The sequence below is a fragment of the Mucilaginibacter yixingensis genome (genome assembly GCF_041080815.1).
GTDB lineage: Bacteria > Bacteroidota > Bacteroidia > Sphingobacteriales > Sphingobacteriaceae > Mucilaginibacter > Mucilaginibacter yixingensis.
In genome coordinates, this window is sequence record NZ_CP160205.1 from 634,387 (window position 1) to 749,729 (window position 115,343).

General features: G+C 47.1%; 89 protein-coding genes (2 of these 89 only partly in view). 35 read left to right on the plus strand and 54 right to left on the minus strand.

The features are described from left to right. The 9 genes from ABZR88_RS02690 to ABZR88_RS02730 form a co-directional block, all read right to left on the minus strand. Positions 1 to 370, minus strand: partial view of a Mu transposase C-terminal domain-containing protein gene (locus ABZR88_RS02690; RefSeq protein ID WP_107831691.1) — the start only. 1,388 nt of this gene lie to the left of the window's left edge; 370 of the gene's 1,758 nt are visible here — the first part of the coding sequence; it begins with the start codon at positions 368 to 370; the stop codon falls past the left edge of the window. Further along, positions 346 to 1,002: a TnsA endonuclease N-terminal domain-containing protein gene (locus ABZR88_RS02695; RefSeq protein ID WP_107831693.1), complete on the minus strand. Its 657-nt coding sequence runs from the start codon at positions 1,000 to 1,002 to the stop codon at positions 346 to 348. Before ABZR88_RS02695 ends, ABZR88_RS02690 begins: the two co-directional genes overlap by 25 nt. A gap of 202 nt (positions 1,003 to 1,204) precedes the next feature. Beyond that, on the minus strand, positions 1,205 to 1,798 hold the full coding sequence (locus tag ABZR88_RS02700) for an RNA polymerase sigma-70 factor (protein WP_107831695.1): 594 nt from the start codon (positions 1,796 to 1,798) through the stop codon (positions 1,205 to 1,207). A 518-nt stretch (positions 1,799 to 2,316) separates the two neighbouring features. Beyond that, a complete protein-coding gene (locus tag ABZR88_RS02705; RefSeq protein ID WP_107831697.1) occupies positions 2,317 to 3,714 on the minus strand; it encodes a family 43 glycosylhydrolase in 1,398 nt (465 codons plus the stop codon). Between the two features lie 105 nt (positions 3,715 to 3,819). After that, positions 3,820 to 6,081 carry a DUF4978 domain-containing protein gene (locus tag ABZR88_RS02710; protein WP_107831699.1) on the minus strand — a complete coding sequence of 754 codons (2,262 nt, stop codon included), beginning with the start codon at positions 6,079 to 6,081 and terminating at the stop codon, positions 3,820 to 3,822. A 412-nt stretch (positions 6,082 to 6,493) separates the two neighbouring features. Continuing rightward, positions 6,494 to 7,255 carry an IS21-like element helper ATPase IstB gene (gene istB, locus ABZR88_RS02715; protein WP_107831783.1) on the minus strand — a complete coding sequence of 254 codons (762 nt, stop codon included), beginning with the start codon at positions 7,253 to 7,255 and terminating at the stop codon, positions 6,494 to 6,496. Between the two features lie 20 nt (positions 7,256 to 7,275). After that, the gene (gene istA / locus ABZR88_RS02720; RefSeq protein WP_369434689.1) at positions 7,276 to 8,805 is read right to left on the minus strand and encodes an IS21 family transposase; all 1,530 of its coding nucleotides are present in this window, start codon (positions 8,803 to 8,805) and stop codon (positions 7,276 to 7,278) included. Between the two features lie 379 nt (positions 8,806 to 9,184). Beyond that, positions 9,185 to 10,558, minus strand: coding sequence for a tRNA uridine-5-carboxymethylaminomethyl(34) synthesis GTPase MnmE (mnmE, locus tag ABZR88_RS02725; RefSeq protein WP_107829441.1), 1,374 nt, complete (start codon positions 10,556 to 10,558; stop codon positions 9,185 to 9,187). A gap of 87 nt (positions 10,559 to 10,645) precedes the next feature. Then, positions 10,646 to 11,134, minus strand: a complete 489-nt coding sequence (locus ABZR88_RS02730; RefSeq protein ID WP_107829443.1) for a hypothetical protein — start codon at positions 11,132 to 11,134, stop codon at positions 10,646 to 10,648. Between the two features lie 99 nt (positions 11,135 to 11,233). On the opposite strand from ABZR88_RS02730, the gene ABZR88_RS02735 reads away from it, so the two are divergent. Both ABZR88_RS02735 and ABZR88_RS02740 read left to right on the plus strand, forming a co-directional pair. Next, positions 11,234 to 12,286 (plus strand): nucleoid-associated protein, encoded by a 1,053-nt coding sequence (locus tag ABZR88_RS02735; protein ID WP_107829444.1) that lies wholly within the window; start codon positions 11,234 to 11,236, stop codon positions 12,284 to 12,286. Between the two features lie 30 nt (positions 12,287 to 12,316). After that, on the plus strand, positions 12,317 to 13,066 hold the full coding sequence (locus tag ABZR88_RS02740; RefSeq protein WP_107829446.1) for a hypothetical protein: 750 nt from the start codon (positions 12,317 to 12,319) through the stop codon (positions 13,064 to 13,066). Positions 13,067 to 13,098: 32 nt separating this feature from the next. Here the strand turns inward: ABZR88_RS02740 and ABZR88_RS02745 are convergent, their stop codons facing one another. The 6 genes from ABZR88_RS02745 to ABZR88_RS02770 all read right to left on the minus strand — a co-directional run bounded on the left by ABZR88_RS02745 (position 13,099) and on the right by ABZR88_RS02770 (position 17,538). Next, the gene (locus ABZR88_RS02745; protein ID WP_107829448.1) at positions 13,099 to 13,389 is read right to left on the minus strand and encodes a YXWGXW repeat-containing protein; all 291 of its coding nucleotides are present in this window, start codon (positions 13,387 to 13,389) and stop codon (positions 13,099 to 13,101) included. 55 nt (positions 13,390 to 13,444) lie between these two features. Further along, on the minus strand, positions 13,445 to 14,341 hold the full coding sequence (locus tag ABZR88_RS02750; protein WP_107829450.1) for a 3-hydroxyacyl-CoA dehydrogenase family protein: 897 nt from the start codon (positions 14,339 to 14,341) through the stop codon (positions 13,445 to 13,447). 95 nt (positions 14,342 to 14,436) lie between these two features. Then, a complete protein-coding gene (bioD, locus tag ABZR88_RS02755) occupies positions 14,437 to 15,072 on the minus strand; it encodes a dethiobiotin synthase (RefSeq protein ID WP_107829452.1) in 636 nt (211 codons plus the stop codon). After that, positions 15,069 to 16,184 (minus strand): pyridoxal phosphate-dependent aminotransferase family protein, encoded by a 1,116-nt coding sequence (locus ABZR88_RS02760; protein ID WP_107829454.1) that lies wholly within the window; start codon positions 16,182 to 16,184, stop codon positions 15,069 to 15,071. Before ABZR88_RS02760 ends, bioD begins: the two co-directional genes overlap by 4 nt. A gap of 73 nt (positions 16,185 to 16,257) precedes the next feature. Beyond that, entirely contained in the window at positions 16,258 to 16,671 is a 414-nt protein-coding gene (locus ABZR88_RS02765; RefSeq protein WP_107829456.1) for a periplasmic heavy metal sensor, read from the minus strand. A gap of 87 nt (positions 16,672 to 16,758) precedes the next feature. Continuing rightward, positions 16,759 to 17,538, minus strand: coding sequence for a LexA family transcriptional regulator (locus ABZR88_RS02770; RefSeq protein WP_107829458.1), 780 nt, complete (start codon positions 17,536 to 17,538; stop codon positions 16,759 to 16,761). An 85-nt stretch (positions 17,539 to 17,623) separates the two neighbouring features. On the opposite strand from ABZR88_RS02770, the gene ABZR88_RS02775 reads away from it, so the two are divergent. Continuing rightward, complete coding sequence (locus tag ABZR88_RS02775; RefSeq protein ID WP_107829460.1) at positions 17,624 to 17,983, plus strand: nuclease; 360 nt, start codon at positions 17,624 to 17,626, stop codon at positions 17,981 to 17,983. On the opposite strand, the gene msrB is transcribed toward ABZR88_RS02775, so the two are convergent. The 4 genes from msrB to ABZR88_RS02795 all read right to left on the minus strand — a co-directional run bounded on the left by msrB (position 17,973) and on the right by ABZR88_RS02795 (position 24,803). Further along, positions 17,973 to 18,458: a peptide-methionine (R)-S-oxide reductase MsrB gene (gene msrB / locus ABZR88_RS02780; protein ID WP_107829462.1), complete on the minus strand. Its 486-nt coding sequence runs from the start codon at positions 18,456 to 18,458 to the stop codon at positions 17,973 to 17,975. The genes ABZR88_RS02775 and msrB overlap by 11 nt on opposite strands. A 53-nt stretch (positions 18,459 to 18,511) precedes the next feature. Beyond that, entirely contained in the window at positions 18,512 to 19,096 is a 585-nt protein-coding gene (locus ABZR88_RS02785) for a fasciclin domain-containing protein (RefSeq protein WP_107829464.1), read from the minus strand. A 92-nt stretch (positions 19,097 to 19,188) separates the two neighbouring features. Further along, complete coding sequence (locus ABZR88_RS02790) at positions 19,189 to 22,398, minus strand: PD40 domain-containing protein (protein ID WP_107829466.1); 3,210 nt, start codon at positions 22,396 to 22,398, stop codon at positions 19,189 to 19,191. An 83-nt stretch (positions 22,399 to 22,481) separates the two neighbouring features. Further along, positions 22,482 to 24,803, minus strand: a complete 2,322-nt coding sequence (locus ABZR88_RS02795; protein ID WP_107829468.1) for a penicillin-binding protein 1A — start codon at positions 24,801 to 24,803, stop codon at positions 22,482 to 22,484. Between the two features lie 318 nt (positions 24,804 to 25,121). Between ABZR88_RS02795 and ABZR88_RS02800 the strand changes: the two genes are divergently transcribed. Then, entirely contained in the window at positions 25,122 to 27,572 is a 2,451-nt protein-coding gene (locus ABZR88_RS02800; protein WP_107829470.1) for a TonB-dependent receptor, read from the plus strand. A 127-nt stretch (positions 27,573 to 27,699) separates the two neighbouring features. Here the strand turns inward: ABZR88_RS02800 and ABZR88_RS02805 are convergent, their stop codons facing one another. From ABZR88_RS02805 to ABZR88_RS02825, 5 genes are all read right to left on the minus strand, one after another. Continuing rightward, on the minus strand, positions 27,700 to 27,972 hold the full coding sequence (locus tag ABZR88_RS02805; protein ID WP_107829472.1) for a hypothetical protein: 273 nt from the start codon (positions 27,970 to 27,972) through the stop codon (positions 27,700 to 27,702). Then, positions 27,962 to 30,556 carry a GH92 family glycosyl hydrolase gene (locus tag ABZR88_RS02810; protein WP_107829474.1) on the minus strand — a complete coding sequence of 865 codons (2,595 nt, stop codon included), beginning with the start codon at positions 30,554 to 30,556 and terminating at the stop codon, positions 27,962 to 27,964. Before ABZR88_RS02810 ends, ABZR88_RS02805 begins: the two co-directional genes overlap by 11 nt. A gap of 506 nt (positions 30,557 to 31,062) precedes the next feature. Continuing rightward, on the minus strand, positions 31,063 to 34,197 hold the full coding sequence (locus ABZR88_RS02815) for an efflux RND transporter permease subunit (protein ID WP_107829476.1): 3,135 nt from the start codon (positions 34,195 to 34,197) through the stop codon (positions 31,063 to 31,065). Positions 34,198 to 34,326: 129 nt separating this feature from the next. After that, the gene (locus ABZR88_RS02820) at positions 34,327 to 35,424 is read right to left on the minus strand and encodes an efflux RND transporter periplasmic adaptor subunit (RefSeq protein WP_107829478.1); all 1,098 of its coding nucleotides are present in this window, start codon (positions 35,422 to 35,424) and stop codon (positions 34,327 to 34,329) included. Between the two features lie 26 nt (positions 35,425 to 35,450). Continuing rightward, a complete protein-coding gene (locus tag ABZR88_RS02825; RefSeq protein WP_107829480.1) occupies positions 35,451 to 36,731 on the minus strand; it encodes a TolC family protein in 1,281 nt (426 codons plus the stop codon). A 291-nt stretch (positions 36,732 to 37,022) separates the two neighbouring features. Between ABZR88_RS02825 and ABZR88_RS02830 the strand changes: the two genes are divergently transcribed. After that, positions 37,023 to 38,042 carry an ABC transporter ATP-binding protein gene (locus ABZR88_RS02830; protein ID WP_170113636.1) on the plus strand — a complete coding sequence of 340 codons (1,020 nt, stop codon included), beginning with the start codon at positions 37,023 to 37,025 and terminating at the stop codon, positions 38,040 to 38,042. 286 nt (positions 38,043 to 38,328) lie between these two features. Here ABZR88_RS02830 and ABZR88_RS02835 read toward each other — a convergent pair whose 3' ends face one another. The 3 genes from ABZR88_RS02835 to ABZR88_RS02845 all read right to left on the minus strand — a co-directional run bounded on the left by ABZR88_RS02835 (position 38,329) and on the right by ABZR88_RS02845 (position 43,319). Continuing rightward, entirely contained in the window at positions 38,329 to 39,003 is a 675-nt protein-coding gene (locus ABZR88_RS02835) for a DUF6250 domain-containing protein (protein WP_107829484.1), read from the minus strand. Positions 39,004 to 39,132: 129 nt separating this feature from the next. After that, on the minus strand, positions 39,133 to 41,823 hold the full coding sequence (locus ABZR88_RS02840) for a hypothetical protein (protein ID WP_107829486.1): 2,691 nt from the start codon (positions 41,821 to 41,823) through the stop codon (positions 39,133 to 39,135). A 176-nt stretch (positions 41,824 to 41,999) separates the two neighbouring features. Continuing rightward, a complete protein-coding gene (locus tag ABZR88_RS02845) occupies positions 42,000 to 43,319 on the minus strand; it encodes a DUF1565 domain-containing protein (RefSeq protein ID WP_107829488.1) in 1,320 nt (439 codons plus the stop codon). Positions 43,320 to 43,663: 344 nt separating this feature from the next. Here ABZR88_RS02845 and ABZR88_RS02850 point away from each other — a divergent pair, with 344 nt between their 5' ends. The 3 genes from ABZR88_RS02850 (at position 43,664) to ABZR88_RS02860 (ending at position 45,275) form a co-directional block, all read left to right on the plus strand. Then, a complete protein-coding gene (locus tag ABZR88_RS02850; protein WP_107829490.1) occupies positions 43,664 to 44,533 on the plus strand; it encodes a pirin family protein in 870 nt (289 codons plus the stop codon). Between the two features lie 11 nt (positions 44,534 to 44,544). Beyond that, entirely contained in the window at positions 44,545 to 44,838 is a 294-nt protein-coding gene (locus ABZR88_RS02855) for a GNAT family N-acetyltransferase (protein WP_107829492.1), read from the plus strand. A gap of 173 nt (positions 44,839 to 45,011) precedes the next feature. Beyond that, on the plus strand, positions 45,012 to 45,275 hold the full coding sequence (locus ABZR88_RS02860) for a hypothetical protein (RefSeq protein WP_107829494.1): 264 nt from the start codon (positions 45,012 to 45,014) through the stop codon (positions 45,273 to 45,275). Positions 45,276 to 45,315: 40 nt separating this feature from the next. Here the strand turns inward: ABZR88_RS02860 and ABZR88_RS02865 are convergent, their stop codons facing one another. Together ABZR88_RS02865 and ABZR88_RS02870 are read right to left on the minus strand one after the other, a co-directional pair. Then, positions 45,316 to 45,807, minus strand: a complete 492-nt coding sequence (locus tag ABZR88_RS02865) for a hypothetical protein (RefSeq protein ID WP_107829496.1) — start codon at positions 45,805 to 45,807, stop codon at positions 45,316 to 45,318. Positions 45,808 to 45,985: 178 nt separating this feature from the next. Next, positions 45,986 to 46,726 (minus strand): bifunctional 2-polyprenyl-6-hydroxyphenol methylase/3-demethylubiquinol 3-O-methyltransferase UbiG, encoded by a 741-nt coding sequence (locus ABZR88_RS02870; RefSeq protein ID WP_245917076.1) that lies wholly within the window; start codon positions 46,724 to 46,726, stop codon positions 45,986 to 45,988. Between the two features lie 47 nt (positions 46,727 to 46,773). On the opposite strand from ABZR88_RS02870, the gene ABZR88_RS02875 reads away from it, so the two are divergent. The 6 genes from ABZR88_RS02875 to ABZR88_RS02900 all read left to right on the plus strand — a co-directional run bounded on the left by ABZR88_RS02875 (position 46,774) and on the right by ABZR88_RS02900 (position 55,346). Then, on the plus strand, positions 46,774 to 47,478 hold the full coding sequence (locus ABZR88_RS02875) for a DUF92 domain-containing protein (RefSeq protein ID WP_107829498.1): 705 nt from the start codon (positions 46,774 to 46,776) through the stop codon (positions 47,476 to 47,478). A 39-nt stretch (positions 47,479 to 47,517) separates the two neighbouring features. Next, positions 47,518 to 48,420, plus strand: coding sequence for a glycoside hydrolase family 25 protein (locus ABZR88_RS02880; protein WP_107829500.1), 903 nt, complete (start codon positions 47,518 to 47,520; stop codon positions 48,418 to 48,420). A 242-nt stretch (positions 48,421 to 48,662) separates the two neighbouring features. Then, positions 48,663 to 49,784, plus strand: a complete 1,122-nt coding sequence (locus ABZR88_RS02885) for a PKD domain-containing protein (protein ID WP_107829502.1) — start codon at positions 48,663 to 48,665, stop codon at positions 49,782 to 49,784. A 258-nt stretch (positions 49,785 to 50,042) separates the two neighbouring features. After that, entirely contained in the window at positions 50,043 to 51,740 is a 1,698-nt protein-coding gene (locus tag ABZR88_RS02890) for a DUF5597 domain-containing protein (RefSeq protein ID WP_107829504.1), read from the plus strand. 161 nt (positions 51,741 to 51,901) lie between these two features. After that, positions 51,902 to 54,034, plus strand: coding sequence for a glycosyl hydrolase (locus tag ABZR88_RS02895; RefSeq protein WP_146166564.1), 2,133 nt, complete (start codon positions 51,902 to 51,904; stop codon positions 54,032 to 54,034). Between the two features lie 7 nt (positions 54,035 to 54,041). Continuing rightward, complete coding sequence (locus tag ABZR88_RS02900) at positions 54,042 to 55,346, plus strand: glycoside hydrolase family 28 protein (RefSeq protein ID WP_170113637.1); 1,305 nt, start codon at positions 54,042 to 54,044, stop codon at positions 55,344 to 55,346. A 423-nt stretch (positions 55,347 to 55,769) separates the two neighbouring features. Here the strand turns inward: ABZR88_RS02900 and ABZR88_RS02905 are convergent, their stop codons facing one another. After that, positions 55,770 to 57,035 (minus strand): serine hydrolase, encoded by a 1,266-nt coding sequence (locus ABZR88_RS02905; RefSeq protein ID WP_107829510.1) that lies wholly within the window; start codon positions 57,033 to 57,035, stop codon positions 55,770 to 55,772. 149 nt (positions 57,036 to 57,184) lie between these two features. After that, the gene (locus tag ABZR88_RS02910) at positions 57,185 to 58,759 is read right to left on the minus strand and encodes a glycoside hydrolase family 28 protein (protein WP_107829512.1); all 1,575 of its coding nucleotides are present in this window, start codon (positions 58,757 to 58,759) and stop codon (positions 57,185 to 57,187) included. A 189-nt stretch (positions 58,760 to 58,948) separates the two neighbouring features. Between ABZR88_RS02910 and ABZR88_RS02915 the strand changes: the two genes are divergently transcribed. The 14 genes from ABZR88_RS02915 to pgl all read left to right on the plus strand — a co-directional run bounded on the left by ABZR88_RS02915 (position 58,949) and on the right by pgl (position 76,846). Further along, positions 58,949 to 60,163 carry a sensor histidine kinase gene (locus ABZR88_RS02915; protein WP_107829514.1) on the plus strand — a complete coding sequence of 405 codons (1,215 nt, stop codon included), beginning with the start codon at positions 58,949 to 58,951 and terminating at the stop codon, positions 60,161 to 60,163. After that, on the plus strand, positions 60,163 to 60,906 hold the full coding sequence (locus ABZR88_RS02920) for a LytTR family DNA-binding domain-containing protein (RefSeq protein WP_107829516.1): 744 nt from the start codon (positions 60,163 to 60,165) through the stop codon (positions 60,904 to 60,906). Before ABZR88_RS02915 ends, ABZR88_RS02920 begins: the two co-directional genes overlap by 1 nt. 30 nt (positions 60,907 to 60,936) lie before the next feature. Beyond that, on the plus strand, positions 60,937 to 61,905 hold the full coding sequence (locus ABZR88_RS02925) for a hypothetical protein (protein ID WP_211309839.1): 969 nt from the start codon (positions 60,937 to 60,939) through the stop codon (positions 61,903 to 61,905). Between the two features lie 79 nt (positions 61,906 to 61,984). Next, complete coding sequence (locus ABZR88_RS02930) at positions 61,985 to 64,924, plus strand: TonB-dependent receptor (RefSeq protein ID WP_107829518.1); 2,940 nt, start codon at positions 61,985 to 61,987, stop codon at positions 64,922 to 64,924. Positions 64,925 to 65,117: 193 nt separating this feature from the next. Continuing rightward, positions 65,118 to 66,155: an aldo/keto reductase gene (locus ABZR88_RS02935; RefSeq protein WP_107829520.1), complete on the plus strand. Its 1,038-nt coding sequence runs from the start codon at positions 65,118 to 65,120 to the stop codon at positions 66,153 to 66,155. A gap of 13 nt (positions 66,156 to 66,168) precedes the next feature. Continuing rightward, positions 66,169 to 67,182 carry a zinc-binding alcohol dehydrogenase family protein gene (locus ABZR88_RS02940; RefSeq protein WP_107829522.1) on the plus strand — a complete coding sequence of 338 codons (1,014 nt, stop codon included), beginning with the start codon at positions 66,169 to 66,171 and terminating at the stop codon, positions 67,180 to 67,182. A gap of 407 nt (positions 67,183 to 67,589) precedes the next feature. Beyond that, positions 67,590 to 68,333: an ROK family protein gene (locus ABZR88_RS02945; RefSeq protein ID WP_107829524.1), complete on the plus strand. Its 744-nt coding sequence runs from the start codon at positions 67,590 to 67,592 to the stop codon at positions 68,331 to 68,333. Between the two features lie 29 nt (positions 68,334 to 68,362). Next, positions 68,363 to 70,366, plus strand: coding sequence for a transketolase (gene tkt / locus ABZR88_RS02950; protein ID WP_107829526.1), 2,004 nt, complete (start codon positions 68,363 to 68,365; stop codon positions 70,364 to 70,366). A 93-nt stretch (positions 70,367 to 70,459) separates the two neighbouring features. After that, entirely contained in the window at positions 70,460 to 71,152 is a 693-nt protein-coding gene (rpiA, locus tag ABZR88_RS02955; RefSeq protein WP_107829528.1) for a ribose 5-phosphate isomerase A, read from the plus strand. A gap of 173 nt (positions 71,153 to 71,325) precedes the next feature. Next, complete coding sequence (gene tal / locus ABZR88_RS02960; protein WP_107829530.1) at positions 71,326 to 72,420, plus strand: transaldolase; 1,095 nt, start codon at positions 71,326 to 71,328, stop codon at positions 72,418 to 72,420. Positions 72,421 to 72,433: 13 nt separating this feature from the next. After that, a complete protein-coding gene (locus ABZR88_RS02965; protein WP_107830171.1) occupies positions 72,434 to 73,057 on the plus strand; it encodes an HAD family hydrolase in 624 nt (207 codons plus the stop codon). A 1-nt stretch (position 73,058) separates the two neighbouring features. Beyond that, entirely contained in the window at positions 73,059 to 74,471 is a 1,413-nt protein-coding gene (gene gndA, locus ABZR88_RS02970; protein ID WP_107829532.1) for an NADP-dependent phosphogluconate dehydrogenase, read from the plus strand. A 26-nt stretch (positions 74,472 to 74,497) separates the two neighbouring features. Continuing rightward, positions 74,498 to 76,012 (plus strand): glucose-6-phosphate dehydrogenase, encoded by a 1,515-nt coding sequence (zwf, locus tag ABZR88_RS02975; RefSeq protein ID WP_107829533.1) that lies wholly within the window; start codon positions 74,498 to 74,500, stop codon positions 76,010 to 76,012. A gap of 105 nt (positions 76,013 to 76,117) precedes the next feature. Further along, positions 76,118 to 76,846 carry a 6-phosphogluconolactonase gene (pgl, locus tag ABZR88_RS02980; protein ID WP_107829535.1) on the plus strand — a complete coding sequence of 243 codons (729 nt, stop codon included), beginning with the start codon at positions 76,118 to 76,120 and terminating at the stop codon, positions 76,844 to 76,846. Between the two features lie 390 nt (positions 76,847 to 77,236). On the opposite strand, the gene ABZR88_RS02985 is transcribed toward pgl, so the two are convergent. The 11 genes from ABZR88_RS02985 to ABZR88_RS03035 form a co-directional block, all read right to left on the minus strand. Next, on the minus strand, positions 77,237 to 77,812 hold the full coding sequence (locus tag ABZR88_RS02985; RefSeq protein WP_107829537.1) for a CAP domain-containing protein: 576 nt from the start codon (positions 77,810 to 77,812) through the stop codon (positions 77,237 to 77,239). Between the two features lie 107 nt (positions 77,813 to 77,919). Next, positions 77,920 to 78,993 carry a hypothetical protein gene (locus tag ABZR88_RS02990; RefSeq protein WP_107829539.1) on the minus strand — a complete coding sequence of 358 codons (1,074 nt, stop codon included), beginning with the start codon at positions 78,991 to 78,993 and terminating at the stop codon, positions 77,920 to 77,922. 129 nt (positions 78,994 to 79,122) lie between these two features. Beyond that, entirely contained in the window at positions 79,123 to 80,067 is a 945-nt protein-coding gene (locus ABZR88_RS02995) for a phosphatase PAP2 family protein (RefSeq protein WP_107829542.1), read from the minus strand. Then, on the minus strand, positions 80,068 to 80,688 hold the full coding sequence (locus ABZR88_RS03000) for a sterol desaturase family protein (RefSeq protein WP_107829544.1): 621 nt from the start codon (positions 80,686 to 80,688) through the stop codon (positions 80,068 to 80,070). Between the two features lie 7 nt (positions 80,689 to 80,695). Further along, positions 80,696 to 81,274, minus strand: a complete 579-nt coding sequence (locus tag ABZR88_RS03005) for a DUF4833 domain-containing protein (RefSeq protein WP_107829546.1) — start codon at positions 81,272 to 81,274, stop codon at positions 80,696 to 80,698. Between the two features lie 11 nt (positions 81,275 to 81,285). Next, complete coding sequence (locus ABZR88_RS03010) at positions 81,286 to 82,038, minus strand: CDP-alcohol phosphatidyltransferase family protein (RefSeq protein ID WP_245917077.1); 753 nt, start codon at positions 82,036 to 82,038, stop codon at positions 81,286 to 81,288. A gap of 4 nt (positions 82,039 to 82,042) precedes the next feature. Then, positions 82,043 to 84,628, minus strand: a complete 2,586-nt coding sequence (locus tag ABZR88_RS03015) for a DUF5686 and carboxypeptidase-like regulatory domain-containing protein (RefSeq protein ID WP_107829548.1) — start codon at positions 84,626 to 84,628, stop codon at positions 82,043 to 82,045. A gap of 463 nt (positions 84,629 to 85,091) precedes the next feature. Further along, on the minus strand, positions 85,092 to 86,426 hold the full coding sequence (locus ABZR88_RS03020; RefSeq protein WP_107829550.1) for an inositol-3-phosphate synthase: 1,335 nt from the start codon (positions 86,424 to 86,426) through the stop codon (positions 85,092 to 85,094). Positions 86,427 to 86,463: 37 nt separating this feature from the next. After that, entirely contained in the window at positions 86,464 to 87,447 is a 984-nt protein-coding gene (locus tag ABZR88_RS03025) for an NAD(P)-dependent oxidoreductase (protein WP_107829552.1), read from the minus strand. Further along, positions 87,444 to 88,562 (minus strand): GNAT family N-acetyltransferase, encoded by a 1,119-nt coding sequence (locus tag ABZR88_RS03030; protein WP_107829555.1) that lies wholly within the window; start codon positions 88,560 to 88,562, stop codon positions 87,444 to 87,446. The genes ABZR88_RS03025 and ABZR88_RS03030 overlap by 4 nt, the downstream gene beginning before the upstream one ends. 109 nt (positions 88,563 to 88,671) lie before the next feature. Continuing rightward, on the minus strand, positions 88,672 to 89,877 hold the full coding sequence (locus ABZR88_RS03035; RefSeq protein WP_107829557.1) for a pyridoxal phosphate-dependent aminotransferase family protein: 1,206 nt from the start codon (positions 89,875 to 89,877) through the stop codon (positions 88,672 to 88,674). A gap of 335 nt (positions 89,878 to 90,212) precedes the next feature. On the opposite strand from ABZR88_RS03035, the gene ABZR88_RS03040 reads away from it, so the two are divergent. The 5 genes from ABZR88_RS03040 (at position 90,213) to ABZR88_RS03060 (ending at position 97,789) form a co-directional block, all read left to right on the plus strand. Beyond that, positions 90,213 to 91,562, plus strand: coding sequence for a TolC family protein (locus ABZR88_RS03040; RefSeq protein WP_107829559.1), 1,350 nt, complete (start codon positions 90,213 to 90,215; stop codon positions 91,560 to 91,562). 24 nt (positions 91,563 to 91,586) lie between these two features. Beyond that, positions 91,587 to 92,756, plus strand: coding sequence for an efflux RND transporter periplasmic adaptor subunit (locus ABZR88_RS03045; protein WP_107829561.1), 1,170 nt, complete (start codon positions 91,587 to 91,589; stop codon positions 92,754 to 92,756). A 25-nt stretch (positions 92,757 to 92,781) separates the two neighbouring features. Continuing rightward, a complete protein-coding gene (locus ABZR88_RS03050; protein WP_107829563.1) occupies positions 92,782 to 95,949 on the plus strand; it encodes an efflux RND transporter permease subunit in 3,168 nt (1,055 codons plus the stop codon). 670 nt (positions 95,950 to 96,619) lie between these two features. After that, positions 96,620 to 97,147 (plus strand): hypothetical protein, encoded by a 528-nt coding sequence (locus tag ABZR88_RS03055; protein ID WP_107829565.1) that lies wholly within the window; start codon positions 96,620 to 96,622, stop codon positions 97,145 to 97,147. A 120-nt stretch (positions 97,148 to 97,267) separates the two neighbouring features. After that, positions 97,268 to 97,789, plus strand: coding sequence for a hypothetical protein (locus ABZR88_RS03060; protein WP_107829567.1), 522 nt, complete (start codon positions 97,268 to 97,270; stop codon positions 97,787 to 97,789). Positions 97,790 to 97,846: 57 nt separating this feature from the next. Here the strand turns inward: ABZR88_RS03060 and ABZR88_RS03065 are convergent, their stop codons facing one another. The 5 genes from ABZR88_RS03065 to ABZR88_RS03085 all read right to left on the minus strand — a co-directional run bounded on the left by ABZR88_RS03065 (position 97,847) and on the right by ABZR88_RS03085 (position 104,362). Beyond that, positions 97,847 to 98,572, minus strand: coding sequence for an RluA family pseudouridine synthase (locus ABZR88_RS03065; RefSeq protein WP_107829569.1), 726 nt, complete (start codon positions 98,570 to 98,572; stop codon positions 97,847 to 97,849). A 296-nt stretch (positions 98,573 to 98,868) separates the two neighbouring features. Beyond that, entirely contained in the window at positions 98,869 to 101,979 is a 3,111-nt protein-coding gene (gene infB, locus ABZR88_RS03070) for a translation initiation factor IF-2 (RefSeq protein ID WP_107829571.1), read from the minus strand. 72 nt (positions 101,980 to 102,051) lie between these two features. Beyond that, positions 102,052 to 103,287, minus strand: coding sequence for a transcription termination factor NusA (gene nusA / locus ABZR88_RS03075; RefSeq protein ID WP_107829573.1), 1,236 nt, complete (start codon positions 103,285 to 103,287; stop codon positions 102,052 to 102,054). Position 103,288: 1 nt separating this feature from the next. Then, the gene (rimP, locus tag ABZR88_RS03080) at positions 103,289 to 103,762 is read right to left on the minus strand and encodes a ribosome assembly cofactor RimP (protein ID WP_107829575.1); all 474 of its coding nucleotides are present in this window, start codon (positions 103,760 to 103,762) and stop codon (positions 103,289 to 103,291) included. Between the two features lie 210 nt (positions 103,763 to 103,972). After that, positions 103,973 to 104,362: a hypothetical protein gene (locus tag ABZR88_RS03085; RefSeq protein WP_146166565.1), complete on the minus strand. Its 390-nt coding sequence runs from the start codon at positions 104,360 to 104,362 to the stop codon at positions 103,973 to 103,975. Between the two features lie 168 nt (positions 104,363 to 104,530). On the opposite strand from ABZR88_RS03085, the gene ABZR88_RS03090 reads away from it, so the two are divergent. Continuing rightward, positions 104,531 to 105,199: an OmpA family protein gene (locus ABZR88_RS03090; protein WP_245917078.1), complete on the plus strand. Its 669-nt coding sequence runs from the start codon at positions 104,531 to 104,533 to the stop codon at positions 105,197 to 105,199. A gap of 79 nt (positions 105,200 to 105,278) precedes the next feature. Here ABZR88_RS03090 and ABZR88_RS03095 read toward each other — a convergent pair whose 3' ends face one another. Further along, complete coding sequence (locus ABZR88_RS03095; protein WP_107829581.1) at positions 105,279 to 106,070, minus strand: hypothetical protein; 792 nt, start codon at positions 106,068 to 106,070, stop codon at positions 105,279 to 105,281. A gap of 195 nt (positions 106,071 to 106,265) precedes the next feature. Between ABZR88_RS03095 and ABZR88_RS03100 the strand changes: the two genes are divergently transcribed. Next, positions 106,266 to 106,751 carry a hypothetical protein gene (locus ABZR88_RS03100; RefSeq protein ID WP_107829583.1) on the plus strand — a complete coding sequence of 162 codons (486 nt, stop codon included), beginning with the start codon at positions 106,266 to 106,268 and terminating at the stop codon, positions 106,749 to 106,751. Positions 106,752 to 106,914: 163 nt separating this feature from the next. On the opposite strand, the gene ABZR88_RS03105 is transcribed toward ABZR88_RS03100, so the two are convergent. The 6 genes from ABZR88_RS03105 to ABZR88_RS03130 form a co-directional block, all read right to left on the minus strand. Continuing rightward, positions 106,915 to 107,607, minus strand: a complete 693-nt coding sequence (locus ABZR88_RS03105) for a response regulator transcription factor (protein ID WP_107829585.1) — start codon at positions 107,605 to 107,607, stop codon at positions 106,915 to 106,917. 100 nt (positions 107,608 to 107,707) lie between these two features. Then, positions 107,708 to 108,829, minus strand: a complete 1,122-nt coding sequence (locus ABZR88_RS03110; RefSeq protein WP_107829587.1) for a TlpA disulfide reductase family protein — start codon at positions 108,827 to 108,829, stop codon at positions 107,708 to 107,710. 72 nt (positions 108,830 to 108,901) lie between these two features. After that, positions 108,902 to 110,350, minus strand: a complete 1,449-nt coding sequence (gatB, locus tag ABZR88_RS03115; protein ID WP_107829589.1) for an Asp-tRNA(Asn)/Glu-tRNA(Gln) amidotransferase subunit GatB — start codon at positions 110,348 to 110,350, stop codon at positions 108,902 to 108,904. Between the two features lie 497 nt (positions 110,351 to 110,847). After that, a complete protein-coding gene (locus ABZR88_RS03120) occupies positions 110,848 to 112,596 on the minus strand; it encodes a cellulase family glycosylhydrolase (RefSeq protein ID WP_107829591.1) in 1,749 nt (582 codons plus the stop codon). Between the two features lie 12 nt (positions 112,597 to 112,608). After that, positions 112,609 to 114,021 (minus strand): glycoside hydrolase family 30 beta sandwich domain-containing protein, encoded by a 1,413-nt coding sequence (locus tag ABZR88_RS03125; RefSeq protein WP_107829594.1) that lies wholly within the window; start codon positions 114,019 to 114,021, stop codon positions 112,609 to 112,611. A 163-nt stretch (positions 114,022 to 114,184) separates the two neighbouring features. Then, positions 114,185 to 115,343 carry the 3' portion of a glycoside hydrolase family 30 beta sandwich domain-containing protein gene (locus ABZR88_RS03130; RefSeq protein WP_107830175.1) on the minus strand. 284 nt of this gene lie beyond the right edge of the window, so only the last 1,159 of its 1,443 coding nucleotides appear in the window; its start codon lies beyond the right edge, outside the window; it ends in the stop codon at positions 114,185 to 114,187.

The window sequence follows — 115,343 nt, forward strand, 5'->3', positions numbered from 1 at the left end:
GGCACTTCAGTGTTACATCGATAGTAGCTTTCTTTAAAGAAAGCTTTTGTTTGTTAAGATACCGGCTATTGATAACTTCTTCAACAATGGTTTCCGTGTCTACGGCGATCCGCTTTGTTCCTTTAGGGCATCCGGTATCATCTTTAAGCAACGAGGATACAGATTGGGTTTGCGTGTACCGTTCCAACCACCTGTAAATAGTCTGCCTGGTTACTTTTGACTTTCTGGCAACTGATGCGATTGTAAAGCCTGGCTCATTATCAATGAGGGGTAATATGATATAATAGCGCTTTAAAGCAACTTCCCACTCAGCATTTGAAAGATTGGATAATGCTCTAATGCCGTTTACCGGTGCTGCTGCTGTTTCCATATCTTCGTGTTCATGGTTATTTTTTCATCCAGATCAAAAGTGAGAACGCGATCCGCCACCAATTGCCAAAGCGTATAAAGAAGCTGATCATTGATTTCAAATGAAGGGTCATTTATTAACTGTAGTGGGGTAAGTGTGGCTTGTTGCGCATACCGGTTATTAATAATCTGCAATAAACCGGCATCGGTCTTTTGACCTTTATACCTATTTAGAAACTTGATGTTGTATAAACGGTCTGTCCTGATCTCATTTTCTGTAATGACACAGAACTCATAGCCATTTTGATGGGCGTACTTTCGTGCCGCATTGAACTTTGGCTCAAGCGCATCTTTTTTTTCGATCAGTTCTGCCTGGTACTTTACTTCTATTAATAAAGGCTTGCGTTCCAGTTCGGGCCTGTAATAAACGGCAACATCCGGTGTATAGCGGCGGGAATAACCTTGATCTGAATAAAATATGGTTACCGGCTGGGCGGTGAATTTTACAATATCGGGGTCATACTCCAGCAAAGAAAAATGATCACGTTCAAGCGCACTTTCAAAGTGCTGGCTTGTAGGCGATTTTCCGGTAATATGTTTACCGGTAATGGAACGGTTGTTTGGCCCGATCTTGCGAGCCGGCTTTGAAAACATTATCAGATTTGTAATTGGTGCCGCAAAGTTGTTTACTGGCTACAAATATTGATTTGACAATTTTTTAACACCGTGTTAACAAGTGTATGATTAAGTATGAAAAATGTGTATGATTAAATAAGGAAAGTGACAATTGCTCTGTGGGATTCCAGACGTTTTTGTCCGTTATACGGCAGGCATTTGGGGGAAATCAATAGCAAGGCTATCGTAACTTATGGAAAAAAATGTATAACAGGGGGATCAGCAGGAATTGAAGGCTGACCCGTAAAAACCGGATAGCACGGGTGATATGATTCTCCACTGTTTTTTCTGAAATACCGAGCTCGGAGGCTATTTGCTTGTTGCTTTTATGGTGTTTGCGGCTCAGTTCAAAAACGGAACGGCACTTATCAGGAAGTGTACTTAATTTGCTGTCGATATGATGATTTAAATCCTTAACCAGGACACTTTCCTCCGTGGAATTATCATAGTCTGCTTTTTCAAAACCGGATAACCATTGGATTTTTTTTCGGACTGCTTCTTTTTGGATATGGTTTAACACCATATTTCGTATGGTTGTAAAAAGGTAACCACTCAAAGATGATGTTATTTTAATGTTCGACCGGTTCTTCCAGAGTTTAATAAACAAATCCTGAACAATTTCTTCGGCAGCATCAGTGGAAGAGCAACGTTTATAAGCGGCAGAATACAATTGCGCGTGATAACGACGATATATCTCAGCAAAAACAGCAGGGTCTTCCGTTGCATTGAATCGGCTTACAATCTGTTCATCGGTTATTTTTGCCAAATCTTCCATTCCAAAAAACGGTAATCAATCAAGGATTAAAAATTCAAATACTATACCGATTAAATATCTGTTCAAAGTCCGCAATCGCGTAATAATTGGTTAATAAGCTAACGTGTACCCAGGTTATTGAAGCACTAAGGTATAAATAAATTTATAAATGTAAAATATACAATTAAATAGCTGAATGGGCGATTCAACGAAGAAGATGCTGATTTCCCGTGCTAATATTTTTTCGCTTGTAGCAGGAACTTTCTTTTTTTACTCCTCATAGCGAACCATGGCGTTATTGATCTGCAACGAAATCAGGAGTGGCCATCTCTCCTGAGGATGATCAGGACCTTCATACCGGACATTCAGATGGTTTGGTATGCGCAATGAATTTAAATAGAAGCCGTTAAAGCCGCATGTGAAACACGTTGTATGGAATACCGGCGAATCTTTCACATCTGACAAAACCGGAAACCCTATGAGCGATGTAAAAATTATAAATGATCGTGGGGCGCTACTAATTAAAAAGCAAGATCTTCCTATTGGCCAACAATGAACCTATTTATGTTAATTAGGTTTCCGGTGCTGCCGTATATATTCCCTGCCTTGTCTGACCAATTGCCGTGTTCACCAAGCACGGTCAGCTTCAGGGTATATGTGCCCATGGCTAGTACTGGTGTCTTGTATAATAAGATGGTAGCCGGGTATTTACAATAAGTATCTAATAGTGTTTGAAATGCTTTTCTTCCCTTACTGTCCATCAGCGAAACGCTTGCATAACCGCCGTTCGGCCTGATCATCCCGGTTAGGCTTATCCGGGTTCCGGTGAACCTGATCGTGAGGACGGCACCCTTTTCGGTGGTATTGATACTGCCGTCACTTGTTGCAGTGATCCAGTTTCCGGCCAGGGTAACATGCTTCTTGTTACTCATATTTATGGGTTTTCCCCCAGGTGCCGAAACAACGGCAATTCCTGTCCGGGAATCAACCTGCCATGATTCGAGGAATTCAGGCATACCCAGCGAGGTGCCTGAGATTTTAAGGGGCTGCCAAACATAGGTAGCTGCCGATGCTTGCTTGGGATAGGACCAGCGGTCACCCATGAACATATACGTCGTGTCTTTGGTTCCGGCGATGGTCAGTACAAAACTTGTCTGTGAATTCCAGGTGAGCGTTCCTTTGGGCGCAAAGTTTCCCTGAAACGTCCAGGGTCCTTTCAGCGAGGTCGCTGTGTAGTAAACATTATCGTTTTTTTCCCAGCTGGTCAGGTCAGAGGTGAGCCAAAAATAGCTTCCCCCTTTTTTGACGATTGCCGGAGATTCAGACCCGTGCCAATTGTTATCGGCCACCAGTTCGGAAATGCCGCGATAATCACTATTGAGTTTATAGATTAATCCGCCGTGTAACATCAGGTACCCGCTGCCGTCCGTATCCTGAAATGATCCCATATCCCATTTTTTGATAGGCTGTCCGTTAAAAAGGATGGGGCCGCGAAATTTATAAGGACCGGTAATGGTGGGCGAGGTAGCGTAACCAATGCACGGGTCTTTGTAACCGAGATCGTCGGTGTGCATCAGCATCACATATTCTCCGGTCGCGGAGCACCGGAGCACTTTAGGGCGTTCGCCGACCCTCTTTGGCCCAAGCCTGCCCGAATCCTGTGCCGTTAAGGCAATTTTTTCAAACTTCCAATTATAAAGATCAGAAGAAGAATAGCAGTTAAAGCCCGCGAACGCATTACTATTATCATAATGAGCTTCGCCAAAAAGATAATACCGTCCATGATCCGATACGATATTAGCACCGTGTGCGCTGACCACTTTACCACGATCATCAAACCAGGGAACGCCCGAACTGATCTCATTAACCTTGCTATGCTGTGCGATAGTCGTAAGAGCCGCACCCGTCAGCAGCAGCACCAAGTAAATTATTTTCATATTTGTTATTTATTAAAATTAAGGGAATCCCGGTGACGATTTGTGAATAAACAAATTCCGCCCCGTAGTGGACGTTACGGGGCGGAATGTTAAGCCTAAATTTCGCTATAGAGGCCTAATGGCTATACCGACCAGGGATTTTTTCGTTGCCACCGCATGAATGTCAGTGCTGTTTGAATAAGAACCGGCCATCGTTAAAACGCCTGTAGCAACGCCGATTGAACCACCGTTCCCGACTATCGTACTGTCGTCAATCACCTCGGTGAAAGCGGCGAAATCTCCGTTCGACCAATAATTATAGTTGTTAGTTCCCGTTGTATTAGCCAAGGCTCCGGCATCGCCCACCACAATCAGATCATTGTTTTTCGTGGTTGTTCCACCAGTTGACCAGCCACCGGTATCCGTGTATGTGTCGATATCGGTTTTGACAACTTCCCATGGGTTTCCTGTTGCAACGGCACCTCTTATGGCCATCATCTTCGCCAGTTGGTGATCACCTGAATCACCTACGGTCGGCGCACCTTGCGTTCCATTATAACGCGACCAAAAAACGGTGAGCCGGGCACCATCAGTTCCGCCGGCGGTTCCTGTACCTGCGCCTGACCCCGTTACTACTGCCCAGGTTCCTCCGTTTTGGTTGGATATGGACGCTGCCTGATTGGCCGTTTCCACAAACAGTAGAAGGATATCATTTGACTGTAGCCCTGACGGCAGTGAAGGCGTGATCGTTCCCGTACTGGCTGCTGCAGCGCCTACACCCACTATGGTCGGCGCTGGCGAGCTGCCGCCCGTACCGCCGCTGGTGCCCGTATAGGTTAAGCGAACGGCCTTACCGGCCCCTACCACTACTGATGTACTGGTATAAGAAACCGTCCCCTGATTGACCCAGGTATTGCTGGCGTCAAAGTACCCCTGGCTTGCGCCGGTCACATTAAGTGAAGAAGCATAAGTGAATGTACCGCCCTGAACACTCATCAGTACCGCCTCAGTGGCACTCCGTTTAATGCTGATCCCGATATCCGTGCTTGTCGTTGGCGTATAGGTTATCGATAATGTGCCACCAGTCGACGGTGATGTTGAGTTGGCCTTCCAGTTGTGTACAAATAAGTTCTTTCTATTCGCATTAAGGGCGAGGTCAACCGGATCTGTCTGGATCATGTGGTTGATCGTTCGCACTTCGTTTACATAGCTTCCGTGAGGGCTATAGGATCCCACGGTGGTCTGATCATATAGATTATTGTTATCTGGCCCGCACATGTTATAAGTGTCAAGCTGAGTATCGCCGGCGAGCGAGGCTAGTTTGAGCCTTCCTGTGTTATGCCCATCGTTTTCCATGATCATTTTAAAATTTTTACCGATAGAGGGCATCACGCTCTCCATATCATCGGGGGCGTTTGAATAATCATCTATTCCGATGAAATCTACATTGGTGCCGGCACCAGTGCGCAGTGCTTCATTGGCATTGATTTTGGCTGTTAAAGTTGGTTGGTCGTGTATATTATTCACACGAGTCCACACGACATAGGCGGAGTTTTTAACCGCACTTCCAATAGCACTTAGGTAGGTGATGTCATTGGTGCCTGAATCATGGCTCCCGCCCCTGAATTCATTATTTAACTGAACGCCGATAACCGGATGCTTGGAGCTGTGCGCTGCATCCCATGATGCAATGTGCGCCATTACCTGGCCAAGCACGTAGGTTTCACGCGCCCTGAGATTCACATCTGTGATATTCAATGTATAATTACCGTATGTTCTGTCGATGGTATAATCGCTGGTGGTCGCGGGCGACTGACCGTTCGCATCCGGAGAATACAATACATAATCCGGCACGCGTAAATGATTAACGCTGCTGGAAGCGTCACCGAGCGGCTGGGCGTGGCCGCCGCTGTTAGCGCCAAACCAAAGCATTTCCATCTTTAGGTTATAAGTATTGCAATAACCAAGATACGTATCTAGTATGGTCCAATCAAAATTATCCTTTGTTGGTTCTACTTCATACCAGTGGATCGGCAGACTGACGGTATTGAAGCCGTCTGATGCTGCCTGGGCAACCAGAGCCTCGCACTGGGCCCAGCTCCAACCATAGGTAGACCAGTAACGTAATTTGTCGATCCTTATCTGGATATTAGTCATGTAATAGGGCATACCGCCAACTCTGAGGACATATTTTTCAGAACCGCTTAAACTGACATCGACTGTGGAGATAGGCGTCGTGCTCATGACAGCCAGGTTCTTGGAATCTGCACCCTTTCCGGGAGTACCCTCGGTGGCCTGAAGGATATTTTTTTTGCAGCCCAAAACAACACACAATGTGGAAAGAAGTACAACCTTCTTCCACGTTAACACGTTAACTTTTTTTCTCATGATAGTAACATTTGGTTTATATAATTTTTGTTAATTATTCACATAGTCGTACGTAGATCAGGCAGATGGTCGTACCCTTGGATTCGCGCCTTGATTTCTGAATCGTTTGGGAAGATTTTCTTGGTTAACTCGTATTTGAAGCACCGCTAAGTAACGCCGCTTTATTCATACAAGAGGGTAACAAAACATGAATTTTGCGGGTCAAAATCTTCATTCCCTTACCCAAAAGGTTAATTTTCGTGACTTATGGCCAATTAAAGCTTTTCCGTAACCAAAAAAGGCTTGAAGAAGGCTGCCTGTTCTGTGTATAATACGGAGAAGTTGACCAGGTGATTCCGTGGCAAATTGACCACCCAAAGTGCTGGCGAACGAGCGCAGCGAACGCTGTAGAAGCGTTGTCAAAAGTAGTTATTTAAAGTGTGTTTTGCAGATAGCTTTTTTCGGGCTCTGCGGGCCTTCTTTTTCTCATCGACTCTCCCTTTAGTTCCATCCGGTGCGCATCATGCACGATGCGGTCGAGGATAGCATCAGCGATCGTCTTTTCACCAATGACCTCATACCATTTACTGACCGGCAGCTGAGAGGTGATGATCAGGGATGTCTTACCGTGCCTGTCCTCAATGATCTCCATCAGTGCGGCCCTGCTCTGCGCATCAAAAGGTTGTATACCGAAGTCATCCAGGATCAGTAGTTGCTGGCGTTCCAGTTTGGCTACATCCTTCATGTAGGAACCATCTGCCTTGGCCATCTTCAGCTTAGCAAAGAGTTTGGGTGTGCTGGCATAGAACACGCGGTAACCCAGTATGCAGGCTTGGTGTCCGATAGCAGAAGCGATATAGCTTTTGCCGATACCGGTGCTGCCTGTGATCAACAGGTTCTCATTCCGGTCAATAAAGTGGCAGTCTGCCAGGCGCATTACCTGATTGCGGTCGATACTACGGTCGGCATGGTAGTGGATGTTCTCTACCGAGGCCTTATAGCGGAACTTAGCATACATGATCGTACGCTCTATGCGCCTGTTCTGCCGGTCGTCCCATTCGGCCTCTACCAGGTGGGCCAGCAGTTCATCAGTGGTGTATTCTGCGGTCTGTCCCGTTTCCAGGCAGCTTTTAAAGGCATGGTACATGCCATAGAACTTCAGTTTGCGAAGTTTGTCTAAGGTGTTCGTGTTCATATCGATCTGTTCATTAATGGTTATTTATAGTAGTTCTCTCCCCGGATATTGTCATGGCTGGGCATAGGCAGCTCGTCAGCAAATAAGCTTTCCTCGTAGCTGTCCATCTTGTTCTCCAGTATCTGCTGTATGGTCTTGTAGTTGTACACGCCATAGCCGAGCGCACGCCTGCAAGCGCTGGCCAGCCTTTCGTTACCTGCCTTGCGCGCCAGGCTGAGGATACCGATACAGGAGCGGTAAGCTTGTTCCGGATGTTGCTTTCGGTCCAGTATCTTCAGGATGTAAAGCCTCACATCCTCGTGAATGGATGCTGCCCATTCCAGGAACTTATCGGGTGTCCATTCGGTCATAAAGCGGTGTGTCGAAGCCAGGTGATCTTTATCCGTTGTGTAGCTGTAAGGGCTTTTGATGCGCCTGTGCATGGCGATGCGTTCATAGTGGTAGTAGACTTCTACGTTGGTGCGGGAATACAGCAGTTTGACCTTCCTGCCGATAAAGCGGTACGGTACGCTGTAGTAGTGTTTGTCGATACCCAGACAAACATGTCCGTTCTTCATTACAGTGGCCTGGTGCTGCCGTTTGAACTCATAACGTAATGCCGGTAATGGCGAGAGTGCCTGGCGTTCTATCTCCTCGAACTGGAGCTTTCTGCTGTAATTGCGGCCTTTCAGCGGCTGGCTGTTATGTGCTTCTAAAGCGACCTTGATCGCGATATTCAGTTCTGCAAGGGTATGATAGGCCTCTTTGCGAACAGGTGCGTAGATACGGCTGTAAACGATCTTAACGGCTCCTTCTACCAGTGCTTTGTCACGAGGGCGGTACGCCCTCGCTGGTAAGATGGTCGTTCCGTAATGGTCGGCAAAGTCAGCAAAGGTCTCGTTCAGCGTTGGCTCATAGCGGTTACTCTTGGTAACGGCAGCCTTCAGGTTGTCGGGAACGATGGCGGCAGGTACGCCGCCATAAAAGTGCAGGGCATTCTCACAGGCTGCTATAAAGTCTTCTTTCTGCTGGCTCAGCACAGCTTCTACGTAAGTTAGTTGGCTGGCGCCAAGGATAGCAACGAACACCTCGGCCTCGATGACCTCACCGGTATCCTTGTCCGCTATGCTTAGCTTTTCACCGGCAAAGTCCACATACAGCTTATCACCGGCTTTATGATCCAGGTGCATCGTGGGGTTCACGCGGGCTTTCCACTGGTTGTAATAAAAGCAGAATTGGGTGTACTTGAACCCGTCAGGGAACTCTTTGATATAAGCTTCCCACAGGATGCGGCGGTTCATACCGACACGCTTTAACTCTTTATCTATCTGCGGGAAACAGCGTTGCAGGGCCACCATTCGCTTGTCCGGGGGACGTTCACTGCTTTTGCCAAAGAAGTCCTCCAGCTCCTTATCATTAAGGGTATTGATTTCCTCGAACGTAAAGCCGCTGGCATCGAACGCAATAAGGTACTTCTTTGCGGTATTGCGTGACACGCCGGTCTGGGCCGCTATCGATAGCTTGCTGCGGCCCTGGCTGTACATCCTGAGGATCTGTCTTATCTTACTCATGCTTATCGTAGTGTTGGCCATTAGTGAAGTTGTTAAACCTCAAAAATAGGCCTGCTTCTACAGCATATGTGGCTCGTTCGGGGTGGTCAGTTTCCTCCGAAATCAGGTGGTCACTTTCCCGCGGAATCGGTGGTCAGTTTGCGCCGAAATCAGGTGGTCAATATCAGCGAATTCTCCAACATAAGAGCCCGAAGAGACTTAATTCATCCAAATTTCAAATAAGCTCGAAAACAAATTTTTCAAGCACCATTTGAGTACCAAAATTGAGAAAAATAAGGGCAATTATCCAAGAATTTGGATAGGGTAAATGGATGTAAGTTACTAACAGTGAGTTGTTTAGTTGTCGTAAGTTGTCAAAAATTTGGAGTGTTTGCCGGGCCTATTTGCCGATACAGAACTTACTAAATATATTATCCAGTAAATCATCCGTAGTTACTGTTCCGGTAATCTCTCCGAGGTAATGAAGGGCTTGTTTGATATCCATCGCCAGGAAATCTGAGGTGACGGATACAGTTATGCCGTCGAGTACGCGGGTTAGGGCGGTTTCGGTTTTTTGGAGGGCTTCCAGGTGACGGATGTTGGTTACCAGGGTTTCATCGCCGTTCAGCTGACTTTTAATGGCCGCATCGTAGATCTTGTGTTTCAGTTCGTCTATGTGGCGTTTTTCTTTGGCCGATATAATTACTGCGCTTTCGGTATGCGGCAGGGCGGCCAACTGTTCGGGGTTAAGCAGATCGGCTTTGTTGGCTACGATCAGCATATTCATATCAGGTTTTTGCAGGCTGGCAATATCGTTATTCAGTTCCTCAAGGGTAATGGCCAGGGCATCATAAACATACACCAGCAATGCCGATTGACTGATCTTCTCCATCGTCTTCTGCACACCAATTTGCTCAATGGTGTCGGTAGCTTCGCGGATACCGGCGGTATCTATCAGGCGGAAGTTGATGCCGCGGATGTTCAAAATTTCTTCAATCGTATCGCGTGTGGTACCGGGAATGTGGCTTACAATAGCGCGCTCTTCATTTAGTAAGGCATTGAGCAGGGTAGATTTTCCGGCGTTTGGCCTGCCGGCAATTACGGTGTTTACGCCTTGCTTAATGGCATTGCCTAACTCGAACGATTGGATCAGTTTACCGATCACCCGCATAATTTCATGAACCAGCGATCGCAGTTGCTCGCGATTGGCAAACTCTACGTCCTCTTCACTAAAATCCAGTTCCAGTTCTACCAGCGATGCAAATTGTACCAGTTGCTCGCGCAAGGCCTGCAATTGGTTGCTAAAGCCACCGCGCAGTTGCTGCATAGCTACCTGTTGTGATGCTTTGGAGTTGGCAGCAATCAAATCGGCCACGGCCTCGGCCTGGGATAGATCCAGCTGGCCGTTCAGGAAAGCCCTTAGCGTAAACTCACCGGCACGGGCGGCACGCGCACCGTTCTTGATCAGCAGTTTGATGATCGACTCAATAATATAGTTAGACCCATGGCACGATATCTCCACCACATTCTCGCGCGTGTAGGAACGAGGAGCCACAAACAGCGATACCAGCACCTCATCCAATGTTACCTCGCCATCTACAATATGGCCAAAGTGGATAGTGTGCGATGCTTGTTTATTGAGGTCCTTGCCCTTAAACACACGGCCGATGATATTAATGGCTTCAGTGCCCGACAAGCGGATCACCCCGATGGCGCCTATCCCGGCAGGGGTGGCAAGGGCTACAATGGTATCGTTGTTTAGTAAATCGTTCATAGATCATAGTTCATGGTAGTAAGTAAGGCGATGAACTATCAGCCATGAACCATGAACACAGGGGCAAAGGTCGTAAATTCTGTACAACTAAATAGTGCTCCGTAGCTCAGATTGCTCGTCCGGGCTCAGAGCAATGTCATTTTCAAAGCGCTTTCTGGACGGACGAAGTGTAATTAGATAAATAATAAGAATAGCCGATAACTGTAAATAGATAGTATTATGCGTCCGAAGAGCCAGTATCAATGCCACCATAGAAGGTGCTTCAATAAAAGAGAAGCGCCTGATTAACGCCCGCCGGTACGCGGCTAGCTTTTCATCCAATGATCCCAGCAGGCTGATAGTGGTCGTCCGCCTGGTAAAAAACAACACCCCACCTATGGTTCCACCGGCGGCCAAGCCCAATGCTAATTCAAAAAAAGGATCATGTCGGCGTGGTAGGCTAAAATACAGTGGTTGATTTTTATTATTGACTAGAGCTATAAGAGCGAGTATTATTTGTCCTGCAATAAGTGCTCCATGTGCCGTCTGTGTTGTTTTGAAAAAAGTACTTTTATTTACTGGTGTTTGGCTGATCATCAATAATTGTGCGGTTTAAATGTAATGCTACTAATCTAGTATTTGACGTTGAAAAAATCAATTGCTATTACCTGAAAACAGGTACCTTGCAGCTTCATTATGGTAAGCTTTTTTGAATCAAATCTGGCCGAGCTTTCGGTGCATTATGTGGGTAATCAGTCTAAAGATGAGCACTATGTGTTGTCTGAAAAATCATTGACTTTTAAAGACGAGACTATCAGCGAGTTGCTGAAGCAATATTTTCTTACGCCCTTCGGGAAGGTGAACGAGGTGTATCACCTGATGCATCATGCTGATATCAACCTGAATGAGATCTATCATTTCGCCGGAAAAATATTTGAAGATTCGCTGCGCTTACATGAGGTGTCTGAACTCATTGCTAAACATCTGTATAACGTATCGGGGCACCCCAATATAAAATCGGGCGAGTTGTATGTGGGCTATTTTGAGAATGTGCAAATAGAAGGCGATTTGCACGATGTCATCGGCATCTTCAAATCAGAAAACAAGGAGACTTACCTGAAAGTGTTTCCGCAGGACGAGGGTTTTGAGGTTGATTACGAAGAGAACGCCATCAATATCAACAAGCTTGATAAAGGCTGCCTGATCTTCAACACAGCTAAAGAGGAAGGTTATAAGGTAGTAGTGATTGACCATACCAATCGCAGCAATGACGCCGTCTACTGGAAGGACGATTTTCTGCAGCTGAAGATCCGTAACGATAATTTTAATCAGACCAACAATACGCTCAGCATTTACAAAAATTTTGTCACCCAAAAATTGGACGACGAGTTTGATATGACTAAAGCCGATAAGATAGATCTGCTTAACCGGTCCATGAAATATTTCAAGGAGAAAGAAACTTTTGATATGGACGAGTTTACCGGCGAGGTTATTGGCAATCCGCAGGCAATAGAGTCATTTAAAAACTATAAAAACCAATACGAACAGGAGTTTGACACGCCTATTGCCGATAGCTTTGACATCTCGTCAAACGCTGTAAAAAAACAAGCGCGCGTTTACAAAAGCGTACTTAAGCTTGACCGTAACTTCCATATCTATATTCACGGTGACAAAGAGCTGATAGAAAAAGGTTTTGACGACGAGAAGGCAATGAACTATTATAAAGTTTACTTTAAAGAGGAGCAGTAGGGGTTGAAGGACCGATCTCAAATTTTTGCCATGAAATACCTTTTTACCTTATTCTTGATCGCAATTGTAAGTCAGGGCGTCTTCGCACAGGCCTTCTATGTAGTTAATGATCCAGATGGGTATGTTAATGTACGGGCGGATAGGAGTCCAACTTCTAAAGTTAAAGGTAGGATTAATAGGGGGGAGGTTGTGCTGTTAGGAGATGTGAAGCCACAGGACGCTTGGTGGCCAGTATATACTCCAAGTTTAACCACTGTTTATGATACAGGCAAAGTTGGAAGTGTACCCCGGGAAGGCTTTGTTCTATTAGGCTATGTTTATAAAAATAGATTAATATCCATCGAACATTTGCCAAGCGCCGGTCGGTTGAAATTGCAAGGAAAGTTACCCGCTCAACACCTAATTATTCAAAATGACCGGGTCCGGCTAAGCCTAACCACGCAGATATTTAATAGAAAGGCACATCATGTTCTAATCCAACACGGTTCTGTAGATAAAATTGACGGGAAGCAGCCTTACGGTATTGATGGCGAGCTGCCGCATACCGAGATCAAGGGTATGGAGCTACTAATTGATGGAATTCCTGTTTCAATTCCCCGCGATGATTTTAATGATTTGTTTGAACCCAGGCTTGAATCCTTAAACGTTTATATTGATAAACGGGGTTGCATCTATATATGTATGCCCAATAATAGTGATGGTGCAGGCTCATATGGAGTAGTTTGGGTGGTTAAAGACAGTAAAGTGATAGCCCGTTACTTAGATAACAGTGAAGCATAAAAGAAGCGCCCTTTCTTAGGGCGCTTCTTTTTTTATCTCCAATAGCCGCGGTGCCAGTGGTAGCCGCGTTGTGAGCGTTCCCATGAACCACCTACCCAAACACGACCGGTGCGCGGGCGGGTATAATATCCGTTTCTGTAAACGTAGCGTCCGCCATTCCAAACCCATTCGCCAGATACCCAGACGGCACCATCATACGGTGCTACCGGACGGCTGTATACCGGTTCGGCAGGTTGGTCGGTCACATAATAATCGCCTGCACAGGCGGTTAATAAGCTGCCCAAAAGGACCAGGCCGATCAACAGTTTATTTGCTGTTTTCATAACTGATAGATTTACCATATAGTATGACAAACAGCGTGCCGAATGGTTTAAAACCTTATTTTCTGGCAAATTTGGGCGCTATCACCAAGTCTTTACTGCCGGTGGTGTACTGATAAAAGCCCATTCCGCTTTTGACGCCCAGGTGCCCGGCAGTTACCATGTTTACCAGCAATGGGCAAGGCGCATATTTAGCATTGCCAAAACCTTGATGAAGCACTTTTAAAATGGCCACGCACACATCCAGCCCAATAAAATCTGCCAGTTGCAGCGGCCCCATTGGGTGAGCCATGCCCAGTTTCATTACCGTATCAATTTCTTCAACGCCGGCAACGCCCTCATATAGGGTGTAGATGGCCTCGTTAATCATGGGCATTAGTATGCGGTTAGCTACAAAGCCGGGATAGTCATTCACCTCAACGGGCACTTTATTTAGCTGGCGCGATAGATTCATCACCTTGGCGGCAACGGCATCAGTAGTTGCATAGCCACGTATTACCTCCACTAATGGCATAACCGGTACGGGGTTCATAAAATGCATCCCAATAACGTTGCCCGGGTTTTTGGTAACGGCTGCAATTTGTGTGATAGATATAGACGATGTATTGGTGGCCAATATCACTTCATCGCCGCACAAACTGCTCAGTTGCTTAAAAAGCTTTAGTTTGATATCTGGATTCTCCGTGGCTGCTTCTATAACCAGATCGGCCCCGGCTATGGCTGCTGCCAGATCTGTCCCTGTCTTGATATTATTGAGCGTCGCCGTTTTGATGCGCTCATCAATGCTGCCCTTCTTGATCTGGCGATCAAGATTACCTGAAATTTTATTAATAGCTTTTTCAAGGGCTTCTGTACTTAAGTCAGTCAGCTGCACATTAAAGTTGTGCTGCGCAAAGGTGTGGGCAATGCCGTTGCCCATGGTGCCGGCTCCTATAACGGTAATGTTTCTTATCATATCTGTTCCGGGTTACTGATGAGTACAATATCGAAATCATATTGTAATTATTTGATAAAAAATCGGCTGTTATGTAACTGTCGCACTACATTCGTTTATAGTGGATTATGTTTAATCTGATCTTGTAGAACAACCGCCTGTTTGCTTATTTCTGAAGATGTCAATTCCTTTAATAGTCCAACCCGGTAAATGTTCACCGTTTCACCCGCATAATGATGGATGGCTTGTTCTGAATAGGGATCAGTATCGCCATTAAAAACAATAGCTTTTATGGGGATATAATACTGACGTAGCAGGGCGATGGATAGCAGGGTATGATTGATACTCCCAAGGTAATTGCGCGATACCAGAACAACTTCGGCATCCAGCTTTTTGATCATATCTATGATGAAATGGCGGTCATTAAGTGGCACCATCAATCCGCCTGCGCCTTCAATAATTAATTGGTTGTTGGTTTGCGGGGCTACAATTTTTTCCAGGTTGATCTCCACACCATCCAGCGCTGCCGATTTATGGGGCGAGAAAGGTTGTGTCAATCGATAAGCCTCAGGATGAAAAACCGTTTGTGTATTGGCAACCAGTCGCTGCACTTTCATGGTGTCACTATTATCCAGATCGCCGGATTGTACCGGTTTCCAATAGTCAGCATGCAAGGCTTCTACCAATATAGCCGATACAATGGTTTTACCCACATCGGTACCAATGCCGGTTATAAATAGTGGTTTTTTCATAGTGTAAAATTATTAATCAAATCGGCAAGTGTGTCAATCTCCCCGTCAGTATTAAAAGCGTGGAGACAGATGCGCAGGCGTTCTGTGCCTGCCGCTACCGTCGGGCTCAGTACAGGTCTTACATCAAATCCGTTTGTTTGCAAGTGGCTGGCCATAGCGCGCGCCTTTTCATTACTGCCGGCAACAATGCATTGTATGGCGCTATCGCTGGGAATGATTTGTACTGATGCACTCACCTTGCTTTTAAAACGATTAATATGCTGATGCAGTTTTTCTGTTTGTGCCGATGACGATTCCAGCAGTTGATATGCCATCTTAATGGTGGTCAACTGATGCAGCGGAGCGGCCGTGGTATATATAAATGAGCGTGAGAAATTAACCAGATAATCATGCAGCAAGTGGCTTCCTGCAATTGCCGCGCCATGACAGCCCATGGCCTTACCGTAGGTGATGATCTTGGCAAATACTTGCTGCTGTAGTCCGGCAGTTTCTACCAATCCATAACCGAACACGCCGGTTGCATGGGCTTCGTCTACAATTAAGGCGGCATCATATTGCGCCGCCAATTGGGCGATTGCCGCCAGCGGAGCACGATCGCCATCCATAGAATAAATACTCTCTACCGCAACGTAAACTCTGCCAGCGGCATTCTTGAGTTTCTGCTCTAAGGCTGATAGGTCGTTATGTTTAAACGTATAGCGGTTGGCATTGCTCAGGCGGATGCCATCTATAATGGATGCATGGATCAGCTCGTCGGTAATGACGGTGTCGCCGCGTTGGGGCAGCGAAGAGAATAGGCCCACATTGGCATCATAACCAGAGTTATAAAGCAGGGCGGCTTCAAAACCGTGGGTCTGCGCAATCTGATTTTCCAAAGCTTCAGCATAAGCGGTATTGCCCGCCAGTAGCCGGGAGCCGCCGGAGCCATTTTGCGAAGGCAGTGCACGCAGCTCGTCGTCAACACGCTGCTTCAGGGTTGCAGAACGGGCAAAGCCGAGATAATCATTGGAGCAAAAATCGGCCAGTTGGGTGGCTGGTTTTTGCTCACGATAATTGCCGGCCGTTTTTCGGGCCTGCAGGCTTTGTTGGATGAACGCTTGGACTTTATTCAAAGCAAATAAATTTGCGCTAAAATAAAGAAAGCGGCCGAATGGGCCGCTTTCTTACTTCTCGAAAATCTTTTAATTAGTTGCCTGCAGGAGGAGTACCGCCGCCGTTGCCGCCGTTACCACCACCATTGCCGCCTCTGCCGCCCATACGGCTCATTCTGTCGGCCATCATTTTGTCATAAGCAGTAGCCTGATCAGCAGTTAAAACAGCTTTGATCTTGGTGTTTGAAGCTTCCATTAAAGGACGGAATGCTTGTCTCATTGCCTGACGATCGCCGTTAGCAGCTTTCATCAAACTGTCTCTTTTCACTGCCTGATCTTTGTAGATAGCAGTGATCTTTGCAGTTTGATCATCATTCAGCTTTAACTCTGTTTGCAGTGATTTAGCCTGTTCTTCCGGGCTACGTTGCATACGGCCACCGCCACCCTGGGCGAAGCTCATCGCGGTTGCTCCAATTACGAAGCAGCATACTAACAATAACTTTTTCATTCTTTAAGTTTTTAAGTTAGAATAAAGATATACGCAATTGGTTTAATAGCAACTGTGTAACTTAATTGTTATATGCCTCTTTTTTACTTAGTTAGTGTTGTTTTTTTGCAGGTCTGATATGCTGCGCTGCATTTGGGCCATCATGCTGGTCAGGCTTTCCATGGTTGGTTCTGGTGTGGGCTCTGGCAGGTGGGTTGAAAAGTAGCCTTTGGCTTTCCAGATCTCCAGGATGTCTTCGCCATTAATATCATAAGGCTCATATACCGGGTTGTCTGATACCAGTTTCAGTTTTTTATTGTCTTTAAACTTGTTGCCTGCGCGTTTGTAAACCACACCATCATTTTTTGAGATGATTACGTAGGTTTCTCCGGCTTTAACATCTGTCCAGCGCTCCAGGTATTCGCCTATAATAATACTACCGGTTTGCAGCGGCAGCATCGAGTCGCCTTTAATTTCAAAAGCGCGGTAGGTGCCCTGCTTAAACATAGGCAGGTGGAACTTAGGCAGCTCGGCCACAAATTGCGGATCGGCATAACCGTTCAGGTAGCCGGCGCTAGCTTTAACAGGCACTAATTCAATGTTTTCGTTCTCGTCTTTATCTACCGTAATAGATAATATACGCAGGTTGCTGCCTTCGCCTTTTGGTTTGGGGGCCCAGCCTTCGTCAATAGTTTCATTAATAAAGTCGTCAACGCTCACATCAAAATACAATGCTAGTTTTTTTAGTAGATCATATTTTGGATCTGCGCGATCCTCTTCATATGCGCCTACTAATGAGCGTTTTATACCAATTTCATCGGCGAATGCCTGCTGGGTTAAGCCCTTCTTTTTCCTAAGAAACTTAATATTTTGTGAAATTATTGACATAAAAAATTTGGATTTACTAAATATGTTAGTAATTTTATGCTCATAAAGTTAGTATTTATTTTTTGAGCCACAAAATTTTTTTGTCATGAAACGCTTCATCTACATCATAACAGACAGAAACAGAACTAATTTGCATGTTGGTCTTTGTGCAGATTTGCTAAAGACTTTGGAGTTTTACAGCCAGATGCCTAACCTGTTTTTTGATAATTCGCGCCAGTTGAGCCGTCTGGTCTACTTTGAGGAGATCAATACCGAAGAGCAAGCCGTTGAACGCTTCAAATACGTAAGCACTTTTACCCGCCCAATGAAAGAGAAAATGATTAGGGCTGTAAACCCGGATTGGATTGATTTGACGGTTGGCTTAAATGCCGAACGCAGCGCACGCTTTGCACGCCCGCAAATGCGCCCGGCTATTTCATCTAACCGCAGAGCGGTTACTGTTTAATAAATTTAAATGCGTAAGAGTTCATGCAGTAGCGCTTGCCGCCCCGATTTACGGGGCCATCGTCAAACACATGACCGAGGTGCAGACCGGTGCTTTTTTCAATAACCTCATCTCGCACCATGCCGAAGCTGGCATCGCGGCGGATCTCTATCTTTTTAGGATCTACAGGTTTTACAAAGCTGGGCCAGCCGGTGCCGCTGTCAAATTTGTCGGCAGATGTAAACAACGTATCGCCGGTTGCAGCGCTTACATAAATGCCTTTCTGGTGATTATTCCAGTAGGGGTTATCGAACGGCGTTTCCGTTCCGCTGTTCACCATGATATCATAAGCTTCGGGCGAAAGGATTTTTTTCCACTCCGCAGCAGATCTGGCTTTTGGGCGTTTAGGTTGATTCTTATCCGGGTTGTTATTATGCTGACATGCTAATATGGCTATCGTCCCAATAACCAATACTAAAAGGAATATCTTTTTCATATATAGCTAAATACGGACTGGCCTGTCAGACGGTTTCTGTGGGATTGTCAGCCCTATATCATACGTTTCTTCGGCACCACAACAGCGGTAACAATATGCACCATGCCGTTGCTTTGCTCAATATCAAACGTTTTGATAATGCTTTGTCCACCGTTCTCGTCGGTTAATACAATGTTGCGGTTGGCATCAATAGTAGCAGAAAGCTTACTGCCGGATAGGGTAGTATATACCGCGCTGCCATTATGTTCTTTAATGTTGCGGGCAATATCTTTGGCCGTTACTCTACCCGGAATGGCGTGGTAGGTAAGCAGGTTGCTCAGTTCAAACTTATGGGCGGGTTTCAGCAGGCTGTCCAGTTCGCCTGCGGGTAGTTTGGCAAAAGCAGCGTTGGTTGGGGCAAAAAGGGTAATGGGGCCTTTGCTCTCAAATGTTTCTACAAGACCGGCTTTATTAATGGCGTTAACAAGCGTAGTATAATCGGTTGATTTAGAAAAATTTTGGATGATATTCTGGTTGGTGGTCATGTTTACACCGTCTACCACTTTGGTTTTTACGCCTTTTGAGGTGGTATCAGTGCGTTGTGCAAAACAGGTGGCGGTCATTAAACTCAGTATCAAAATCAATCCGGTACACTTCATATCTCTTATCTTATATTAACTACAATACCAATAGAACAGATAAAGCGGCAAAAGAGCCGCTTTATATACAAAGGTATAAATAATAATTTTGTTTACCAGCCTGGTGTAAATCCTAAGCCAAACACGGGTTTCTTAACATCGGTACGGTTGAAGGGGATTGCCAGGTAAGGCTCCAATATAAAGTAGCCAAAAATATTTACCCTGAGTGATACGCCTGCGCTGGTTACCGGCACCTTGGTGTATACATTTTGTGTTACCGGCAGGTTGGTGTTGGGGTCAATCAAAGGGTTGCCGTTGCCATCAACGGCAGTTTCGGTACGCAGCAGGCGTGGGTTGCTGGAGAACTCAATTTTATCGCCATTGCTCCAGGCCAAACCTGCATCAAAGAATAGGTTTAGATCTGAGAACAGGAATTTTGATTTAATAACCGCCAATTTTTCCGGACCGGTAAATGGTAATCTTACCTCAAAGCTGGCCACCGCAATACGGTTACCTGAAAGCTGATCTACCGTAAAGTTGTTAGTTGGTGTCTTGTTGTTATTACTATAGAATGTTTGCGATTCATAACCTCTGATCAGGAATGGGTAGCCCAGGTAAAGCGGATACAGGTTATTTTGCGGTCCAAAACGGCCATAGGCATACAATCTGCCAGCCAGGGTTATTGGTTTAAGGCGGATGTATTTATTCAGATCAATAGTAGGCGAGAAATAATGGTATGTGCCCACATTGTACTCGGCCTCTAAACGATACCTGTAACCATTAAGCGGCGCTGCAATACCAAAGTAAGAGTTATCGCCCACCAAAGCTGTGTTTACCTGGAAAACCGAGAACGGGTTAAGGTTTACGCCGCCATTGGCAGGATCGGCAGAGTAATCTTTGTTTGAAATATGATGTTTCTGCACGTCCAGAATGCTGCCATAGTATGGGTCATTCGGGTTATTATCATAATAGGTGCTGAAGCGGTCTACACGGTAAGAGTAATAAGCTGCACCGCCACCAAACTCAATACGGGTAACTCTTGAAAACGGATAAGACGTGAACACGCCTACCTGATCCTGGAAAACACGGATGATATCATATCGCTCTTCAATAGCCGGAATGTTCTGGCCATTGGAGCTGTACGTAGTGTTCACCACGTTGTAGTTGGCATATTGGAATGGGATGTGCGAAATGCTGGTACCCAAATTCCAGCGGCCCTCCTGGTTAATGTAAGTAAACTGACCGCCAAAATCATAGATCTCGCCATTTACCGCAGCACCGGCATAGATCTGGTTTCTACCCAAAATATCGCTGAACACACCCTGTACGCCGCTGGCTAAACCGGTACCATAGGTACTTACGCCAACACCTACGCCACTGCTGGCCAGATAATCCAATTTAAATTGAGGGCGATATTTAATCTGCTTAACAGAGTCTGCCGGAATGCGCGGGTAAGCCAGGTAATTGCTCAGGTTGGCGTTGAGCAGATCTACACCTACAGATTTAAACGGCGGTAGCTGCGCTGCATCAAAATTGGTTTGATGGGCATCAACAGTTACTGGTTTAAAATCGGCATCCTTAGCGCGGTAGATAGCATATTTCTGTGCACGGTAGTAAGAGTAAACAATATCGTTATTATTAGAAATACTCAGCGCAGGCGAGAACTCGGTGATGCCGCTGATACCGGTAAACAAATCGGTCATTTGTTCTACTTTGCCGTCGGCCAGGGTATAACGGTACAGGTTGCGGAAACCATCACGGTTAGACAGGAAATAAATCTGTTTGCCGTCTGACGAGTAAACAGGGTTCAGGTTGTTGGCGCCGTCGAATACGTTAATGTCGGTCACTTTGCCTGTGGCCAGATCCAACTCGGCAAGTTTAAAGGTAATATCCTGCGATAGCGATTTATCATAAGTAGCCCTGTCGCTGGCAAAAACGATCTTCTTACCATCGCGCGAGAAACTGGGCTGGTAATCTGAGTATTTATCGTTGGTTAACTGGGTAACTTTTTTGCTCTCGGTGTTGTACAGGTATAAATCGCCCTGCCCTTCAGACATCCCCTGCGTAACAATGCTCTTGCCGTCTGGCGACCAGCTCAGGTTACTAAACTGCTCTGCCTTGCCCAGCGATACATCGTCCAGCACGCGACCGGTAGGTACCTCTACAATCATCATGCGGTTGCGCCCTTTGCTAAACACACTGAACGCAAACTTCTTGCTATCCGGCGACCATGCGCCTGCCGATTCGATAAAGTTAAACTCGTCTATGTGCGTGTTGGAGACCTTGCTCGTGAGCTTTCGGATGATTTGCCCCGTATGCGCATCGGCCAGGTACAAGTCTATCGTAAACAATTCTTTTTGCGAGAGGAAGGTGAGATAATTGCCATCAGGGCTGATAGACGGTGCCACCGTGTAATCGCCGCCGGTTTTATAGTCTATCAGCTTGGTGCCGATAGGCTTTTGCACCGTGTCTTTCAGGTAAGGTGCATAAGCGCTGGAGATAGCGTTTTTCCAGAGATTAGAAAGCGTTTTATCATCATAACCAAACGTTCTGCGGATGCCATACTCTAAGCCGAAGCGGGCCGCATTTTTAAAGAAAGGCACGATAATGCTATCGCCATAAGTTGAACCGAGGAACGACCAGAAGGCCTCGCCGTAGCGGTATGGGAAGTATTTATTGCTTTCGGTCAGGTCTTTTACAGTTGGGATATCGTGGTTCAAGTAAGCATCGCGCATCCACATGGCCGTGTAAGCATCTTTTTTGCCGATGGAAAGGTACTCGGCCATACCCTCAATCATCCACAGCGGGATGTTGTTGATGTTATCAATATTTGAGGTATCGTTACCCAGCAGTAAATGGTACTGAAAGGCGTGCACCAACTCGTGGCCTATTACGTGGCGGGTGGTTTGATTGGTTTCCATCACCGGCATTACCACACGGTTTTTCAGGCCTTCGGTAATACCACCGGTACCTACATCAATCTGCCCGTCAATGGCGGTTGTTTGTTGAAAATCCGGGTGATCTGCATAAAGAATGATAGGGTTGGCCTTGCGGAAGGTATCACGGAAGATCTGCTGATGCAGGGTGTACCACAACTCGCTCTCCTGCGCAAAACGTTTGAGCAGGCTATCATTCTTCATGTAATAGTAGATCTCAAAGTGCGGGGTTTTATAAACCTTAAAGTCGAGTTTTTTATAGCGCACTTTGTTTTGACCAAAATATTGTGCGTGTGCCTGCTGGCTGATAAAAAAGGTTGAAAACAGGGCGAACAGTAGGAGCACGCATCGCCTGGTTTTACGCAATAGCTGGTAGCGGTTATCCATATAGGAGGATTTTATAGGTATATCGTGATAAATTTACAGCAAAAAGGTTGTTATGAAAGCATAACAACCTTTTTTTAACATATTTATTGGCCTTCGGGCGATGGTCCGCCGCCCTCTGGGGCTGGTGGTTGGGGTTGTACCAACGTGGTATCAACAGGTGTCGTCAGGCTGTCGGTTGCGGTTGTATCCGCAGCAATATGCGGCGATGGACAGTTGTATTCTTTAGTGATCTTACCCCAGGGTTTCGGGAACGGACCGTAGGTGTAGCCTGATTTTGGATCGGCATAAACACGCTCCATAAAACTGCCGAAGATAGGCAGGGCCGTGTGCGATCCTTCGCCACTCTCTGACGAGTTGAAGTGAATGCTGCGATCATCATCGCCCACCCAAACCCCGGTTACCAGGTCTTTAGTAATGCCCATATACCAGCCGTCAACATAGTCGCTTGAGGTACCGGTTTTGCCGCCAATCTGGTTGTTCTTTTTCCAAAGACCGTTGTACTCCCACAATGCCTGCGAGGTACCACCTGGTTCTTCCATACCGCCGCGGAACATGTATAGCATTAGCCATGCCGTTTCCGGACTGATTACTTGCTCTTCTTTCAGCTTAAAATCGGCCAGTACGTTACCATGCTGATCGGTAATTTTGGTGACCAAAATCGGATCAACTTTTTTGCCTTTGTTCAGGAATGTACTGTAAGCGCGCACCATCTCATAAACCGAAACATCGTTTGAGCCTAATGATACCGATGGAATGGCCTTCAGCGGGCTTTCGATACCTACCTTGTGCGCATAGTCCACAATCTTATCCCAACCCACTTTCTCGGTCAGCTGTGCGGTAATAGAGTTAACCGATTTACCCATGGCCCAGCGCAGCGACATATCGCGGTAGCTGAAATGGAAATCGGCATTGTTTGGCGCCCAGGTTTCTTGCTTGCCCTCGTACGTATAGTTGATGGAAACCGGTTTGTCGGTAAACTTATCGCAAGGTGAGTAGCCGTTATCCAACGCAGTTAAATAGGCAAACGGTTTAAAGGTTGAACCCGCCTGACGCTTGGCCTGATTGACGTGATCGTACTTGAAATATTTATAGTTGATACCGCCCACCCACACTTTAATTTGGCCGGTAGTTGGCTCCATGGTCATCATACCGGTGTTCAGGATCTTGGCGTAGTACTTGATCGAATCTACAGTAGACATGGTGGTATCACGCTCGCCATGCCAGGTAAATACCCGCATTTGCTTCTTTTTGGTGAAGTAAGCATTCATCTGCAAGGTATCGCCGTTGTATTTCTTTTTCAATAGGTTGTAGATGGGCAGGCGCTGCTCGGCTTTCAATAGGAAGTCTTTAATCTCAACACCTTTAGAATCTCGCCAAGGGTTTTTATTACCCCAGATGCTATAGAAACGGCGTTGCAGCATCTTCATCTTTTCGGCCACAGCTTCTTCGGCATATTGCTGCAGGTGCGAGTCGATGGTGGTGTAGATTTTCAGGCCGTCTTCGTACAGGTCGTAGTCATTATCCTTGCACCATTTGCGCAGCCATTTTTCTACGGCCTGGCGCAGGTATGAGTCGCCTTGAGATTCATCATCAACATAGCTCAGGTCAAGGCCCAGCGGTTGTTTAACGTCGGCGGCGTATTCGTCTTTTTTCAGGTAATTGTATTTCTCCATCTGACCCAGAACCACGTTGCGGCGCTCCAGCGAGCGTGTTGGGTTATTGATAGGGTTATAGGTTGATGTAGCCTTGAGCATGCCTATCAGGGTAGCTGCCTGTGGAGCGGTTAAATCTTTAGGCTGTTTATTAAAATATTTGAGCGATGCTGTTTTGATACCGAACGAGTTGTTGCCAAACGGAACGGTATTGAAATACATGGTCAGAATGTCTTGCTTGTTATAAACATGCTCAATTTTATAAGCGGTGCTCCACTCTTTGATCTTGTAAACCAGCGTACGCAGCACCGGGATATGTTTTACCAAACCCTGCGATTTACGTTTACGTGTAGCAAACAGGTTTTTAGCCAGCTGCTGAGTAATGGTACTGGCACCACGTTTATCGCCTTTGGCGGTAGAGATCATACTGGTCATGAAGCTGTAGAAATCAACCCCGCCGTGTTTGTAAAAACGCACGTCTTCGGTTGATACCAGGGCGTTGATAAGGTTGGGCGACAGATCTTTATAAGCTATGGGCGAGCGGTTCTCGTGGTAGTACTTGCCGATGAGCTTGCCATCGGCGGTATAAACTTCAGACGCTACGGAGTAAGAGGGGGTTTTAATGTCCTGCATGTCTGGTGTATAGCCAAAGAGCCACAGGAAGTTAAGCTCTATAGCGCACACAAAAACAATAACAAAATAGATGAATATAACGAGGTACCGCAGGTACTTATTCTTTATGCGTCTGAACATTGGGTAAATATGGAAAATTATGGCGCTATATCATAGCCTGGATGGCAAATTTAACAAACGCTATTTCGTAAAATAAATTATGTTCTATTGCCGCTGGTGGGGTTTTCATCGATAGCTCATCAGTCTCAATAATACGATCCCGACTGTTTTAGCAGGGGACTTTAATATCCGTGCGGGCTATCCATCATCAGCAGGTGGCGGTCTCAGCTCTTTAAATACAGGCATCGAGACTGTATTTAAACTAATTCTAAATAAGTGTTGCAAAAATAAATAAGCCGAGATATATTTGCCGCAATATTAGAATTGGTCTAAATAAATATGAAATTCAACTTTTACCCCTCTAAAACAAGCTTTATATTGCTGCTCCTGGCGTTTTGCTTTACAAGCTTACAAGCACAAAACACCAACGGCAAAATACAAGGCACTGTTAAAACAACCGACGGCAAACGCGCTCCGGCCGTAACCATAACCCTGACAGAACTTAAACGTACCGCTATTACTAATGAGAATGGTACTTATATTTTTCAGAATGTAAAACCTGGTAGCTACACCCTTAATGTAACATTTATTGGCACCAGCGGGGCCCAGAAAACCGTTACGGTTATGGCAGGCAAAGTCTCAACAAAAGATTTTACACTTACCGAAAGCGCTGCCCAACTGGAAGAAGTAAGCATCAGCTCTGGCAAAACATTAAATAGCCGCCCGGTTACCTTCAATAAATCAGGCCTTTCTACGCTGGATATGCCCCAGAGCACGGGCGTGGTAAGCAGTCAGGTAATTCAGGATCAGCAGATTGAACGCCTGGGTGATGCCGTACGCAACGTTAGCGGTGTGAGCCTTACCCAAACTCGTGGTGGTGTAGGCGAAACATTTTCGGCGCGTGGCTATAGCATTGGCATTGGCGGCGGCGCAGGCAGCATATTTAAAAATGGCGTGCTGGTAAATACTGCCGGTTTCCCTGAAGCCAGTACCCTGGAGTCTGTTGAGATTTTGAAAGGCAGTTCTGCTTTGTTGTATGGTAACACTTCAGGCGGTTTGATTATCAACATGGTGACCAAGAAACCCAAATTTGAGAATGGTGGCGAAGTATCTATGCGCATAGGCAGCTACAATGAGTACAAACCTACCATTGATGTTTACGGCCCGATATCGCAAAATCTGGCTTACCGTGCCATTGCCACTTATGAAAACGACGGCAGCTACCGTGACCATGTAAAAACCGAACGTTTTTATGCCAACCCTTCGTTACTGTATAACCTGGGCAAAAGCACCACGATTTTAGTGGAAGGCGATTTCCTGAAATCTAACCTTACTCCAGATTGGGGTGTTGGCTCGTTGAACAATGGTCAGGCTATCCCAACCCAGGTATCACGCTCGCAGTTTATTAATACCAGCTGGGCATACAGCCACATGAACCAGTACACCGGCTCGTTTACGCTTAACCATAATTTTAGCGATAACTGGAAACTGAATTTTATTGGTTCTGCCCAAGGTACTGATATTGATTCTTACGGTTCTACCCAGCCCAACACTGTTGCCGCTAACGGCGACTGGAACCGTACATTGGCCCGCGCTAATACCCATGAAGGCGATTACACCAGTCAGGCAAACCTGACCGGCAACTTCAAAACCGGCGGCATCAGCCATCAGGTATTGTTTGGTACCGATGTTACCAAAGTAAATAACGTCAGCTATGCTTATACCATAAATGGTTTAGCTATTGGCAGCTATGCTTATGACAAGATCAACATCATTAACCTGGATCAATACGCTCAACGTACTGACGAACCTAATGCTGTAGCAGTTACCCGCACCACTGCGCCGGTTTACCGTTATGGTACCTACGCGCAGGATCTGATTAGCCTTACCAGCAAATTTAAAGTGCTGGCCGGTTTACGCTGGACATCACAACATACCGCCCAAACCAGTGTAGATTCGCTTCAAAAAGGCAAAACCATTGGCGGTACCGCAGCTACCCGTAACGATGCCGCTTTCTCGCCCAAAGTATCTTTAATTTATCAGCCCAACACTACTACATCAATCTATGCAGGCTACAGCAATAACTTCGCTGTTAACAGTGGTACCGATGTAAGCACTGGTCAGGGTTTAAAACCTTCTGTTATTGACCAATATGAGGCGGGTATTAAAAATGAGTTTTTCAACGGTAAACTATCGGCCAACTTCGGCATTTACCATATTATTAACAATAACCTGGCTGTAGTAGCTCCGTTTAGGGCTGATGGCGTAACGCCCAATACAGACAACACGGTTAAAACCTTTAGCGGCCAAACCACTAGCGACGGACTGGAAGTTGACCTGAACGGTAACCTGAGCAAAAACTTTTACTTTATTGCCGGCTATGGTTACAACTTTGCCCGTTACACTAAAACATCTGGCTTAAAAGGCTCTAACATTGAGGGCGAGCAACTGGTAATCAATCCGCGCAATACTGCCAATGCCAGCTTGTTCTACACCTTTACCCGCTCAAACCTGAAGGGCGTTAAATTAGGAGCATCGGCCTTCTACACAGGCTCGCGTCTGGCTGGTTACAACAACACTGTTGGCCAAACTCAAGCCTATAGCCGTTTATTGCCTGTAGGCGGGTTTGTTACGGTGAATGTTTCGGCGGGATATACTTACAAAAAAGTATCGCTGCTGGCCCAGCTTTCTAACCTGACCAACACCATGAACTACTTGATTCATGACAACTACAGCGTTACGCCAATTCCGCCACGCCAGTTCCTGACTACATTGGCTTATAAATTCTAAGATTAACACATCTACCTATAAAGCAAAAGCGCTGCTCATTTTAAATGAGCAGCGCTTTTGCTTTTCAATGCCTGTATAATCCACCGGTTTATTATTCTCAGGACGATAAGGCTGTTAAAGTTTAGCTCTATGGCTTATTGCCACGTCGGGGAAACTTTTGTAGCCCCAGGCTTTTAAATTGCGTCAGTATTTTTTGTTTGGCTAATTGTTCGTCGGTTAGTTCTTGTGTTTCGTCCTTTTGTTTAGTTAAATGGCGCTTGTCATGTCGCAACTTTAACCATACCCGGAATACAACATAGGCAATGAAAAGCCAAACTAAATACCCCACCCAGAACGGTACCCCACGGGTGCTATCAAAATTAGGGATGTAGCCGCTGATTATATTGACTTTATTTACCATCCCCCTTCTTAAAAACTCCCGCATCTACAAAACTGCTTTTGCCATCTTTAACCGCTATGGCTTTCAGTATGGTGGTTTTGGTCAGTTTCACAGGAGCAGCATATAGGGTTGAACTGGCGGTTGGAGCAGAACCATCTGTTGTATAATAAATTTTGGCATCAGCATCGGCACATTTTATTTCTATGCTGATGTTGTCTTTAAACGTACCGGACGGGGCTACAAAGTATGGGTTTGACACGATCAGGTCATCAACGATCTTAGATGACGGTTTCTCCAGATCCTGCACAAACAGGCGGTTGGGCAATCGGCCGGCAAAGTATTCAAAATCGCCGCCTTTGTTAATATCGTCATAGGTAAGATAGAGTTTGTTGTATGGCTTTTTGTTCAAACTCATGCCTTGCAGATAGATATTGCTTGATGCAGCGGCCGCGTTATAAACCGTGAATTTTTTACCATTCTCCAGGCTGATCACTGCTTTATCAAACTGGGGCAAACCAACCTGGTATTGCTGCCCGCCCGGCATCAGGTTGTAAATACCCAGCGCACTCATTACGTACCAGGCAGACATCTGTCCGCAATCCTCGTTACCCGCCAAACCGTCTGGCCCGTCGCTATATTCATCTTTCATGATCTTGCTCAGGTACAGTTGCGTTTTGGTTGGATCGTCTGTAAAGTTGTACAGGTAGGCAATGTGGTGGCTCGGCTCATTACCATGCGCATACTGGCCAATCAGTCCGCTAATATCAGGTTGATCTTTGCCGGTAATCTTGGCCTTGGTGTTGAACAGTTCATCTAACCGGGCTTCAAACTTGTTTCTGCCACCCATCTTGGCTATCAGTGTTTCTACATCCTGCGGTACCAGGAAAGCGTATTGCCTGGCGTTGCCCTCGGTATAGTTTTGGTTTACCTCGCTAGGATCAAACGGGGCGTACCAGCTGCCGTTGGTGCGTGCCTGTAAATAACCGTTTTGGTTGTTGTACAGGTTTTTCCAGTATTGGGCACGTTTAATGTACTCGTCATAGTCGGCTTGCTTGTTCAGCATTTTGGCAAATTGGGCAATGCACCAATCGTCAATGGCATACTCCAATGTTTTTGATACAGACTCGTCATTGTCATCAGCCAAAACAGCGCCATTGTTTTTGTAAGATCCCAGTCCGAATTGTTTGCGGTTAACCACAGCCTTCATAGCGTAGAGGGCCTTATCGGTATTAAAATCGCGTACGCCTTTGCTGTAAGCATCTACAATAACCGGGATGGAGTGGTTGCCCACCATACAATAAGTTTCCCACGAGCCTACGGGCCAAACAGGCAATACACCGTCTTCATCATACATGGCCAGGAAAGTCTTTATAAAATCCAGCGTACGTTTTTTATCGATGATGGTCAGCAACGGGTGCTCAGCACGATAGGTATCCCACAGCGAGAATATGGTATAGTAGTTAAATCCATTAGCGGTATGCACTTTCTGATCCATACCGCGATACTGCCCATCAACATCGTTATAAATGTTTGGAGCAAGCATGGTATGGTACAACGCGGTGTAAAAAATGTTACGCTTGATCTTGCCCTGATCTATCACAACAGGTGGCGCTTTTGGCTGCGGACCAACGCTGTAGCCGCCATACGGATTATAACCATTGTAAAGGTTCTGAGCGCTTTGTAAAGATTGCTGTGGCGGCGGCGAGCCTCCCTCTACCTGTATTTTAGCCAGCTCATTAACCCAGGTGTTATGTGCGGCTTTCTCAATCTTTTTAAAATCGAAACCGTAATCGTGCATTTCGGCGTCCAGGTTTTTCAGGGCGCCCTCGGCACTTACAGATGATAGTGCTACTTCTGATACCACATCGCCAGGGTTATCAAACTGCAGGTACATCTTTACGTTTTTGCCTTCAACCTTGGTTTTGCCCTGCTGCACCTGATCGTTCAGCGCTACGCCGTAGGTTTTGAACGGCTTAGAGAAGCGGGCATAAAAATACACATACTGATCCTCGGCCCAGCCTTTGGAACGACGGAAGCCGCGCACCTCATGATCATTTACCACTTCTATCCATGCATCGCGCACCTCATCCCGATGTTTCAGGTCGATGATGATATTGGCCTGAGGTGTGTTTGGGTAGTCATAATGATGTACGCCCACACGGGGGGTGGCAGTTAGTTCTACGTTGACGTTGTATTTATCAAGCCGGGTTTTGTAATAGCCTGGCGAGCCGCTTTCATACTTCTTTCTGAAGCTGGAACGGTATTCTGTATTGAGTAGTTTGGGTTCGCCGGTGGTAGGCATAAACAGGATGTCGCCATAGTCAGAACAGCCGGTGCCGCTCAGGTGCGTGTGCGAAAACCCATAAACCAGCGAATCGGTATAATGATAGCCAGAGCATCCGTCCCAACCTTCCAGCCGGGTATCCGGACTTAGTTGCACCATCCCGAAAGGCATGCTCGGACCGGGATAAGTGTGCCCGTGCCCGCCGGTGCCAATAAACACATTAACAGATGGTGTGTTATCTATTTTTTTCTGGGCCGATGCCTGTAGCATCAGTCCGCCTAAAAATAAGGATGGAATAAGGTAACGTAAGGCGTTTTTCATCAATGTTTACATGGACGTGTTAACAACGCAATTTACCGCTTTATTGTTATTTAAATAAAAAATAAGGCAAGGGGTGGGGGTTATTCATGAAAACTTCAGAGGGGGGCTTTCTGCTGACGGCGGCCGGAGGCCGCGGGATAGTCATCACTCGCGAAGACGCGAGCGATTGCGAAACTTACTTACCCCATTGCAGTCCCCGGCTCCGGCCCACAGGTGTTGGGAAGATAACAAGAAGCATTGGGGATTGTGCGATTCCCCTCTCGAGAGGGGTGGAGGGGTGTGTCACTTATGCTAGCGAATGACACACCCCTGCAGCCGCACATTCAACGCGCCCCCTCTCAAGAGGGGATTTTAGCTCTTTTCAACATATATGGGCTCCAGCCGAGTGACCATTATCCCGCGGCCTCCGGCCGCCGTCAATCGTTCAAAGCAGAAGCATAAAACAAGTACGGCCCGGGAATATTCCCGGGCCGTACTGTAAGAAACTAATCTTCAATCTTCACCAACTAACTCACTGCACCAATCTTTTTCAACAGCTTGCGGTTCTCACGGCGGTGGATCAGTTTATAAACCATCGCATAGATAACCGGCAGGATGAGCAGCGTCAATATGGTTGACGTTACCAGACCGCCAATAACCACAATGGCCAGCGGTTTCTGGGTTTCGCTACCAATACCGGTGGAGATTGCGGCCGGCATCAAACCGATGGCGGCCATCAGTGCGGTCATTACCACCGGACGCACGCGCGACACCACACCATCCAGGATGGCTTTATCCAGCGGCATGTGTTCTTCCAGGTTTTTGCGGAATACCGAGATCAGAATTACCCCGTTCTGGATACAGACGCCGAACAATGCAATGAAACCGATACCTGCCGATATACTGAAGTTGATACCAGTAATATGCAGTGCCAAAATACCGCCAATGAGGGCGAAAGGCACGTTCATAATTACCAGCGTGGCATCTTTAACGTTACCGAAGGTGATGAACAGGATGAGGAAGATGACCAGCAAACAGATAGGCACTACGTGCGCCAGGGTGTTTGAGGCGCGGGTTTGGTTCTCAAACTCACCGGCCCAGGCAAACGAGTAGCCCTGATCAAGCTTAACGGCTTTGTTTACTTTGCTTTGTGCCTCGGCAATGGTGCTACCCAAATCGCGGCCGCGGACAGAGAATTTTACGGCGATGTAACGTGAGTTGTTATCACGGTAAATAAACGCCGGGCCGGTCAGCGTGCGGATATCAGCAATCTCTTTGATGGCAATTTTTGAACCGTTAAGGGTTGGTACCATCAGGTTCTCAATCTTATCCTGTGTATCGCGGAAATCTTTTTGGTAGCGGATGCGCACATCAAAACGGCGCTCGCCTTCGTAAAGTTCGGTAGCGGCTTTACCACCAATGGCCATTTCAATTACAGCGTTGGCATCGGCGGTAGACACACCATAAAGCGCCATCTTACGCTGATCAAGCTCGATACGGAATTCCGGCTGACCTAGGTTTCTCAGTACACCTAAATCATCTACGCCTTTAACGCCTTTCAGTACTTTCATTACGGCATCGGCTTTCTTGTCCAGCGTTTCAAAATCGGGACCGAAGATCTTAACAGCCAGGGCGGCGTTTACACCGGCAACGGCTTCTTCCACGTTATCACGAATAGGCTGTGAGTAGTTAAATACTGCTCCAGGGATTTTGCGTAACTGCTGATCCATCTGGTCTATCAGTTCATCCTCGGTTAAACCTTTGCGCCAGTCTTTTTTGTTTTTCAAATCCACCTGGATCTGCACGTCGAAGAATCCCTTAGGGTCGGTACCGTCATTAGTACGGCCCACCTGCGCCAGGGTTTGTTTCACCTCGGGGAACTTGTCCAGAATCTGCATCATCTTTTGGTTGATGCTTTCGGCCTCTGGCAGCGATACGCTCATTGGCAACTCGGCTTCAACCCAAAGGGCGCCCTCGTTCAGGTCGGGCAAAAACTCGGTACCCAGCAACTTGGCCGACATAAAAGTGAGGGCCATAAAGCCAACAGCTACTAATAAGCTCAATTTTTGGTTATGATAAGTGAAATTGAACATGCGGCGCACGCCGTTTTCAAAGAAAATTACCACAGGGTTGTGTTTCTCCTTCACGTTCTTCCGCAGCAGAATGCTCGATAGGGCCGGTACCAGTGTCAGCGTAAAGATTAACGCCCCCAGCAGCGCAAAGCCCAGCGTGTAGGCCAGCGGCGAGAACATTTTACCTTCTACCTTCTGGAAAGCGAAGATCGGCATCAAACAGGTTAGGATGATGAGCTTGGAGAAGAAAATGGCTTTCCCCATCTCTGTACCCACGTTTTTAAATAACCCTAGCTTGGCTAGTTTGTTAAATTTCTCCATCCCTACCTCACGCGCCCGGTGATCAAGCGCTACAAAGATGCCCTCAACCATTACCACGGCACCGTCTATAATGATACCAAAATCCACGGCACCCATACTGAGCAGGTTGGCACTCATGCCCTTAATGCGCATACAGATAAACGCAAACAGCAGCGAGAGCGGGATGATGATAGCAACCGTTACGGTAGTGCGCCAGTCGGCCATGAAGAGGAATACAATTACCGTTACCAGGATGATACCCTCACAAAGGTTATGGATCACCGTTTCGGTACAGAAATCCATCAGGTTGGTACGATCGTAGAAAGTATCAATCTTAACATCTTTGGGCAGTATGTTATCATTCAGGTCTTTCACCTTGGCGCGTACGCGATCCAGCACCTCGGCCGGGTTTTCGCCTTTACGCATTACAATGATGCCTTCAATTACGTCTTTCTTCTTGTCGCGGCTCACCTGCCCCAGTCGCGGCAGACCGGCTTCGTGCACATCGGCCACATCTTTGGCCAGAATAGGCACGTTGTTAACGTTCTTGATGATGACGTTCTTCAGCTCATCAACGTTATTAATCACACCGATGCCACGTACTACATAAGCCTGGTCGTTCTTTTCAATTACATCGCCGCCCACGTTAATGTTACTGCGGTTAAGGGCGTTGAAAACATCCAGCGATGTTAGTTCATACTTGCGCAGCAGGGCAGGGTTAACGCTAACCTCGTAGCTTTTCTCTTCGCCGCCAAAGCTGTTTACGTCGGCCACGCCGGGTACGGCTTTAAACTGACGGTCAAGCACCCAATCCTGAATAGCTGTTAGCTCATGCAGGGATGCGGTTTTACTTTTGAGCGTGTAACGATAGATCTCACCTGTTGGCCCGTATGGCGGCTCAATCTCAGGTTTCACACCGTCAGGTAAATCGGCATTGGCCAGACGGCTCAGCACCTGCTGGCGGGCAAAGGCATCATCCACATCGTCATCAAAAATAATACGGGTGTATGATAGGCCGAAGGCCGACGTGGTACGCAGGTTTGATTTTTTCTGCACCGAGTTGAGCACCGTCTCTATAGGGATGGTGATGAATTTCTCCACCTCCTCTGCACTGCGGCCGGGCCACTGGGCGATGATAATGATCTGCGTATTGGTTACGTCAGGAAAGGTTTCAATAGGGGTATTGCTGTAGCTCCAGATCCCGAGCAGCACCATAATCCCCGTCAAAAAAAAGACGAAGTACCGGTGTCTGAGCGAGAAGTGGATGATATTTTTAATCAATTTATCCATTGTAGTGAATAGTGAGTTGTGAATGGTGAGTAGTTGCCTTTGATTTGTGAGTAGTTACTTGTGAGTTGTTTGTGAGTGTATCGATTTCTTAACCACTCACTACTCACTATTCACCACTCACTAAAAAAATCAATCACCCGTTAACGCATCGTACAGTAACAGTCCGTTTTTAGAGATCACTTTATCGCCGGGGTTAAGGCCGCTGCCGATGTAAGAGACATCGTCTACGGTTTTGATCACGTTCACTTCGCGCACTTTCAGGTCGCACTTGCTGTTGTAAACTACCACATAGTTTTTGCTGCTATCAAAAATGATGGCTTTGGCCGGTACAGATACCGCCTGGGCATTCTCGTTATTGGTAATGACCACGTTGGTGAACATCTCCGGTTTCAGCAGCATATCTGGATTTGGCAGGGCAATTTTGATTTTCAATACTTTGTTATCGGGATCAAGTACCGAGCTGATCTCGTTTACTTTGCCCATAAACACTTTGCCCGGGTAAGCAAGGGTGGTTACCTTGGCGGTATAGCCCACTTTTACTTTGCTGATATCGCTCTCGAACACGTTGGCCCAGATCCACACATCTTTCATATTGCTGATGGTGAACATGCTGCCGCTATTGTCTTGACGGATAAAGCTACCTGCGGTAATGTTTTTCTCTACAATGTAACCGCTCTCCGGCGCCTTGATTACCAACTGACCGCTCTCGCTGGTGTTGCCACCGCCGTTAATAGCAATCTGGTCGCGCACTTTGCGGTTGGCAGCTACGGCTTTGTTATAGTTTTCTTTAGCCTCGGTATACTCACGTTCGCTGCTGATGCCGTTTTTGTAAAGATATTCGGCCTGGTCCAGCTGGCGTTTGGCTACAGATACGTCGCTTTGGGTTGATGATAAGTCGGTGTAGTTGCCCGCCACATCGGCGCTGCGCATAACGGCCAGCGTTTGGCCTTTGCTCACTTTATCGCCAAGGGAAACTTTAACAGCAATTACCTGTCCGCTGCTGAAAGGGAAAACTTTTACTACGTTGTTATCATCATTAGATACCTCGCCAGAGAGGGTTAGCTCATCCTTCATGGTGGTGGTTTTGGCGGTATCGATGGTAATCATTTTAGACAGCGAATCGCTGATGCACACGTCCTTGCTCTCAGTATCCTGTTGTTTTTTTTCATGGCAGGCGCTTAAGCTTGCTATGGCCGCAGCTGCGGCTAAAAACATTACTTTCTTCATTTTATGGTTGTTAGGATGTTGGGTTTTTATGGTTTGATTACAGTTGTGCCGGTAGCGTAGTTCAAGTCGGCGATAGATTTTTGCAGGTTGTATTGCTGCTGCAACATCTTCAGTTTGGTATCCTTGTAGGTATCAAAAAAGTCCACAAACTCAATCAGTCCAATCTGCTTGTCTTTAAAGCTTTGCATCATGCTGTTAAACAGCTTGTCATACTGCTGGTTAAAGGCAGTTTGCTGCGTACTGAACAATTGCTGATTGAGGCGATACTGATTAACCGCGGCAACCACATCGTTCTTTAGCTGCGCCTCATTGTTTTTTACCACCGCATCCTGACTCATAGCCGCATATTTGGCCGATTTAATATTGCCCTGGTTACGGTTAAAGAAGGGCAGGGGTAAGCCAATTTGTAAACCATAATAGTTTTGCGCATAGCTGCTGTTTTTATCATAAGCCACGCCGAGGGTTACATCGGGCACGGCATTGGCTTTTTGCAGGGCAAGGTTATGGTTGGCAGAGTTAAGCTGATATTGGTTGGACAGGTAATCAGGGCGATTGGTTTTGGCTTGCTCAATCAGCGCCTGTACATCAAGCGTAGCGCCTTTATCGGGCATGTCATTAATCTGCGGCGCAATAAAGCTGGTTTCTTTTACCAGGAGCAGGGTTTTCAGTTCGTTTTGCAGATCATTAATCTGGCGGTTGTTCTCCACCATATCATTCTGCAAGCCAAACAGCAGGGCTTTCAGACGGATGAGGTCTTTCATCGAAGTATTACCTGCATCGTATGATTTCTGGATGGCGTTCACCAGGTTCTCGGCTGAGTTGATCTCGTTCTGGTAAACCTTGCCCTGGTCAATCAGGTTAGCCAGCTGACCGAAATCCAGCTGAAGGTTGTAGCGCAGGTTACGCATCAAGTCGTTAAACTGGGCTTCCTGCACCTGGGCATCGTCTTTAGCCACCTGTACCTGCTTGCCGCGTTTGCCTGCTGTGGTAAACACCTGGCTCAGCTGCACAAAAACCTGACCCAGGCCTTCGCTTGTATTGTGGTAAAAGAATTTCTTGCTGCCCGAATCATAAATGTTCTGATCGGTACTGAGGGTTGGGTTGTCCCACAGCTTCGCTTGCTGTATCAGCGCTTTTTGCGCCTCAACATTGTATTTCTGTGCAAGCAAGCTCAGGTTATTCTCAAGGAACTGTTTTTCAGCGCCTTGAAAATTTAGTTTAAGTGTGTCAGTTTGGGCATGGGCCCGATTTGTCAATAGAATGGCAGCGACACACCAAGCCGCCATCCTTTTGGATGGTTTTAGCATGAGTTTAATCAAAATTCAACAGTGCAAAAGTTTCATTGGTTTATGAAGTTTTGATGAAGGAAATATAATGAATGCGGGATGGTAAAGAAAGCGTTACAACTGTCAGGTAATTAGTTAACAGATGTTGAACCCAATAATAAATTGGTTTTAAAAAAAGCACTAGGTTAACAGTCCATCTCGTACCTTTGGTCTTAGATCTTTAAGCTCTGATTTACCAGGCCGCGGATCTCCGAAACCATTTTCATATCACGCCGATCTTTTATAGTTTAGGCACTGAAAAGCATGTTGCCGATGTTTGACAAAAACAAAGAAGAACTCATCCTCGAAACCATATCTATTACTAAGAACTTCTTTGGAAATAAGTCGTCAGGAGTAAACAATATCACGCTTTTTGTACCCAAGGGAAAGATTACCGGCATTGTTGGCGAAAGCGGTAGCGGCAAAACTACACTGCTCAATTTGCTATCAGGTTTAATGGTGCCCGATTCTGGAGACGTGTTCTTTAACCAGGAACGCCTGCCCGACCGCGAGAAGGACCGCCAGGAGGTACATAGTTTCATCAAATTTCTTACCCAGGATAATTACGAAATGCACCTGCACGACACCGTGTGGGATAACGTAAAATCGGGACTACGTGCGTCTGATGTGAACTACGAAACGCAGAAAGTAAGCGAGGCACTTAATACTTGGGGTATTCAGCACCTGCATGATCAGGTTTATTCAAAACTGAGCGGTGGTGAGAAACAACGTGTGAGTATTGCCAAAGCGCTCATCAGCTTGCCACAGGTGTTGCTGCTGGACGAGCCTTTTAACCAGATTGACGCGCGCTATCGCGAAGGGTTGCAGCAGGACATTCGCAACATTGTTACAAAAATGGGGATAACTGCTATCCTGGTTTCGCATGACCCGGCCGAGCTGCTCTCTATGGCCGATCAGTTGATTGTGATTAAGGAAGGTGAGATTGTGGAAAGCGGCAGCCCGCAAGAACTTTATGAATCGCCCAAATTGCTTTATACTTCGCTCATCCTGGCCAATTGCACGCACCTTACGCCAGAGCAGGCTAAGGTATGCGGCATCAGCAGCAAGCGGGGCAGCGTAGTGATTTATGCCGAGGATATCAAGATCACCGGCGGCCTCACCAAAAGCTGGCATATCATCAACATTCTATTTAAAGGCACCCACGAAGAGCTAGTTATCCGCCAGCGAGATGTTACCCTGCGCGTGCAAAATCTCAATAAAGGCAAATACAAAATTGGCGGTAAGGTAAATATCAGCATCCAGCGGCACCACGAGTTTGGCAGGTGGAGTTAAGTTTTTTAGGCCAGGAAGTCCGAAAGTCAATAAAGTTTGGATGTATTTAGTATCCCCTCTTGAGAGGGGGCGCGTTGAAGGTGCGGTTGCAGGGGTGTGTCATTTCGTGCGTATAAAGGACACACCCCTCCACCCCTCTCAAGAGGGGAATCGCACAAGCCTACGCTTCTTTCTAGTTTTCCAACACCCGCAGGTTAGAACCGAGCGACTACGGGAATATAACCGCCATGTTATGCTGAACCTGTTTCAGCACCTCACACGGATTAAATTCTGTGGTTGAAAAATCCTACAGCGCATAAACCCTGAAATTCCGCACCTCCTGCCGTGACCACGTGGATCGGAACCCAAAATACCCCGATTTTAACAACTGCGGATCATCATAAGTAAAATAACACTCGCCGTTTACCCAGTAACTGGTGGTGCCATTTTTAACCACGATTTTGATGTGATAGGTTTTACCTTTCTGCAATAGGTGCGGCGCATCCAGGTATTCTTTGATTACCGGTTTGGTGCCATTCTCCAGGTATTTGCGGAAACGAGTGGTTTTGTTGGTGTTGCCGCCCATGCCTACGTAATAAAGCTGCAGATTATCATATTCCTCAAACTTGCCGCTGCGGGTAAACAGGTTGGTATGATGCGGATCGCTGGCCATCCAGAACTGGTTAAAGTCAGACAGGCGGTCATTCCTGCCCGTATCCACCAGTACCTGCCGGTCATACTCTATTTGTATGTTACCGCTCAGTACCTTGTTTAGCCACACCGTAACGCCGCCCCTGGTATCCAGCACCAGCGCGCCATTTTTTGTTTGTACCGATGATGTAGCGCCAGGTTTGGGCTCTATCTCTGTCACCCAGGTTTTGGCATCTAGCGGTTTGCTGAAATCATCCGCATAAATGAGTTTGCCCGGTGTTTGAGCAAATGCGGTTTGGCATAAGAGTAGGAGTATGAGGAGTTTTTTCATATTATAATACAAAAATTGGTCATGCCGAACTTGTTTCGGCACCCCACATGCTAAGCCACATTAGATGTCGACTTACTGTTCTTATGGGGTGCCGAAACAAGTTCGGCATGACGTGAAGGGACGTTTATCCTACTTCCCGTCCCAGGCAAAATTATGCTCAGGTATCTGGTCGCCGGCCATTTGCAGCAGCTCTATGGCGTTTAAACACCATTGCGATGTGCTGTTGGTAGATACATTCCTGATCTCCTGAAGCGGTTTTACCACCATCGGGCCTTTCAATATTTGCGTGTCAAAGCGCGCACCACCACCAAAGCGACCGGGTTGTTTAGGCAGGAAATAATCCCAGGCGCGTTGGGCAAATTTGGTGTCTTTGGTCATTACGTAAGCATAACCAGGCTGTCGGGCGTAATCGCCGTTCGGGTCACCAAGAGGTTCTTTTACCTCTTTGCCGAAGGCGGCCTGCACATCTTCCAACGGTGCGCCGTAGAGCGAGCAGTATTGCAGGTAAAGGCGGTTCCAATCTTTATTGTTTAGTATCGGCGTCAGTTCATAAGCCATTTCCATGCCGCCCATCAGCGTGGCCAGGTGCAGGCTGCCAATATCACCCTGATCTAACTGGTAGAAATGACCGGTTGCAGGGTCATAACCCATACCGGCATCTTTGCCCTTGCCAGAGTAAAACCCATGCGGCATTTTGGCAAAATCATTCAGGCCGACCAGAATCTTGTTCTTCCATTTCACATCGCCGGTGCGTTCCCACTCGGTCATGTAGTTGCCTACCAGGCCCACCCAATCCGGACCGAAGCGGGCGTGGGTTGGGTATTTGCTTTTCGGCAAAATCTCGCGCAGCGGATCAACATGTGCCAGGCCGCTATCGGCGTGCATGGCGGCATCGTGCATAATATCGCCGGTACGCTCGTCTGTAGTCAGATAATAGAAGCAGCGGCGCAGGATGGCCTGGCTTTCGCGCACTTCTTTAGAACCATCGCCCCAATGGTTTACGTTATGGCGCGAGCCCAGCCCCATCATCGGCCCAAGGTGGTAGCAGTCAACCTCGCTGGTGTGGCGCGTCATGGCCTCGGCCATTTTAAAAATATCAGCTCTGCCACTCCGCAAGTAGCTGTACCAGAGCCATAAGTCGGTTGATAGCTCGGTGTTATCCCATGCAAAACCGCCGATGTCATACTTCCAGGTGTGGCGCGAGGCATCATAGCTGTGCATCACGTCGCCATAGTTCCAGAAGCCGTACCACTCGCGTTTATCAATCTCCTGCTGATAAAAGGCGAGGGCTTTGTCCAGCTGATCTTCAATCCAGGCTTTGCCTTTGGTTGACCGGTCCGGTAAACTCCACAAGCCCAACGCACCCACCTGATGCAGGTATTGCGGTGTGGTGACCAGCAGTTGGGTGTTATTGGTTGCGGCTGCATCATTAGCCAGTTGCTGGTTGGTAGGCATGGCAGCGTACGGACAGATCATCACCTCGCTGGTGCGACCAACACCGTACGGGGTACTAAAGCCGGGCTGCACATCCTCATAAGTCACATTCAGATCGTGAGCAGTAGTATCATAGTGACGCAGGTCCATCGCGTCAGCATACGGCGACCACATCCACACGCTCATTTTAGCTTGCTTGGTGCGGGTTCCGTTAATCTCTAACGCGGCAGGGTATGACTGCCAGAAGTTTTTCAGACACAGCGCCAAACCGCCGCTGGCATCGCCGGCAAAGGCCAAACCGGTGGCGCGTTTGCCGCCAATTACATCCAGCCAGCTGCTGGCGCCGTTGGTGCGTTTTTGTATGTTGAAGCCATCGGCACTGTTTTGGGTAAGTTTGTAATCGTTCCAACTGGCCATATTGTCAAACAGGCCTTTCTGGGTTGGTACCGATGCCACGTTAGGCAAGCGTTTGCCCTGCGCCTGATCAAACAGGTAAGGGCTTGGCCTGCGCCCGTTAAGCGGTTGCACCGGCTCGGCCCAAACACCATCATCCTCGCCAGAGAAACGCACGTGGCGGTTCTGCAACTCCTCGCGGAAAGGCACATTAAACGTTAGCCCCATGCCTTTTATATAGTCCTTAAACTGATCGCCATCATAAACGATGGTATGGATCAGCCTGATGTTAGACACTCCCGCATAAAAATAAAACCGCAGGATGAACGGGATAAGGCTGCGGCTTCCATTTGCTGCTTTAAACTTCCCCTCAACCTTTACCACCGCACGCAGCGGTCCGCTTTGCTCTACTTTTACAGATGATACCTCGCCCAGGTATTTTTGCCTTACGGGCGATGATTCTACATCGGCAGCGGCATCTGCTTTATCCTGCAAAATGCAGGTGAGCTGCCCATCTGTAGCGATGGACTTGCCGTTGATGACGAGCGATGGCATTACCGTATTGCCGGTTTTGGCAAGCACGCATTGCATAGCGCCGGTATTAATACGCACGCCCTGTGCATCGTCGGTAATTTGCAGCGTAGCGTTGGCGGCTGTTTTATCTTTTGTGCCGATCATTTTAATCGACAGATCATGCGCCCCCGAATCGGCTACAGCCGCGAAGCCTGTCCACTTGATAGAGCCGTCCGGCCAGTAGGCCAGGGGCCAGCTTTGTACGGCTTGCGTGCTACCATCGGCTTTAGCCAGCGCAAACTGTGCCGACTTTTTTACCTGTCCCTGCGGCCAGGGGATGCCCCAGCTAACACCAGTGGTTTTGGTGGGCGTACCGTTTAACCATTTCAGCGGGATGTTGATCTGCTGTGCGCTGCTGCCCAGCGTGGCCAGGCAAGCTACCGTGCCCAGGCTTAATTTTAGTGACCGGAAAATGTTCATCGCTCAAATAATCGGGTTTATGATTTGATTTGGTACCCACCACGTCATTGCGAGGTACGAAGCAATCTCTGTACAGGACATTCGGGTATGCAATTCTGCTTTGCATTTGCAGAGATTGCTTCGTACCTCGCAATGACGTAGTGACTAATTTATTATAGATCTAGATGTTATCTTTCTTACTTCCCACTCTCAAAGCAACCCAGATCCGGTGCCTTGCCACTAAATGGAAAGCCGATATCCTGACCTTTATCTACAAACTGGCTGTTAGGTTTCAGGTGCATAAAGGTAATATCGGGCAGGCTGCCGTCGGCCTTGCGGGGGGCGGTCAGCTGGGTTTCGTCAACGCTGATAAAATCACCGTTGCTGGCGGTCAGGTTCAGGTCGAAGTAGTTGTTGGCCGTATCGTTTTTACCATCGCTAATGTTCATGGTTTCTTTATTGCCTTTATAGCCCAGGTTGTTGCGCATTTTATGGTCATAGCCCGGTACATCGGCATTTACATCGTCGTGTAAACGGTTCAGCATATTAAAGTTAACGTTGTTACGGTAGGCCGTGTTGTTGTACCAAAAACTTCCGGTGACGTGGTGGTTTGAATAAAACCCGTTTGATTTATTGTGTACTGCCAGGCAAAATTGTACGGTGTTTTGCGGTACAGGGTTAGGTATTTCACTACCTGGTCTGCGCGCATAGCCACCTGCTTTAAAGCCGTTGCCATCGCCCTCGCTTTTAAAATCTTTGTCATAGCCATTGTAGAATGCCCAGCAATGGTCAAACATGGTAGCCTCGTGTGCATTAATGCAATCATAGCCGTCATCACTGTTAAACCATGACCGGCATCCGCGGAAAATATTGTTCTTGCCGCCCGCCGCCGGGTGACAGCCAAAACCATCGGTATTGCCACCGCGACCGTTCTCAGAGAAATAATCCCAGTTACGATAAGCATCGCAATTCAGAATGAGGTTGTTGCCGCCGGCAATGAGGTAAAAGCCAATGGCCATACCATCGTGCATGCTCAGCTGCTCATAGATATTGTGGTTGCCGCGGTTTTCAAAACACTCAGACTGGGTATGGCCTTTAATAGTTACCTGCACGGCCGTTACCTCAAAACCTTTCAGGTGGATGTAATTGCCGGTCACGTAAAAAGCTGCTACACGCAGGTTAGCCGGTTTAACAGCCGAGTATTCAAACACAGGTTTCTCGCCCGGGTAAGCAAAGTAATTGATGTATTTGCTGGCTTCGCCGCTTTTATCAAGGTAGGTTACGCAAGCATAATTGCGCTCATTACGAGCAATCTGGGCTTCGGTCATGTGATAGGTGCCGCCGCGTAGAAACACGGTATCGCCGGGCGATACGGCGCTTTGAGCTTTTTGCACCGTAGCAAATGGTTTGGTTTTTGAGCCGTTATTACTGTCGCTGCCGTCAGGGGCGACATAAAAATTTGAGGCCAGTACAGGCTTGGCAGCACACAGCAGGGCCAGAAGTAAAAGTTTTTTCATGAATGGTTTTTAATTGGTATGCCTCAACTCATCACCTCTCGATCGCCCCTAAATCCTTTCCAAAGGAGAGGACTTTGATTAGCATGTTATTAAATGAGAGTGAATGAGGGCCGAGGTTAAATAAATGTCCAGTATTCAAGGTGAAAAGCTATCCTGTTGTATCCTGATGATTGGTAACAATTGTGTGATGGATGACCAAGTAGAATAGAGATGGTCTTAGAAGATAGCCCACATGCAACCCCTCTCCCTCGGAGAGGGGATCGGGGAGAGGTAAATTCTTGATCCACATCAACACCAAACCTTGCCACAATAGGTAACTTTGATCTATACAAAGAGGAGACACTATGAAAAAGAGTATAGAAGTAATTACCCCAAGACCAGCCCGTCCGGGCATGGTGGGCGATGGCTTCAGGGTTTTTAATATGATACCAGGCGCAGGCATTTCGCAGCAGCGCATCAGTCCGTTTTTGATGATGGATTTTGCGGCCGAGTTTGATTTCCCGCCGTCAGAAACGGTGCGCGGTGTTGACGTGCATCCGCATAAAGGTTTTGAAACGGTGACTATTGCCTACAAAGGCAGCGTGGCGCATCATGATAGTGCGGGCAACAGCGGCATCATTAATCCAGGTGATGTACAGTGGATGACGGCAGGTGCCGGTATCTTGCACAAAGAATATCACGAGCAGGAGTTCTCACGTCGTGGTGGACCATTTGAGATGGTACAGCTGTGGGTTAATCTGCCAAAAAAAGATAAATCGGTAGCACCGCATTATCAGCCTATTACCGCTGGGCAAATGGGTAAAGTTACCTTGCCAGATAATGCGGGCCAGGTAAATGTAATTGCCGGCAAGTTTGAAGATACACACGGAGCGGCAGCTACCTATACCGAGGTAAACCTGTTTGATATTAAATTGAACAAAGACGGGCACACCGCCTTTAAAGTTCCGGCCGCGCATAACAGTGCACTGTTAGTAGTGAAAGGTGATGTACAGGTAAACGGCGAGCACGCAGCCGAGCACAGTTTTGTGTTATTTAATAATGATGGTGATGATATTGAGCTCACCGCCTTTGCCGACAGTGTATTGTTATTGCTAAGCGGCGAGCCAATTAATGAGCCGATTGCAAGCTATGGTCCGTTTGTAATGAATACCGAGGCCGAGATTTATGAGGCTATCCAAGAGTTTCAAGCAGGTAAATACGGTATATTAGAATAAACTTTTACCGAATGAAAGAACAGTATCAAGAGATGCCCCTGGTGCGCAACGAAGAAGAACGCCAGTTTGAACTGCACGTAGGCGATGGCCTGGCACGCATAGTTTATGCCGAAGGGAAGGATCGTATTGCCCTGCTGCACACCGAGGTAACGCCAGATCTGGAGGGCCAGGGCGCGGCAACGGCTATTATAGAAAAGACGTTGGTTTATATAGAAGAGCATCATTTAAAACTGTTGCCGCTTTGTCCGCTGGTTGGTGCGTATCTGGAAAGGCACCCGGAGTGGAAAAGGATTTTGGTGGATTGACCTCTCCCCAACCCCTCTCCGAAGGAGAGGGGCTTTTACATGCCGACCGGCTTTTAAAGTCCTCTCCTTCGGAGAGGATTTAGGAGAGGTAAAACTTTACCAAAGCATCATACAGGCTTCACACCTGCAAGGAATAGCCGGGTTAATTTTGGTGTAACAAAAAAATGCACCCCATGATGCTGAATAATGAGACTTTACTGGATGAGCAAGGCTCTTTCGGTACCGCTGTACTGGCAGAAGACGTATTTGATTACGCTTATGCACCAGACGAGGACGATACTGACGAAGATGATGATTACGCAGACCTGGATGACGAAACCGACGAAGACGATGATTTTGAAGATGAAGACGGTGACGACCTGGGCGAAGCAGATAGCGATGATACCGATCTTTTAAGCGATTCGTTGTCTGACGAGGACGAGGAAGACGAAGAATAATAGAAAAGCCCTGATCTGCAGATCAGGGCTTTTCTATTGGTTATGCACCAGCCTGCGGTATGAGGCTGTATTTATTTTTTGAGCCCTCTTTTTCGGCTTTCAGCTCATTGCTTTTTACCATCTCGCGCAGTTTGGTTTCAACCTGATGGCCAATCTTGGCGGCATCTTCAGCGGGTTGTGTTGCGGCTACTGCCTCTGCTATGGCCTGACGGTAGGCGGGACCTGCCTCCAGTGCTTTTTTAATCAAAATATCTAATGATATGGCCGGGGTATCTTCAGAGATGGTGCCCTCTGCTTTGGCTTGTTTAGCCTTCTTTGCTTTGGCTTTAGCCTGTACCTGTTGCACGCGCTCAGCTCTGTACTCCGCCTTTTTAATGTCTTTTTTATCTTTCTTCTTCAGACCAACAGCTTTCAGGTCATGGTTCTCTTTCAATGCACTCAACAAGGCTTGAGTTTTATTTACTTTCTTCTGCAGGTTAAGGATTTTGTTTACCAGGAAGTTGGTTACCGCCTGTTCGCTGATTTTTGTCATGTAAGGTAAATGTTAATTTATGGTGATGTAAAGGTAAGTAAATTGTTAACCATCTGTATGTTATCAATTTATCATACCTAAAATACGATTTAATATTAAATTAACATTGGAGTAGCGTTTTTATTACCAGATCCACTTTGTGGCTTTAATAAACACAACATTTGCTACCGGTAACAGATCACATGGTTAACCTTGCCAAATACTGCCCGTATTCGTCCTCCACTAAAACCTCCATTTGGTAACCGCATTCTGCGGCAGTGCGGTGCATGATTTCTTCATCAGCATAAAGCCAGTTGAACCAGTCGGTCTTTTGACCTTTGTATTGATATTGGTAGCTGATCTCGCCATAGTATCTGTCCTCCGGGAATGGGATCTCGTCATACAAATAAGCAATGTCTGATGAATCGCAGATAATCTGTCCGCCCGGTTTCAGCAACAGTTTAAAATGGTTGAGTAACAGCTTTAGCCCGTCAACAGTCCCGGCCAGACCGATGCCGTTCATCAGTAAAAGAATGGTGTCAAACTGTTCATGCTGATAGCGATAGATATCTGCAGGTAGGGTTTTAATAACACCGCGCGCGCTCATTACCTGTACAGCCAAAGGCGAGATATCCATGGCGGTTACATCAAAATTGCGCTCCTGCAATAGCAGGGCATGGCATCCGGCGGCGGCGCCTACGTCCAGTATTTTGCCGCGGCACTCATTCAGGGCCAGCCATTCCAGATCGGGCATATCATCCTCGGTGCGGAAGTAGGTAGCCACCGGCATTTCCTCTTTCGGGCCGTAGTGGTTGTGGATCCAGAGTTTATGTTTCCCCAGTTTGTGGTGATAATCGTAAATGGCTTGTCCCAGCACGTCGTTCATGGCGGCAAAGGTACGGAATGTTTTGAGGGATGGTTGATATGGGGCGCAACCCATAGAACCACATATTTGTGGCTCATTTACCAAATCGTATCTTCACACCAATGTTTTCAGCCCATTATCTCATTTACCTTCTCCTCGCCGCCGGCGTTTACCTGAGCATCCGCGCACACAAGTTGACGGTTGCAGGCGCGCTTACCGGAGGTGTGGTAGGTCTATTGGTTTTTGAGGGCGGTGGTTATGCAGGACTGGCTATGTTAGCGCTATTTTTTATCGCCGGGTCGGCAGCTACCAAGTTGGGCGTTCACAATAAAGAAACCATAGGCGCGGCCGAGGAGCGCGATGGTAGCCGCACCGCCGGGCAGGTATTGGCCAACGGCGGCGTGGCTGCGTTGCTGGGGCTGGCTTGTTTGTTAATACCCAATTATGCTCCGTTATTTATGCTGATGATGGCCGGCAGCCTGGCTTCGGCTTTAGCAGATACCCTGTCGTCAGAATTAGGAATGCTATACGGCCGCCGCACCTTTAATGTGTTAACGCTAAAACCCGATCAGCGCGGGCAGAACGGGGTGATTAGCCTGGAAGGTACATTAATTGGTATTGCCGGGGCTGCGCTGATTGCCGCGGTTTATAGTTTGGCTTATGGCTGGAATATCAATTTCATTTGGATTATTATTGCTGGTTTTGCCGGTAACCTGATGGACTCCGTTTTGGGCGCCCTGTTAGAACGAAAGGGGCTTATTGGCAACAACCTGGTTAACTTTTTGAATACCCTTGCAGCAGCGCTGATCTGCTGGCTGTTGCATTAATTTTAGTATTGGCTCAAACGCATGTTGTATCTTTAGGCCGTGGCCAAGCAATCTTCAACCGTCCCTAAAAAAGCATCGCCCGCGGCAAAAAAGCCTGCGGCAACTGCGCGCAAAAAACCGGCTGCACGTAAATCAACCAAAAAAAAGAAGGGTTTTGATTACCCATGGCGCACTACGCTGGTTATTGTGTTGCTGGTATTGTTTTCGCCGCTTTATTATGGCTATGTCCTTAACTTTTTTACCGGTGCCGTGCGCTGGGTGAAAGATATTGGTGAGAACCCGCATTACCGCACCTACCACAGTTTCCAGATCCGTATCCCGGCCCGATATAAAATTCACGGTATTGATGTGTCTTACGCGCAGGGGCATATAGACTGGCAACGCGTAAAGCAGATGGAAGAAGACAGCGTACACATCAGCTTTGCATTTATAAAGGCTACAGAGGGCATGCTCATTGTCGACTCATACTTTAAGCGCAACTGGCGCGAGGCCGCCAAGAACGGCATTGTCTGCGGCGCTTACCATTTCTTTCGTCCGCAGAAGAATGGGCAATGGCAGGCACGTTTCTTTATGCAGAATGTAACGTTTGAAAAAGGCGATCTACCGCCTGTGGTAGATGTAGAAACGCTGGATGGCGTTAGCCCTGCCAACATGCGCAAAGAGCTGCAGCAATTTTTAACCACGGTTGAGCGTAAAACCGGCGTACGCCCTATCATCTACACAGGCATCAGTTATTATCAGGATTACCTGGCTGGTCATTTTGAAGATTACCCCCTGTGGATTGCCCACTACAATCAACCCGAATTACAGATAGACAAGAGCGTAAAATGGCATTTCTGGCAGCACTCAGAAACTGCCCGGGTAAACGGCATTAACCATACGGTTGATTTTGATGCCTTTAATGGCGATAGCCTGGCCTTTACCCGGATGCTGATCCGTTGAGGTAGTCTGCAGCAAATAGTCCTTATCTTCATATTTTATGTCATCCCGAACGAAGAGAGGGATCTTTTCGGGGCGGTATGACATAGAGGGTTGCGTTCCTCCCTAACAAAAATGATACACGTATTCAGGAATGTGCAGGATGCCGATCATTAGAATATTTCGTCATTTTATTTTCGGTATCTTCATAGATAGCAAACCATTTATAAACCGGCCGCGCCCAACGCTGCCTGATAGCCTGATATATGAAACTAAAACTGATTGCAGCTTTTGCTTTTGTTACCTCATTAATACCATACGTATATGCGCAGCAACAGCAACAACCCTATGCGATTAATCAGGGTTACCAAGACCCCAAGCACCGCAGTTTTAAGATATTTCAGTTTCCGCCAGACCAGATTCCGCGCATTGATGGTAATACCGACGATTGGAAAATGGTGCCCGACAGTTTTGCCGTAGGCATGGATCAGTTGACCGATGATAACAAGTTTCACGACAAGCCCGACCTGAAAGATATGGACGTGAAGGTGAAAGTTGGCTGGGTAAAAGGCGAGAACAAACTCTATTTTTTATACGAGGCGTATGACAACTATTGGGACTTTTCACTGCCCGATCTGCACAACGATATTTTTGAGGTAGTAGTAGATGCCGATCGCTCAGGCGGTACGTTTATCGATGAGCTGCACCCCAATAAAGATGTCTCTAAGTGGGATGCCTATTTTTCTTACCATGGCGTGCACGCACAAAACTACCACATTTTCACCCCGGCTGTAAATAAAGATTGGTGTATGGTTTGGGGCAGCCAGCCGTGGATCAAGAAACTGCCTTATGCCAACGCGGCCTACAAATACAACTTTAAACCGGGCGAGAGTGGCAAGCTGGTGCTGGAATTTTTCATCACCCCGTTTGACTACGCAGGCAGCGAGGGACCTGTCCGCGCGGTGGAATCAAACCTGTATGAGAACAAGATCATCAGCCTTTGCTGGGCCGTATTGGATTATGACGATGTGAACGATAAAAGCAAACAAAGCTTCTGGAACCTGTCCAGTCAGCACAAAATGTATGGCAATGCCGATTTTATGCTGCCCTTTAAACTGATGCCGCTGGACGATAGGTTCAAAAAACCGATTGAAGCCGCATGGTCATTCAAGGTGGTGGATATGAACCGCAGGGTAGTGGCCTTTATTGATGAATCTCAAGGCAAGGTTAATACCTGGCACTGGGATTTTGGCGACGGCACCACCTCAACCGAGCAATACCCTTACCATCAATATAAAGATGCCGGCAAATATGTGGTAATACTTGATATAGAGGGCCCGGCCGGTAAATCGCGCTTGTCAAAAGTGTGGGATGTGGCGGTGAAGTAGTGGGTTGTGAATGGTGAGTGGGATAGTGATCAATGAACAGTGAAAGGGAATAATGATAAATAGAAAAAGAGGGGATGTCATGTTGAGGAATAGAATCCCGGCGGCGGGACTATGAAAGTGAAGTGACAAATGAGAGGGCTGTCAGTCTGAGCATGTCGAAGACTCGCGCGGAGAGGCCCACCCACTATGCTTCGACGGAACACAGGATGACATCCCGCCAAATGTGGGTTAACCAAAACAACCGATCATATAATTTCTATGAGAAAATTTTACAAATCAATTTTACCCTTGGCCTGCCTCTCGGCCACGCTATTAGTTGGCTGCGATCAAGGCGGTAGCAATCAGCCTGACAGCGCTTCATCTGATGAGCGCAGCGTCCCCCACCTGGAAAAACGCGGACAAGCTACCCAACTGATAGTTGATGGCAAGCCTTTCCTGGTACTGGGCGGCGAGTTGCATAACAGTAGTGCTACCAACGCTGCTTACCTGCGCCCCTTGTTGCCCCGGTTAGATACCATGCACCTCAACACGGTGCTGGCCGCCGTAACCTGGGAGCTGACGGAGCCGGAGAAAGGGAAGTATGATTTCTCGCTGGTTGATAGCATTCTTACCCAGGCTCGTGCTAACCACCTGCACGTGGCCTTGCTGTGGTTTGGTACCTGGAAGAACGGCTTATCGCACTACGTACCCGCCTGGATGAAGACCGATTATAAAACCTATCCCCGTATGCATATTAAAGGCGGTTATCCGGTAGAATCCATTTCGCCGCTTTGCGCGGAGGCGCTGAAAGCTGATGCCGGTGCCTTTGCTGCGCTGATGGACCATGTTAAAACCATTGACGCCCAACATACCGTGGTGATGATGCAAGTAGAAAATGAAGTGGGCCTGCTGGGCGATAGCCGTGATCGTGGTCCCGAGGCTGAAAAAGCCTGGGCTGCGGCGGTACCTGCTGAACTGATCAGCTATCTGCAAAAAAATAAGGGCAAGCTACTGCCCGAGACAGATAAACTCTGGGCTGCCAATGGCTACCAAACACAGGGCACCTGGGCACAGGTTTTTGGCAACACACCACAAGCCGAAGAAGCTTTTATGGCCTGGAATTACTCGCACTATGTAAACTCGGTGGCAGCCGCAGGCAAAGCCAAATACGCGCTGCCTATGTTTGTGAACACCTGGATCGTGCAGCCGGATGATAAAGGTCCTGGCGATTACCCTGCCGGTGGACCGCAGGCCCATGTGCATGATTTCTGGCGGGCGGGGGGCTCGGCCATTGATCTGCTGACGCCTGATGTTTACCTGGATAAGTTTGATGAGATAGCGCAATTGTACAGTCGTAACGGCAATAGCTTGTTTGTGCCCGAGTCTAAGGCGGATGAAAAGGGGGCGGCCAACGCTTTCTTCCTGATCGGCGCTTATAAGGCCATCGGTTTTTCGCCCTTCGGGATTGACGACCGGATAAAAGACGCGGTAAAAGATCCCGTTCCACAGGCATTTGATGTGTTGCAGCAGTTATCGCCCGAGATTTTGGAGGCACAGTCCACCGGTAAAATTGCAGGCATCTGGCTCAATACCGAAAAACCTACCCAAAGCGTCACATTGGGTAACTACCGTTTTGATGTAGCTATCCGCACCAACAGAGACGGCTCTGAAAAACATGATGCAGGTTATGGACTGATCATTCAGAAGGGCCCGGACGAATTCATTATCGCCGGTAAATATTTGCAGATAAACTTCGTTCCACAAACCGCCGGACCGCAGTATGTGGGCTATTCGCTGTTGGACGAAGGTAAGTACGTTAACGGTCAATGGACCCCCGGCCGCCGACTGAATGGCGACGATATTATGCTTGATTACCACATTGCCCAACAAGCTGCCATTAAAAAAACAGGCAGCGTAGTGCGCACACTGGGCGATAAGCCGAGCATCATGCGGGTGAAGTTGTACCGGTTTGAGTAAAAGAAGATAATACACATTGTCATTGCGAGGAACGGAATGGGGGGAGTTAAGGGGTGACGAAGCAATCTCGTCGCTTTACCAGATCGCCGACGAGATTGCTTCGTCGTTCCTCCTCGCAATGACATCACTTATAAATTGTATAAAACCAAGAACCCCAACATGTGAGAAAACCATACAAAATATTACTCCCCATGCTTTGTTGTGCGGGCAGCCTTTGGGCGCAGCCCAAGCCGCAGCAATGGCAAATGGTAACGCAGCCCTCCTATCACGAGATGTTGAAGGGCTTTGCCACGCCGCCTAATCAATATGCCCAAACCTTAACCTGGGGTTTGGAGGGACCAATCGGTCGCGATAATATCAGTCGAGATCTGGATGAGATGTATAAGCAGGGTATCCGTGCAGTGAGTATAGAGGGAGGCTACGGCATGCCCGAACCATATCTCTCGCCCGGGTATTTTGAGAATGTGAAGATCATCGTCGAGGAACTGAAGAAGCGCAACATGCACCTGTGGATTATTGATGAGGGCAAGTATCCCAGCGGCTTTGCCGGGGGATTGATCTCGCAGAAAAGTCCGGAACTGCGGATGCAGGGTATTGTGGTATCCAAACGGCTTCGTACCGAAGATAACCAGCCGCTCAGTATTGATCTGCCTAAACAAACATTGAGTGCTGTGGCCGTCAATACGTCGACCCAGGAAAATAAGGTGCTGGATATCAGTTCAGGTAAACTCAACTGGCCGGCCACGCCCGGCACCTGGCAAATTACGGTGGTAGATCATCGCTTTAAGACCTCTGTTACTCGCGCAGCCAACAACCCTACGCATGGCAAGGATACGGTGAACTCGCTGATTGATTACCTTGATCCGGCAGCCACCCGCAAGTTTATGGAGTACACGCATGAGCAGTATAAAAAATACATCGGTGCTGAGTTTGGCAAAACGGTTTTAGGTTTCCGTGGTGATGAGCCAGAGTATGGTTTTACCCCATGGACGCCCGAGCTGCTCAAAATTTTCAAAGAGAAAAAGCAATACGACATTACACCTTACCTAGCCTCGTTCTTCATTCAGCAGCCTACCGAAGAGCAGAAAATGGCCAAAGCCGATTTCTTCGACGTATGGTCTGACCTCTTTCGCGATAACTTCTTTAAAGTGCAGGCCGATTGGTGCCGTGCCAACGGACTGGAATACATGGTGCATATTGACCGTGAGGATATGCTGATGCAGCTGGTGCGCAGCGAGGGCGATTATTTTAAAGATATGCGCTACGTGCAGGTGCCGGGTGTTGATGCCATTTGGCACCAGATCTGGTATGATAACGTAGCCGATTTTCCGAAACTGGCTTCGTCAGCAGCACACATGTATGGCAGGCCCCGGGCGCTGAGCGAAAGTTTTGCCGCCTATCGCCCGGCCCCAACCGTGGCCGATGCCCGCTGGGTGGTGAATGAGGAAATGGTGCGCGGCATTAACCTTTTTGAGTATATGTTCTGGTCGTCATCTGCCAATCGCAAAGAGGGGGCGCCAGCGTCGCAACGGGGGTACCTGCATGATACGGCTTTTGTTAAGCTCTCGGCCTATTCAAATCGCGCGTCATGGTTGTTGGCCAACGGTATCCCGGCGGCTCGCGTTGGTTTATATTGCCCTACAGAGGCCATGTGGACGGGCAACAAAATGGCCGATAGTACCCTGCGTGTCATTGGCAAGCAACTGTTGGAGCATCAGGTAGACTTTGATTATGTAGACAACCAGGGGCTGGCCTCGGATTTTCGTCTGCAAAAAGGCAGCTTTACTAACCTGAGCGGACAAAAGTACACGGCTATTATCGTTCCATCAGCCAATGTGCTGAGTGCCGACATGATTGCCCGTCTCAAAACATTTGCCACCGGCGGCGGCAAGGTGATCTTTGCCGGTGAGGTGCCGGGAAAAATGACGTATCCAAATTTTCTGCACGCTACAGATCTGCCTAAACAACCCTGGGTTACGTATGCCGATTGGACCAACCTCACGTCCGATTTCTTTGCCCAGCTACCGCACGACGTAATACTTAATAAGACCGCACCCGGAGTAAAATACCTGCACCGCGAGTGGAAGAATGCCGATCTGTATTTCTTCTTTAATGAGGGCAAAGAGGCGCAGGATTTACAAGTTACTCTTAACGGCTCTGGCAGTGTGACTTTCTGGGACGCCGAAACCGGCACAACGCAAGCAGCAAATGGCGCCAACCAAAAAGGGAACCAAACTCAACTGCCTTTACAGTTAAAAGGTTATGAAACCAGGTTTGTTATTATTCAGCATTAATCATCGTATGAAAAAAATATTGATCATTTGTTTGGCCCCGGCCGTTGTTATAGCGGCTATGGCTTTTATAAAACCGGTTGCTAAACCCGCTAAACGTTACCTGGTTACGACTTATGGCGCAAAAGGTGATAGCGCCACATTGAACACGCAAGCTATCCAGAAAACTATCGACGAGTGCTCTGCCAAAGGTGGCGGCGTGGTGGTGATACCCAAGGGCATCTTCCGCAGCGGGGCTATCTTCCTAAAGAAAGATGTTGATCTTTATGTAGAGAAAGATGGCGTGCTCAAAGGTTCGGCAGATCAGCAGGATTATCCGCAGATTGCCACCCGCTGGGAAGGCGAGGAACGGCAGTGGACATCGGCCTTTGTAAATATCATTGATCAGGAAGGTACCCACATTAGCGGCGAGGGTACCATTGATGGCTCGGGCGATATATGGGAAAGCCGTAGTCCGCGCAGAATGGGCGGTGTAGCGGGAGGAAGCAACGGCAACGCAACTCCGGTCGTGAACAGGCCTGCCGGTCCGCGATTGGGCCGCCCGCGGCTGATATGTTTCCAGAACTGTAAGCACGTAGTGATTGAGAACCTGCACTTGCATAACCAGGCGGTATGGTGCCTGCATATTTTGTACAGTACCGATGTTACTGCGCGTAACCTTAACATTACCGCCAATCATAACATCCCCAGCTCTGACGGTATTGACGTGGATAGCAGCAACGGCACGCACATCACCAAGTGTTTTATTGACGTGAATGATGATTGCATCTCTATCAAATCAGGTAAGGATGATGACGGTCGCCGCGTGAACCGTCCATGCGAGAATGTGTTGATAGACGATTGTCACTTTGCTTACGGACACGGCGGCGTTGCCATGGGAAGTGAGGTGACCGGCGGTATCAAAAACGTAATGATTAACAACTGTGTGATGGATGGCAGCAACTGGGCGCCTATCCGCTTTAAATCACAACCGAGTCGTGGCGGGGTAGTAGAGAACATCACCTACCAGAACATCGAACTAAAGGATACCAAAAAAGCTTTCGAGTTTAACATGGCCTGGCGACTGGTAGGCACCGTGCGCGAGCAGGCTAAAGTGCCTACCATTGTGCGTAACATCCTTATCAAAAATGTATCAGGCACGGTAGCTGCTGTGGGAGATATGAGCGGTTTGGATAATAGCCCGATAGAAGGCGTGAAATTTGTGGATTGCCATATTAAAGCGCAAACTGGTTTAATATTGCATAACGTTACTAAACTGGATACTGCTGGTTTAAATATTAGTGTTGTGAGTGGACCGAAGGTGATAATGAAGTAGCCGGAACCTGGATTGAACGAATTTTTAGGATTTACAGGATGTTTATGGCTTGGGAGTTTATGACGGCTAGAGACCGCGAGGTAATGGTCGCTGGGCTGGAGCCTGCAGGTATTTGGAAGAGCTAAAATCCCCTCTTGAGAGGGGGCGCGTTGGAACGTGCGGCTGTAGGGGTGTGTCATTCGCACGTATAAAGGACACACCCCTCCACCCCTCTCAAGAGGGGAATCGCACAGTTCCAACGCGTTTTGCCAGCTTTCCAACACTTGTGGGCTGGAGCCGAGCGACTGCAAATGTATTATAAACAGGAAATGCGGCATTGCCGCATTCCGATTTTATTGAGGTTTGCAATCGCTCGCGTCTTCGCGAGTGATGACTATCCCGCGGCCTCTGGCCGCCGTGAGTTAACTAATCCGGGATAATAATTCAAGGAGCTACCACCGCCTGATTTACCAGCACCCGGTACTTGCCAATCAAATTCTCATCCCAATAATTTTCCATTTGCGAGAGAAAAATGCCGAACATGTCCTGTTTCGGGTCTGCCCAGAAACGGGTGTACAGGGCACCATCCCAGCCAAATTGGCCTTCGCTTTCCAGTTCTTCGTATCCGGTGTGCTGAGCAGTGCGCAGACCGAAGCCCAGTCCAAATTTATCGCCCATAATGCCATTGTGCTTAAATGAGGTGAAGATGAAAATATCGCCGATGGAGTTGCGGGTCATCAGTTCAACCGTCATCGGGCTCAGGATGCGCACGCCGTTTAGCTCACCTTTGTTAAGCAGCATTTGGGCAAAGTGCGAGTAGTCTGTGGCGGTAGATACCAGTCCCGCGCCACCCGCAAAATAGTGTTGTGGAGCAGGATAAGGGAAGTATTTACTTGTGGCTTTTTCCAGCAGACCATCATGAAAGCGATAGATGCTAGCCATCCGTGAGGCTTTATTTTCAGGGATGCTGAAATAGGTGTCATGCATTTGCAGCGGATTCAACACGGCCTCGTGGATATATTGATCAAGCGTTTTATGGGTCAATACTTCAATCAGGTAACCCAGCACGTCAACCGACATGCCGTAATGAAACTCCTCGCCTGGATGCGAGATGAGCGGCAATTTTGCCAGCTTCAGAATCTTATCTTTTAAAACGCCGTCGGTTGGCGTTAGCCCAACGGTCATGCCTGCCTGGGTATAATAGCGAGCCTGCAAAGGATCACCATAAGTGATGCCCGAGGTATGGTTGAGCAACTCGCGAATGGTGATCTCGCTTTTGGCCGGCACCAGCACGGTATCGCCTTTGGGTGAGAGAGTAATTACCTTCGGGTTTTTAAACTCAGGGATGTATTTGGATAAAGGATCATTCAGCAGAAAATAGCCGCGCTCATAAAGCGTCATGATGGCTACCGACGTGATGGCCTTGGTCATGGATGCAATGCGGAACATCGCGTCAGTTTGCATGGGGCTTTTGCTTTCGATATCTCTTTTACCGAATGATTTAAAGTAGGCAACCTTCCCATGGCGCACCACCAAAGCTACAGCGCCGGGGATGCGATTGGTGCGCACATAATCATTCATCACCGTGTCAATACGCGCCAGGCGAGCGGACGATAGGCCAACCATTTCTGGTTTGGTTGTTGGTAGGGATTGGGCGTTGGCTTGTGCGGTAGCGAAGAAAAGGAGTAGGGCAAATAGTTTTATTTTCATACTTAAATAAGAAATGTTGTCGTTGCGAGGAGGAACGACGAAGCACTCTCGTCGAAGGACAATCGGACATGCATTTCGGCCTGTATTCGACGAGATTGCTTCGTTCCTCGCAATGACAAGAGGTATAATTTTCTAACTAATCACCAACCTCAATTCTGATGCCTGTTCGGTTCCGGGTCTGGTATGGTGGCCGGCACCGGCTCGGTCTTCAGCACTACATCTTTCCCGATATTATTCAATGCCAGGTTGCTCACCCCGCGCTGAATAATAGTAGGCTGGCCTTTTACCGCTTGCGCTTTTACATTGTTAAGGCTGATGCCTTTTACATCTTCTAATATCATGGCCGGGCGGGTTTCCTGGCCCAGGTAGCTAACTTGTACGTTGTTCATCTCAATATTGGCCGCATGGCGGATGAAGAATCCGTAAGATGGCATCACGCCGAAACGCTGCGGCTCGGGGTAATCTTTAGTGTATTCTGCTACACGCTGCTGGATACGAACCACAGGCGAGTCAATCGGGCGGTAAAAAATACGGATGTTGTTCAGTTTTACATCCTCTACGTCATGACCGGGGATGCCCACAATCATTGATGAGAAATGCGAGTCGGCATTGAAAACTTGTACGTCGCTGATATTGATGCGGCGCAGAAGGCCCGGTTGTACCCCTTCCGGTCCGCGCAGGCGGGCACCCAGACGCAAGAAGAGTGGACTGTTAGTCAGATCGCGCATTACAATATTGCTGATGGTTACATCTTCCAGCGATCCACCGTCAACCGTTTCCAGCGCCAAACCACGGCAGTGCTGAAAAACACAGTTGGTAATGGTGATGCCCTTAAAGCCGCCGTTACCCTCGGTGCCAAACTTAAGGCGACCGGTTGGACCCTGGTGGTCGGGCACCATTTTGCCTTCGTTGGTTTGGTAAGTGCCGTTCAGGAAAGTGCCGCGGTCAAAGCCGGTTACCTGGCAGTTGGTAATAGTTACGTTTTCGGTAGCGCGGGCATAGCCCAGCGCGTATGATGCTTTGAGGCAGATGCCATCATCCCACGGCGAGTTTACGGTACAGTTGGCCACGCGCACGTTGCGGCAGGCATCAATATCCATCCCGTCTCGGTTTGTATCTTCCTTAATGTTTTCAATGGTCATGTTATCGCAACCGGTCAGCAGCATGCCCATGTGGCCGCCCAGCAGTATGGTAAAATCTTTCAGTGTTACGTTGCGACAAAGCTTCAATGCAATGGCCTTGTTGCCCTCGCCAATGTGTCGCGGTGTTTCGCGGGTAAGGCCTTTGCCATAGATCATGCCCGGGCCCATGATAGAAATATCTTCCAGGTTTTCGCCCCAAATCAAACTGTTGTGGAAATGGCTGTGGCCAAAATCCTGGTAACGCTTATCGCCCCACTCGTTTGGCTCCGGCTCATCATAGCCTTTTTTGCCATCCTCATAATCTGCAGCAATAATTACCGCACCCTGATCCAAATAAAGTGATACATGGCTTTTTAGCCTGATGGAGTAGGCCGCATAATTACCAGCCGGGAAATAAACCGTGCCGCCGCCGGCCTGTGCCGCTGCGTCAATGGCTTTATTAATCTGCACGTTATCGGGCGTTTTACCATCGGCGGTAACGCCAAAATCGCGTACGTTAAAAGTGGTTCCGGTGGGAGGGGCAGCTTTGGCAAATCCAAAAAACGCCAGGCACAAGGCCAAGCAAAAAAGCTTATTCTTCATGGTGTGGTTTATAAAACAAAGGTCGGGTTCAAGATAGGATTATTTTTAGCGTAAATGCCAAGCAGGCAGGCTAAAGCAGGATGGTGCTGCCATCGGGCTGTCGCAAAAACCGGGGATTTTGTCTAAAAATCCGGGTGCTTTATCTCATTCCTTAAAAGCATATATAGTTTAACGGTATCTTTATTTTTGATGGCACTGAAGAAGTTTTTTACCGGCAAATATTTACAGGTTGCGTTGCATGTGGTGTTTTGGGCGCTGTTTATCATTTCGCCCTATCTGTTTCGCAACCCTACTACATACAAAGGATTTAGTCCGTGGCAGTATCGCCTTTTGCTCAACAATGCACTGTTGGCAGCCTTCTTTTATTTTAACGCTTATGTGCTTTACTCGTTTGTATACAAACGTAAGGGAGTGGCGCTGTATGCATTGTCGTTAGTTATTGCCGTTGTTGGGGTGCTGTTTGTATCGCGCGGTATGGATAACTGGCTGTTTCCGCCGCCACCGCATCCGCCGCATGGCATGGAGGCGTTTAGTCATGGCCCCCGTTTTATGCATGATTCAACTTACCTGAAACTGGACAGTGCAGGCAGGAAAGCCTATCGCGATAGCTTGCACCAGGTAAGGCTGGCACGTGGCGACGGCCGCCGTTTCCGCCAGATGTTCCGCCCGGACCGTACCGGGTTTGACCGCGGCTGGTTTGGCTGGTATTTTACCAATTTGATCTTCTATATCGCCATTATCGGCATCAGTACCAGCTATCGCATCATCATTGATAACTCGCGTACCGAAGATGTACGTAAAGAGAAAGAAAACGAGAACCTGAAAACTGAACTGAGCTTCCTTCGTTCGCAGGTGAGCCCGCATTTTATCTTCAATACGCTGAATAGTATGGTATCGCTGGCACGCAAAAAATCAGACATGCTGGAGCCATCGCTTATTGAACTATCAAGGCTGATGCGCTATATGTTGTATGAAAATGATGACGAGAAAGTGCAGCTGAGCCGCGAGGTAGAATACCTGAAAAGCTACATTGCATTGCAAATGTTACGTTTTGGCGATGATGTAACAATTGTGTTTAATCCGCCTGCAGACTTAAATGCTTACTATATTGAGCCCATGTTGCTGGCCCCGTTTGTAGAGAACGCTTTTAAGCATGGGGTGGGCATGGTTATAGACCCGCAAATTAATATTGTTTTACAGGTTGATGCTGAGACCGGCTGGATGGATTTCCGGGTGATGAACACCGTTGCGCCGCCAATGCATAGCAAGGATAAAGACTCTGGCATTGGTTTAACCAACGTTAGGCGCCGGTTGGAGCTGTTGTATAAAGACGCTCATCAACTGGATATTATGGAAAACGATAAGATGTTTGTGATAGACTTAAAAATAAAATTAACAACCTGATGCGCTGTTTACTGGTAGATGATGAAAAGCTGGCGCTGGAGCTGATGGAAGATAACGTACTGAAAGTACCCTTCCTGAAAGTGGCCGGCAAATGCCGCAACGCTATTGAGGCAATGGAGTTTCTGCGCCGCGAGCCTGTTGATCTTATTTTTCTGGATATACAGATGCCGGGCATATCGGGCACGCAATTTCTGAGCAGTTTAACCAATGCGCCTATGGTTATTATGGTTACCGCTTATGAAAACTATGCGCTTGAAGGTTACAACCTGGATGTAATTGATTACCTGGTAAAACCCGTAGCCTTTGAGCGTTTCCTGAAGGCCGCCAACAAAGCTTATGAGTTATGGGGTTTGCGTCAGGACAGAGACCAGCAAGTTGCACCGCCTGAACCTGTGGCCGCTGCGCCCACAACGCCCGATTACCTTTTTGTTAATGCCGATTACTCTATTGTGCGCATTAACATACCAGAGGTAACACATGTGGAAGGTTTGAAGGATTATGTAAAAATCTATTTACGTAACGCAACTAAGCCAGTAATTACGCGTCTCAGTATGCGATATTTGGAGGAAAAATTACCGGCAGACAGTTTTGCCCGTGTACATAAGTCGTTTATCGTTGCGCTGGATAAGGTGACATCCTTCAAACGTAACCGGCTGCTGATAGGCGAAACGGAGATACCGGTAAGCGACAACTATAAGGATAAGATACATGCCTATATAGGCATACAAGATGATACCAATTAATACCCCCTTTATAAAACCGAAGAATAAGTTATGAATAGAACGATGCGAAAATGGACAAAAGCGGCCCTGGCAGCAATGCTGGTAGCAGGAGCAGGCTTTAACGTGCAGGCGCAAAACGTACAGGATGGCAGCGTATGGGCGCCAGCCGGAACAAAAGTTGATGGCAAGCTGACCGAGTGGGGTCAGGGCCTGGCAGCTAGTAACAAAACCACGCTGCTAAATTATACCCTGGCTAATGATGATAAAAACATCTACCTGGTAGTAAAATCTACAGACCAGATGAACAACCGTAAAATACTGGCCGGCGGTATTACTTTAAGTATCAATACCGAGGGTAAAAAGAAAGAAGAGGATGCTTATGCCCTTACCTTCCCGGTAATTAACCGCGAAAATATGCGTAACTCGTTCGGGCGCCGTGGTAATGGCGGTCCGGGTCAGGGAAGCAGCAGCACGCCAGACTCATCTGCTATTGCTAATATGCGTACTGCCTTAGATGAGGCTAAAGATATCAACATTCGTGGTTTTAAAGATATTCCAGATAGCGTGATCTCTATCTATAACGAATACAGCATAAAGGCAGCCGTTAGCTATGATGATAGCGGCAATTTTATTTACGAACTCTCAGTACCTCTTAAATTAATGGGCCTAAAAGTTGGCGATACCAAACAGCTGGCTTACAACCTGAAAGTTAACGGCGTGCAGTTTAACCGTAACCGTGAAAACCGCGACAACAACGGCGGTGGCCAGGGTGGTGGCCGCGGTGGCTTTGGCGGAGGAGGCAACGGTGGAGGAGGCAACGGCGGCGGCGGAAATGGCGGCGGCGGCTTCGGCGGCGGTGGAGGTGGCGGCGGTCGTGGCTTCGGCGGCGGCGGCGGCGGCCGAGGTTTCGGTGGCGGCGGCGGTGGTCGCGGTGGTTTTGGCGGCGGCGGTGCCACCATGGCCGATATGTTCAACCCGACAGACTTTTGGGGTAAATATACCCTGGCTAAAAAACAGTAATCAACACAATTAAATAATCAACCTAAATCAGGCCCTGCCTCGTGCGGGTAGGGCATGTTATTGCTTTTAAACTAACCTTATGAAGACACGCATACTCATAATATTGGCTGTTATTTTGTGCAGCGGCAAGCTGCTGGCACAAAATAATTTTCAGCGTTCGCAGCAACGCCAGCAAAGCCTGCCGCCGCCCGTGCCAACCCGCCAGGTGAGCGGTATTGTAAAAGATAAAAGTGACGCTACGTTACCAGGCGCAGTGGTTAAACTTGAGTCGCCAAAAGATACCATGTCTACCGCAACCAATGCCGATGGCGTGTTCATCTTCAAAAACGTAAAATCGGCGTCGTTTGTACTTTCTGTAAGTAGTTTGGGGTACAAATCTAAGGTGCAGAAAATGCTGAACAACGATGCCATACCACGCCTGACGCTTAATCCGGTGGTACTGGAATCTGCTACCACGCAACTAAAAGAAGTTGTGGTTAATGGTACGCCAAGTATCGTTTACAAAACAGATACGATTGAGTATCGTGCTACCGACTATAAAGTGCGCCCAAATGCAACCCTTGATGAATTGCTGAAGAAGATGGAAGGCTTTGAAGTGGGCAGTGATGGTTCGGTTACTCACCAGGGTCAGGCAATTACCAAAGTAAAGCTGAACGGTAAAGAATATGGTACCGGCGACGTAGCTCAGGCTGTACAAAACCTGCCTGCAGATATTATTGAGAAGGCCCAGGTGGTTGATGATTATGGCGATCAGGCTGCCCACACGGGTATTAAAAGCGGTGATCCGCAGAAGATTTTGAACGTAACAACCAAGGCCGACAGATCTGTTGGTACTACGGGACGGTTAACCGCGCAGGCAGGTGATCATGATCGTTATAACGGGCAGTTATTTGTGCAGCGAATTAATGCTAACCAGCAAATAGGCTTAATTGGCAACGTACAGAACCTGGTTACGGGTATTGCCTCAACAGGCACAGCCGGTGGCAATGGCGGCACCGGCGGCAGTCCGGGTACGGCCTTAAGAATTGCCCCCACTGTTACATATCGCGACCAATATGGCCCTAAAGTACAGATTAATAGCGGTGCTGGTTTTACCGTGAACAACCGTAATTCCGTCAGTCAATCTTATGGTAACCAGTCTACCAGCAAAAGCTTTGGTACATTCTCTAACAATGGGTCTAATAAAACCAACAGTAATGGCCGGCAGGCAAATGTGGAGCTGGATTATCAGATCGACAGCCTGAACTATTTGCAGGTGCAACCCAGCTATTCTTATTCAACAACAGAAACGTCTAGTAACAGCAGTCAGGATAACGTAACTCACACCTACGTGATTGATCCGAGTACTGGCCAGCCAACTTATGTAAACGGTGTGCCAGTAACAACCTTTGAACACAGGGTAACTACAGGTGTGCAAAGTACTAAAGCACCAAATACGGCAGCGGGCGCTTTAGCATTGTTTGTGCACCGGTTCCGTACGCATAATCGTGCTTTTTCATTCCAGGCCAGCTACAATTGGAGCAATACCCAATCTAACACCGACTATAATAACGATATCAGAAACTACGCTGACAGTACCCGCAACACCCTGGTAAAAGACTCCTTGGCGCATACCTTAAAGTATTCTACCAACATCACCAATACCACAAGGGTAAGCTCAACCTATAGTGAGCCGGTGAGTGAGTATGGCCGCCTGGTATTTAATGGCCAAATGACGCATAATGACCACAATGTTAACAGCTACACCCAGTTGGTAGGGCCCGATGGAGTAGCACATTTGGTAGATACGCTGGCGCAACGATACAATTACGCTACTACCGATACGCGTTTATATTTCAACTATCAGTACCAGGGTACCAAGGTTAACCTCTCTTTGGGTGTGTTATTTGAGCCTTACAAACTGAGTGGTAGTAAGCTGAATGCTTCAGCTGGACAGAACGTAACCATTACCCAAAATGTGTTTCAGGTATTGCCGGTATTCAGGTTCTCGTATTCATGGTCTCGCACTGAGCGTATTTCACTTAACTACACCAGCAATATCAACGAGCCGCAGTTTTATCAGTTACAGCCGTATACCGACAGAACTAATGCTAACAACATTATAGTGGGTAACCCTAATCTGAAACCATCGCTGGTTAACGGTCTTAATTTGCAGTACAATAATTATTTCCCTAACTCAAGGTTCAATATCTCAGTCAACGGTAACGGTAACTATACCACTAATGAAGTGACAACCAACGTGGTGCAGGTAACTCAGGTAATTACACCTGCGGTAGGTACGCCTGGCACACCCGGCTATAAACCCGCAGTTGGTAAAACTTATAACGTAACCAACTTTGTGAACCTTACCGGCGACGAAACTATTGGTGGTAGCTATAATATATCAAAACAACTGGCTGATAGAAAGTACAACCTGGCTTTAAACGGTAGCGTTAGCTATAACTATAATACCTACATGACCAATAATCAACTAGCACATACCACCGGCTGGTATTTTAACGAGCGTTTTGGTCCGCGTATCAATCCGAGCGATAATGTGGAGATTAACCCTTACGTAAGTACAGCCCTGGGCCGTAACTTCAATACAACCCTGGGTAATCCTTCCAGTACGCAAGTAACCAATTCATTAGCCATTGATGGTAGGTTTTATTTCTTTAAAACCTTTAACATTCACTACGATGCCCGCAAGCAATTCATCAACCTAACTCAGCAAAATGGCAACGGCATTGCTACACCATCTATTACTGCTAGTCCGTTGGTAATTGATGGCGGCTTCCAGAAGGAGTTTGGTCAGAAACGCCAGTTCACCGTTACTTTCGATGTGTTTGATATTCTGCACCAGAACAACTTTCTACAGCAAACCGCACAAAATGGCGGTGTAACCAATACCATTTCAAGTTCGCTGAGCCGATACTTCCTGATAGGTTTCCGTCTTAATCTGCAAAAATGGAGCGGCAGACCAATGCGCGGCGGCAAAGAAATGAAACGCCGTGGCGATGGTAGCTTTATCTATAATTGATGTTAATGTTTGTTATTGTTTACTACCGGGCCCTGCACAAAAAGCAGGCCCGGTTTTTTGTTGGCGCATGACGGAGATGCACAGTTAGCTGTTTGGTTATGCTATCTTTGCGGCCAGGCGTGAGGCGCAAGGTATTTTAAGGTTTGAAAGAACCCTCTATCACCACCTGCCGCCATCCGCACAACCCACATCTATGGAAAAATCCAATTCGCAAAATAACCTGCCGCCGGTAATTTTTGGTACCAGTGGTTTGGGTAACCTTTTTACGGCATTGCCGCAAGATGCCAAGTGTGCCATTGTTGAGCAATGTGTAGAACACTCCGCTTTGCCCGTGGTGTTTGACTCGGCTGGGAAATATGGTGCTGGCCTGGCGCTGGAAAGCCTCGGCAAATGTCTCAAGCAGCTGGGTGTTGCCCCAGAGGATGTACTCATCAGCAATAAATTGGGCTGGCTGCGTGTGCCGCTTACCACGCCCGAGCCAACTTTCGAGCCCGGTGTTTGGAAAGATCTGGAGTTTGATGCCGTGCAGAAGATCAGCTACGATGGCATCCTGGAGTGCTTTGAGCAAGGCAACGAATTGCTGGGCGATTACAAACCACAAATGGTATCGGTACATGATCCGGATGAGTACCTGGATGCCGCAGCATCTGAAGCCGAGCGCCAGCAACGTTATCAGGATGTGCTGGAAGCCTATCGCGCGCTGGCCGATCTGAAAGCACAAGGCAGGGTACAGGCCATTGGCGTGGGTGCTAAAAAATGGCCCATTATTCAGCAGATCAGCAAAGACGTAGCGCTGGACTGGGTGATGATTGCCAACAGCATGACCATTAAAAACCATCCTGATGATCTACTCGATTTTATGGAAGAGCTGGCCGCCAAAGGTGTTACTATCATCAACTCGGCGGTGTTCCATGCGGGTTTTTTAACCGGTGGTAATTTTTATGATTATAAAGAGATGGATCGCAATAATGCAGCCCATCAATCCGTATTTAACTGGCGCGATGAGTTCAATGCCATTTGCGATGCCTTCGGCGTTAAACCTGCCGAGGCCTGCGTGAAGTTTGGCCTCAATGCGCCGGGTGTAAAAGCCATAGCGCTCAACACCACCAACGCAAAACGCGTGAAAGATAACGTGGATATGGCGGGCGCCGCCATCCCGGCTGATTTTTGGCAGCAACTGTTTAACAAAGGATTAATTAGCGAAAGGGCTTTGGGCCTTATACTAAAGTAAGAACTGATACGAAATGAAAATATTAACCTGCACTACTCCCGGCACTTTTGAATATAACGAGGCCGCTAAACCTGAACTGAAAAAAGATCACGCTATTCTAAAAATAAAGCGCATTGGCATTTGCGGCACAGACCTGCACGCTTTTGAGGGCACGCAGCCTTTCTTTAGCTATCCGCGCATCCTGGGTCATGAGCTGGCTGCAGAACTGGTAGAAGCCGATGGCGCCGAGGGTTTTGAAAAAGGCGAACGGGTGACTTTTATCCCTTACTTTAACTGCGGTACTTGTATTGCCTGCCGCATGGGCAAACCCAACTGCTGCACCAAAATAAACGTGTGCGGTGTGCACGTAGATGGCGGCATGGTAGAATACCTGCAGGTACCATCGTACTCATTGATCCACGGCGAGGGTTTGTCTTTTGATGAACTGGCCTTGGTAGAACCATTAGCTATTGGCGCCCACGGCGTACGCAGAGCCGATGTGCAGCCTGGTGAGTTTGTACTGGTAGTAGGTGCCGGCCCAATTGGTTTAGGTATTATGGAGTTTGCCCGCATTGCCGGTGCGCAGGTAATTGCTATGGATATCAATGAGCAGCGTCTTGACTTCTGCAAAAACAAATTGAAAGTACACCATACCATCAACGGTGCTACGGAAGATGTGGTAGAGGCACTGAAGAAAATCACCAATGATGACTTCCCGACTGTAGTAATTGATGCTACCGGCAGTCAGCGTGCTATTAACAACGGTTTCCAATACCTGGCTCATGGCGGTCGCTACGTACTGGTGGGTCTGCAAAAAGGCGAGATCAGCGTCATGCATCCAGAGTTCCACAAACGCGAGGCTACCCTGATGAGCAGCCGCAACGCAACCCGCGCCGATTTTGAGCACGTAATTGCTTCGATGAAAAAAGGGTTGGTAGACCCAACCAACTACATCACCCACCGCGTAAACTTTGACGAGGTAAAAGCCGAATTTAAATCATGGCTCGATCCAAAGAACGGCGTGATTAAGGCGATGGTAGAGGTATAAGTCCCCCTAGCCCCCTGAAGGGGGAACTATTTCGGATATCGGATGTTCGATTTCGGAATTTTATGATTTTGAAGAGGCGCAATATTTTGCGCCTCTTTTTTTGCTACGTCATGCTGAACTTGTTTCAGCACCCCACATGCTAAGCTGGCACATAGGATGGTCAGGGATGTTAAAGTGCGCGCGATAATCTGTCCGTGGGGTCCCGAAACAAGTTCGGGATGACTAGAGGATAGTACGTTGTAAGTTGATGCGAAATAAAAATCCTATAAATCCTTCCAATTCCTAAAAATCCTGGTTCAGACAACAACCTTTACATTTCCGTGTTATTATCTTTCTATTAATGTGGTAAATATTCGTTACACATTTTAGATATTTGTTTATCAGCCAACCCCTGACTACACCTAAAGATGAAAAATACCTCTGACCAATTTAAGGTTCTTTCTATCGATATTGGCGGCTCTCATATCAAGGCCACTATCCTGAACAAACAAGGCAAACTGATGATGGACTATGACAAGGTGACTACGCCGCACCCGTCTACGCCCGAAAATCTGTTAATAGCCATTAAAGAATTAGTAAAAGGTTTTCCAGCATACACCAATATCTCTGTTGGCTTTCCAGGCTATGTAAAAGGAGGCGTGGTGAAAACCGCCCCTAACCTGGGTACCAAAGAGTGGTCTGGCTTTAAGCTCCAGGAAAAACTGGCAGATGTGCTGAAAGCCCCGACACGCGTAGTAAACGATGCCGATATGCAGGGCCTGGGTGTGGTTGATGGCAAAGGCCTGGAAATGGTGATTACCCTGGGCACCGGTTTTGGCACTGCTTTGTTGCAGGACGGCATGCTGTTGCCGCACTTTGAACTGGCGCACCTGCCAGTTACTAAAAAAGATACCTATGATACCTGGGTAGGCGAGGCCGCACTGGAAGACATAGGCGAAAAACGTTGGAACAAACGCATGGATAAGGTTTTTAAAATACTGAAAACTGTATTTAATTACGATACCTTATACATAGGCGGAGGCAATGCCAAAAAGCTGACCGGCAAGCTGGATAAAAACATGAAACTGGTAACCAACCAAGACGGTATTAAAGGCGGCGCGCGCTTGTGGCAGGAGAAAAAACACGATCAGAATATACTTGCAGTAAAATAGTTTATCATCTATAAAAACAATAGTAAGCAATGGCTACAGAAAAAAATATCGAACATTTAGGTATAGATACCGTGAGGGTACTTTCGGCAGATGCAGTGCAGAAAGCCAATTCTGGTCACCCGGGTACACCAATGGCGCTGGCGCCGATGGCTCATGTGCTGTGGACGCAATATATGCGCTACAACCCTAAAAATCCGGATTGGGCCAACCGCGATAGATTCATTCTTTCGGCAGGTCACGCTTGTATGCTGCAATACAGCTTTCTGTATTTGACGGGTTACGATCTGTCTATGGACGATATTAAAAACTTCCGCCAGCTGCATAGCAAAACCGCCGGTCACCCGGAGCATGGTTTGTGCCCGGGGATTGAGGTAACAACCGGTCCGTTAGGGCAGGGTTTTGCCAACGGTGTGGGTTTTGCCATAGCGCAGAAACACCTGGCTGCCCGTTACAACAAGCCGGGGTACGATGTTTTTGACTATCATGTTTACGCCATCTGTTCAGACGGTGATCTGATGGAGGGCGTAGCCTCAGAGGCCGCCTCGCTGGCCGGTCACCTGCAGTTGGGTAACATGATCTATTTGTATGACGACAACCACATCTCGATAGAAGGCGATACCGATATCACTTTTAACGAAGATGTAGCCGCCCGTTTCCGCGCTTACGGCTGGCACGTGCAAGAAGTGGCCGACGGCAACGATATCGAGGCTATTTCAATAGCCGTGCGTAATGCCCGTGCCGAGGTCAGCAAGCCATCGCTCATCAAAGTACGTACGCAGATTGCCTATGGTAGCCCTAATAAAGCTAACACCGCCGGTGCACACGGCTCGCCGCTGGGTGCCGATGAGGTGAAGCTGGTAAAACAGTTCTTCGGGTTTGATCCGGAGAAATCTTTTGATGTGTCAGATGACGTATTGAAATATTACCGTGCCGCCGGTGCCAAAGGTGCACCGATGGAAGAGGAGTGGAACAAGCTTTACGCCAAATACAAAGCAGAATTCCCGGAACTGGCCGCCGAGCTGGAACTGGCCGGCAAAGAAGAACTGCCAGAGGGCTGGGACGCCAACCTGCCGGTATTTAAACCGGAAGATGGCAAAATAGCTACCCGCGTAGCATCAGGCAAGGCCCTGAATGCTGTTGCCGACAAACTGCCGCACCTGATTGGTGGCGCTGCCGATTTGGCTCCGTCTACCGATACGTTGCTGAAAAAATATGAGTCGTTCACGGTTGAGCACCGTGCTGGCCGCAACTTCCACTTCGGTATCCGCGAACATGCCATGGGTTCTGCACTGAATGGTATGGCGCTCACCAAAGGCGTTATCCCTTACGGTGCTACGTTCCTCATCTTTTCTGAGTACATGCGCCCGCCAATCCGTTTGGCAGCCATTATGAAGATCCGCCCGATATTTGTTTATACCCATGATAGCATTGGTTTGGGTGAAGACGGCACTACTCACCAACCGGTAGAACAACTGGCATCGCTACGCTCAATACCCAATGTAACCATAATCCGCCCGGCTGACGCAAATGAGAGCGTACAAGCATGGCGCACAGCCATAGCCCACAAAGGTGGTCCGGTGGTGCTGGTGTTCACCCGTCAGGGCCTGCCGGTTATTGATCAGGATAAATATGCCAAGGCTGATAATGTGGCAAAAGGCGCCTATGTACTGTCAGACAGCGATGGCGAGCCTCAGGTAATCTTGATGGCAACCGGTTCTGAAGTATCGTTGATTATGCAGGCGCAGGAGCAACTTAAAGCAGAAGGTATCAATGCCCGAGTTGTAAGCATGCCATCATGGGAGTTGTTTGAGAAACAATCAGCCGAATACAAAGCATCGGTATTCCCTAAAAATATCCGGAAGCGTTTGGCTGTTGAAGCAGCATCGCCAATGGGCTGGCACAAATACGTAACCGATGAAGGCGACGTAATTGGCATGACCACCTTCGGCGAGTCTGCCCCGGCAGATCAGCTGTTTAAGGAGTTTGGCTTTACAGTAGATAATGTGGTAGCGCGCGCTAAAGCACTTTTATAGAAGAGATTCAAGAGTGGAAAATCAAGAAGCAGGAGGAAAGTAGTTTCTCTTGTTTCTTGAGTCCCTGTTCTTGATTCTAACCAATTAGAAAAAATGTCATTAATAGAAAAACTCGACTGGTCGGCCGAGATTATTAATATCAGCGGTAAGCAAAAGGTAGCCCAGGAGATTGCCGCTAAGGTAAAAGATGGCGATGTGATTGGCATCGGTTCAGGTTCAACATCATACCTGGCGCTGGTGGCTATTGCAGAACGTATCAAAACCGAGGGATTGAATGTGAAGGGGATTACTACCTCTATCGAGATCTCCATGTTCTGCGCCAAGCTGGGCGTGCCGGTAACGTCGTTATATGAGCATCAGCCCGATTGGTTGTTTGACGGTGCCGATGAGGTCGATCCCAACAATAGCCTGATTAAAGGCAGGGGCGGGGCCATGTTCAAAGAAAAGATGCTGATGAGCAGCAGCCCGGTAAACTATATTATTGTGGATGAAAGCAAGCAGGTAGAAAAACTTTGTACCAATTTCCCAATCCCGGTAGAAGTGTTTCCGCAGGCGCTGTTATTAGCAGAAAAAGGACTATTGGAACTGGGTGCAACTGACATAAAAATCCGCCCGGCCAAGGGTAAAGACGGACCGGTAATTACCGAGAATAACAACCTGATTCTGGATTGCCATTTTAATGAAGTACCTTTAACATTAGAAAAAGATATCAAATCTATTACCGGTGTAATAGAAAGCGGGCTGTTTATCGGCTATAAGCCGCAGATTATTATGGCGGCTAATTGAGTAAACACATTGTTTTATTCCCGATTGTCATTGCGAGGAACAGCGGGGGTAAGCGCATGAGGGTGACGAAGCAATCCCGTCGCTCGCAAATAGAACCCGACGAGATTGCTTCGTCGTCCCTCCTCGCAATGACAAAGGTTAATAAGGTTTAACATCTAACAGAATACACTACCATGGCAACTAATAAAGTAAAACAGATACATGATTTTGGCCAGAGCATCTGGCTTGATTTCATTGACCGCGAGATCATGACCTCGGGTAAACTGAAAAAGTTGATTGACGAGGACGGCGTTCGCGGCGTTACCTCTAATCCTGCCATCTTTGAGAAAGCCATCAGCAGCAGCTCAGACTATGATGCTGATATTGCTGCACTGGCACCGCAGGCTAATACCAATGAGGAATTATTCTTCAGCGTAGCCATAAAAGATATACAAACAGCTGCTGATCTGTTCCGCGGCGTATTTGACGAAGCCGATGGCGGCGATGGTTACGTAAGCCTGGAAGTATCGCCATTTCTGGCGCTGGATACCGAGGGCACTACCAAACAAGCCGAAGAATTGTGGGGAAAGGTTGGGCGCGAGAACGTGATGATTAAAATTCCGGGCACTAAGCCGGGTTTAGAAGCCATCCGTCGTTCTATCGCCGCAGGCATCAATATTAACGTTACCCTGTTGTTCGGTTTGCCGCGTTATGAAGAAGTGACCGAAGCCTACATCTCGGGTTTAGAGGAAGCTTTGGCCGCGGGTAAAGACATTGCCAAAATTGCATCGGTAGCCAGTTTCTTTCTGAGCCGTATAGACGTGCTGGTTGACCCCATGCTGGACGAGAAAGGCCTGGCCGATCTGAAAGGCGAGGTTGCTATCGCGTCAGCAAAAAAAGCTTATGAGATTTATAAACGCGTGTTTGCCGGCCCTCGCTGGCAAAAACTGGCTGACGCAGGCGCTAAACCGCAGCGCTTATTGTGGGCCAGTACTAGCAGCAAAAATCCGGCTTTTAAAGATACCAAATATGTAGAGGCGCTGATTGGTGCCGATACGGTAGATACCGTTCCGCTGGAAACTATCGACGCTTTCCGCGATCATGGTATTGTGGCCAATACGCTGGAACAAGACACTGATAAAGCCACCCAAACGCTGGAAAAATTGAAGCAAGCAGGCATCGATATTGACAAAATTACCCAGCAATTGGAGGACGAAGGAGTTGATAAATTCAATAAACCTTTCGAAAAATTGTTAAAAGCAATTGAAGATCAGAAAAATAAAAGCTAATATCGCCGTTTCAATGAAAAGCGACCGCATCAAAATATTGTTCTTCGATATCGGGGGCATCCTGCTCAGCAACGGCTGGGGGCATGAATCACGTAAACTGGCAGCCAAAAAATTCGGCCTGGATTACGAGGAAGTGAACTCCCTGCACAACTTTATCTTCAACGTTTATGAAATTGGCGGCGTTACGCTGGATGATTACCTGGATACGGTGATCTTCAACCACGAGCGCAATTTTACCCGCGAAGATTTTAAAGCATTTATGTATGAGCAGTCGGTAGAACTGCCCGATATGCTGGCCTGGATGAAAGAGTGGAAGAAAGATTGCGGTTTCCGCATCATCTCCATCAATAACGAGGGCAAGGAGCTGAATGATTACCGCGTAAAAAAATTCGGGCTGCATGATTGCTTTGACGCTTTCGTGTCCTCGTGCGAGGTAAGCTTGCGTAAACCAGATCCCGGCATCTGGAAACTGGCCATGGGCATAGCCCAGGTATCTGCAGATCAGTGCGTATACTTTGACGACCGGATCATGTTTGTTAACATGGCTAAAGGTTTGGGTATCCGTGCTTTTCAGCACACAGACTTTCAAACAACAAAACAAATATTAGAGGATCTTAAATTAGAAAACTTCAAGTAAAATGAGTACAGCACAGTATGCCTTCGGGATGATTGGTCTGGGTACCATGGGCCGCAACTTATTGCTAAACATGGCCGATCATGATTTTGCCGTGGCCGGCTACGACAAGGATGCCGAAAAAGCCGCCGCCCTCGCGCAGGAGGGAGCCGGTAAAAATGTAAAAGGATTTAGCGATCTGAACGAGTTTGTACAAAGCCTGAGCAAGCCAAGGGCAGTAATGATGCTGGTACCTGCCGGCAAAATTGTAGACGACGTAATTGCTGAATTAATTCCTGTGCTAGACAAGGGTGACCTGATTATTGACGGTGGTAACTCTTATTTTGCCGATACTAACCGCCGTGTGGTGGAGCTGCAGGATAAAGGTCTGCACTTCTTCGGTATGGGTGTATCTGGTGGTGAAGAAGGCGCACGCCGCGGCCCAAGCATGATGCCGGGCGGCGACCCCGAAGCCTACAAAGTGGTAAAACACATTTTTGAGGCCATTGCGGCCCGCGCAAATGGCGAGCCATGCGTAACCTACGTTGGTCCGGGTGCATCTGGTCACTTTGTGAAGATGGTGCACAACGGTATTGAGTATGGCGTAATGCAGCTGATTGCAGAAGCTTACGAGGTAATGAAGAAAGGCCTGGGCATGACCAATGAGGAAATGCAGCAGGTGTTTGAAAAATGGAACGAAGGCCGCGTTAAATGTTTCCTGGTAGAAATTACCAAAGACATCTTTAAGTACAAAGCACCGGGTACAGATCACCTGTTGATTGACGACATTAAAGACGAAGCCCGTGCCAAAGGTACCGGTAAATGGACATCGCAGGTAGCGATGGATCTGCAGGCACCTCTACCAACTGTAGACAGCTCTGTAGCCATGCGCGATATGTCTAAATACAAACAATTGCGTGTACAAGCCGAAGGTCTGTATGGTACGCCGGCACAACTGGACGCCAACCGTGAGCAGGTACTGGCCGATCTGGAAAGTGCTTTCTACTTCGCCATGATCGTTTCTTACGCGCAAGGTATGCACATGCTGACCAACGCTTCAACCGAGTATAACTACGATCTGAAACTGGGCGAAATTGCACGTATCTGGCGTGCGGGTTGTATCATCCGTTCAGAAATTCTGTTTGATATCACCAACGCTTACACCAAAAACGCTGGTCTGGAGCACTTGCTGCTGGATGACGACGTGAAAACTAAGGTAAGCGGCGCGGTAGGTGGTCTGCGTGGATTATTATCTAAAACAATGGCTGCCGGTATTGCTACGCCTGCATTTGCGGCTTCATTAAGCTATTTTGATGCTTTCCGCAGTGGCCGTATGCCATCAAACTTAACCCAGGCTCAACGCGATTACTTTGGTGCGCATACTTATGAGCTGATTGGCAAAGAAGGCAAATTCCACACACAGTGGACCGCCAAATAATACCGTAACCCAACAGAAGAATTACAATGAACACACAAATAAAATCAGATCCTACGGTATTCGTCATTTTTGGCGGCACCGGCGATTTGAATATGCGCAAATTAGCCCCAGCGCTTTATAATCTGTACCTGGATGGATGGATGCCAAAACAGTTCAGCATCATAGGTACCGGTCGTACCAAATATACTGATGAGCAGTACCGTCAAACACTGCTGGATGGTATCAACCAGTTCTCACGCAGCGGTAAAGCCGATCCTGTAAAATGGAAAGCTTTCTCAGAGAGCGTTTACTACCAATCATCAGATGTTAAAGATCACGAGTCATACAAAGAGTTTGGTACCCGTATAGAGAAACACGCCGCAGATTGGAAAACCAAGCCAAACGTGATCTACTACATGGCCGTATCGCCAAACTTCTTCCCTATCATCGCCTCAAACCTGTCTAAAGCCAAGCTTACGCAGGATACCAAGCGTGTGCGCGTGGTGATAGAAAAGCCATTTGGTCATGACCTGGAATCGGCTAAAGAGCTGAACCAGTTGTTGGCTAATATCTTTGATGAGTGTCAGATCTACCGTATTGATCACTATCTGGGTAAAGAGACCGTGCAAAACATCATGGCGTTCCGCTTTGCTAACTCACTGTTTGAGCCACTGTGGAACCGCAATTATATAGAGCACGTACAGATCTCGGTTACTGAGCAGTTGGGTATGGGCGAGCGTGGTGATTACTACGATGGCTCTGGCGCCCTGCGCGATATGATCCAGAATCACCTGTTGCAATTACTTTGTCTGGTGGCTATGGAAACTCCAATTAACTGGGAAAGCGATGAAGTGCGTAACCGTAAGGTAGAAGTACTGCGCGCTATGCGTCCGTTTACTGCCGATGATGTGCGCAACTCTACAGTGCGAGGCCAATACGCCAAAGGCTGGATGGAAGGTAAAGAAGTACCGGGCTACCGCGAAGAGGCTAAAGTTGATCCGCAATCAAACACCGAGACTTTTGCTGCCATTAAGTTCTTTGTTGATAACTGGCGCTGGCAGGGTGTACCGTTTTACCTGCGTACAGGCAAACGTTTGCACCAATCGGCATCTGTTATTACCATTCAGTTCAGAGATGTGCCGCACAAAGTATTCCCTTCAGAAACATCTGAAAGTTGGGCACAAAACAGGCTGATCATCAGCATCCAACCGGAGATGAGCATCAGATTGCAAGTACAGGCTAAACGCCCTGGTCTGGATATGATCCTGAACCCGGTTGATATGGTGTTTGACTATAAAGGTACCTATAGCAACCAGACGCCAGAGGCTTATGAAACCCTGTTGCTGGATACCATGATGGGCGACCAAACGCTGTTTATGCGTGGCGACCAGGTGGAGAGTGCATGGGAACTGGTTATGCCGATATTGAACACATGGCAGAACAAAAAGAGCCTGAGCTTCCCGAACTATTCGGCTGATTCATGGGGACCGGAAAGCGCCGAGGCATTGATTGCCCGCGATGGTTTCCACTGGTTTACCCTGCCGTTGACGAGTAAGAAGTAATTAATAATACAATTGGGAGACGCAATTATGCGTCTCTACGGATAAAACTGTAGAGACACATATTTGTGTCTCCCTTGTTATAAGCCTACATTTAAAATTGAAAACATGTCTGTAAAATTGAACATATCTGCCTCCGAGGCCGATGTATTGCGCAGCCTGGCCGAGCATTTTGTAGCCACCGGCAAAGATGCTATTGATCATCATGGCCGCTATTCGGTATCGCTGTCTGGAGGATCTTCACCTAAAAAACTGTATGAACTGCTGGTGTCAGACTATGCTACTGCGTTAGACTGGACCAAGGTTGATTTCTTCTTCGGTGATGAGCGTAACGTACCCCGCGACGATAAAAACAGCAATTACCTGATGGCTAAAACGGCGCTGTTTGAGCCATTGCAGATTGCCGATGCACAGGTGTTCCCTATCAAAACAGAATTTGGTCCGGAGGCCGCTGCGGAGGCTTATACCGATGCGATCAACACTTATTTCAAAAGCGAATCGCCACAGTTTGATTTGATGTTGCTGGGTCTGGGCGATAACTCACACACGGCGTCGTTATTCCCTTACACTCCTGTATTACATGATACTTCGGTATCGGTAAGAGCGCTGTATATTGACGAGGTTAAAATGTACCGCATCACAATGACGGCCGCGTTAATTAACCTGTCGCGCCACATTGCGTTCCTCGTTTACGGTGCGGGCAAAGCAGAAGCTATTAAACACATTCTGGAAGACGATCTGGATATCGAGCTTTATCCGGCTCAGTTGATTACCCAGGACGGCGATGTACAGTGGTTTATGGATGAGCCAGCTGCTGCTGCTTTGAGTAAGAAATAGGTATATTCCTATAATTCCCATGTCATTTCGACCAACGGGAGAACTACTCTCTTGAACGAAGTGAAAAAATCTTAACCCCCATGCCTGTCATGTGGACAAGCCAAACGTCTAAGATTTATCAGTCGCCCTTACGCGCTTTCCCTCCGCTGCTTCTTCGAAATGACAATCGGTATAAAACGAGAAAGGCGATGATGATTCATCGCCTTTCTCGTTTTATACAGTTGTCATTTCGACCAACGGGAGAACTACTCTCTTGAACGAAGTGAAAAAATCCTATATGTGCGATTGGCCGACGGAAAGGCATGGGGGATAAGATTCCTCCTCACCCCACTTCACCAGCCAGCCCTTGTTCGTTCGGAATGACAAGGGGGGGGATTCACCCACTAATCTTTACTTATTATTATGCTTATCCATTCCGCTCACCCTCATCCGGCCGCTTAGCAGGGCTTTTTGTTCTGCGGGGCTGTATGCCTCACGGCCGCCAAAATCTTGCACCCAGGTGTCGTTATATTGCACCACAGCCACTTCTTTAAATACGGGGCTCATCAGGTTCTGGCAGTGGTGTGCGCTTTTAAACCAGGCATCGGTTACTTCGGCTATGCTTTGCTGGCCTTTGGCAATGTTCTCGCCAATGTAAAAGCTTTTAAAACCGTTAAATATATAACCGGCCAGCACAATGCGGTCTTCCATGCTGCGGCCGTCTTTGCTGGTGTGGCTAAAATAATCTTTGTCATTCATGTCCTTGGCATGGCCATAGGCTGATTTCTGTAATAAAACATTCCATGTAAGCGGACCCACCGGCGGGAACCATTTGGTGCCGCAGTTGCAGCCGTGTGCCCTCACGGAGTTAATTCGATACAAGAATTCGTTCTTGAAACGCTCTGCCGATGGCGACTGCGCGCGCACAATGCCGGGTAGCAGCGCGATGGTGCAGAGTAATATCCCTCTCGTAAATCTTTTACTCATATTGCTCTTAAGACTGATAATCCAAACGGTAGTTTAATGGCAATATTATTTTTTTGGTTTGAAAACTATAACTAAAAGAAGAATGATTAAACCGGCAACTATAAAACTTATAATGTAACGGTTTTCTTGGAGGAGCCGGGTGTAATTCCGTGCGAGGTTTTCCTGCTGGTGTTTACCTCGGTCAGCAGTTTTTTTTTGGCCTGGTCGGCAGAGTCTTTGTCGGCGGCCAGGCGGCGTGCAGCGGCTTTGGCAATAGAATCATCCAGGAAGTTATGGCGTTTGGCAGCAGCCAGTGATTTTTCAGGTTGATTCATGTCATCGTACAAAGCGGCATATTGCGCCTGCACAGCCGACTCCTGTTTAGCGAAGTGGTTCTGGGTGCTCAACTCCAATGCTTCGTCCAAATCGCGTTTCGCTAGTTTATAATCTCTGATCTGTGTTTTGATGTTGGCCAGCGTCACCAATGATTTGATGATGTTCGGAACGTCCTTCCTTGCGCGTGACAGGGTGTTTGATTGCAGAATGAACCACTTGGCCTGGCTAAACTTGCCCTGGTCTTTATAAATCTTGGTAAGGTTATCAAAGCTGGTGCGTAGTCCGTTGGTATCACTATAGCGTGAATAAGCGTGGATGGCCTTGATGGTAAAATCAATGGCCGACGACTGGTAAGCGTACCGCGTGTTGCGCGGAGTGATAGAATCGTATTTCAAGTAATAGCCGGCAATGATGTTGTAATACATGGCCCGCAGGGTGTCATTCGCAATCAGGCCCACCTCGCGTTTCAGTGCGCTGATGTTTGATGGTAGTCTGGGATGCGCACCGGCACGTAAGGTATCGTTATTAAACTGCGATTTAAATGCGCCTAATGATGCCGTTACATTCTTTTTCAGACTGGCCTGCAGATCAACGTCGGTTACAGATTTAAAGGGCGCGTTAATTTCAGAGCTATCTATCTTTGGGCTTTTGTATAAATTAGGGTGGGTAACGTACATGGCAATGACCGGTTGTTGTGCGGTGTCTGCATTTGTGTACATGGCTACATCCTCTTCAATTAAATCCGGATCTTTTGCTGCCGAATCAACCTTCAGCATCAGGCTATCCATTCCGCCCAGTTTTTGGGCAGCGGCATATTTAGCGCTGATACACAGGAAGAACAGAAGGAGCGGTAACAATTTTTTCATAACACAAGTATCTGTAGGTGAGTATTGCCTTGCAAAAAATATGCCGCAAATGCTCCAAGCCCAGATTATTAAATGTAACAATTACCCTTATTTAACCCAGGTTTAAAAATAGGCTAATAAGGTTTTGTTTTAAGAAATAATTTTTTCGTAATTGTTTAAAAAGGATTTAACGGGATTAAGTTTGGCGACGGAATTAAACAGCGAAATGCCCGTAATTGCACACACAATGCCTGCCAATACGTCCACCACATAGTGGTGACTGGCATAAACTGCTGTAAACCAGATGCCCAGCATCACCACAATAAAGAAAGCGCTGCCTACTTTAATGCGGTTCTTTAAACCATAATAAAGAACGATGATGGGGTATGACGAGTGCAGCGACGGCATGGCCGCAAACACGTTAGAGCCTTTAGCGTAAATAGATTTAAAGACCTGCCCATGAAAGTAGGCATCAAAACGGGCCAGGCCACCGGTGTTGCCGGGTGTATGTGCAAAAAACTGAAAGCCATGTAACTGTACATACCACGGCGGTGCGGCGGGGAAGGTGTAATAAACCACAAAGCCCAGCAGGTTTACCGTAAAGAAGGTAAGGGCAAAATACAGAAACTCTTTTTTGCGGGTGAAAAACAGGTAAGTTGCAAAGCCGAGCGGAACGGGAATCCAGCAGAGGTAGAACAGACCGCAAACCACATCCATCCATGGTTTGCTGTGAATAAGCCAGTATTCATTAGGCGTTAGAAGTTTATTACCCTCATGTATGCCGAAAAGATGTTTTTCAAAGTGATAAACATCTGCAATATGTACCGGGTTGAAATTGTAATTGGGGAAGGCCTTCATATAATCGAAAACGATCCAATACACAATAAAGATAGAGAAGCCAAGGATGAACTTGCGCGTAATGGCCGAGGTATAAAACAACACATTGACGATGGCAACCAGCACCACTTCATCGCTCTTGAAACCTACCAGAAAAACAGAAAGCAGCAGGTATGCAATAGAGATGACCGATAAAACGATCACCGAGCGCAGGTTAACTTTTATACCTTGAGGACCTTCTGCAGCAGCAGTCAACATTTATTTCTTAATGAAATCAGAACGGAAGATCTTATCCCAGAAAGGTGAGCTTACGCCATAACCTTTGCCCGGATCCTGGTAGTGGTGCAGCATGTGGTGTTGCTTGATCTTTTTCCACATACCGCTTTTAAAGTTGAAGTGGTGAATGGCGTAATGACCAATATCATAAACCAGGTAGCCAATAATAAAACCAGCAAAGAAGCCCCAAACATGATCTACCGGCAACAGCGATTTAAACAGAAAGAAGAAACCTGTAGCCAGCGGAATACTTGCTGAGAGCGGCATCACCAGGCGCTTGGCATCGCTCGGGTAATCATGATGCACGCCGTGGAAGATGAAGTGCAAACGCAGCGCCCATTCTGCCTTTGGTACATAATGAAATACAAAACGGTGCAGTATATATTCAGTCAACGACCAGATGAACAGGCCGGCTACCAGCATTTCTGCAAAGTTTAATATGCCCAGTGCGGTTTTGAACAGCGCCATATAGCAGCATGCCAAAATTACGGGTACATACACGTATAACGGAACGGTGAAATGAACTTTTGAAAGCGACTCTAAAAAGTCACTCTTAAACATCCTTACCGATTCGGTCGAGTTAGAAACGTAGTTCTTCTTCATAATTCACTCAGGGTTTAAAGCGTTCTGTTATTTCTTTACCGGTCTCTGCCTCAATTCCTTTCAGCTCAACATAAACTATGTTGGGCAGCCAGAACGATCCTCCTTCAATTTTTGCAAATATACGATTAAGTATGGCTTGCTTCTTGCCAATTGTTGCGAAGATATGATATTTACCGTCAGTGTGCTTCATCAGCGTCATTGCCAGTTTTTTGTAGCAAACAAAACGTACATCAAAAACGCCGGGCTTTACCTCTTTGGTATTCAGGCCATAAGCAAACTTGCGCTGTATGTAATTCAACTCATCTTTTTGGCCCTTATCGGCATATTTAATCCAGTAGGGGTGTACAGGCTGATCGGCATCAAGTTCACCGTTTCTGTTGGCGTTCAGCTCATAAATCACCGTGTTGGTGTTAGGGTCGCGCTGTACATAGAACAGTCTGTTTATGCCAACCGGGTCAGGGAAATGGATTTCCTTTTTTGGAGCTTTTCTGGAGGTATCACTTGCAGCCGTAATGGCTGGCGATGTTTTTAAACCGGTAAATGCTGTGAGTGTAAAGAATGACAGCAGTGTAATCAATAAGCGCATTAAATAATTAATCAGGAGGTTTTATTCTTGTCGAGTTCCATCAGCGAACGCTTGGCGTCCATCAGTCTGTTAAAAGCCGTAATATTTGTTAAAATAGCCAGTATCACAATCGGAACGGTGAAAATAGAAATGGTCTCGAACACGTGGTAGCGAATGCCCGGGATGTAAAGTTTATAGTTACCACCCAGGTACTGCGATAACACACCACATAGAATAGCAAACAAACCAATGGTTACCACACGTTCGGGGCGCTGCATCAGGCCGCCTTTGCACTCAATGCCCAAACCTTCGGCACGGGCACGTACATAGCTTACCATCATAGAGCCGATGAGGGCGATGAAAGCAAAAATTGAACTCAGGAAATAGTGATGAGCCACCAGGTAGTAGCAAATACCCAGAAACATGATCAATTCTGAGTAGCGATCCAGCACCGAGTCATACAGTGCACCAAAGGTTGATTTCATGTTACCCAGGCGGGCTACCTGTCCGTCGAGCATGTCAAACAAACCAGCAAACAAGATGAGGCCACCAGCCCAGCCCACGTAGCTTAAATCGCCGCGGTTACCTTCTTCGGCACCTACAATAAAAATAACGGCCACGCCCACATTCAGCACAAAGCCGATGGACGTCACCGCGTTTGGCGTGAGGCCCAGCTTAATGAGCAGTTTAACAAACGGGTCAATCACCTTGTAGATCCCCAGTTGCAGGGATGTACGCATTGATGTTGTTGTTTGTGTTGCCATGGTTTTGGTTAATGTTTTCACAAAGTTAAAAATCAAATTTCAATCTTGCACGTATGCCCCAGGTAGAAATACCCGGATGATCGAGATAGGTAAAGCGTTTGACCACATCAACGCGTATAAGTTTAAATATATTTTCTACACCAACACTGCCTTCTATATACGGTGTGTGATTACCCAGCGGATAAGTAATAGGAGTACCGCCTGCCTGCACCGGGAACTGGTAAAGTGATGGATGAACAGAAGGATTGTTTTCTGCACTCACATCGCCATAAAGCATTTTGAACGATGCAGTTTCGCGCCATTTCAGTTTCTTTAACAGCGGGACCTTGTTAAAGAAGAAGCCCATAAAGTGCTGATCAATCATTAACGATGCCGATCTGTCGCTCACAAACTCAAGGAAGTTCATCAGGTTGTAAGAGTACAAATCATACGCATAGGTCTGGTTGGCGTTGTGGATAGAGAGCAATGGGTATGGTACCTGTCCAAATATTTTGATACCTTCCAACGTAATATCGGCATAACCTAACTGAGAAAGATACATGTGTTTGTCTAGCCTGAAATCCACTTTATCATAGTTGTACGAGCCGTTAATTACATCTTTTAAGCCCCTGGTATAGGTAAATGTAAATACCGGATACTTGTTAGGGATTGGGATACGGTAGATCTTACCCTGATAAAACTGCTCATTTGGCGCATAACGTAATTGCAGCGATGCCTCGGTAGTGGTCAGATTATGTACCACGTTAGGGATCGTGCTGAGCGGGTTGCTGATAAAATATAATGAACCTGCAGGCGCCTGTGTCCAATTGCTTAGCTCCAGCTCGTAAGAGAAGTGGTTCAGGTACTCATGCTTGTAGTTGATCTTATAGAAATCGTTATACAGGTACTTGTCGTTATCGCCGCGTTTAAATGAAAGCAGGAAGTTATCCTCTTGCACAAATTGCAGGTTGGCGCCCGGTATCTTGGTATCGCGCTGATAGCTTAAGCGGATATAATTCTGCGGAAATTTATAGATTGATTTGTTGTTGATTGAGTAGGTGGCGCTCAGGAAATACTTCCATTTTTCATCCTTAAAGCCGTAGGCGGCATAGGTTTCAAAATAGTAACGCTTGCTCAGCTCTGGCGTGGTGCGGCCACCCAGGCGGAGTTTAAAGCCTTCTACAGGGTTAAAGCTATAGAACGTATTTGCAGGCCCCATCTCAAACGGACCGAATGACTTGTAGCCCGCCAGCAACAACGTAGCAATATCCATGGTACGGCGGAACGATAGCATGCGTTGCAAACTGTCTACATTATCATAAACCTTAGACTCGGCTGTGGTAAGTGTATCCAGTCGGTTTTGTTCCCAGAACTCTTTGCTGCGGTGTTTTACTTCGTTGCTTTCTTCTGTTAAAGGCGCATTGTAGATAGAATCGGGGGCCTGTTTATTTACCTCATAGTTTTTAAACACAATCACACGATCGCCATAAATACCGCCTTTCCCTTTCTTGCTGGTGCCAAAATCCGCCAGGATATCGCTCTTACTCAAGTGATAACGGCCGTCTGGATTTTGTTCAAAGCTCAGCTGTACACGCATCCCTTTAACAAAGTTCAGGTTGATGTTTTTGTTAATGGTCAGCTCTGCATCTTGTACGGCATAGTTACCGTCAAGGGTGATGTAGATGCTGCCTTCGAACAGAAAATCAGTAGTGTTACGCGGTGTAAAGCTCAGCTCCACCAGTTTTTGGTTATTTACCACAACTGTATCGGTGATGAAGAACTTGTAGAAAGTAGGAGCATCATCAGCAATAGGGCTCAAAAACATATTGGTGATGAGGAAGATGTTGCTTTTATAAATATCAACATCGGCATAGATGTGTTTAATGTACTGGCCTAAACCCTCGTTATCCAGAAACGAGCCGAAGTTTACCGTTTTCTCGCCTACAATTACCGATTTGTTCTTTTCAGGGCTTTTGCGGTAATAGTTGTCGGTCAGTTTTTCGGTGAGGTAAATAGGCAACAATGATTTACCGGGAACCAGCGTAGTATCGCGGTTATCCAGGAAGAACTTATATTTTTTGAAGAATTTTTTCTCGGTAATCTTGTCTGACACGTTGGCCAGCGAAAGCTGCATTTTATCGTAAGAACGATATTGCACATAGTCATAAGCCTCCGGGCGGTTTTTTTCTTTATTGGCAATTACCTTGCGGATCAGCTCCACAGCCGGGTTGTCTTTATTGCGATATTTTGTGCGTTTAGCCGATTTAACAGTTACCTCTTTCAGTTGCTCTGTTTCAGAGTTCATCCTGATGTTGATAATCTGCTCTTTACCTGGGGCAATGTTTACTACTACAGATTTGTAACCTACAAAGCTGGCTTTTAATTGATTGTAGCTTTTGCTGGTGCGTAAGGTATACTTACCTGCATCATTGGTGTTAATACCAATATTGGTGCCGTTAAAGGCAACGGTTACAAAAGACAGTGGCTTGTGTGTAGCGGCATCAGTAACCGTACCACTTACTACTGTTTGCGACTGCTGGGCCTTTGGTGCCTGGGCTTGCGTTACAGCTACTGAACAGATGAACAGTAAAAGGGTGAAATAATATTTTTTAAAAGGTCGACTCAGATCCATGTGTTCAGTTCTCAATGCAGTTTTATTTCTTTATGCAAAACTTGTTTTATGGCATTTAATTGCAAAACGATCCATAAATATTTCAATTATTTAGATCGTCTGTGTTTTAAACTGTTACTGCGGTTTGGATTTACTTTTTTGTGTTATTTATAGCCACAAAAACAGCTTTAAATTAACCAGTAACTTTGTATTTAAAAAGGGGCCGTGCAAACAAATTTGCCTGTCTTTTACCCGTCATATAATACGGTAAAAAAGCATGCCAAAAGTACATAAAATCCCAACAGACTATTGTGGTCAAAAAGTCAAATGTTGTAACGTTTGTAATGGAGGGAGAGGTTTGTTAAGAGTTTGATAAAGATATGCAACAGTGATTAATGGGGTGTGAAGCCCCCAAAATCCGTTAAATACTGGTTCAACAAAAAGGCCCTGTAGCTATACAGGGCCTTCTTACTATATGTTGTTATTATAATGTGTCTAGCTGTTTGGCAAACACGTCTTCGTAATAATCTAAGCCCAGGTGGGTAATCAGATCTTCGCCCATCAGGTAGCGCAGGGTATTTTCCAACTTGATGAGTTGTTTGAAGATGTCGTTCTCTGCAGGCAGGCCAGGGGCAGTCTGCGGCGATTTCAGGTAGAATGATAACCACTCTTGCACACCGCTCATGCCGGCACGTTTAGCCAGATCTGTAAACAGTGCCAGGTCAAGCGCAACCGGTGCAGCCAGGATAGAGTCGCGGCACAGGAAGTTGATCTTGATCTGCATTTTATAGCCTAACCAACCGAAGATATCAATGTTATCCCAGCTCTCTTTGCTATCGCCATGAGGAGGGTAGTAGTTGATACGGATCTTGTGGTAGATATCGCCGTACAGGTCTGGATTGTCTTCTGGTTTGAAAATGTCTTCCAGTACGCCCAGTTTAGAAACTTCTTTAGTTTTGAAGTTATCCGGATCGTCAAGCACCCAACCATCGCGGTTACCCAGGATGTTGGTTGAGAACCAGCCGCGTACACCCAAAGAGCGGGCAGCTAAACCAGGAGCCAGGATGGTTTTCATCAAGGTCTGACCGGTTTTGAAGTCTTTACCAGCAATTGGAGTTTGGGTTTGATGAGCAAGCTCAATCAGCGCCGGGGTATCAACTGTTAAGTTTGGAGCGCCGTTAATGTAAGGCACACCCAGTTTTAGTGCTGCGTAAGCATACAGCATAGACGGAGCGATCAGGTGATCGTCGTTTTTCAGGCCTTCTTCAAATTTAGCCAAAGTGCTGTGTACATCGCTTGCCTCATAGTAAATTTCGGTAGAACCACACCATAGCACCACAACGCGGTCAAGGCCGTTTTGCTCTTTAAAGTTCTGGATGTCTTCCATCAGTTGCTGCGCCAGCTCCAGACGGGTACCGGTTTTAACGTGGGTGCCATCCAGGTTTTTAGCGTAGTTTTTATCAAAAGCAGCAGGCATCGGCTGGATTTTTTCCAGTTGCTCTTTTACAGAGAAAAGCAGGCCTGGTTCCAGTACCTCGGCTTTCATAGCCGCTTCGTATACGTTATCGCTGTACACATCCCAGCCACCAAAAACAATATCGTTCAGGTTGGCCAGTGGCACAAAATCTTTAATTTTTGGATTGCGGTTTTCAGTACGTTTTCCCAGGCGGATGCTGCCCATTTGGGTGTGAGAACCAATAGGCTTAGAGATGCCTTTGTTCACAGCTTCAACACCAGCAATAAGTGTTGTTGCAACAGCGCCAAGGCCAGGTATCAAGATACCTAACTTGCCCTGGGCAGGTTGAATTTCAGTTTTCATTTGCAAATTGTTAGTTTATTTTAAGTAAAACCCGGTATTAAAGCCATTTATTGGCCCTGTACCAGGTGAGCGTTTCATTTAAGCCGGCCTCCAGATCATAACGCGGGTAATAACCCAGATCATGTTTGGCCTCGTCTATACTGCAAGTCCAGTTTGCTGCTGTTAGTTCGTTTAGTTTTTCGCGGTTCAACGGCGGCGTTTGGCCGCGTAAAGAACCAACAAATTCAGAAACCGAGGCAATAAATTTTACAAAGTTGACCGGAAGATGAATTTTCATGGTCTTGTTGCGTAAAATATGCCTGCTAAGTTCAGCCAATTCATAACGACTGTAAAAATTGCCGTCGCTAATATTATAGGTTTTGTTCTTGCCGTTGTATAGCGCCCTGATGCATACCGCAGCAAGGTCTTTAACATACACAAAGCTTAGTTTTTGCGGGGCGCGGCCAATGTATGGCTCCAATCCCTTGGCAAATTGCTTTAGTATAATATAGATGCCCTTATCGCGCGGACCATAAACAGCCGTTGGGCGCAGGGTGGTTATATCCAGTTTAGTTACGTGGCTTAGCTTCTGCTCTGCTAACAATTTACTTTTACCGTAAGCGGTTACCGGGTGCGGAATACTATCGTTCTCAATAATGCCGGTTTGCGTATGCAGCGGACCGAGTGCGGCCAAACTGCTCATAAATACAAAGCGTTTTATACGGCCGGCTGCCGCTGCCGCATTGGCCAGGTTTACCGAGTAATCTGCATTCACCTTGTTATAGGTAGCCATATTAGGCGCGCTGGTCATACCCGCAGCATGGATAATGTAACTGTAGCGGTTGTTTTCAATATCCAGCTTCAGTGCTGCTACATCGTTAAAATCAAGGTGGGTGAAGCTGATGTTCAGTCCCTTGAGGTGTTCAATATCGCTGCTTTTGCGTACTGCCGCAAATACTTCCAGATTGTTTTTTAGTGCTTCCTGTATCAGGTGATATCCTACAAAACCGCTTGCGCCGGTTATAAGTACCCGTTCCCTCATATAGCTTTTTCGTATAATCGGTATTTCTTGTACGGATCGCCTTTGATGGCTTTAATGGCTTCGTTGATCATGGTGTTGTTCTCCAAAGTCCAGCCGGCCTCGGCATGTTTAAATCCTTTACGCTTGTATTCCTTTATAATAGTTCCATACAGGCAGGCTTCAATACCCATTTTGCGGTAGCCTTCTACCACGCCAAGGGCGTAAATGCGGATGCTCTGTATCTTACTTTTATTAAACAATAGTTTAAAGAGGCCCGAGGGGAGCAGGCGTCCTTTTTTAATGGTTTTAAATATCTCGTTATAGTTTGGCAATGCTAAACCAAAGGCAACAATCTTGCCATTTTGTTCGGCCACCAAAGCAAAGTCAGGGTCGAGGATTAATTTGAGGTCTTTGGCCAGGTAATCAAACTCATCATCTGTTAGCGGAACAAAGCCAGTGTTTTGATCCCAGGCTGAGTTATATACCTCGCGGAGCCTAACGGTTTCGTTCTTAAAATCTTTCAGATTTACCTTGCGGATAACGATGTTGTTGCGTTTCAAACGCTCCTGTAAAGCGTCCAGCAGGCGCACAGATTTATCGTCATAATTACCACCTTCCCAATGCCAGGCAATCAGGTCAACCTCCTTGCTGAAACCGTAGCTGTCAATCAGATCGGCATAGTAGGGGTAGTTATAGGTCTGCATCAGGAATGGCGAGCTGTCAAAACCTTCTATCAGCAAACCGCAAGGCTCATTGGTAGAAAAGTTTACAGGGCCTTTCAGCTTCTGGGTTACGCCGCGGTCTTTCAACCAGCCGGTAACGGTATCAAACAGCAGTTTGGCTACTTCCTTATCGTTCACACAATCAAAAAAACCAAAGAAGCCATCGCTGGCATGGTTAAACTGATTGTGGCCATTGTTAAGAATAGCAGCTATACGGCCAACAACCTTACCGCCTTCATAGGCCAGAAAGCATTGTAGCTTATTATGTTGATGGAAAGGATGCTTGGTAAGCAGATCGCGCTGGGCGATGAAAAGTTCAGGGACGTAGTAAGGGTCGTTTTTGTAAAGCTCGTGCGGGAAATCAATAAACGCGGCTAAATCACTCTTGGAGTTTACAGGAACAACTGTCTTCATAACTGGATCTTTGGTTCGAACTACTATCCTCTGGAAAAATCGGATTAAAATATAAAGCGCGCAAGTTAGCCTTTTTAAGTAAAAGCTAACTGCGCGCCATGCGGTATTTTTATATTTTTTCCTTAACGGTAGTTACACCAACTTCTTTGAAAGCTTTGGTTATCTTTTCGATAGCCTCATCAATCTGCGCGAAGGTATGGGTAGCCATCAGCGAGAAGCGTAGTAAAGACGAGTCTGAAGGTACGGCCGGAGAAACCACAGGGTTTACAAAGATGCCGTCATCCTGCAGGTATTTAGTTACCAGGAATGTTTTATCGTTATCACGAACATAGATAGGCAGGATAGGGCTTTCTGTTGGGCCCAGGTCAAAGCCTTCGTCTTGCAGCAAACGCATTGCATAGTTAGTGTTTGCCCACAGTTTCTCTATGCGGTCTGGCTCGCTCTCAATAATGTCAAGGGCAGCAATAACGCTGGCTACAGATGCCGGCGGCATACTAGCGCTGAACATCAGGGCGCGTGCGCGGTGTTTCAAATAATCAATAGTAGCAGCATCGGCAGCAATAAAACCACCTAATGATGCCAGTGATTTACTGAAGGTACCCATAATCAGGTCAACATCATCAGTTAAACCAAAGTGCGATGCTGTACCGGCACCGTTATGGCCAATAACGCCTAAGCTGTGTGCATCGTCAACCATAATGTTAGCACCATAGCGATGAGATAGCTCAACAATCTCTGGCAGCTTAACAATATCGCCTTCCATGCTGAAGATACCGTCAACCACAATCAGTTTTACGGCTTCTTCCGGCAGCATAGCCAGCTTGCGTTCCAGGTCGGCCATGTCATTGTGCGCGTATTTAATAACGCGCGAGAATGACAAACGGCTGCCGTCAATCAGCGAAGCGTGGTCATATTCGTCTAAGATTAGATAATCATTACGGCCGGTGATGCATGATAACACACCTAAATTAACCTGGAAACCGGTGCTGAAAAGCACGGCTGCCTCTTTGCCAACATATTTGGCCAGGCGCTCTTCCAGTTCAATGTGAATATCAAGCGTTCCGTTTAAAAAGCGCGATCCTGCGCACCCTGTCCCATACTTATCCGTTGCCTTTTTAGACGCCTCCTTGATTTTAGGATGGTTTGTTAGTCCTAAATAAGAGTTAGAGCCAAACATCAACACCCGCTTTCCATTGATTATCACTTCGGTGTCTTGTCCAGACTCAATGGGCCTGAAAAAAGGGTAGATTCCTTTCTCCTTTATAATTGCCGCATCTTTGAACTGAGCAATTTTATCATGTAGCTTTTTACCCATGTATTAACTCTGCTTAAATTTTTTGTAAAAATACCATGAAAAAGGTAATAACTAATATATCATTATAATTTTTTTAACAACGGCTTAACCGGTATTGGGTTTTTTCCCAACATGCAAATTAATCAAATTTTTATTTAAAATCGTGCCATAAAATTGTATTTTCTTTAGAAAAGTTCGCACGGGCCCGCTATACGTCGGTATTCTGTCATAAGATTGTAACAGAATTATGATGTTACAACACATTGTTAATTTAATTTGAATATTTGACCAATTCCCCTAATTGGTAAAACTCTTTACCGCTGTCCATGTTATTTTGTGGCACATTTATACACCGTATGAAAATATTTCACCGGATCTTGATCCTGTTCTTTCTTTTGTCGCCTTTGAGTTTGTTAGCCCAGGCACCTGCAGACACTGTGCCAACTGCACTTGGCTTAAGGCAATGCATTGAGTATGCCTTGCGTAATCAACCGGCTGTGCGCCAGGCTTCTATTGATGAAGCAATTAACGAGCGCGACATCCACATTGGCCTTGCCGGATGGTTGCCTCAGGTAAACTCTGCCAACAGTGCCAGTCATTATTTTAAAGGTTCGCCTGTTAATGGGGGCGCTGCTGCGGCCACTGGTTCATCCGGTACTACCGCGGCAGATATTCGTAACATTTCTACCATCGGGGTGCAGGCAACGCAGACTATTTATAATAATGATGTGATGCTGGCATCGCGAGCTGCCCGTTTTTCCAGACAGTATTATAAGCAAAACACACAAAGCAGCCAGATTGATGTGGTGGCCGATGTAAGCAAGGCTTTCTTTGATGTGCTGCTGTCTGACAAGCAACTACAGATTATCCGCGAGGACATTGTACGCCTGCAACGCAGCCTGAAAGATGCCTACGCCCGCTACCAGGCCGGTGTGGTTGATAAAACCGACTATAAGCAGGCAACCATCTCTCTGAATAATTCTATCGCTCAGCGTAAATCAACCGAAGAGGCTTATAAAAGCAAGCTGGCTTACCTGAAACAGGTGATGGGCCTTACCGCAGAGCATGAGCTGAACCTGGTGTATGACTCCACCCGATACGAGGCAGAAACCCATGCCGATACCATGCAGGTGCTGGATTTTAGTCACCGGATTGAATATCAGCAGCTACTGTCGCAGAAAAACCTGGATCAGCTGAATGTGAACTATTATAAATATGGTTTTCTGCCGTCACTATCAGCTAACGGTGCTTATAATCTGGCTTACTTCAGCAGCAAGCTGGGCGATCTTTATAATACATCGTACCCGCAAGCTTATGTGGGCCTGACGTTGAACATCCCGATTTTTACCGGTACCCGCCGACTGCAAAACCTGGCCAAGGCCCGCCTGCAGATAGATCGTACCGATCTGGATCTGCTTAACCTGCGCAACAGCATCAACACCCAGTATGTACAGGCGCTGGCCGGTTATAAAAGCAATTACACCAACTACCAGTTGCTGAAACAAAATGTTGATTTGGCTAACGATGTATACAAGGTAGTGAGCCTGCAATATCGCGAGGGGATAAAAACCTATCTGGATGTGATTGTAGCCCAGTCTGACCTGCGCACCGCCGAACTGAATTATTTTAACGCCCTGTTCCAGGTACTATCGGCTAAGATAGATCTGCAAAAAGCATTGGGTAACCTGAGTCCTGCTAACCTTTAAATACTACTGAACGCAATTTCTGTTATGAAAAAAATATATCTCTGCATCATTACCCCTGTAGCTGCCATGGCCCTCGCATCATGCGGTGGCAATAAATCGGCGCAACAAAATGCCGCCTTGCCGCCAACCCCGGTGTCGGTAGCTACCGCCCGCGAAGGCGAAGCCGTTTATTATGACCAGTACCAGGGCACCGTGGTGGCGCTTAACAGTGTTGAACTGCGTGCGCAGGTATCCGGCTATATCACTGGTATCTTTTTTAAGGAAGGTGAGGTAGTGCAGAAAGGCAAGCCGTTATATGAGATTGATCGCCGCAAATACCAGGCAGCGTATGATCAGGCACAGGCTAACGTAGTAACCGCCCAGGCCAACCTGGTGAAAGCACAAAAGGACATCGATCGTTACAACATGTTGCTAAAGCAGGATGCGGTTGCACGCCAAACGGTTGATAATGCCGAGGCAGTTTATGCGGCAGCCAAAAGCCAGGTAGCAGTAGCCAAAGCCGGGCTGGAATCGGCATCTACAGATCTGTCATACTCGGTTATCAAAGCACCGTTTACTGGTCGCATTGGTATCTCTCAGGTAAAGTTGGGTGCACAGGTTACGCCGGGTACTACTTTGTTGAACACTATCTCGTCAGAAAATCCAATAGGCGTAGATGTGGTGGTGAACGAGCAGGATATCTCTCGTTTCTATAAACTGCAATCGCACGCAACTGACAGCACGTTCCGTTTGGTGTTGTCTGATAATACCATTTACAACAAGCCGGGCAAGATCTTCGCTATTGACCGTGGCGTGAATAACCAGACCGGCACCATTAAAGTGCGTGTACAGTTTGATAACTCGCAGGATGTTTTGAAGGATGGCATGAGCGCCGCACTGAAAGTATTGAACGATGACTCGGGCCATCGTGTAATTATCCCTTACCGCGCTGTTACCGAGCAGATGGGCGAGTTTTTTGTGTTTAAACAACAAGATACTATTGCCCTGCAAAAGAAAATTACCCTCGGTCCGCGGTTAAAAGACAGTGTAGTGGTGATGGATGGCGTAACCACCGGCGATAAAATTATTACCGATGGTTTCCAGCGCTTGCGTGATAGTGGTCGCGTTACCCTGGTAGATCCGTCTCAATTGCCCGCTCAAGGCGCTGCCAGCGGCAAACAAGGTGGTGCAGCCGGTCAGCAGAAAAAACAATAAGGGTTAACCCGATAAAGATCTAAGAATGATAGCAGAAACCTTTATAAAAAGGCCTATCACGGCCATTGTTATTTCCATAGTAATAGTAATTGTAGGTATACTGGCTATGAGCAACCTGCCCGTTGGTCAATACCCTGATATTACGCCGCCTACTGTGCAAATAACAGGTACCTACACCGGCGCCGATGCGCAGACAGTAGAGCAAACGGTAGCCACGCCTATAGAAACACAGGTGAACGGTACGCCGGGTATGACCTACCTGCAAAGTAACAGCACCAACAACGGTGCACTGAGCATGACGGTAAATTTTGAGGTGGGTACCGATATTAACATTGCCGCACTTGACGTGCAAAACCGCGTGGGTATTGCCACGCCAACCCTGCCCCAAGAGGTGCAGCGCCTGGGCTTAACGGTGCGTAAACGTAACCCCAGCATTTTGATGCTGGTGGCAATGTACTCGCCCAACGGCTCGCACAACGTAACCTTTTTGGATAACTACACCAACGTTTTTGTGCGCGATGCCGTGCTGCGTACCAAAGGTGTGGGCGACGTATTTACCCGTGCTGACGACTTTAGTATGCGTATCTGGCTCAAACCAGATAAACTGGCCGCGCTGGGTATGACTGCTAATGACATTACCGCAGCCCTGCAAGAGCAAAACGCGCAGGTAGCTGCCGGTTCGGTAGGTGCTACGCCGCAGGAGAAAGGCCAAACGTTTGAATACTCTGTAATTGTAAAAGGCCGTTTAATGACGCCTGAGGAGTTTGGAAACGTAATTGTGCGTACACAGCCGGGTAATGGTGCTGTTGTGCATTTAAAAGATGTAGCCCGCGTAGAGTTGGGTAAATTTAACTACTCTGGTAACTCTTTTGTTGATGGTAAGCGTGCATCATACCTGCTGGTTTACCAGGCGCCAAACAGTAACGCGGTAGAAACAGCCGACAACGTTTACAAAACCATGGCCGAGCTGAAGAAATCATTCCCTGCCGGGGTTGATTACGTTGTTCCGTTTGAGTCTGTAACCGTGGTAAAGGTATCGGTACATGAGGTGGTAGAAACGCTGATTATAGCGTTGGTGCTGGTAATTATTGTGGTGTTCATCTTCCTGCAGGGATGGCGTACCACGCTGATCCCGGTGCTGGCTATCCCGGTATCTATCATCGGTACGTTTATCTTCTTTATACCGTTGGGCTTTACCATTAATACACTGACACTGTTCGGTTTCGTACTGGCCATCGGTATTGTGGTAGATGATGCCATTGTAGTGGTAGAGGCGGTAGAGCATTATATACAGGAGCGAAAGATGACGCCGAAAGAGGCGACGCTGCATGCCATGCGCGATATTTCGGCACCGGTTATTGCCATCGCCCTTATTTTGGCAGCGGTGTTTGTGCCGGTTGGTTTTATACCCGGTATTGTGGGCAGGCTGTATCAACAGTTTGCAATTACCATTGCCATATCGGTACTGATCTCGGCTTTTGTGGCGCTTTCGTTAACGCCTGCGTTATGTACCTTGTTGCTGAAGCCGCACGACGATCATCATAAAGATAGTTGGCTTGACCGGATGTTTGCCCGTTTTAATGCATGGTTTGACCGTGTGACCGGCAAGTATAAAAACGGTGTGCACCGCGGCATCAAGAATGCCAAATTTGTAGTGGTTATATTGGTATGTATCATTGTAGGTACCATCCTGTTGTTTGCGCATAAGCCAACGGGCTTTATCCCTACCGAAGATGAGGGTCGTATCTATATTACGTATGATTTGCCCGAGGCATCATCAACAGAGCGCACAGTAGCTACGCTGCACCAGATGATGGATACGCTAAAGACGGTAAAAGATATTGATCATTATGCGGCTCTGGGCGGTTTGAACGTGGTGAGCTTTGCCACCAAATCAAACAGTGCAACCATATTTGTGCAGTTGAAGCCATGGGAAGAGCGTAAAGTTACCTCGCTGCAACTGGTAGGTGTGCTGCAAAAAAAATTATCACATTTTAAAGGTGCTACAGTGGTAGTAATTCCACCGCCGGCTATTCCGGGTTTGGGTAGTACGGCTGGTTTCTCTTTCATCCTGGAAGAAAAACAGGCAGGCGGCGATATCAAAAACTTTGAGAAAGTGCTGCAAAACTTTGTGGCTGCGGCCAACAAACGACCGGAAATTGGTAAAGCTTTCTCGTTCTTCACTGCACGCACGCCGGCATATCAGTTAACCATTGACCGTGAAAAGACCAAGCGATTGGGCGTTCAGCTATCAGACGTAAATACAGCGCTGCAAACCTATATGGGTAGTGCGTTTATTAACGACTTTACCATCTACGGACGTAACTTCCACGTGGTGGCTCAGGCCGATACCAACTATCGTACAAACCTCGACAACCTGGGGCAGTACTTTGTGCGTAACCAGGCCGGGCAGATGGTGCCGCTCAGCACGCTGACATCTTATAAAATGATTGAGAATGCGCCATTGATCTCCCACTACAACCTGTTCCGCTCGGCAGAAGTGGATGGCAACCCGAGAGATGGTTACAGCTCTGGCGATGCTTTGAAAGCCTTGCAGGAGGTAGCTGCGCAAACGCTACCGCAGGGGTATGGTTATGAATTCTCGGGCCTGAGTCGTGAGGAGTTGCTGTCGGGTTCAAAAACTTTGTACATCTTCCTGCTGTCGGTAGGGTTTGTGTTCTTGTTCCTGTCTGCGCTGTACGAGAGTTGGTCTGTGCCGTTCTCGGTGCTGTTGGCCGTGCCGCTGGGGGCCTTCGGCGCTATTTTGTTCTTGTGGTTCCACCCAACATTGAATAATAATATTTATGCGCAGATTGGTTTGATAACGCTAATTGGTTTGGCAGCCAAGAACGCCATCCTGATTGTGGAGTTTGCCAAAGAGCGTGTGGATAGGGGTATGGAGCTGGAAGAGTCTGTATTGGAAGCCGTACGACTGCGCTTACGCCCAATCATCATGACGTCTATGGCGTTCATCCTGGGTGTGGCGCCGCTGTTGTTTGCATCTGGTGCCGGTGCTGAGGCTCGTAAAACCATCGGCTGGACGGTGTTTGGCGGTATGCTTACGGCAACATCGCTGGCTATATTTATTGTGCCGGTGCTGTTCTACATCATTACTAAGGCAGCTTACGGCAAGAAACAGCTGAAAGAACTGCACGATCATTACAAGCCGACTGAGGACGATCCGCAGACGTGATATTGATTTCGGATTTCGGAACTTCGATTTCGGATTGATTATATGGAGGCGCAATAATTTGCGCCTCTTTTTTTGTGTCGTTTAGTTAAGAGGATGTCATTCTGAACGATAGTGAAGAATCTCTGAGGACAAGCGAACAGGCTAGTCCTTCGAGATGCTTCGTGCCTCAGCATGACATACAGGGGACTTAACTTAATGACATTGAGATACCGGCCCGTGGCTAATGCCTTAAGGCGTATGAGCGGATAGTGGGACTGTAGCTACCGAAGGGCTACTATCCGTCGATTTTCTGATTACACTTATATCAACTTTTCGTGTAGACCGATTATATAAAGCGGTCTGTTTTGCCTTATTTCATTTAAATTTCATCTAATTTCCGCTTTCCTATACAGTGTTTGACAGCGAAACTGAACACTTTTTGGCAAATAAATCTGTGCCATAAACAGCGCATTGGTTTTTGACTTTTTGATGAACAATGTAAAAATACCTTAAATAAAAAACGGCGTTTAAAGGTTGATTTACAGTGGATAAGCCGATTGTGAAGTTGTTAATGTAAGCGTTTTGAAACTGCGAAACAGGTAATAAATGCAGGTTTGACGGGCTGCGTTGGCAAAGTATTTGTAATTGTTGGGGTAACAATCTAATAATTGTTCACTAACGAAAAACGACAATGAAAAACTCAACTAAATTAGTAGCAGCAGCCATAGCGGCGGTTGCTATGCTATTCGGAACTCAAGTAAAAGCTCAAACTACCCCATCAAATCAATGGCGCTTAGGTATTGGCGTTAGTCCAGCCATTCCAACAGGCAACGCAAACAACGTTTCTAAATTTGCCCTGGGCGGCGATTTACGTTTACAATATGGTGCCGCAGAAAACCTGGGCATTACATTAACCTCTGGTTATACCCGTTTTTTTGGTAAAGAAATTGGCAACACCGGTGTTAAATATGCTGGCTGGGGCGTGGTTCCGGTAAAGGCTGGTATCAAAGCCTTTTTTGCACAAAACGTTTACTTTGGTGCCGAGGCCGGTGCTGGTTTTGAAACCGGAACAGGTGGTAATACTAAATTGCTGTTATCGCCAGCCTTAGGTTGGGCTAACAAAAGCTGGGATGTAGGCGTTCGTTATGAAAACTACTCTGGACAGAGCGATAACTACGGCCTGGTAGGTCTGCGTTTGGCTTACGGTTTCGGTCTGTAAACAATTAGACAATCAATAGAAAGAAATAAAATAACCCTGCGTTGTGAAACGCGGGGTTATTTTATTTAAAACAATTTGTTAAGAAATGATATTACGTAACATAATCAACCCCTTAATACTATGAAAAGTAAATTTACTATCCGATTAATTGGCTTTGCAGTATTATTGCTTACACTAGCAGGCGTGCAAAGTGCCAAAGCCCAAATGTACAGCGATCGTACAAGGTTTAATGTAGGTCTTGATCTGGGGATCCCTACGGGCAGTATTAACAATTTTTCCAGCTTCGCACTTGGGGCCACGGCTCGTTTACAAATGGGCTTGGGCAGCAATGTGGCCTTTACGGCAACAACTGGTTTCTACAACTTTTTTGGTAAAACCTATGGCAACGGATTTAAGGCCGATGACGAGGGTATTGTGCCTTTAAAAGCCGGTGTTAAAGCGTTTTTTGATAAGAACGCTTATTTCGGTGCAGAACTGGGTGCCGGTTTTGAAACCCACAGCGGTGGCAGCACCAAGCTTATTGTATCGCCTGCGCTAGGTTATGCAACTAAGGAGTGGGACCTGAGTATCCGCTATGAGAATTTTTCGGGCCAGAGTTTTAACTATGGTATGGTTGCGGCCCGTATTGGGTACAGCTTCTAAAACTTAGAATAAGTTTAAAAAGAAAGCCCCTTGCTGAATAGGCAAGGGGCTTTCTTTTTAGCTGTCAAACTTGTCGAGCAATTTTAACAAAGTTTCAAAGTCTTTAGGGTAGGGGGCGTGGATGGTTATGCTCTCCTCGGTATTGGGTTTAAAGGTAACCTCATATGCATGTAGCGCAAAGCGCTTCATGATAGGCAGTTCTTCCTGGTCTTTACCCAGATGATATTTGCGTTTCAGTTGCGATAGAAATACCGGTTTGGCACGATACATATCATCACCCGCAATGGCTGCCTGTTGGGTGGCCAGGTGGATGCGGATCTGGTGCATACGGCCGGTTACCGGGCGGCACTCTACCAATGTATAGTGCTTAAAATATTTAAGCGAGCTGAACCAGGTTTCGGCACGTTTACCATCCTGACGGCTGATAGACACGTGGCCCTTGCCCGTGTTAAGGATAGGCAGATCTACCAGCAGGTTATCAAACACATGTGTGCCTTCAATAATGGCATGATATACCTTATTTACCTTACGTTTCTCAAACTGAATGGATACATTACGGTAAGCCTCCGGATTTTTGGCAATAATAAGTGCGCCTGAGGTTTCTTTATCCAACCGGTGACAGATCTGGGCATCGGCACTGTAGCCTTTGGCCAGGCGCAGCATATTGATCTCGCTGCTACCGTCGCCCCGTTCATCAAGAGTACTGATAAAGGGCGGTTTGTTCACCACAATTACATCATCGTTCTCAAATAAAATTAAATCGGCAAACCTTGGTATTTTCATAAGCCGCAAAGGTAATGAAATTTTAGGGACGGGGAGATGTCTCCATCACGTCATTGCGAGGCACGAAGCAATCTCTGCGAAGAACAATCCGAAATGCAAATCGACATTTGCTAGTACAGGGATTGCTTCGTTCCTCGCAATGACAAATTGGAGGGCATGCAATAATATCTGTAGCGATGGGTTTGAAACCCATCGCTACAAGGAGAATGGCCATACAAAAAGAGCGGCCTTGCGGGCCGCTCTTCAATATTTCATCTAGCTTGATTAGCTAATCTCTAATTAACCAATCACTGTGATTACAGTTTCCGTTTAACCTCTACGTTTTCGTAAGCCTCAACTATATCGCCCACTTCAATGTTGTTGAAGTTTTGGATGTTCAGACCACACTCGTAACCTTGGTTCACTTCTTTCACGTCGTCTTTGTAGCGTTTCAATGAGGCCAGCTCGCCGGTGTATACTACAACGCCATCGCGAATGATACGGATCTTGCTGTTGCGGGTAATCTTGCCGTCCAGTACCATACAGCCGGCAATGGTGCCCACTTTGCTGATCTTGAACGTTTCGCGGATCTCCACGTTGGCCACAATCTTCTCTTCGAATGTTGGTGCCAGCATGCCTTCCATCGCAGCTTTGATCTCGTTGATCGCGTCGTAGATGATAGAGTACAGGCGGATATCGATCTGCTCCTGCTCGGCCAGTTTGCGTGCGCTTGTTGACGGACGCACCTGGAAACCGATGATGATGGCATCTGATGCAGAAGCCAGCAATACGTCTGACTCGGAGATCTGACCTACTGCTTTAGAGATGATGTTTACCTGGATCTGATCGGTTGACAGTTTCAGTAATGAATCTGACAATGCTTCGATAGAACCATCCACGTCACCTTTAACGATGATGTTAAGCTCTTTAAAGTTACCGATAGCCAAACGACGACCGATCTCATCAAGCGTGATGTGTTTCTGCGTACGCAGGCCTTGCTCGCGCTGCAATTGCAGGCGTTTGTTGGCAATCTCGCGGGCTTCAACCTCGCTCTCCAGTACGTTGAATTTATCGCCGGCTGTTGGCGCGCCCTGCATACCCAGTACCTGTACCGGTGTAGACGGACCAACAGTATCAATACGCTGACCGCGGGAGTTGCTCAATGCCTTAACACGGCCTGAGTAACAGCCTGCCAGAATTGGATCGCCTACGCGCAGGGTACCTGCTTGTACCAGGATGGTGGTAACAATACCACGGCCTTTGTCTAACGCTGCCTCGATAACGGTACCAACGGCACGTTTGTTCGGGTTGGCTTTCAGCTCTAACAGCTCGGCTTCCAGCAATACTTTTTCCAGCAGCAGGTCTACGTTCATACCAGTTTTGGCCGATATTTCCTGCGTTTGGTATTTACCACCCCACTCTTCTACCAGGATATTCATGGCAGAAAGTTGCTCGCGGATCTTGTCGGCATTAGCGCCGGGTTTATCCATTTTGTTGAAGGCGAAGATGATAGGTACACCTGCAGCCTGCGCGTGGTTTATAGCCTCGCGGGTTTGCGGCATCACACTGTCGTCACCGGCAATCACAATAATTACAATATCTGTTACCTGGGCACCACGTGCACGCATGGCGGTAAACGCTTCGTGACCCGGTGTATCCAGGAAGGTGATCTTACGGCCATCTTCCAGATTAACGTCATAAGCACCAATGTGCTGGGTAATACCACCGGCTTCACCGGCTACTACCTTGGTTTTGCGTATAAAATCGAGCAACGAGGTTTTACCGTGGTCAACGTGACCCATGATGGTAACGATTGGTGCACGCGGAATCAGATCTTCTGGTGCATCCGGCTCGTCAAGGTTGGTTTCCTCGTCTTCTGGTTTAACAAATTGTATTTCGTAGCCAAACTCATCAGCAACAATGGTGAGCGTTTCCGCGTCCAGACGCTGGTTGATGGATACGAACATGCCCAGGCTCATACAGGTAGAGATGATCTTGGTAACAGGCTCATCAATCATATTGGCCAGCTCGTTTGCAGTTACAAACTCGGTTACCTTTAATACTCTTGATTGTGCTGCTTCTTCCAGTGCTGCTTCTTCTGCCGATGCGGCTACATCATCACGTTTCTGACGACGGAATTTAGCGCGCTGTGCAAATTTGCCCGACTTACCAGCACCGCTCAAGCGGGCCAGTGTAGCCTTAATCTGGTCTTGTATCTCTTTTTCTGTTGGCTCTTCTTTTGGAGTAGAAGGGGCCTGGTTACGGTTACGGAAATCATTACGACCACCGCCGTGCTGACCGCCGCCCTGACGATTACCGCCATGCTGGCCACCGCCCGGACGATTGCCGTGCTGACCGCCACCCTGACCATGTTGACCGCCACCCTGGCCCTGGCCTTGTTGGCCCTGACCTTGCTGACCCTGGCCACCCTGTGGGTGATTGCCCGGGCCTTCTTTGCGCTTACGCTTACGTTTATGGTCTGCATTACCGGCGTTAGACGACGATGCTACCGGACCACTACGACGCGGCTGCTCTACCGGTAATTGAATTTTACCGATGATATTTGGACCGCTCAGGCGCTCTGCCTTAGCACGGATCACTTCATTACCGTTGTCATTGCTTCCTTCGCCATCGTTAGTATTGGTGGCGGCAGGTGTTGCAGGTGTTGCAGGGGCAGCTGGTGCTGCCGGCGTTGTTGGAGCGGCAGGTGCAGGCGCTGCCGGAGCTTGTGCAGCCGGTTTTGGTTCCGGTTGTTTCTCTGGCGCTGGTGTTGGTGCTGGCTGCTCGGCCGGTTTAACTTCGGCTACCGGTTTTGGCGGCTCTGGTGCTGCAACGGGTTTAACAGCCTCTGGTTCAGGGGCTGGTGTTGGAGCAGGAGCTGGTGCCGGCTCTGGTACTACCGGTTTTTCTTCTGCTTTTGGTGGTGCCGGAGGCGCCGGTGTTTCTTCTTTTTTAACCGCTGGTTGCTCTGCTGGTTTTTTACCATGCAGCTCATCCAGGTTGATTTTTCCAACTACGGTTACACCTGGCAACGCTGCCTCATTACGCTGCTCCTCGGCCTTAGGCGCTTCTTCCTTAGGCTTTGGTTTGTCGTTTTGTGGCGGCGCAAAATGTCCTGTATTTTTAATCAGTATCTCCTCGTTGTCAAACTCTTTGTTACGATGACTGTCTGCTGGCCTGTCGGTTGGAGGCTGCACAGCGTCATCGCGACGGATCTTGCCGATGTTGATCTGCTTAGCTTCTTCCTTAATGATCTTGTCGGCAGCAAACTCTTTGAGCAAAACGGTATACATGTCGCCATCCAGCTTGGCCATAGGGTGCTTGTCTACTTTGTACCCTTTGGCTGCCAGAAAATCGACAATGGTACTCATACCAATGTTCAGTTCCTTTACTGCCTTAATTAATTTTATGGATTTGTCTTCTGACATTTATTACCTCTTTCGGTCTTTCTTTTTATTGTTATTAATGCAAAAATACGATTTTTTAATTGGTAATCATGCTTATTCAAATTCTGCCTGAAGTACAGAAAGTACCTCGCGAACAGTTTCTTCCTCAAGGTCGGTACGTTTAACCAGTTCGCCAACGCTCAGCGCCAGTACTGATTTTGCAGTATCCAAACCAATGCGTTTGAATTCATCAATGATCCAACTTTCAATCTCGTCTGAGAATTCCTCAATATCCACGTCTTCCTCAGCTTCGTCTGCCTCACGGTAAACATCAATTTCATAGCCGGTTAGCTTACCTGCCAGTTTAATGTTATGACCACCACGGCCGATAGCCAAAGATACCTGATCTGGTTTCAGATACACTGCCGCAGTTTTTTTCTCGTCATCCAGTTTAATAGATGTGATTTTTGCAGGCGAAAGTGCACGCTGAATATATAATTGAATATTGTTGGTATAGTTTATTACGTCGATGTTCTCGTTCTTCAACTCGCGAACGATACCATGAATACGTGAACCTTTCATACCCACACAAGCACCTACCGGATCAATACGATCATCGTATGATTCAACGGCTACTTTAGCACGCTCGCCCGGTTCGCGAACAATCTTTTTAATGGTAATCAAGCCATCAAAAATCTCTGGTACTTCAAGTTCAAACAAACGTTGTAAAAACTCAGGTGCAGTACGTGAGATGATGATCTTAGGGTTGCTGTTCATCATATCTACCTTGTGTACAACAGCCTTAACGTTGTCGCCTTTTTTGAAGTAGTCGGCAGGGATCTGCTCAGATTTTGGCAGCAACAGCTCGTTACCTTCGTCGTCCAATACCAGAGTTTCTTTTTTCCAAACCTGGTAAACTTCGCCGGTAATGATCTCGCCTACGCGGTCTTTATATTTTTTGAAGATCTCGTCTTTCTCCAGTTCCAGAATTTTTGATACCAGCGTTTGGCGCGCAGCTAAAATAGCACGACGGCCAAAGCTTTCAAGGGTGATCTGCTCTACAAACTCGTCGCCAACTTCCAGATCAGGGTCAACTAAATGAGCTTCGGCCAATTCAATCTCCAGGTCATCATCCTCACTAAAGCCATCTTCCATTATAGTACGGGTACGCCATATCTCCAAGTCACCGTTATCCGTGTTCACAATTACGTCGCAATTCTCATCGGTGCCATATTTTTTACGGATCATGCTTCTGAATACATCTTCCAGAACGCTCATCATAGTTGGGCGGTCGATGTTTTTGAAGTCCTTAAACTCCTGAAAGGACTCTATCAAATTAATACTGCTCATTTTACTTGAATGATATTAAAACTTTTATTTCCTTGATCTGCTCCATCGGCAGCAATGTTTCTACTAACTGGGCTTTTTTGCCTTTTTCTTTTACCGTTTCCTCAATTACGATGCCCTCGCCGGTTACATTTAGCAGTTTGCCTTCCTTTTTGTTACCATCCGGTGTTTTTACGGAAACTTGACGGCCAATGTTCTTAACATATTGACGTACAAGCAACAGCGGGCTATCAATCCCTGCTGATGATACTTCCAGGTTGTAGGCATGCTCTATCGCATTTTCTTCTTCCAGCTTAAAGCCAACGTAACGGCTCACGGCGGCGCAATCATCAATCCCGGCACCTTTATCGCCATCAAGCGCAATGCCGATGCGATTGCCAGCCGGACTGATCTTTACTTCAACCACAAAAAGGTCGGGCCTGTTAATTTCTTCAATTTTTTCTTCGGCCAGTGCCTTAACACGTTGTTCAATATTCATATAGCCGTTAATACAGGTAAAATAAAAGAGGGGGCTACCGCCCCCTCTCCGTCTTTTCGATTTTCAATTATGCAAATGTAGAAAATTATTTTGCAAAGTGCAAGAGGGGAGGCGGTTAAAGATTTGGGTGTGAGAAGGGAAGTGAAAAGTTAAAATTAAAAAGGAAGAACGGGCAATTCCGTAGATCCTGATAATTCGTTAAACTCTGGTTCAAAATCTCATCTCAATATATGCCGGCTGCCCTAACTTCCGGTGTTTAAAAACCATATCCAACGGCCCGTCATCCTCATTAAGCAAATAAAAGCGGGCGTTGTAATGCACATCTTTTTTAAAACCTGAATCAGGAGTGAAAATGATGAGGTGATTGGCGATGCTGTAACGGCCGATTAAAACGGGTTCAAAGGAGGCCGTATCTGCGGTGTCAGATTTTGTTACTGCCAGTAACGATTGCCATGCTTCCATCGGCATAGAATCGCGCGCAATGCCGTTTAATTCGATTTCAGAAAGACCAGAAACGGTTATCGATTTGCGGTCTTTACTAAGTGTAAGGCGAACGGGTGTAGATTTTTGCTTACAGGCTGTAATTAGGCATGTAAGCATTATAGTAATGATTATGAAATAGTTAAACTTGTGTTTGCAGGTCATTGATGCTGTTTTAAAACAATTTTAAAGCATTATTATTTAATAACCGTCAAAAATTAAGTTTGGCACCGGCTTTGTAAATATATTTACAGTCTTAAAATATCAACCTCAATACATATGAAAACTATGCAGATTAAAACCGCCATTATTGGTATGGCGATAGTAGCAGGCCTGGCCGGACCGGGTTGTAACTCTTTAACCAAAACCCAAAAAGGTGCTGCTATTGGTGCCGGCGCTGGTGGTACTATAGGTGCGTTTATTGGCAAAGCTGCCGGCAACACCGCACTGGGTGCTATTATTGGTGGTGCTGTGGGCGGTACTGCAGGCGCTTTCATCGGCCGTAACATGGACCGCCAGGCTAACGAGATTAAGCAAACCGTTCCGGGTGCCACTGTGGTGCGTCAGGGCGAAGGTATAATTGTGAAGTTTGATTCAGGTATTTTGTTTGATGTTGACAAAACCGGATTGAAACCTGCTGCACAAACTAACCTGACTCAATTGTCTAAATCCCTGGAAAACAATCCGCAAACTAACATCCTGATTGTGGGCCATACCGATGCTACCGGTAGCGATGAGCATAATATGGATTTGTCCATCCGTCGAGCCGAAGCCGTGAAATCATACCTGGTAAAAAATGGTGTGGACGGCTCTCGATTGAGTACACAGGGTAAAGGAAAAAACGAGCCAATTGCCGATAACAACACAGCTGATGGCCGTGCGCAAAACCGCCGCGTAGAAATTGCTATTGTGGCTAATGACCAGATGAAACAAGAAGCTAAACAGTCGGGCGAGTAAACCTAGCTCCAAATACGTTTAGGAAAAGAGGCTGTTTTCATACTTATGAGACAGCCTCTTTTTTTGTAATAAGTTGTTGTTATAGATAGCTGTGCTGCACCAGCCAGTTGGCAATTTTCTTAATGGTTTCCTCATGACGGTCAACCCCTTCTGACGCTGCAATTGCTTCTCCGTAGCTGCCGCCGGCTCTTAGATCAACGTTATAAGTTGCGGCGTCTTTATTGGTGCTGATTACACAATTTTCAACATACTTGGTACCGGCTTTAAAGGTAACGCGGGCAACTATTAATCCGCTGGGTAAAGCAAATTCATAGGCATCAAAGTCGCCGGCGGGACGGGTAATGTCTTTAAACGTGCCAATTTGCACGTCCTGAAAAATCTTGTGGTCTTTAACCGTTACATTAACCAGGGGGCTACGATGAACCAGGTTGTACTCAATTTGTACTTTAGGGTTCTTGCTCCTCAATGCTATTAACTCGTTCACTTTGGCCGCATCTAACTGATCGTTCACTACAATGCCGCTTTCGCCCATTAATTTAGCGAATGATTTTTCGGGACCAAGTTTACTCAGCCCCAAAATGGCTACCTGGCCAGAGGTAAGAAAGGTAAAACGATAATAAAAACCATCGCCATCGTTACGAGATGGGACAAAATCTGTAGCTATGGTAGCAATAACCAGTTTGGCACCGGCCATATTGTCTAACTCGTAAGAAGAGGTGAGGCCAAAGTTTCCTTTGTCTTTTATGCGTATCACTTTAGCAACGTCTTTTCCATCTACCTTAATGGTACCCGAATTGTAGTCAATCTTTTGGGCGAAAGCTGTACACGCGCTTATACTTAAGGCGGCAAACAGCGATAATTTTTTGATCATATTTGTGAAATAATTTAGATGTGCTGAAGATAGGGCTTTAGTTAATAAAATCTTTTACGGTAGTATTAAATATTAAAGAGCTTAATCCATCCTTAACATGCTTTCGTCTCAAGCATCATCTGCCCGTTTACCCCAATATCAAACAATTGTGAACTCGGTATGGTTATCTAAATACCTATTTAACATCATACCAATATGAGTACAAATAATCATCAACCCGAAGAAAAAGGATTTTTTGAGAAGGTTAAAGACAGCATTGCCAGCCTGTGGGAGCATGGCACCGATGCCGCCGACGAAGTGCAGGAGAAGGCAGTCGAAAAAATGGACGAAGTAAAGGCAAAGTCTAAAGTCACCAGGGCGGCAGCCGAGCGGAAAGCCACAGAAATAAAGGCCGCAACCAACAAGAAAATGGCTGAAACGAAAGCAAAAGTGGCCAGCAAAACTGCCGAGGTAAGCACTGCTGCTAAAACTAAGGCTGCCAACTTAAAAGCCAAAGCCGTTAAAGAAATGGACCACGTTAAAGTAGAAGCTGCTAAAACGGCCGCAAACGTGAAGCAAGATGCGGCTAAAACTACAGCTAAAGTAAAAGCTACTGTTACAGCCGCTAAGAAAAAGGCAGCTGCCAAAGTAGAAAGTGCTGCCGATGCGGTGAAGAAAAAAGCAGCCGCGGCAAAGAAATAATACCTCTCCCCAGCCCTCTCCGAAGGAGAGGGAGCTATTGGCTTCTGAGGAGACATCACGATCGTAAAACAGAAACGGCATCGATGTATCGATGCCGTTCTACTAACTAAACTATTATCTTTATAACAGCCTCTCCCTTTGGAGGGAGCGGGCTGAGGCCGCTTTACAGAATCTCAAACTTGTAGCCAACGCCTTTTACGGTGGAAACATAGTTTTCGCCCAGTTTCTCGCGGATTTTGCGGATGTGTACGTCAATGGTACGGTTGGTTACCACTACAGAGTCTTCCCAAATGTTTTTCAGGATCACTTCGCGGGTGTAAACCTTGCCTGGTTTTGAGGCTAGCAGGTATAACAGCTCAAACTCTTTTTTAGCCAGTACAGTTTTCTGGCCTGCTTTGTAAACCAGGTAAGCTTCGCGGTCAATTACCAGGTCGCCAATTTCAAGTTTGTTGTCGGTAACTTCTTCCGGTGCGCTGTTGCGGCGCAGGATGGCGTTAATGCGGCTTACCAGTGCACGTGGCTTGATTGGCTTGGCAATGTAATCATCGGCGCCTACGTTAAAGCCGGCAATTTCAGAGTACTCTTCGCTACGGGCGGTTAAGAACACCATAAAGGTATTTTTAAACTCTGGCATGGTACGCATAATGCGGCATGCTTCGATGCCATCCATTTTGGGCATCATAATGTCTAGAACGATAAGGTCTGGCTGAACTTTTTTAGCCTCGGTAACAGCTTCCTGGCCGTTGCGAGCCGAATAAACCTGGTATCCTTCCTTTTTTAGATTATACTCGATCAGCTCGAGAATATCTGGTTCATCATCAACAATTAATATCTTTTGTTTTGAAGATGTGCTCATGAGGTTGAATTTTGGAATAAAAGTACCGGCTTAATTGCACATAGTGATTATGTTAATATTAAGAAATTGTTAAACGTTACTTTTTATTAACATTGTACTCTCACTTGCTAAACGTTTTCTTTAAAAAATCTTCAAGCTCTGGTCCGGTAAGGTTCTTTGCAACAATCTTACCATCAGGGCCAATGATGAAGTTTGAGGGGATAGCCATGATGCGATAAGTCATCTCGGTAGGGCCTTCCCATTTCTTTAAGTCTGATGCCTGTGGCCAGGTCATGTTCAGGCGCTTAACAGCTCCTTGCCATGCGGCTTTATCTTCATCCAGTGAAATACCCAGAATGTTCAGACCTTTATCTTTAAAAGCGGCATACTGTTTTACCACGTTTGGCATCTCCTGCACGCACGGACCGCACCATGAAGCCCAGAAATCAAGCATCACGTATTTGCCGTTATAGTCTGATAGTTTGATAGGCTTGCCATCAATAGAGCCGATAGTAAAATCAGGCGCGATATGACCAATCGATAGCGGTTTTGCCTCGGCCATTGCTTTTTTGAAGGCTAATACAGCCGGGTTGCCGTTAAAATCATCTTTACCCAAATCATCAGCATAAGCAATCAGCTGGCGCTCATATTTATTCTGATCAAGGGTGGTAGCTGCATAAAACGCAGCCAGTTGGGCCTCGTTATTGCGGATGAATTTGATTACTTCGGTGCTGTACTCGTCCTGAATCTGTTTGTATTGCGGAATAAACCGTGCAGCCAATGAGTCAGACTCGTGCCCCAGTTTCTGGGCAGCCTCCTGGTAAGCGGCAGAAACTTTGTTGCTGCGCTCCATAAAGCCGTTGCTCAACTGGTTAAACTCCTGGATTTTTACCGATTCCATTGAGCCAGAGATGCTGTACAGGTGGGTATTATCTGTTAAGTCTGTTTTAAAGGTAATTTCCTGCCCGTTCTCGGCAATCAGGTCAAACACGGTACCACCTACACGCATTTTGTAAATGTTAGGGTAGGGGCTGGCGTGCTTAAAGGTAAACTTGCCGTCTTCGCTTAGGTTGGTAGAGTCAACCACGGTAATACGGTTAGTATCGGCTGCAAGCAGGTAAATCTTTTTTACGTTGCCAGGATTTTTTAGCTCACCGTTAATAGAGAACGAGTTTTTGTCTTTGCAAGAGTAAATGCTCAGCGCCAGCAATGCGGCACCCAACACTTTAATGCTGTTTTTCATATAAATGGGTAAATGATATTTTTTGTAAAACAGTACGTTGCGCAAAGCTGAACGGTGAACAACGCATGTGGTTTATTTTTTCTCTAACGCTTTAACCAGTAGCTGATTGGTTTTCTTAGGGTCTATACGGCCTTTTGAGCTTTTCATAATCTCGGCCATAAACAGGCCTAAAACGCCTTTTTTGCCTTTTTGGTATTCAATCACCTTTTGCGGTAGTTTGGCCAGGGCTGCCTCAATAAAACCTTGTACCTCGTCGCCATCTTCATTAATGATCAGGTTCAACTCGGTGGCTACCTGCTCGGCAGTTTTGTCGCCGCCTTTTAGTAGCTCTGGTAATATTTTATGACCGGCAACGGTGTTGTTAACCTTACCTTCCTCAACCAGTTGAATCAAACCGGCTAAGGTTTGCGGTTTTACATTAATACCCCAATGGTCATTCATGGCCGATTTTACCGGGCCCATCAGCCAGTTGGCGGCAGTTTTATAGTGAGTGGTACACTTAATTAATTCATCGTAATAATGAGCCAAAGCCGGGTCTGCGGTGATGACGGAAGCATCGTAATCAGAAAGGCCGAATTGGGTAACATACTTCTGATACAACTCTTCAGGCAGCGCCGGCATTTGCGCGCGGATCTGATCAACGTACTCCTGGCTGATCTTCAACGGTGGCAGATCGGGCTCTGGGAAATAGCGGTAATCATTAGCCATCTCTTTGGTACGCAGTACCGATGTTTCGCCGGTATCTGCATCAAAGTTCAGAGTGTTTTGATCAATACGGCCGCCTGCCTCAATTACCTGTACCTGGCGCTGAAACTCGTGCTCAATAGCACGTTGCAGGTTACGGATAGAGTTGAGGTTTTTTACCTCGCAACGGTTACCGTAAGTGGTAGCGCCACGCAAGCGTACAGATATATTGGCATCGCAACGCAGGCTGCCCTCTTCCATATTGCCATCGCAAATGTCAAGGTAGCGCACCAGTCGCCTGATTTCGGTTAAATATTGGCCGGCTTCTTCGGCGCTGCGCAGATCTGGTTCAGATACAATTTCTACCAGTGGCACACCGGCACGGTTCAGGTCGATGAGTGAATCAGACGAGTGATTGTCGTGCATGCTTTTGCCGGCATCTTCTTCCATGTGGATGTGATGGATGGCAATTTGCTTCTGCGTACCGTCATGCAGTTTAACGGTTACATGGCCGCCAATGCAGATTGGTTGCTGATCCTGACTGATCTGGTAACCTTTCGGCAAATCGGCATAGAAATAGTTTTTGCGGGCAAAATGGTTTTCCAGGTTGATGTGGCAGTTGCAGGCCAGTCCCATTTTAATGGCATACTCAACCGCCTTTTTGTTTAAGAAAGGCAAGGTACCCGGATGCCCCAGCGATACCATGCTGATATGCTGATTGGGGCCGCCGCCAAAAGCAGCAGAATCAGATGAAAAAGCCTTGCTTTGAGTGGATAACTGTGCGTGCACTTCCAGCCCTACCACCAGTTCATATTTATCGCTCAAAGTATTTGTCATTGCTTCAGTATTCGGTATATCGGTTTCAAATATATAAAGATTACTTAATGAGTAGGCTTTATTTTGAAATGATGAGGGTGTGTTTTAATAAGCGCTGCGCTTTAGTTAACTTAAGTTACGAGTAAAGGAAACTTATACGAAAGATTCATTAAGCGTTATTTATTAAAAAGCATTAGTCTTCAGGAAAAAGGTGGTTCATTAAACATGCCGCTCCGCCGGAGCTTGTTTACCTTCCTATAGAAATGCTATTAACATATCGTCCCACTGGGACTAAAGTCTAAAAGAAAACATACAAGATCGGCGCTCATTTATGAGCGCCGATCTTGTATAAATAATAGGTCATTTCGAAGAAGCCGCGGCGGGAATGCGCGTAAGGGCGACTGAGAAATCTTAGCTCTCATGCTTTCCATGTGGTTTATCAATCGTACAAGATTCCTCCTCACGCCATCGCACAACCCCTCCTTGTTCGTTCGGAATGACAAGCAGCGATTATGTTTTTACTCCTTCTCAAACGTCATACTCCTCAACTGAAACCCGCCTTTATCCACCAACACGCGCAATTGCTGCACCCCCGCTTTCAGCTTGATATCCTTTATTTTGATGGTTGACCATTTATCAACTCCACCAGTATTGGGTATAATCTGGGTATCAGTCAACTTATCAAAGCCATTCAATAACGATAACCTACCATCACCATTATCTGCAGAAACAGTAAGTTTCACCGAATAAGTGCCAGCCTGTTTCACATTCACTGTATACTGCATCCACTCGCCCTCTTCAATATTGAAAACGTAAGGACCATTATCATCAACCTTGATATCAACGCCATCATTACGGTAAGCATGCCCGCGGTTGCCTTGAGTGTTCACGCCCGGGGTAAACTGATAGCTCGATGTATCCTTATCGTAATAAGCCGAACGCTGCCTGCCCATATCAAAATCAGCCGCGTTGATTACGGTGCTTTTGCCCTGGATGGTTAGATTTATAAAAGGTTTGGTTTCTGCCGATTGTACCTGTCTGAACAGGGCATCTACCACATCCGGGTGTTTAATGTTGTTCTCAAATTTGAGATTTTCCAGTAGCTGATCGAGCGTTTTCTGTGCTTCTTCTGATGATGGCTTTGCGCCCCTGCCTGCCCAGTAATCAACCAGTTTTTGCCAGCCTTCGGGCTGTTTGATTGCTACCGGGTTGTTGATGCCCATCTTTTTCCATGGCCACCATGACCAGCCGATGTTATTGCGTTCTACCAAGCCAATGGCCTCGGTAAACCAGGTATTGGAGTTCTCGCCAGACTCGCCCATCCACAGCGGCACGTTATATTTCTCGCGCAGATCAAGGAAGCCCTGTATCGCTTTCTGGCTATTAAAATTGCCGTATTTGTGGAAGCTCAGCACCATGTTATTATCCCAGGCGGGCAAAATACCGTTGTAGTTATTGCCGAAGCCGTTGCCCTCAATAATCACAATATGTTTTTTATCTACCTCGCGGATGGCAGCGGTAACTTCCATCATCAGTTTCTTTAACGGTGCGTTAGTTTTCTCGGCTGTGCCACGGATGTCTTTCGCATCATCGAAGCCCCAGTTGGGTTCGTTAATAATATCATATCCGCCAATATTAGGCTCGTTGGCATAGCGCTGGGCCAGCTTGTGCCAAAGGGCAACCATCTTTTGCTGATTGGCTTCGCTTTGCCACAGCGATGGTTTTTCAGGGTAACGGTCTGATATCGGCAGGTCATTTCCCTGTCCGCCCGGAGTGGCGTGCAGATCAAGGATGAGATACATGTGGTTGGCCTTGCACCATTTTAATAAATCATCTACCATGTTAAAACCTTTATCAAGCCAGGTGTTCTGGCCTGCTACGGGTTCTTCTTCAACCGGCAGGGTAAACAGGTTAAAGTGCATGGGCAGGCGGATGGAGTTGAAACCCCAGCGTGCCATCGAGTCCACATCTATCTTGCGGGTATTATTGGCCAGCCATTTTTCATAAAAGGTCTTGGTTTTCTCCGGCCCGATCAAATCCTCAATTCCGGCTTTGATCTTATGCTGCTGACCGATATTGCCGAGACGGAACATATAGCCTTCCTGCAGCATATCGCCGCCCAGGCCAACGCCGCGCAGTATTACTTTCTGGCCTTTTTCGTTTACAATCAGTTTGCCGTCGGCTTTAAGAAAGCCCTGGCTGTGAGCTTGTTGCATGGCGAATAGACAAGCAGCGCCCAAAATATATTTTAGTTTATGCTGATACATGTTGATTGAGATTTATTGCCAAACGTAAGTAGCCACCGCACCGCTGCTAAGCGATGCCGCCGCCACGCGACCGTTATAGCCAATGTTGAAGCCTTGGGTTTTATCGCTCACGTTGGCCACTATTAAAACCTTCCTGCCGTCGGGAGTAGTAAATGCCACGTTAGGCAGCGGATCAATATCTGTAGAGGCCACCCGCACCGAGCCCGGGCGCACAAACTTGGAGGCATGGGCCATAGCATAATAAGCAATGTTGGGTGTGTAATTGTCTTTATCAATGGTCACCGCGCCCTGGCACATAGGGCAACCACCGCGATCTGTATGGGGCTGGTTCTGTGCGTCGGCAGCCAGGTTCCATTCCAGTACGTTGCGGCACCAGTTGCGGGTAGCGCCAATAAACAGGCGACGTACTGGGTTGATGATGTTGATAGTCGGGCTACCGTCTTTCTCAATCACCATTTGCTCGGTGAAATACAGGTTTTTATCAGGATGAGCATTGTGCAGATCAGTCAGTGCCTCAATCTTGCCGCCATAGAGGTGAAAGCCGGAGCCATCCACATAGCGGGCTGCTGCTTTATCGTTCAGGATTGAATCGGCATAATCGGGTCTGTCGCAATTATGATCGTAAACGATGATCTTGGTTTTGATGCCTGCCGATTGAAACGCCGGACCAAGATTGTTCTTAATAAAATCAGCCTGCTCATGCGCCTCCATCACCATGCTTGGGTTGTTTTTGGGGTTGAGTGGCTCGTTCTGCACAGTAATGGCGTCAATGCTGATGCCCTGCGCTTTATAGGCCTGAATATATTTAACCAGGTAATTGGCATAGGTCTGGTAATACTCGGGCTTCAAAACGCCGCCGCGGGTATCGCCGTTGCTCTTCATCCAGGCGGGGGCAGACCACGGTGAGCCCAGGATCATGATCTTTGGGTTGATTTTCAAGATCTCTTTTAAAACCGGTATCACATCCACCTTATCCGGGCCAAGATCAAAGGCTTTCAATTGCGGGTCTACTGAGCCTGCGGGCACATCGTCATAAGAAAAAACATGATCATTTAAATCACTTGCGCCGATGCTCAAACGCAGGTAACTCACGCCAATGTTATCGGCATCGGTAGCAAAAACTTTTTTGAGCAATGCTGCCCGTGCCGGGGCGCTCATGCGCACAATGTGCATGGCGCTGCCGCCGGTAAGCGCAAAGCCAAAACCGTCTATCGGTTGGTATTTGGTGTGGTCATCAACTTTAATAACCGGGTAGTTGTTGGTGTTGGCCGGTTCAAAGGTTAACGGTTCTTTTTGGTGGGCAAACAGCGCAGATCGGTCTGCATTGGTGAGCCAGCAGCTCACCGTTTTTTTCTGCGCAAAGCCCGCCGGCCCAAGGCCGACGAGTGCGCATAGCGATACAAATACAGTATGTTTGATTTTCATTGAATGTGGAGTGATTTGAAACTTGTCATTGCGAGCAGGGTAGAGGGACGGACTGTGCGCGAAGTAATCTCGTCGCATCTCTTTCCGTGCGACGAGATTGCTTCGTCACGCCCCGCGCCAGGCAATTCCCGTTCCTCGCAATGACAAATGTTTTATGTTTTGCTTACTTAACAATCATTGTAGCAATAGAATGCGGCAGCGCCGTAGCCTGTGCAGCTTTGCCTTTCATCCATAGCAGGTAAGGCACCTTGTCATCGCTGTTATTCATCACCACAACCACTAACTGGCCATTAGCATTTTTGAATGCCGTGCTCAACAACTTATCGCGGCTTACCGAAGCGGCTACGCGTTTAGCACCGGGACGCACAAATTTGGAGAAATGGCCCAGGTAATAATACTCGTTGGTATAGATCAGCTGACCGGTTTTGGTGTTGCCGATGATAGGGGCGAAGCAGTAGTTACCTACATGGTTAGGACCGCCTTGCTCGTCTAACAAAACGTTCCAATCCGTCCAGCCGGTGGCGCCGCTGTTAAAATCGTTAATCATGGAGTAGCCGTACTTTTCGCCCAGGTTCCAATCGTCTACGCGGTTCAGGTCAAAGCGTTCGATGCAGCCCTCGGTGAAGATCAGGTTTTTGTTGGGGAAAGCCGCGTTAACCAGCTTAACGTTATCAAAACGCATGCTGCTGCCGGTCCAGGTTTCATACCAGTGGTAGCCAATACCCCAGATGTATTTGGCTGCTTCCGGATCGCTCAGGATAACGCTGGCTTGCTGATAAACCTCGTCACGGTTATGATCCCAGGCGATGATTTTGGTATTCATTTTGGCTTTGGCAAAGGTTGGCCCCATGTATTTCTTTACAAAATCGCGCTCTTCCTCGGCAGTAAAAACGCACGATTCCCATTTTTGCGTGGCCATGGGCTCGTTCTGTACCGTTATTGCCCACAGGGGGATGCCTTGCTGCTGATAGGCTTTGATAAACTTTATAAACAAGTTGGCCCAGCTTTGCATATACTCCGGCTTCAGTTTGCCGCCGTGCAGTACATCGTTATTGGTTTTCATAAACGCCGGCGGGCTCCACGGACTGGCAAACATGGTGAGCTTACCACCTGCAGCTTTAATGGCGTCTTTTATAAACGGTACGCGGTATTTCAAATCGTGCGCAATTGAAAATGTTTTGAGCGAGCCATCACCAGGTTGTACGTAGGCGTAGCTGTCGCTGCTAAAATCGCAGCTTTGTATGTTGGTGCGGCCCAGGGTGTAGCCAATGCCCGCTGTGGGGTCGTAATAGGCGCGCATAAACTCTTGTTGTTTGTCTTTA

Bases quoted from the DNA above. Each gene is read 5' to 3' on its own strand.
- ABZR88_RS02695 (WP_107831693.1), bottom strand. From the start codon at position 1,002: ATGTTTTCAAAGCCGGCTCGCAAGATCGGGCCAAACAACCGTTCCATT.
- ABZR88_RS02700 (WP_107831695.1), bottom strand. From the start codon at position 1,798: ATGGAAGATTTGGCAAAAATAACCGATGAACAGATTGTAAGCCGATTC.
- ABZR88_RS02705 (WP_107831697.1), bottom strand. From the start codon at position 3,714: ATGAAAATAATTTACTTGGTGCTGCTGCTGACGGGTGCGGCTCTTACG.
- ABZR88_RS02710 (WP_107831699.1), bottom strand. From the start codon at position 6,081: ATGAGAAAAAAAGTTAACGTGTTAACGTGGAAGAAGGTTGTACTTCTT.
- istB (WP_107831783.1), bottom strand. From the start codon at position 7,255: ATGAACACGAACACCTTAGACAAACTTCGCAAACTGAAGTTCTATGGC.
- istA (WP_369434689.1), bottom strand. From the start codon at position 8,805: ATGAGTAAGATAAGACAGATCCTCAGGATGTACAGCCAGGGCCGCAGC.
- mnmE (WP_107829441.1), bottom strand. From the start codon at position 10,558: ATGAACGATTTACTAAACAACGATACCATTGTAGCCCTTGCCACCCCT.
- ABZR88_RS02730 (WP_107829443.1), bottom strand. From the start codon at position 11,134: ATGATCAGCCAAACACCAGTAAATAAAAGTACTTTTTTCAAAACAACA.
- ABZR88_RS02735 (WP_107829444.1), top strand. From the start codon at position 11,234: ATGGTAAGCTTTTTTGAATCAAATCTGGCCGAGCTTTCGGTGCATTAT.
- ABZR88_RS02740 (WP_107829446.1), top strand. From the start codon at position 12,317: ATGAAATACCTTTTTACCTTATTCTTGATCGCAATTGTAAGTCAGGGC.
- ABZR88_RS02745 (WP_107829448.1), bottom strand. From the start codon at position 13,389: ATGAAAACAGCAAATAAACTGTTGATCGGCCTGGTCCTTTTGGGCAGC.
- ABZR88_RS02750 (WP_107829450.1), bottom strand. From the start codon at position 14,341: ATGATAAGAAACATTACCGTTATAGGAGCCGGCACCATGGGCAACGGC.
- bioD (WP_107829452.1), bottom strand. From the start codon at position 15,072: ATGAAAAAACCACTATTTATAACCGGCATTGGTACCGATGTGGGTAAA.
- ABZR88_RS02765 (WP_107829456.1), bottom strand. From the start codon at position 16,671: ATGAAAAAGTTATTGTTAGTATGCTGCTTCGTAATTGGAGCAACCGCG.
- ABZR88_RS02770 (WP_107829458.1), bottom strand. From the start codon at position 17,538: ATGTCAATAATTTCACAAAATATTAAGTTTCTTAGGAAAAAGAAGGGC.
- ABZR88_RS02775 (WP_107829460.1), top strand. From the start codon at position 17,624: ATGAAACGCTTCATCTACATCATAACAGACAGAAACAGAACTAATTTG.
- msrB (WP_107829462.1), bottom strand. From the start codon at position 18,458: ATGAAAAAGATATTCCTTTTAGTATTGGTTATTGGGACGATAGCCATA.
- ABZR88_RS02785 (WP_107829464.1), bottom strand. From the start codon at position 19,096: ATGAAGTGTACCGGATTGATTTTGATACTGAGTTTAATGACCGCCACC.
- ABZR88_RS02790 (WP_107829466.1), bottom strand. From the start codon at position 22,398: ATGGATAACCGCTACCAGCTATTGCGTAAAACCAGGCGATGCGTGCTC.
- ABZR88_RS02795 (WP_107829468.1), bottom strand. From the start codon at position 24,803: ATGTTCAGACGCATAAAGAATAAGTACCTGCGGTACCTCGTTATATTC.
- ABZR88_RS02800 (WP_107829470.1), top strand. From the start codon at position 25,122: ATGAAATTCAACTTTTACCCCTCTAAAACAAGCTTTATATTGCTGCTC.
- ABZR88_RS02805 (WP_107829472.1), bottom strand. From the start codon at position 27,972: ATGGTAAATAAAGTCAATATAATCAGCGGCTACATCCCTAATTTTGAT.
- ABZR88_RS02810 (WP_107829474.1), bottom strand. From the start codon at position 30,556: ATGAAAAACGCCTTACGTTACCTTATTCCATCCTTATTTTTAGGCGGA.
- ABZR88_RS02815 (WP_107829476.1), bottom strand. From the start codon at position 34,197: ATGGATAAATTGATTAAAAATATCATCCACTTCTCGCTCAGACACCGG.
- ABZR88_RS02820 (WP_107829478.1), bottom strand. From the start codon at position 35,424: ATGAAGAAAGTAATGTTTTTAGCCGCAGCTGCGGCCATAGCAAGCTTA.
- ABZR88_RS02825 (WP_107829480.1), bottom strand. From the start codon at position 36,731: ATGCTAAAACCATCCAAAAGGATGGCGGCTTGGTGTGTCGCTGCCATT.
- ABZR88_RS02830 (WP_170113636.1), top strand. From the start codon at position 37,023: ATGTTTGACAAAAACAAAGAAGAACTCATCCTCGAAACCATATCTATT.
- ABZR88_RS02835 (WP_107829484.1), bottom strand. From the start codon at position 39,003: ATGAAAAAACTCCTCATACTCCTACTCTTATGCCAAACCGCATTTGCT.
- ABZR88_RS02840 (WP_107829486.1), bottom strand. From the start codon at position 41,823: ATGAACATTTTCCGGTCACTAAAATTAAGCCTGGGCACGGTAGCTTGC.
- ABZR88_RS02845 (WP_107829488.1), bottom strand. From the start codon at position 43,319: ATGAAAAAACTTTTACTTCTGGCCCTGCTGTGTGCTGCCAAGCCTGTA.
- ABZR88_RS02850 (WP_107829490.1), top strand. From the start codon at position 43,664: ATGAAAAAGAGTATAGAAGTAATTACCCCAAGACCAGCCCGTCCGGGC.
- ABZR88_RS02855 (WP_107829492.1), top strand. From the start codon at position 44,545: ATGAAAGAACAGTATCAAGAGATGCCCCTGGTGCGCAACGAAGAAGAA.
- ABZR88_RS02860 (WP_107829494.1), top strand. From the start codon at position 45,012: ATGATGCTGAATAATGAGACTTTACTGGATGAGCAAGGCTCTTTCGGT.
- ABZR88_RS02865 (WP_107829496.1), bottom strand. From the start codon at position 45,807: ATGACAAAAATCAGCGAACAGGCGGTAACCAACTTCCTGGTAAACAAA.
- ABZR88_RS02870 (WP_245917076.1), bottom strand. From the start codon at position 46,726: ATGGGTTGCGCCCCATATCAACCATCCCTCAAAACATTCCGTACCTTT.
- ABZR88_RS02875 (WP_107829498.1), top strand. From the start codon at position 46,774: ATGTTTTCAGCCCATTATCTCATTTACCTTCTCCTCGCCGCCGGCGTT.
- ABZR88_RS02885 (WP_107829502.1), top strand. From the start codon at position 48,663: ATGAAACTAAAACTGATTGCAGCTTTTGCTTTTGTTACCTCATTAATA.
- ABZR88_RS02890 (WP_107829504.1), top strand. From the start codon at position 50,043: ATGAGAAAATTTTACAAATCAATTTTACCCTTGGCCTGCCTCTCGGCC.
- ABZR88_RS02900 (WP_170113637.1), top strand. From the start codon at position 54,042: ATGAAAAAAATATTGATCATTTGTTTGGCCCCGGCCGTTGTTATAGCG.
- ABZR88_RS02905 (WP_107829510.1), bottom strand. From the start codon at position 57,035: ATGAAAATAAAACTATTTGCCCTACTCCTTTTCTTCGCTACCGCACAA.
- ABZR88_RS02910 (WP_107829512.1), bottom strand. From the start codon at position 58,759: ATGAAGAATAAGCTTTTTTGCTTGGCCTTGTGCCTGGCGTTTTTTGGA.
- ABZR88_RS02915 (WP_107829514.1), top strand. From the start codon at position 58,949: ATGGCACTGAAGAAGTTTTTTACCGGCAAATATTTACAGGTTGCGTTG.
- ABZR88_RS02920 (WP_107829516.1), top strand. From the start codon at position 60,163: ATGCGCTGTTTACTGGTAGATGATGAAAAGCTGGCGCTGGAGCTGATG.
- ABZR88_RS02925 (WP_211309839.1), top strand. From the start codon at position 60,937: ATGAATAGAACGATGCGAAAATGGACAAAAGCGGCCCTGGCAGCAATG.
- ABZR88_RS02930 (WP_107829518.1), top strand. From the start codon at position 61,985: ATGAAGACACGCATACTCATAATATTGGCTGTTATTTTGTGCAGCGGC.
- ABZR88_RS02935 (WP_107829520.1), top strand. From the start codon at position 65,118: ATGGAAAAATCCAATTCGCAAAATAACCTGCCGCCGGTAATTTTTGGT.
- ABZR88_RS02940 (WP_107829522.1), top strand. From the start codon at position 66,169: ATGAAAATATTAACCTGCACTACTCCCGGCACTTTTGAATATAACGAG.
- ABZR88_RS02945 (WP_107829524.1), top strand. From the start codon at position 67,590: ATGAAAAATACCTCTGACCAATTTAAGGTTCTTTCTATCGATATTGGC.
- tkt (WP_107829526.1), top strand. From the start codon at position 68,363: ATGGCTACAGAAAAAAATATCGAACATTTAGGTATAGATACCGTGAGG.
- rpiA (WP_107829528.1), top strand. From the start codon at position 70,460: ATGTCATTAATAGAAAAACTCGACTGGTCGGCCGAGATTATTAATATC.
- tal (WP_107829530.1), top strand. From the start codon at position 71,326: ATGGCAACTAATAAAGTAAAACAGATACATGATTTTGGCCAGAGCATC.
- ABZR88_RS02965 (WP_107830171.1), top strand. From the start codon at position 72,434: ATGAAAAGCGACCGCATCAAAATATTGTTCTTCGATATCGGGGGCATC.
- gndA (WP_107829532.1), top strand. From the start codon at position 73,059: ATGAGTACAGCACAGTATGCCTTCGGGATGATTGGTCTGGGTACCATG.
- zwf (WP_107829533.1), top strand. From the start codon at position 74,498: ATGAACACACAAATAAAATCAGATCCTACGGTATTCGTCATTTTTGGC.
- pgl (WP_107829535.1), top strand. From the start codon at position 76,118: ATGTCTGTAAAATTGAACATATCTGCCTCCGAGGCCGATGTATTGCGC.
- ABZR88_RS02985 (WP_107829537.1), bottom strand. From the start codon at position 77,812: ATGAGTAAAAGATTTACGAGAGGGATATTACTCTGCACCATCGCGCTG.
- ABZR88_RS02990 (WP_107829539.1), bottom strand. From the start codon at position 78,993: ATGAAAAAATTGTTACCGCTCCTTCTGTTCTTCCTGTGTATCAGCGCT.
- ABZR88_RS02995 (WP_107829542.1), bottom strand. From the start codon at position 80,067: ATGTTGACTGCTGCTGCAGAAGGTCCTCAAGGTATAAAAGTTAACCTG.
- ABZR88_RS03000 (WP_107829544.1), bottom strand. From the start codon at position 80,688: ATGAAGAAGAACTACGTTTCTAACTCGACCGAATCGGTAAGGATGTTT.
- ABZR88_RS03005 (WP_107829546.1), bottom strand. From the start codon at position 81,274: ATGCGCTTATTGATTACACTGCTGTCATTCTTTACACTCACAGCATTT.
- ABZR88_RS03015 (WP_107829548.1), bottom strand. From the start codon at position 84,628: ATGGATCTGAGTCGACCTTTTAAAAAATATTATTTCACCCTTTTACTG.
- ABZR88_RS03020 (WP_107829550.1), bottom strand. From the start codon at position 86,426: ATGAAAACTGAAATTCAACCTGCCCAGGGCAAGTTAGGTATCTTGATA.
- ABZR88_RS03025 (WP_107829552.1), bottom strand. From the start codon at position 87,447: ATGAGGGAACGGGTACTTATAACCGGCGCAAGCGGTTTTGTAGGATAT.
- ABZR88_RS03030 (WP_107829555.1), bottom strand. From the start codon at position 88,562: ATGAAGACAGTTGTTCCTGTAAACTCCAAGAGTGATTTAGCCGCGTTT.
- ABZR88_RS03035 (WP_107829557.1), bottom strand. From the start codon at position 89,877: ATGGGTAAAAAGCTACATGATAAAATTGCTCAGTTCAAAGATGCGGCA.
- ABZR88_RS03040 (WP_107829559.1), top strand. From the start codon at position 90,213: ATGAAAATATTTCACCGGATCTTGATCCTGTTCTTTCTTTTGTCGCCT.
- ABZR88_RS03045 (WP_107829561.1), top strand. From the start codon at position 91,587: ATGAAAAAAATATATCTCTGCATCATTACCCCTGTAGCTGCCATGGCC.
- ABZR88_RS03050 (WP_107829563.1), top strand. From the start codon at position 92,782: ATGATAGCAGAAACCTTTATAAAAAGGCCTATCACGGCCATTGTTATT.
- ABZR88_RS03055 (WP_107829565.1), top strand. From the start codon at position 96,620: ATGAAAAACTCAACTAAATTAGTAGCAGCAGCCATAGCGGCGGTTGCT.
- ABZR88_RS03060 (WP_107829567.1), top strand. From the start codon at position 97,268: ATGAAAAGTAAATTTACTATCCGATTAATTGGCTTTGCAGTATTATTG.
- ABZR88_RS03065 (WP_107829569.1), bottom strand. From the start codon at position 98,572: ATGAAAATACCAAGGTTTGCCGATTTAATTTTATTTGAGAACGATGAT.
- infB (WP_107829571.1), bottom strand. From the start codon at position 101,979: ATGTCAGAAGACAAATCCATAAAATTAATTAAGGCAGTAAAGGAACTG.
- nusA (WP_107829573.1), bottom strand. From the start codon at position 103,287: ATGAGCAGTATTAATTTGATAGAGTCCTTTCAGGAGTTTAAGGACTTC.
- rimP (WP_107829575.1), bottom strand. From the start codon at position 103,762: ATGAATATTGAACAACGTGTTAAGGCACTGGCCGAAGAAAAAATTGAA.
- ABZR88_RS03085 (WP_146166565.1), bottom strand. From the start codon at position 104,362: ATGCTTACATGCCTAATTACAGCCTGTAAGCAAAAATCTACACCCGTT.
- ABZR88_RS03090 (WP_245917078.1), top strand. From the start codon at position 104,531: ATGCAGATTAAAACCGCCATTATTGGTATGGCGATAGTAGCAGGCCTG.
- ABZR88_RS03095 (WP_107829581.1), bottom strand. From the start codon at position 106,070: ATGATCAAAAAATTATCGCTGTTTGCCGCCTTAAGTATAAGCGCGTGT.
- ABZR88_RS03100 (WP_107829583.1), top strand. From the start codon at position 106,266: ATGAGTACAAATAATCATCAACCCGAAGAAAAAGGATTTTTTGAGAAG.
- ABZR88_RS03105 (WP_107829585.1), bottom strand. From the start codon at position 107,607: ATGAGCACATCTTCAAAACAAAAGATATTAATTGTTGATGATGAACCA.
- ABZR88_RS03110 (WP_107829587.1), bottom strand. From the start codon at position 108,829: ATGAAAAACAGCATTAAAGTGTTGGGTGCCGCATTGCTGGCGCTGAGC.
- gatB (WP_107829589.1), bottom strand. From the start codon at position 110,350: ATGACAAATACTTTGAGCGATAAATATGAACTGGTGGTAGGGCTGGAA.
- ABZR88_RS03120 (WP_107829591.1), bottom strand. From the start codon at position 112,596: ATGTATCAGCATAAACTAAAATATATTTTGGGCGCTGCTTGTCTATTC.
- ABZR88_RS03125 (WP_107829594.1), bottom strand. From the start codon at position 114,021: ATGAAAATCAAACATACTGTATTTGTATCGCTATGCGCACTCGTCGGC.